Origin of the sequence: Actinomadura physcomitrii (assembly GCF_008923205.2) — a bacterium.
GTDB classification, from domain to species: domain Bacteria; phylum Actinomycetota; class Actinomycetes; order Streptosporangiales; family Streptosporangiaceae; genus Spirillospora; species Spirillospora physcomitrii.
In genome coordinates, this window is the sequence record NZ_WBMS02000031.1 from 1 (window position 1) to 111,403 (window position 111,403).

The window sequence follows — 111,403 nt, forward strand, 5'->3', positions numbered from 1 at the left end:
CCTGTGCCGGATCCTCGCTCTCACAGCGGCGATATGGCACAACGACAAGACCGGACAGTCGATCAAGCGGTCACTGACTGCCTATGATCACTGACTGCAACGACACTCCTTGGACTCATTCATCTAGCCGGCGACGGGCGGCCGCCGTGTCTTCGCATCCCCAGGAGGCGGGCACGCGCCGGACCTTCTGCCGGATCTGCCCGATGGGCTGTCCGCTGCGCGTGACCGTGGAGCAGGGGCGTGTCGTCGCGGTCACCGGGGACCGGGAGGACCCGATCTACCGCGGCTTCAGCTGCGTCAAGGGCCGCGCCCAGCCCGCCTTCCTCAACGACCCGGCCCGGCTGCGCCATCCTCTCCAGCGTTTGCCGGACGGCAGCCACCGCCGGATCGGTGTCGAGGACGCGCTGGACGAGATAGCCGCCGTCCTGGCGCGGTTGATCGACCGGCGCGGTCCGCGTTCGATCGCGGGATACCTGGGCACCTACGTGATCGCGAACGCCCTGATCCGGCCCTTTCATCGAGCGTTCATGGAGGCCATCGGCTCGCCGATGGACTTCGGTGCGGCGACGATCGACAAGCCGGGCAAGCCGATGGCCCGCGCTCTGCTCGGCAGCTGGGGGGCGCCGGCCCAGGAGTTCGACCGGCCGGACGCGATCCTCCTGGTCGGCGTCAATCCGTTGGTCAGCTATCAGGGGCTCCCGCTGGGACGCCCGGGGGAGTGGCTGGCCGAACGGCTTGCGGCGGGAACCGAGCTGATCGTGGTGGATCCGCGGCGGAGCGAGACCGCACGCCGGGCGACGTTGCACCTGCAGCCCGAGCCGGGCCACGACATCGGGATCCTGGCTGCGATCCTCCGTACCGTCCTGCGCGAGCGGCGCCACGACGAGGACTTCGTGTCCCGGCACGCCTCGGGGTCCGCCGAGCTGACGCGGGCCCTCGAGCCCTTCGACCCCACCTTGGTCGCCGCGCGCTGTGGCGTCGATCCCGAGGAGATCGTCGAGGCCGCGCGCCGCTTCGCCGGTCCGCCGGGCGAGAAGCGTCGCGGCTACGCGATGGCCGGGACCGGGCCCAACATGACCGGCTCCGGGACGCTGGTCGAATACCTCGTGCAGGCTCTCGATCTGGTGTGCGGGCACGTGCTGAGGGAGGGGGAGGAGATCGCGAACGCCGGGGTGCTGCTGCCTCCGCCGGTAGCTCGGGCCGAGGTGACCGTGGCACCCCGGCCGGCGGCGGGCTTCGGTGAACCGCTGCGGGTGCGCGGGCTCACCGCCACCGCGGCAGGCATGCCGACGGCCGCGCTCGCCGACGAGATGCTGCTCGAGGGGCCCGGCCAGGTCAGGGCCCTGCTCAGCATCTGCGGCAACCCGGCGGCCGCCTTTCCCGACCAGCGACGGACCGTCCGTGCGTTGTCCGGACTGGAGCTCCTGGTGCAGGTCGATCCATGGATGTCGGCCACGGCCGAGCTGGCGGACTACGTGCTGCCTCCCCTGATGCCCTTCGAACAACCGTCCGCCACGTTCCTTCAGGACACGCAGGTATTGCACGCCGTCGGCTACGGCACTCCGACACCGCACGGCCAGTACACGCCGGCTGTGGCGGATCCGCCGGAGGACTCGGATCTCCTGTCGGAGTGGCAGTTCTACCGCGGGCTCGCAGCCCGGCTGGATCTGCCGCTCACGCTGCGCTCACTGTTCCCCGACGCGACCTGGACCCACGAGATCGGCCCGGCGGACAGCCCGAGCACGGAGGAGCTCCTGGCGGTACTGGCGACGGGCTCACGGGTGCCGTGGGAGATCGTGCGTGGTACGGACGGGCCGGTCGGGCCGTCGGTGATCCCGCCGCCGCCGGTCGTCGGCCCACCCACCAGCCTCGGACTGCGGTTCGATCTCGCGAACGCGGAGATGCTCGCGCAGCTCGCGGGACACTCGGGGGACGTGGTGGTCGCGGATCCCGCGCTGCCCTTCCGGCTGGTGTGCCGCCGGGTGGTGCACGCCTTCAACTCCTCATGCCGCCATCCCGCGACCCAACGTGGCGGGCCCGGCAATCCCGCCTACCTGCATCCGTCGGATCTGGCCGATCTTGGGCTCGCCGAGGGAGCGGCCGTCGTGGTGCGGTCCCGGCAGGCCGAGGTACGGACCATCGTCGCCGCGGATCCACACCTGCGCCGGGGTGTCGTTTCGATGGCACATGGCTACGGCGACCTGCCCGGCTTGGACAGGCCCGATCGGGGTGCGAACACGTCGCGGCTTCTCGGCTTCGCCGACGACTTCGATCCGCTGTCCGGTCAACCGCGGATGACCGCGGTCCCCGTCGCTGTCGAGGCAGCGCCGCCGACACAGACGAGCTGCTGACGATTCGGTTCCCGACACCTGCCGATGCCCGGGAATGGCCACCTGCGTTCGCCGGGAAGCGATCTCCGGTGTGGAGGGCGAACGAGCCGCCGCGGACTGTCCCTGCCGGCGAGATACGACGCCCGAAACCGGTGGTGCGTTACCCTGGACATTATGTCGCGGAGTATCCACAGACTGCCTCCGGGCGACTCGCCGGCTGACGGCGCTGATGCGAGCGAGTCATCGACTCCCCGGCTTGTCGACCAAATCGTCGAGCGCCTGCAGCAGATGATTATCAGTGGGGAAATCAAGCCGGGCACCCCGCTCCGGCAGATGGAAGTCGCCGAGCAGCTGGGAGTCAGTCGCACGCCGCTGCGTGAGGCGCTGCGAATCCTGACGAACATGGGCCTGCTCACGACCGAAAAGTTCAAACGAACGCTCGAAGTCGCGGACCTGTTGCCCCAGGATTTGGAAGACGTCTTGGAAATGCGGGATCGCCTCGATCCCATCGCGGCCCGTTCGGCGGCCCGACATGGCCTCGACGCGTCCGTGGTGGACGAGTTGAAGGCGCACCTGGAGGTCATGACGTGTGACCAGGACGAGCTGGATCCGAGGGCCTACATCGAGTCGCACGTCGCTTTCCACATGCTGATTACCGAGCACTGCCGGAGCCCGCTGCTGGTCCGCATGGCGCCGTTGCTAAAGCTGGGCGGCAACATGGTTCGCGGCGGTGTGACGAATAAAGTTATGGGGAACGGCGCGGCGCGGCAGCGATCGCGTGCGGCGGCCATGCGTGAGTTCAATATCGTACGTCGGCACCATCGCGACCTTTTCGAGGCGATCATGAGCCGCGACCCGGTCCGTGCGGAGGAGGTCGCCGAACATCACGTCCTGATCTCCGGCGGCCCCGGCGGCGCGGTGCCCTTGCTCATGGTGCGCGAACTCGAGTCCGACCAGTGACGGCGGCCGGGGGCCGGCCGGCAGCGGTCGGACCCCGACCCGCACAGAACCGCGGTCGCGCAAGCCGGATGGCCGTGACCGGGACAAGCGTCAGCCGCTCAGTGCTCTTCCGCGTCCCACGCTTGCGTTTCCAGGTCATGCTCGCTCATCAATACGAATGGCATCGCCTGTCCCCGGCGGCGGGAGATGAGGCTGTGGTGCTCGGCGACCACCTCCGCCTTGTCCGGGTCCTGGTTGATGATGGCCTCGAACAGGTCCCGGTGATGGTGCCGGATGATGTCGAATTCGCGCAGCGCCTCGGCCCGTGAGTTCTGCGATATATCCGGTTGCCGGGCGCTGGCGGTCTCGAAGCCGCGGCGGATCAGGTAGCCGCCCAACTTGAGCAGCGGCGCCATGCGGACCAGCAGCGGGCTTCCGCAGTGTTCGGTGATTAGTGTGTGGAAAGCGACGTGTGCCTCGATGTAGGCCCGCGGGTCCGATCCGGCATCGTCCGCCGTCATGGTCTCCAGATGCGTCTTCAGCGCGTCGACCACTGAGGGGTCCAGCCCGTGCCGCGCGGCCGACCGGGCCGCGATCGGGTCGAGCCGGGTGCGGACGTCGGAGGCATCAGTGAGATCGTGGTGCGAGAGGACGGCTACCTCGAGAGTTCGCTTGTAGGTGCCCGTGGTGAGCAGACCCATGTTCGCGAGGATTCGCAAAGCCTCTCGCAGTGGGGTGCGGCTCACGCCGAGTCGTTGCGCCACCTCGATCTGCCGGAGCGGAGATCCCGGTGGGATCTCGCCGCTGAAGATCATCTCCTGTAGACGCGCGACGATCTGGTCGACCAGTCGCGTAGCCGACTGGCTGTCCACAGTGTTCTCGGCGGCGAGATCTCCGCAGGGCCCGTCACGACGGGTACTCGACATGTCGGCCAATCTGGTGTCAGTGGTCGACCCAGACGTCTTCCGGGAGGACTCCCAGCATGAGCGGCTGTGCTCCGTGGACACGGTTCGCCAGCGCGATGCTGTCCGCCTTCGGGACGACTGGCAGGAACCAGAAGTGGGATTGGTTGACGACGGCTTCCTGCAGGGCGTTGTAGGCCGCGGTGCGCTGTCCCGGATCCTGCGTGGTGCGGGCCTGGTCGATGGCGGCATCGACCTCCGGGTGGGAGCCCTGCTGGACGCGGGCTTCCCCGGAGCGCCAGTACTGGGAGACGAGCGGTTCGAAGGTGGCGGGCATGGTCTGGCTGAAGATCGCGACTTCGTAGTCGCCGCGGGCCACAGCCGGGAAGTTCTCGGCTGAGGGGCGGAGGTCGATCGTGGCGACGACGTTGTGGTAGCCGGCCATGAGTGACTGGACGGCCTCGGCCTTGGCCTGGGTGTTGGGTGCGCACAGGATGCGGAAGTGAACGGGGCCACCCAGCCGCGCGGCTGCCTGGTCGAACAGCGTCTGGGCGCCTGCCTTGTCATACCCCAGCAGCCGCGCGTTGGGGTCGAAGTTCGGGTTGTCCTTGGTGAGGAACGTCTGCGTGACCGTCCCCTTGCCCTTGTACATGACCGCGTTCAGCTGCTGGGGGTCGATCGCCATGTTGACCGCCTTGCGCACCTGGGGGTCGTCGAAGGGCGCGGTCTTCTCGTTGAGGATCATCCACTCGGCGGAGAGCTTGGGTGCGGTGACCCGTTTCTGGCCCGCGTCGACGGCTTGCGCCCCGAAGTCGTGCTCGAGGGAGAAGGTGGCGTCACCTTCGCCGGAGGTGAAGGCGTTGAAGCGGGTCTGCTCGTCGGTGATGATGCGGTAGACGTAGTGGTCGACGTAAGGGTGTCCTGGATTCCAGTACTGGGGGTTCTTGGAGAACGAGAGGTCGGCGTCCGGGACCCATTTGTCGAGGACGAAGGGGCCGGCTCCCACGACCTTGGTGCCGAGCGTGCCGTACTTGGCGCCGGCGGCGTTGACCGCGGCGGGCGAGGCGACAAACGGGGCGACGTTGACCAGTACCTGGTCGAACAGGGTGTTCGGTTTCTTGAGCGTCAGCCGCAAGGTGGTCGGGTCGACGACCGTGGTGGACTTGATCGCCGACAGCGTTTGCGCCTCGGTCGTGCCCGGCTGCCGCTCGCGATCGAGGTTGAACGCTACCGCGGCCGCGTCGTACGGGGTGCCATCAGTGAACCGAATGCCCTTGTGCAGAGTGATGGTCCAGGTGATGCCGTCGGTCGTCGTGATCGACTCGGCGGTCTTGGGGACGACCTTGCCCGTCTTCGGGTCTGTGTAGCCCAGCAGGTCGTACAGAGACGCCATGTAATCGTTACCGTTTCCGTACGAGCCGGTCACGGCGCTCTGTTTGATGGGGTCGAGGCTCGTGGGGTCGTACGTGCCCAGCCAGGTGTAGGTACCGCCGGGCGTCGGGGTCGAATCCGTACCCGAATCACTCGAATTACCACCCGGGCTGCACGCCGCCGCGAGCAACAGCAACGCGAACGGCATCGTCCACGCTCGACTTTTCATGGTGAATCCTTTGGACGACGATGGCCAACGGCGGTGACGACGTGCCCTTCGACGTGCCTCGTGACCGCCCGCGAAGCGCGCTGGTGTTGCATCGATGCGCAGCGACGGCGCGCCCGTTTGCGGACATCGAGAACCGATCCTCGCCTGGCACCGATGGCAGGGGCCCGGTCATGACTTCCGGGCCGGGACGGCCGAATGGTAATGGATACATGTTTGGGGTGTCAACCGTCCTGCCGGGCGAGGCCTACGGGTAGCTCAGGCCCAGAGCCCAGGTCTCATCGACCGTCTTCCTCGGGGTATGCCTGGTGCCTGTCGCGTCCGGCTGCCGCTTTGCATCTTGACGAGACCGAGATCACAGCTTACTTTTGGATACAAGCTCAGCTTTGGATACAAGCTCACGCGTGGCCGGAAGGTCGCCGAGGGGAGCACAGGTTGAACGGTCCAACGAGGAACGGTGTGCATCGACTGCCCCTGGCGTGTGTTGCCGGCGGCCGCCCCAACCTTCCTGGCCTTCCGGTCCAGCCGTGTCACTCCGGCCAGGACGCGACGCGCTCTTCCTTCCCCCGCTGAGGTCTGAACCTGCCGGGCGAGGCGATGCTCCGCCCGGCGCGCGTATAACTTCCCGCCGTGCCGGCGCAGCCGATCGCCGATGGCCATGCCGTCATACGCGTTGTCTTCATTTCAGGAGCCGGTATGGGAACTAGCTCGGTCTCGATGGGACGTCGCCGGGCCGCGGTAGCGACGACGTCTTGGGCGTGCCGCGACGGGAGTGGCCTGTGAAAACGATGGTCTTGGGGAGGCTCGCGCACGTCGTGGTGGTGCTCCTGCTGGTGTCCGTCGCGTCGATGCTACTACTGGAGCTCGTTCCGGGTGATCCCGCGTATGCGATCCTGGGCAACAGCGCCACCCCGGACGCGGTCGCCGCGCTCCATCACCGCATGGGGCTCGATCGTCCGGCGTGGCAGCGGTATCTGGAATGGTTCGGTGGAGTCCTGCACGGCGACTTCGGGAACTCGCTGCGAACCGGACAGCCGGTTCTGGAGGCGATCGGGCAGAAGCTGCCGGTGACGGTCGAGCTCGCGGTGTTCGCGTTGCTGATCGCATTGGTCCTTTCCCTACCCGCGGGCGTCTACACGGGATGGCGCGTCGGTCGTCCGGTGGATCGGCTGACGAGTGGACTCACCTCGGTGATCATTGCTTCGCCCGTGTTTCTGACGGCGCTGTTCCTGGACTATTTCCTCGCTGTCAAGACAGGCGCGTTTCCCGCGACCGGGTGGCGTGCGCTCGACGGCGGTCTGGCGGAAAATCTCAGGTACGCGTTCCTGCCCGCGCTCACCCTGGCGGTGACCGAGATAGCTGTGTTCACTCGCCTTCTGCGCTCCGACATGATCACCGTCCTTGGTGAGGAGTACATCGCGAACGCGTCGGCGAAAGGGTTGCCGACGCGGCATCTCCTGCTCCGGCACGCGTTGAAACCCGCATCGTTTTCGCTTTTCACGTTGAGCGGCTTGAGCTTCGGCCGGCTGCTCGGGGGTGCGGTGATCGTCGAGTTGATCTTCGGTGTGCCGGGGATCGGTCAGCTGATGATCCAGTCGATCCAGTCCAAGGACTACATCATGATTCAGGGTCTCGTCCTGCTGATCGCCTTCATCTACGTGGTCATCAACGCGGTGATCGACATCGTGTACGTGTACCTGGATCCGCGTGTACGCACGGAAGGAGTGGCGATCTGATGAGTGTCATCGCCGAGGCCCCGGACACCGCCGCCGGCGCGGGCCGGGACAGCGGTCCGCGGCCGAGCCGCTGGAGGACCGGCTACCGGACCGCGATACGCGGCCTGGGTGTCCTTCGGCGGCGTGCCGGGGTCGTGGGCGCATGGTTCTGGCTCATGCTGATCGCACTCCTGGCAGTGCTGGCGCCGATCCTCCCGCTTGCCGATCCCGCCGTGCCCGTCGGCACGCCGAACCTGGCACCCGGAGCGCGCTGGCCGGAGTTCATGGGTACCGACCAGCTTGGGCGCAGCGTGCTGAGCCGGTTGATCGACGGAGCTCGTCCGTCGTTGATGGTCGCGCTGATCTCGGTCGGGCTGGCGCTCGTGGTCGGCGGGATGCTGGGTCTCGTCGCCGGGTATCGCCGGCGGCACGCGGAACGCGTCATCACCGTCTTCATCGACGCGACCCTGGCGTTCCCGCCGCTGATGTTGCTGATGGCCCTCGCTGCCGTGCTGACGCCCAGCTTGTGGACACTGGGGATCGCGCTCGCGATCGTGTTCGCCCCGTCGTTCGCGCGGCTGGCTCGTGCTGCCACGCTTCGGCTCGCGAGTCAGGAGTTCGTGCTCGCCGCCCGCTCGGCGGGCGCGAGCCGGCTGCGGGTCATGATTCGTGAGCTGCTGCCGAGCGTGGTCGTCCCGCTGCTGTCCTACGCGTTCGTCGTGATGGCGATGGCCGTGGTGGCGGAGGGCTCGCTGAGCTTCCTCGGTCTGGGCATCCCGCCACCGGCACCGAGCTGGGGTGGCATGGTGGCATCCGGCCGCGACAACCTGCGTGAGGCACCGCTGCTGGTTTTCATTCCCGCTGCCGTGCTACTGCTGACGGTGCTCTCGCTCAACGCCGTCGGTCATCACCTGCAGCAGCGGACCGGCAACGCACGAGGCGCCAACCTGTGATGGTCACACGCTGGGGCAGAGGACGGGATGGTCGGATGACACGAGATGGATCACGCGGCACCGCATCGTCGGCCGAACCGGAACGGCTGCTGGAGGTGACCGACCTCCAGCTCCGGCTGAACTCGCCGCGAGGACCGGTGTATGCGGTCGACGGCTTGACTCTCACCTTGGACCGTGGGGTGACGCTCGGTCTCGTCGGCGAGTCCGGCTCGGGCAAGTCGATGACCTGTAAGGCGATCATGGGGTTGATCTCCGACCGGAGAGGAACCATCACCGGGTCGGTGCGGTACGACGGTACGGATCTGACGAGGCTGCCGCTGGAGCGCCGCAAGGAGTTGTGGGGCACCGAGCTGGCGATGGTCAACCAGGACGCGGGCACCGCGCTCAACCCGGTGCTGTCGGTGGGCTGTCAGCTGACCGAAGGGCTGCGCTGGCACCTCAAGCTGTCGAAAAGGGAAGCGCGAGATCGCGCGATCGAGCTGCTGACGCACGTGGGGATTCCGGAGCCGAAGCGGCGTCTCGGGCAGTATCCGCACGAGTTGTCGGGTGGGATGCGGCAGCGGGTGAACATCGCGATCGCGCTGTCGTGCGGTCCGTCGTTGCTGCTGGCGGACGAACCCACCACCGCACTCGACGTCACGGTGCAGGCGCAGATCCTGGATCTGCTGGCTGACCTCCAGGACGAACACCGGATGACGATGATCCTGGTGTCTCACGACCTGGGTGTCGTCGCCGGCCGCACCGACTTCACCGCGGTGATGTACGGCGGGCGCATCGTGGAGATCGCGCCGACGAAGGATCTGTTCGCGGCTCCGCGGATGCCTTACACCCGCGCGCTGCTGGCGAGCATGCCGCGGCTGACGGCGCCGAGCCACACCCGGTTGCGGGCGACCCCCGGCGCGCCGCCGGACCTCACCAAACGGGTTCCCGGCTGCCGGTTCGCTCCGCGGTGCGCCTTCGCTCGCGATCGATGCCGGTCCGAGGAACCGCCCCTGGTCGACGAAACCGGGTCCGGGCATCTGTTTTCGTGCTGGTACCCGGACTCCGGTACCCCGGAGGAAACGGGCGCCACGCTCGCCACGTCCGGTCAGACGCTGAAGGAGGACGCCTGATGGCAGGCACGGGCAAGGCCCATCTTCGCCGATCGGACTCGGTCGTGTTGTCCGTCGAGGATCTTGTCGTCGAGTACCGGCTCAAGGGCTCCGGCGACCGGGTGCACGCGGTGTCGGGGATCTCGCTCGATGTGCTGGCAGGCGAGACGCTCGGCCTGGTGGGGGAGTCGGGGTGCGGGAAGTCGACGACGGCACGCGCGGTGCTCGGCCTGCCGAGACCGACATCCGGTTCGGTCCGGTTCGACGACGTCGAGGTGACCACGCTGAGCGAGCGTGAGATGCGACGGTTCCGGCCGAAGGCGCAGATGGTTTTCCAGGACCCGATCGCCTCGCTGAATCCGAGGCGCACGGTTGAGGACGTCGTGGCCGAGCCGTCCCGGATCGTGGCTTCGGGAACCCGGGCGGAGCGCCGGGAGAAGGTGCGAACGGTACTGCGTGAGGTCGGGCTCGATCCTGACGTCATGGGCTCGCGCCGCGCCCGGCAACTCTCGGGCGGCCAGTGTCAGCGGCTGTCCATCGCTCGCGCGCTCGTCCTCGATCCCGACGTCCTGATCTGCGACGAGCCGGTGTCGGCACTCGACGTCAGCGTGCAGGCCCAGGTGCTGAACCTGCTCGGTGATCTGTCGCAGAAGCGGCGGCTGAGCATGCTGTTCATCTCGCACGATCTCGCCGTGGTGAAGAACGTGAGCGATCGGGTGATCGTGATGTACCTCGGCAAGATCTGCGAGACGGCCCGTCCGGACCCGCTCTACGCCCGTCCCGCGCATCCCTACACCGCCGGGCTGCTCGGCGCGATCCCGGTGCCCGACCCCGGAATCGATCCCCGTGGCCGGCGAACGGTACAGGGAGAACCGCCCTCACCCATCAACCCGCCGAGCGGATGCCGGTTCCGCACTCGGTGCCCGTTCGCGCAGAAGATCTGCGCGGACGAAGAACCCGAAATTCGCGAGATCGATGACAACCATTACGTGGCATGCCATTTCCCGCTCACGCATGCGGCGGCGGCGTGAGCAGGCTGCCGTGACAAGGAGGATTGGTCTTGCAGTATCGGCAGCTCGGGCGAACCGGAGCACGGATCTCGGAAATCGTGCTCGGGGCAGCGACCTTCGGTGAGCTCATCGACGAGTCGGCGGTCCGGAATCTGGTGGACTGCGCCGTCGACAACGGGGTGAACGCGATCGACACCGGCGACATCTACGCGCAGGGCAGAAGCGAGCAGTTGGTCGGCCGCGCGGTCGCCCGGCACCGGGATCGTGTGCTCGTGTCCACGAAGGTCGGGTTCCGTGTCGGTGATGCGGTAACGCAGCACACGCCGGCCGGAACGGCCCCGCCCACGGCGTTCGATCGCTGGCGCCAGGGCGTCTCGCCCAACGACGACGGGCTCTCGCGGCTGCACATCCGCGCCGCGCTGGAGGCCAGCCTGCGGCGCCTCGGGCTCGACCACATCGATCTCTACCAGGTCCATCGCTGGGATCCGCGGACGCCGATCGAAGAGACCCTGACGGCGCTGAGCGAACTGGTGCGTGCGGGCAAGGTCCGCTACATCGGCTGCTCGGAGTTCGCGGGCTGGCAGTTGGTCAAGGCGCTGTGGACCGGCGACCGGCTCGGCATCGAGAATTTCGCCACGATGCAGGTCGCGTTCAACCTGATCGCACGCGGCCCGGAACAGGAACAGATTCCGGCCTGTGTGGACGGTGGGGTCGGCGTGCTGGCCTACCAGCCGTTGGCCGGCGGCATGCTGACCGGCCGTTATTCCTACGACCGCGGACCGGAGCAAGGCAGCCGGATGGCGGCCCGCCCGATGTACCGCGAACGGTATTGGAATCCCGAGGTATTCGATCTCGTCGACCGCCTTCGCGCCGTCGCGGAGGCCTCCGGACGCACGCTGCCGGAGTTGGCGATCGGGTGGCTGCTGGCCAACCCATCGGTCAATGCCGTACTGGTGGGCGCTGAGACGCCGGCGGAGTTCGAACAGAACCTGACGGTGACGCGCCGTCCCCTCGAAGCCGACGAACTCGCGGCGATCGCGGGCGCGCTGAAGCTTGACGGCAAAGACCGAACGCACTAATTTGGATACAAAGATTCCAAGCTCCCCGAGCATTTGAGTCATCTGTCCGGTTTTGCCGGGCTAGGCGAACCGGCTTGTGGGGTTCCGATCAGTGTTCGGGATACTTTTTGAGAGGAGTCATCCATGGCGACGGAGTACGACCTGGTGATCCGGGGAGGAACGATCGTCGATGGCACCGGCGCACCGGGCTACCGCGGCGACGTCGGTATCAAGGACGGCAAGCTGGTCGCCGTCGGTGCGGCGCCTGGTTCCGCGACGCGTGAGATCGATGCGACCGGCAAGGTGGTTTGCCCCGGATTCATCGATGTCCACACGCATTACGACGCGCAGGTGCTCTGGGACCGGATGCTGACGGTGTCGCCGTGGCACGGCGTGACAACGGCGGTGATGGGATGCTGCGGCTTCGGTATCGCGCCGGCTAAGAAGAAGGACCGGATGTTCATGCTCAGAACGCTCGAGGGCGTCGAGGGCATCGAAGCCGAAAGCAGTGCGGAAGGGCTGGGTGACTGGGGTTTCGAGACCTACCCCGAGTTCCTCGAACTGATCGAGCGGCGCGGTATCGCGATCAATCTCGGCTCCTTCGTCGGACACACCGCCGTCCGTATCTGGGTGATGGGCGAGGACGCTGCCTCGCGGCGCGATCCCACTCCGGATGAGATGGCGGAGATGAAGCGGATCGTGCGCGAGGCGATGGAGGCCGGCGCGGTCGGCTTCTCGACGTCGAATTCGCACGCCCACCATGACCCGCAAGGCAACCCGGTGCCGAGCCGGATCATTCGCTACCAGGAACTCGTCGAGTTCGCATCCATCTTGGCCGACCTCGATGTGGGCACGTTCCATACGACGTGGGGACCCGCGGACGCGGAGATGACGCCCGAGGGCATCACCCGGCTGATGGACCTGACGGGCGTCCCGGTGACCGACACCGTCGTCAACATCAAGCCGGACGGGTCTCATATCGTCAAGCTCAACGCCATCGAGAAGGCGTGGGCCAAGGGCCACATCTGGTTCCCGCAGATTCCTGCTCTGGACAACACCTTCGAGGTCGGCCTGGAAGACCCGTTCATGTTCGGGATCGACATTCCCGGACGGTGGCGGGACTCGGCCCCGGAATCGCACGCGCTGTTCGGCCCCATCGCAGCCATCAAGACCATCGACGGGCGCCTCGCCGCCTACAAGACCGCCGAATTCCGGGAAGCGTTCCGGAAGCTGGGTGCCTGCAACGACTGGGTGAAGAACTACTGGCCGTGGTTGATTATCAACTACACTCCCCAGGCGCCGGAGCTCGAGGGCCGGATGCTGCTCGACGTCGCCAAGGAGCGGAACACCACGCCGGCCGACGTGCTGCTGGATCTGTCGATCGAGTCCGACCTGCATGCCCGGTTCGGTGCGATCAGCGGGCACCAGGACCCGGACAAGTCCGAGCTGCTCCGCCTCATCGAGGACGACATCATTCGTTTCGGGTCGTCGGATGCGGGCGCGCATGTGAGCCAGCTGGTCGACTCGCGGTACCCGTCGTACGTGCTGGGCTACTTCGTGCGGGAGCGCGGGCTCCAGATGGAGCGGGCGATCCAGATGATGACGACCATGCAGGCCGAGGTGCACGGAATCAAGGACCGCGGACAGCTCGCGGAGGGCTGGCATGCCGACGTCGTGGTGTTCGACCCGGACACGGTGAACGCGGGCCCGATCCAGCGGGTCAACGACCAGCCGGGCAACGCGCGGCGGCTGATCGCCAAGGCCGAGGGCATCGAGTACGTGATCGTGAACGGCACTCCGATCCGGGAGCACGGCAAGGACGTCGTCGATGCCGAGTCCGGCGAACTTCCCGGGCAGCTCATGCGCGAGTACCTGCCGATTTCCGAGCGCAAGAAGCGGCTGCAGTGGCTCGTGGACGAGGTTCGCGAGCGCGTCGACTCGGGTGCGGCACGCTACACGCCGAAGGGATGACGTGCATGCGTTTCGGGCTCAACCTGCCGCATACGGGCGGAAACGCCACCGGCGATGTCACCGCGAACCTGGCGACCGCGGCGCGGACGGCCGAGTCGCTCGGCTTTGACGCGCTGTTCGTCGGAGACCACGTGGTGTATCCCTCCGCGCTGGGCTCGCGGTATCCGCACCGTCCCGACGGCCGGTTCATCCTCAGCGATGGTGGCCGGATTCTCGAGCCGCTCAGCGTGCTGAACTACGTGGCGGCACTGACGTCGAGGATCAAGATCGGTACCGCGCTGCTCGTGCTGCCCTACCGGAATCCGGTCGTGGTCGCGAAGGAGGTTGCGACGCTGGACGTGCTCAGCCGGGGCCGGGTCATCCTCGGTGTCGGTCCCGGCTGGATGGCGGAGGAGTTCGAGGCGCTCGGCGTCCCGTTCGAGCGGCGCGGAGCGATCACCGACGAGGCGATCGACGTGATCCGCGAGCTGTGGACGGCGGAGGTTCCTTCCTTCTCCGGTGAGTTCACCAGCTTCACCGACGTGCTGTTCGAGCCGCGGCCCGTGCAGCGTCCGGCGCCGCCGATCTGGATCGGTGGCCAGTCGAAGCCCGCTATCCGCCGGGTCGTCCGGCGTGGCGACGGCTGGCTCGCGGTGGTGCACAGTCCCGAGGAGTACCGCGCCTGTCTCGACCAGTTCCTGGAGATGGCCGACAAGGCACAGCGGGATCCGGCCGAGGTCACGCTGGCGGTCTCGCCGCGCGGCAAGTCCGTCGTCGAGACGATCGATGACATCCCCGCGTACCAGGAACTGGGCGCCGAGATGATGTGGATCGCGTACGGCCACCACACGAAGAGTTTCGCCGAGATGCACGAGAGCATGCACGTCTTCGCCGAGCGTGCCGGGCTTACTCCCGACACCGGCAAGCCGGCGGAGGGCAGCGCGGCATGACGAACCGCGATGGCGGCGGTCCGAGTGCGGATCTGCTCGAGGCCGACCTGATCGTGATCGGTGCGGGAATGGGCGGTATGACGGCGGCCGCGCGGTGCGCGGCCGCCGGTTCGAAAGTGGTCGTGATCGAGAAGGCCCCCGCGATCGGGGGCTCCGCGGTGCTGTCCGGGGGCGGGTTGTGGACCGCCGGGGACGTCGAGACGATGCGCCGTATCAATCCGATGGGCGACCCCGGCCTGGGCGAGTTGGTCGTGTCGACCTGGGCCGAGGTCGCCGATTGGATCGCGTCGACCGGCGTCGAGATCGAAGAGAAGCGCGAACTCGACGCGGGATCCGCGCCCGGCGGGTTCCCGGCGGTGATCCGGAAGTTCGATGTCATCGGATACATCGGCCGGTGCCGGACGATCGTGGAGAGTGCCGGCGGCGTGGTCGCGACCGGCGCGACGGTGCTGCGGCTGAGCACGCGGCAGGGTGCGGTCGTCGGTGCCGTCGTACGGGACCGGGACGGGGTTGCCGAGCTGCGCGCGCCGCACACGGTGCTCGCGACCGGTGGCTTCCAGGGCGACCGTGAGCTGCGGCGCGAGTTCCTCGGCTCGTTCACCGCCGACGTGCTGGTCAGGTCGAACCCGTACAGCACCGGTGACGGTCTGCGACTCGGCCGGTCGGTGGGTGCCGCACTCACCCCGAATCTCGACGGGTGGTACGGGCATACCGTCCCCTACCCACTGGCCGGCGGTCTCGAGCCGAAGGACTACATCCGGTTCGCGCAGTTCGGGCTCAGCCCGCACAGTCTGCTCCTGAACCGGGCTGGTCAGCGTTTCGTCGATGAGAGTGCCGGCTACTACCGCAACGCGCAGGCCGTCTGCCGGCAGCCCGACCAGCGGGCCTTGCTCGTGTTCGACGAGACCGTCCGTGCGGCCGACACGAACAGGCGCGGCGCGGTGGAGCAGGTGGACCGGCCGCGGGAAGCCGAGCTTGCGGGAGCCCACGTCGTGCGGGAAGCGACCTGGCGCGAGGTGGAAGCGCGTGTCGCGGCCTGGGGCTACCGCGGAGTTGACGCGGCCGTGAAGCAGTTCAACGCGGCGGTCATTGCGGGCAATGACCGCCTCGGACCTGCCCGTGCCGGTAACCGCCGGGTGTTGGTGCGGCCGCCGTTCTACGCGATGGAGGTGCAGCCCGCGATCACCTTCACGCATGGTGGGCTGCGGGTCGACCGGTGGGCGCGCGTGCTCGGCACAGACGGGGAGCCGATCACGGGGCTGCTGGCGGCCGGCGTGGATGCCGCGGGCACTTACCACGTCGCCTATGCCGGGGGCCTGGCGATGTCCGGCGCGTTGGGCTTGGCCGCCGCCGGCTCGGCGCTGGCTGATCCCACCGCAGCCGCGGCAGTGGCCCTTTCCCATTGCTGAACTCCGAGGAGTAGAAGTGACTGACACAGCGGATATGCAGATCGATGACATGTTGGTGCTCGCCCGCAAGAACCACGCGGCGCAGGTGCCGCCGGTTCGCAAGGACCCGGCTCCGCGGGACCGGCGCTTCACGATCATCTCGGTGGACGACCACCTGATGGAGCCGCCCGACACCTTCGACGGCAGGCTGCCCGCGCGGTTCGCCGACCGCACACCGCACGTCGTCGAGGGCGAACACGGCCGCGAGTTCTGGAACTTCGACGGTGAGCTGGTGCCCGTCAGTGGTGCCGATGCCCTGGTGAGCTGGGAGCTGATCTCGGAGTCGTTCAACGGCCCGGTCCGTTTCGACGAGGTCCGCCGCGGGATGTGGGACGTGCACGCGCGTGTCGCGGACATGGACCTCGCGGGCGTGGCCGCCTCGCTGAGCTTCCCGTCGATGATCTACGGGTTCGCCGGCCAGCGGTTCATGCGGATGGCCGACCGGGAACTCGGGTTCGCCTCGATGCAGGCGTACAACGACTGGATCGCCGAGGGCTGGGTCGGCCCGTACCCGGACCGGATGATTCCCTGCCAGGTCACCTGGCTGCCCGATCCCGAGAAGGCCGCCGCCGAGATCCGGCGTAACGCCGAACGCGGATTCAAGGCCGTGGCGTTCAGCGAGAACCCGGCCAAGCTGGGCCTGCCCTCGATCTACTCGGAGGAGTGGGATCCGTTCCTCAAGGCCTGCGAGGAAACCGAGACGGTAATCAACCTCCACATCGGCTCGTCCTCCTCGACGATGAAACCGACCCCCGACTCGCCGATCGAGGTCGTCGGCAAGCTCTTCACGGTGAACGCGATGGCGGCGGTTCTCGACTGGATCTACGCGAAGGTGCCGGTGCGCTACCCGAACATCAAGATCGCGATGTCGGAGGCGGGTATCGGCTGGCTGCCGTGGATGATCGACCGCATCGACTACCAGCATCAGCGCACCACTCCCGACCGTGGCACGTGGGGTGGCTATGAGCTGACACCGAGTGAAGTGCTACAGCGGAACTTCTGGTTCACGTCGTTCTACGACCCCAAGGGCTTCGCCATGCTCGACCTCGTCGACCAGACGAAGATCCTGGTGGAAACGGACTACCCGCACGCCGACTCGACCTGGCCCGACTGCCAGGCCGCGCTGGACCACCAGCTGGCCGCGCTCACCCCGGAACAGGTCGAGCTGGTGACCCACAAGAACGCGACGGCGCTCTACCGCCATCCGGTTCCGGCCGGCTGGACCTTGAACACACCGGGGAGCACCGTCTGATGGAAAGCCGGCAGCTGGGGCGAACGGGGTTGCGCGTGTCGCGGCTGTGCCTGGGCACCTCCACCTTCGGCGCCCAATGCGATCGCGCGGCGTCCGAGCGGATTCTCGATCACGCCCTCGACCGCGGCATCTCGTTCATCGACACCGCGGACATCTACCCGCTCACGGACGACATGGTCGCCTCGACCGGCAAGACCGAGGAGATCATCGGAGGGTGGCTCGGCAAGCATCGCGGCGACGTGATCCTCGCGACGAAGTGCCACGGAAGGACCGGGCCCAACGAATGGGACGCCGGTTTGTCGCGCAAACACGTCCTGGACGCGGTGGAGGGGTCGCTGCGCAGGCTGCGCACCGACTATGTCGACCTCCTGCAGATCCACGGCTGGGACGACCGGACCCCGCTGGACGAGACACTGGTGACGCTGGACGGGTTGGTCAAGAGCGGCAAGGTCCGCTACATCGGGTGCTCGACCAGCCTGGCCTACCGGCTCGCTCGTGCGGTCGGGCGTTCGGCAGCGCTGGGGGTCGAGGCATTCTCGAGCGTACAGGCGCGCTACAGCCTGCTCGCGCGGTACGCCGAGGCCGAGCTGTTCCCGTGTGCAGCCGAGGACGGCGTGGCGGTCCTGCCGTTCAACGTCCTCGCGGGCGGACTGTTGACCGGCAAGCACAAGCGGGACGCGCCGGCCGAGGGCACCCGTTTCACACTCGGCCAGTTCGGGCCGGACATCTACCGCAAACGCTACTGGCACGAGGCCGAGCTCGACGCGATCGACGAGTTGCGCGGACTCGTCGACGAGGTGGGCAGGTCGATGACCGAACTGGCGACCGGATGGGCCCTGGCCCAGCCCGCCGTGGTCTCCGCCGTCGTCGGGGCCAGCCGGCCCGAACAACTCGACGCGCCGGTCGCGGCGGCCGAGAAGGGGCTGGACGACGACGTCCTGGCGCGTCTCGATCAGTTGACGAGCAGGTTCGTTTCGGTCGGTGGCAAGCCTCGTGCGGGCTCGGACGAGAGCTGACCAAAGGCAGACCGAAATGAACAAAGCACTGATTCTGGACGCGGTTCGGTCGCCCCTGGGTAAGGCCGGACCTGGCGGTATGTTCAGCGATGTCTCTGCCGCCGACCTGCTGGGCCAGACGGTGCGCGCTCTGCTGTCCGAGGCAGCGGTCGAGCCGCGCGAAGTCGATGCCCTGTTCGTGGCCTGCCCACGGCAGCCCGACGCGATCGTCCGCACTGCCGCGGACAACGCCGGGATTGCTGAGCACGCGCGGATCGTGACGGTACCCGGTGGGAATGCCGCTGGACAGGAAGTGGTCAATCAGGCGGCACAGGCGATCGCATCCGGCGCGGCCGACCTCGTCGTGGCGGCCGGTGTCGAATCGACGACCAGTCCGCGCGGCAGCGGCCCCGAGACGGAGGCGGCCACCGGCCGGACCGGGACACGCACGCGGTCCACTGCGGCCGCGGCGGCGTCGATCGCCGAGAAATGGGGCTTGTCCGGAGCCGATCTCGACGCGTTCGCGGTCCGTTCCCGGGCACGCGCGGCGGCCTGCAGTCCCGGCGACTTCCTGGAGGAGATCGCCCATATCGCGATCGCGAACCCGGCTGCGCAACCGCTCGTGGTCCGAACCGACGAGACGCTCGACGGGAATGCCGTGAACGGCCATGAGGCCGCGTCGGCCGACGGTGCCGCCGCGGTGCTCCTCGTGAGCGAGCGCGCCGTACGGTTGGGAATGCGACCAAGGGCCGCGATCCGCGCGTTTTGCCACACGGCGGGCGATCCGGACGAGCCGATGTTGTCCGGCGCGATCGCGGCGACCGAGATGGTGCTCCGGCTCAGTGGACTGCGGGTCGGGCAGTTCGATCACTACGAGGTTCTGGAGGAGTTCGCCGCGGTGCCCCTGGCCTGGCAGGCCGAGTTCGGCGTCGACTCCCGCATGTTGAATCCTCGAGGCGGCGCTCTGGCGCTCGGTCACCCGGTGGGCGCATCCGGTTGCCGCATGATGGCGACGATGCTCAACGCCCTCGAGGCGACCGGCGGTCGCCTCGGCCTGCAAATGACCGCCGAACCCGGTGGCGCGACCGTCATGACGGTCGTCGAACGGTGAATGTGCGGCAGATCCGTCTCGCGTCGGGATGGCGTTCACAGCGGCCGCCCGCCGCACAATAGGAGGTTTGAGGTGCAAGAGGCAGAGCGCGACGTCGCGGTCGAAGACGAAGCGGAGTGGTTCCTGACGCCGGGGGACCCACGGCGCGGGGTGGCGCGGGAGGACCCGTATCCGCTCTACGCCCGGCTCCGCGAGCAGCGGCCGGTGCTGGAGTGCTCGCAGAAGCGCTGGCTGGTCACCCGGTACGCCGACGTGCTCGGCGTACTGCGCGGAAACTCGTGGAGTCGCGACGAGCTGGCCGCGGAGGGCGTCGCGCTCGACGCGGCGACGCTACCGCCGAGCCGTCGCCTGAGCGCGTTCAGCCTGCTTCGACGGGACCCACCGGATCACACGCGGCTCCGCCGGGTGGTCGCGCCCTTCTTCACCGCGCGCGGCGTCGCTCGCTGGCGGGCCCGGGTCGACGAGCTGACCCGCGATCTGTTGGAGGCCGTGCGCGACAAGGACTCGTTCGACTTCTACGCCGAAGTCTCGCGGCGCCTGCCGGTCATGGTGATCTGTGAACTTCTCGGCGTGCCGGCAGACGACATGGACGAGTTCGCGCGCTGGGCGGCGACGACCCTGTCCGTGCTCGAGCCGGGTGATGACCCGGCGGCGGTCCAGGCAGCCAGGGAGGCGGCCGCGACGTCCTGCCTGGAGTTCTTCAATGCGCTGGCCGACGAACGCGTGCGCAGCACTCGCCGTCCCGATGACCTCATTTCCCACATGATCGGCGTCGACGAGGACAGGCTGTCACGTGACGAGCTGGTCTCCACGGCGGTCATGCTGCACATCGCGGGGCACGAGACCACGGCGAACCTTGTGTCGAACGGGCTGTTGACCTTGCTCCGCCACGAGGACCAGTTCGAGCTGTTGCGTTCGGATCCGTCGTTGGTCCCCAACGCGGTCGAGGAAATGCTTCGCTTCGACTCACCGGCCCGCAACGCACTGACACGTATCGCCGTCGAGCCCGTCGAGGTCGGCGGGGTGACGATTCCGCGGGGTGACACCGTGTACGCCGTCCTCGGCTCCGCCAACCGTGACGGGGCCACTTTCACCGACCCGGACACGTTCGATGTGTCCCGGACGAACAATCCGCATCTCGCTTTCGGCAGCGGAATACATTACTGCCTGGGTGCGAACTTGGCTCGAATCGAAGCACAGGCGGTGTTCACGCGTCTGATCACCGACTATCCGCGGTTGCGGCTGGTCGCGGAGCCGCGTTGGCGAGATTCCTTTGTGCTGCGGGCGCTCGAAGGCCTCGAAGTCGCCTGGGAATGACGCCATCGAAATATGCAGCCGGCCACGGCCGCTGCCGCAAACCACGAGAGGTCATCCGATGAGCACACTCGACACCACTGCGAAGGACTTCGACTTGCACAGCAAGTACGAGGACGCGGCAGGACGTATTTACCTGACGGGATTGCAGGCCCTGGTGCGGGTGATCGCCGACCGGATCCGCACGGATCACCGAGCGGGCTTGCGCACCCGTGGTTTCATTTCCGGGTATCCGGGGTCCCCCTTGGGAGCGTTCGACCTGGAACTGCACCGGCAGGCCGAACTGCTCGGCGGGCTCGGTGTGGTGCATCAGCCCGGGCTGAACGAGGAGCTGGGTGTCACAGCGGTCATGGGCAGCCAGACCGCTATGCGGTTCGGCAAGCTGCAATGTGACGGTGTCGCGGGCTTCTGGTACGGGAAGTCGCCCGGAGTGGACCGGGCAGCAGACGCGATCCGGCATGCGAACTACTTCGGTGCGACCCGCACCGGTGGCGTCCTCGCGTTCGTCGGTGACGATCCCACCTGCAAATCCTCCAGTTTGCCCAACAACTCGGAGGGACAGCTCGCGGAACTCCAGCTGCCCACCCTGCATCCGGGTTCGATCCAAGAGGTGCTGGACTTCGGCTTGCACGGCATCGCCCTGTCCCGCGTCAGCGGACTGTGGACCGGTTTCAAGGTCACCAACTCCATCGCCGACGGCTCCGGCACCGCGGTGGTGGACCCCGAGCGGCTCACGTGTCTGGAGCCGATCGGGGTCGACGGACGCCCGCTGGGCAAAGATGAGCCGTCGACGTTGTCGCCACTGCAAATCTTGCAGGTCGAACGTGAGATCTATGAGGTGCGGCTGCCGGCCGCACTGGAGTACGCACGGCTCAACGGGCTGAACCAGATCACCGGCGCACGCCGGGAGGCATGGCTGGGGATCATCGCACCCGGCCATCTGCACTATGACGTCGTCGAGGCGCTGCGTCAGCTCGGACTCGGGGAGGACGAGATAAAGCGGCGCGGCATCCGCTTGTTGCGGCTGGGCATGGTCTTTCCCGTCGACGAGGAGGTGATCAAGGAGTTCGCTCGTGGTCTCGACGAGATCGTCGTCGTCGAGGAAAAGGGCGCACGGCTGGAGTACGCGGTCCGCAATGCGCTGTACGGAAGCGCGGATGCCCCGAAGGTATTGGGGAAGCAGGATATGCGGGGCCGGCCTTTCCTGCCCGCGCACGGCGGCCTCGACCCGGACGTCATGACCGACCCGTTGCTGTCCCGGTTGCGTACCCGCATCGACGAGAGCGCGCTGCGGGTGCGGCCGCACGACCCGGTGCGCATCAACCTGCCACTGATACCGCGCACGCCGTATTTCTGTTCGGGATGCCCGCACAACTCCAGCCTACGCGTGCCCGACGGCAGCCTTGTGGGCGCCGGAATCGGGTGCCACTCGATGGTCGCTTTCATGTCACCCACGTTCGCCGGTGAGATCACGGGCGTCACACAAATGGGAGGCGAGGGCGCCCAGTGGATCGGTGCGGCCCCGTTCGTCGACACGGGGCACTTCTTCCAGAATCTCGGCGACGGTACCTTTTTCCACTCGGGCGAGATGGCGATCCGGGCCTCGGTCGCCGCCGGCACCACGGTCACCTACAAGATCCTGTACAACCGTGCGGTCGCGATGACCGGCGGGCAGGACGCCAACGGCGGGCTCGAGGTGCCCCAGCTCGCCGAGATGATGAACGTGATCGGTGTGAAGAAGACCGTCATCACCACCGAGGACATGAGCCGCTACAAAGGGGTCCGGCTTCCGAGGGGTGTGCGGGTGCTCCCGCGCGAGCGCATCGTCGAAGCGCAGGAGGAACTGCGCGACACTCCTGGCGTCACCGTGCTGATTCACGACCAGCAGTGCGCGGCCGAAGCACGCAGGCTGCGTAAACGCGGACGGCAACCCGAGCCGGCCCGGCGGGTCGTCATCAACGAGCGCGTGTGCGAAGGCTGCGGCGACTGTGGCGCCAAGTCGAACTGCCTGTCCGTGCGGCCCATCGAAACCGAGTTCGGCGCCAAGACCACGATCGACCAGTCGTCCTGCAACAAGGACTACTCCTGTCTCAACGGGGACTGCCCGTCCTTCGTCGCCGTGGAGCCGGCCGGGTGGCTCGGACAGAAGCTGCACCAAAGGCGTGCCGGCACGTCAGCCGGCCGCGCGGCGGGAGTGTCGGCGCCGGACATCGAGGCGACCGAGCTACCCGAGCCGGTGAGCAGGGTCGATCCCGCAGACTTCCGGGTGCGGATGCCCGGTATCGGCGGCACCGGTGTCGTGACCGTCGCCCAGATCCTCGGCACGGCCGCACTGCTGGACGGCCGCTACGTCACCGGTATGGACCAGACCGGTCTGGCTCAGAAGGGTGGGGCCGTGGTCTCGGACCTGCGGATCACCGATCGCCCGACGAACGCCAGCCCCAAGCTGCCCGCCGGGGCGGTGGATCTCTATCTCGCGTTCGACCTGGTCGTCGCCATGGCACCGGCCAACCTCGCCGGTCTCGCCACCGACCGCACGGCCGTCGTGGCGTCGACAACGTCCACCCCGACGGGCCGCATGATCGGCACCGATGCGCACCAGCCGGAACTGCGGGAATTCCTCGCCGAGTTTGAGCAACGCAGCAAAGCCGACCTGAACGTGTACCTCGACCTGGCCGAGCTCGCCGAGGGCCTGTTCGGGCGGACTACGTCGGCGAACCTGCTCGGGCTGGGCGTCGCCTACCAGCAGGGCCTGCTCCCGGTCAGCGCGGAGGCCCTCGAACGCGCCATCGAGCTCAACGGGGTCGCCGTGCGCATGAACCTGCAGGCATTCCGCTGGGGTCGGTGCTATGTCGCCGACCGGGAACGGGTGGAACAGGCGCTGGCCGCGGGAGGAGTGGCGCCGGCGCCGAGCACGCAGCCCGCCGGAGGTTCGTCGCTGGACGGGCTCGCGGAGTCCGGTCTCGGTGGCGAAGTCGGGCGGCTGGTCGCGGTGCGCGCACCCGACCTGGCGGGATATCAGAACGCGGGCTACGCCAAGCAGTACCTGGACCTGGTACGTCGCGTCGCCGCCGCGGAGGAGCGGGTGCTGCCGGGCTCGACCGAGCTTGCCGAGGCCGCCGCGCGCGGACTTCACAAGTTCATGGCGTACAAGGACGAGTACGAGGTCGCGCGGCTCCACTTGGAACAGGCGGCCCGTGAGAAGATCAAGTCGGTCTCGGAAGGAAAACCGGTCCGGGTGTCGTGGTATCTGCATCCGCCGGTGCTGCGCGCGCTGGGCATGCAGCGCAAGATCAAGCTCGGCCCGTGGTTCACCCCCGTCTTCCGAGGCCTGCGCGGTATGCGCGGCGTGCGCGGTACCCGGCTCGACGTGTTCGGATACGCCGGCCTTCGGCGGACCGAACGTGAACTGGTCGAGAACTACCGCACTCTCCTCGAGCAGCTGAGCACCGACCTCGCCGTCGAAAACCACAGTGTGGCGGTAAAGATCGCGATGCTGCCGGAGATGGTGAAGGGATACGAGGACATCAAGATGCGCAGTATCGAGGCTTACCGCGCGCATCGTGACAAGCTGCTCGGAGAATTCAACGCCCACACCCCCGGCCGCTCCGCACCGGGCGCCGGGTGAGAACTACGGACGTCTGCCCGATTGCGATGTCGACCCGGCTGTTTGGTTTCCACTCGAAGAGTCCGCGGTGCCTAGCGTGTTATGTATGACATCAGATATATTATGCTATATAATAGCTACTGGAGGCTGCAAGCTCGATGCTGCCTCAGGTGCCTGCGAAGCCGGCTGCGTTTGGTGCCTCGCGGGCCGAGAGTCGCACAGGGCTGTGCTGGACGGATCGGAGTACGCGACGATGTCGCAGGTCTATGTGGCGCCGGCGGTGGATCTTGCGTCCCGCGTCCTGAAGCTGTTGTCGGGCCACCGCACGTCGGCGGCGACACTATCCATGATCAGCGCCGAGCTGGACGCTCCGAAGACCAGTTGTCTGCGAGTCCTGCGCACGCTCCAGGCGCACGACCTGGTCTGTTACGACCCAGAGTCGCGGCGGTACTCGCTCGGCTCCTACGCTGTGGTGCTGGGGGCGCGGGCGGCGGAGAACTCCGCCTTCCTCAGGGCTCTACGACCTGTCATCCGGGAAGCCGCGATCCGGACCGGATGGTCTTCGGCGGTCGTTCAGCGCAGCAGCGACGACCTGATGATGATGTACGTCGCGAAGTGCGAGAGTCCCCGGCTCCCTCGGGTGCCGATCTCCATCGGGAGCCGGTTCCCCATCGCCACGACCAGCTACGGTAAATGGCTGCTTGCGTACTCGACGGAGAGTGAACGTGAACGCCTTCTGGCCGATCGTGTGCCGAGCATGACCGTGGGGACCGTCCTGGATCCGGTCATCCACCAGGCGCAGCTGGAGCGGATCCGCGAGGAGGGCGTCCTGGTCAGTCGTGAAGAATACGTCCGGGGTGTCACCGCGGTCTCGTGTCCGATCCTGGATGTCGACCAGACCCTGATCGGTGTGCTGGCCGTGCTGGCGCCGATCCGCCGATCCGATCGCGACCGGATCGAGCCTCTCGTGTCGGTCATGCGCGACATCTCGCGGGCCCGCCGACTCAACTGCATGACGATTGGAAGCAACGGCCACCACGCACGCCAGATTTCCCCACGGGTGCCCGGCAGGTTGGCGGCAGTGGCGGCACCTGACGTCACGGAGGTGTACGACCGTGGGATTTGCTGACGTACCCCGAGCCGGTAGGCCGTCGCATGATCTGCGTGATGCGCGATTTCGCTTTCCTGGCACCGGTTCGCCGCTGCCGGAACAATTTCACCGCATCTGAGGTGCGCAGTGGGGCTACGGTCGATAGCCCGGTGTGGGCGCGGACTCTCCGAGATCGCGCGCAGCGGAGCGGGCGGGATCACGCTGTTTCCGGCTGCGGGAACGGCCGAGTGCGAGTTTCGATTTCACCCTGGTGGCCTGCTTCTCCCGGTGTGCGCCGGACGGCGTGACGTCCGAGGAAAACTATTCCGACGAAGCGTTGTGCGCGAGGCAAGCATTTCGTATTGTCATCGTGCCGGTCGCGCATCGAGCATGCATGGCCGGCCGCTTCACTCAGCCTACTCGGCCTGCCGTCACGCCGGTGTCAGCAGTCAGTTGATGCCGCGCTGGCGCGGTTGACGGGTTGGTGCCTTCTAGATGGGAGTCGATGATGGTCGAATCGACCACAGCCACAGGTCAATCTCCGCGAACGGGTACGGTTGCCGACTCCGGGGCTTCGATGGCGTCCGAGGAGGTGGTTTTCCCCGTTGAGCTATCGCAGACGGGGAAACAGCGAATCGCGGGGACTGTTTTCGCACCACCGGTTTTGAGTGGAAACGTCGTCGCACTCGTCGCGGTGCCGGGAGGAACCTACGACCGGTCGTATTGGGATCTGCACGTGCCGGGGCTCGCGGGGTACAGCTTTGTCGAGGCTGCCGTCGCGCGTGGCTGTGTAATCCTGGCGCTGGACAATCTCGGGACGGGTGCGAGTTCGCGTCCGGAGGACGCGGACAAGGTGACGGCGGCCGAGATGGCTGAGGCCGTTGCGCATGTCGCGAAAGCGTTCGCGGCTGGTCTGGGCACTGGTGCGTTCGCCGGCCTGGCGCCGCAGCCGGATGTGCGCATGCGGGGGGTCGGTCATTCGCTGGGTGGCTTGATCCTGACGACGGCGCAGGCGAATCACCGGCCCTTCGAGCGGATCGCGGTGTTGGGAACCTCGTTCGTTGAGCAGGTTGTCGGCGGTTCCTACTCAGAGGACGGCCAGAGCAGCCCGTCCAGCGAAGAGCAAATTCGTTTGACACAGCAGATGGCCGGTGCGAGTTGGGAGAGCGGTTATCTGGAGATGCCGCGCGAGATGCTGCGGCCGTTCTTCCATGCCGAGGATGTTCCCGATGAGGTGTTGCGCGCGGAGGAGGCCGGGGTCACGGTGCTGCCACGCCACGCCGCTATCGATATGTATCGGCCCGGGCTGCTCGCGCCGGTGGCTCGCAAGGTCGAGGTTCCGGTCTTTCTCGCCTATAGTGACGCCGACGTCTCGGCCAACCCGGCGGCCGAGGTCGCCGAGTTCGCCGGCTCGCGCGATGTCACCCTCTTCAGGCTCCCGGGCTCGGCACACTGCCACAACGCCGCGACGACCCGCGAGGTGCTGTGGGACCGCCTTCTGCTTTGGGTGGCAATTCCCTAGCCCGGTGACCCAGCCAGCGACGGGCGATGCGCGGCGAGACGAAGTCGGATTTGCTGCGCGTGGCGCGCCAGTCGGGGGCGGCCGAGTGGAGCCCGCCCGGCGCGCCGCGCACGCAGCCACCCAGTCGGTACAGCCAGAGTGGTCGCTGTCGCGACCGGCGTGAGTCGGCGCCGTCCAGGCTTGGAGGTGCCCCGTCAGATGTGCTCGAGCCAGTCCACGACCATCCCGGCGATCCGTTCGCTTCCGTTCTCGATGATGTACATGTGGCCGTGTTCGGAGGACAGGTCCCAGTCGCGGCCGAGGAAGACGGGGGAGATGCCCATTGCCGCGGCAGCCTCCAAAGAACGGTGAGGTGTGGAGATCAGGTCCTGCTCGGCCAGCAGCAGCAGTGTGGGAACCGTCTGCCATACGGTGCTTCGCTGACGGTCGACTTTCAGCACATCGGTCACCCCGATGGCGGCGTCACGCATGTCGGGTCCGTAGGCGACCACACTCTCCAGGTAAATGTCGAAGTGGCTCACCGGGAATTTCGCCGAGTTGGCGAATCTGGCGCGCACGATCTCAGGGGTGAGCCGCACGAGTTGCGTGGGGTCCGCCGCGGGCGCGTCGGCGTTGACCGATTCGCACGCTGCCGGCGCCAGCAACACGGCTGCGGTGACCAGGTCGGGCACGCGCTCGGTCACCTTCCTCGTCAGCGCGCCGCCCAGACTGTGACCCACCACCACGGCCGGCCCGATGAGCGCCAAAAGTTCCACCAGGGAGTCGATGATGTCCGCGGTCTTTCGGCCGAGCGCGTCGTCGGGTTGGCCGATATCGAAGAAGTCGACCAGGTAGGTGTCCCACCCGGCGCCATGGAAGATCGGCGCGAACCCTTTCCGCCCGTCCGGTGTCGTTGTCCAGCACTCACTCGTGTGCGCGCCGCCGTGCACGAATAGCACCCTGCCCAAAGACTTCTCCGCCGGCTGGATCGGGAATCTGCGGCACCGCACCAACGCCGACGACTTCCCGAGAACACTGTCCGCCGCATAACCGACCTGCGAGGTCACCGTACTCCTTTCCCGAGCTGTGAATAGAACTCCGTCAGCGCGTGATGGAAAAGGCTGACTCGGACTCCTCGGCGGGCTCTCGCTTCGCCTGGATCGTTCGAAGAGGCGGCGATCCTCCAACGTGACCCGAACGTGGGCGTGTCGTACGCCGCTGAGGCACCAGCGTACGCCGATCTCGTCACGGAGGTCCATACGTATGGCACGCACCTCCAGGGAGGCCGATAGCGGTGGTCGCACCAAATGTTTCGCCCGCGAAATCTCGTTCGGTGCCCTGACGTGCGCCTCCGTAACGTCCGTCTCGGTGAGGGGAGGGCGGAAACGCGAGCCCCGTTGAGGAGCAGGTGGTGGTAGGTCTGATGGTGGCGAACCTGGAGACGGTTGCATCTGGATTGGTGTTCCCGGAAGCACCGCGGTGGCATGAGGGTCGGCTGTGGGTGTCTGACATTCCCGCTCAGGAGATCGTCGCGGTGGGGCCGGACGGCGTGGTGGAGCGCATGCACGAGGTCCCGGGCCGGCCGGGCGGGTCGGGGTGGTTGTCTGACGGCAGCCTGGTGGTCGTCTCCGCGAACGACACCACCCTGGTGCGGTTCGACCCGGCCGGCCGGCGGTCGGTCTACGCGGACCTGAACGGCATCGTTCCGGCGCGCCTCAACGATCTCATCGTGGATGCCCACGACAGCGTATGGGTGGGCAACCTGGGTTTCGAGTTCGCCCCGGGGTCGCGCGTCCGGCCGACCCAGCTCGTCCGTGTCGATCCTGACGGCGCGGCGGCCCCCGTGGGGGAGGAGGTCTGGTTCCCGAACGGAATGGCGATCACACCTGACGGTGCCAGCTTGTTGGTCGCGGAATCATTCGCGCAACGGATCAGCGCCTTCCCCCTCCAGCCGAGCGGAGAGCTTGGCCCCCGCCGCACCTGGGCGGCGTTCGGGTCCGCTCCGGTGCCGTGCGATCCAGTGGAGTTCATGGCTGCGGCCGTGATGCTGCCGGACGGTATGTGCCTTGATGCCGAGGGCGCCGTGTGGGTGGCCGATGCCGGTGGCTGCCGCGTTCTCCGGGTGGCCGAGGGCGGGGAGGTACTGCGGGAGGTGAAGGTGTCGACCGGCGATAGGGGAGTCTTCGCGTGCATGTTGGGCGGTCCTGACGGTGACACCCTCTACATCTGTTCGTCTCTGCCCATGCATCGGCACGCGGAGGCTGAGGTGTCGCGCAATGGTTCGCTGCTTTCTCTGCGGGCGCCCGCACCTCGGGCGGGCCTGCCGTGAGGACGCCGGCCGTCGCATGAGCCGCTGTAGTCAGCAGTGAGATCCAGGAGGAACTCTTGAGCACGTCTTCGGCGTTCTCGTTGAATGCTCGCGTGGCGGTCGTGACCGGCGCGAATAGTGGTATCGGGCGGGGGATCGCCGAAGCGTTGGCGAATGCCGGTGCGAGGGTCGTCGTATCGGGCCGGACGAAGGCGCGCAACGCCGAGGTCGTTGAGGCGATCACCGCCGCGGGTGGGGAGGCCGTCGCCGTCGAGGCCGACGTGACCCGCGAGGAGGACGTCGTGGGCCTGATCGGCCGGACGGTCGACGCCTTCGGGCAGCTCGACATCTGTGTCGCGAATTCGGGCGGCATCCTCGACGTGGGTGACGCGCCGTTTGTCGACATGGAGTACGCGATGTGGCGCGACGCGATGGCGCTGAACCTGGATGGGGTGTTCCTCTTCTACCGCGAGGCGTTGCGGGTGATGATCCCGGCAGGACGCGGCGGGGCGTTGATCGGTGTCTCCAGCATCTCGTCGATGCGTTCGCTGGGTGGCGCTGTGCACTTCAATGCGGCGAAAGGTGGCATGAACTCACTCTCCCAGGGGCTGGTGGATTATGTGGGTCGCCACGGGATCCGCATCAACACCATCGTCCCGGGTTTCGTGGAGACTGCCACGACCGCGCACATTTTGTCACAGGAAGACGTCCGGGCCGGGATCGAAAGGCGTATTCCGATTGGACGCGTCGGTGTCCCGGCCGACATCGGCGGGCTCGCGGTATATCTCGCTAGCGACCAGTCGGGCTACATCACCGGAACGACCGTCGTGGCGGACGGCGGGCAGTCGCAGATGATGCCCTGCGATGCGCCCGCCGGATAGCGCCCTTCCGCGATGATGGCGTCGCATCCAGCGCCGCCACGGTGAAGTCGGCGCATCGCCGGCCGAGCGTAACCGTTGCCACGCAGGCTATTTCGCCAGTGAAACGAATCGGCGCCTCGTGATTGGTTGCACCGCTACGATCGGTGCGCACCAGCCGCCGACGACGACGTGAGGTGAGCACGAGTGGACGTACAAGAACTCATCGACCGAGAACAGATTCGCGATGTGATTAACAGGCTCAGCCGCGGTATGGACAGGCTTGACGAATCCCTCCTTCGCGGATCGTACCACCCTGGCGCTTTCGACCGCCACGGCGCTACGGATGGCTTGGCGGAGGATTTCGTGAACCAGTTTCTCGCCAACAACCGCCTCACAGCGTTGTGGCACGGCATCAACAACGTCCTGATCGACTTTCACGGAAACGATGCCGCGCAGGCTGAGTCTTACGTCACCGCATACTGCTATCAAAGGGATGGTTCGGAGCCTCGCGGGAACTTGATCACGTATGTTGGCCGCTACCGGGACCGCCTGGAGCGCCGCGACGATGAGTGGCGGATCACTGAACGAGTGGTCATCCTTGATTGGAGCGAACAGCGCCCCATCGTCGAGAGCGACATCGCCGACAAATTCGTCTCCGGTCGGCGTGACTCGTCCGACCCCACCTATCAGTCGCTCTAGCCGAGCCTGGCCCGCCGCAAGATCGGTGTTCCCAGGTCCGCCTACTTTCGGCCGGGTTAGCGAAAATCGCGGTTCCCGGGATCGGGTGAAGTAGAGACGCAAGTCGTCGAAGCCCTACGCTCAAAATGGAGTGAACCGATGGCATCAAGTTCGCCGCGCAAGCCCCTGAACCCCTGGTGGGTGGTGATCGGCAGCGGCATCGCGACATCCGTCGCGCCCGGTCCGATGGTGCTGGCCACCCTGGGGGTCTTTCTCCTGCCGATCACGAAGGAGACCGGATTCTCCCGGGCGACCGTGACCGGGGCCTACTCGGTTGCCGCGATCGGCACGGCGATCGGTCTGCTCATCGTCGGGCGGCTGCTCGACCGATACGCGGTGCGCTACATTTCGGTTCCCTCGATGGTGGGTGTGGCACTGTCGATGGCCGGTATGGTCGTGGCCCCTCCGGTCGTCGCGGTGTACATGATCCCGTGGTTCTTCGTCGGCGTCTTCGCTTCCGGAGTCATGATCCCGTTCACCAAGGCGATCGTGTCGTGGTTTGACAACCGGCGAGGCCTCGCGATCGGCGTGCAATCCGGAATGCTGGGCCTAGGCAACTCCCTGACGCCCCTGCTCGCGGCAGCATTGATCGTCGGCCTCGGATGGCGGGGAGCGTACGGTGTGCTCGCCTTGATCACCCTCGTGGTCGGCCTCGGCGCAATCACCGCGTTGGTTCGTGTCCGCGCTGAGAAAGACGTCCGCGGGAGGCTCATCAAAGAGACCCAGGAGAACGGTCGCGAGATCAGTCTGGGGGTGCCCGGTCTGACGTCCATGGAGGCGCTGCGCAGCCGTCACTTCTGGTTGATCTGCTTTGGACTCGGACTTGTCGGGATCGTTATCACCGGCGTCCAGGTGAACCTGGTTCCATTGATGAGTGACCGCGGTCTCCCTGTCAACGAGGCGGTATTCCTGCTCACGATCATGGGAATCGCGTCGACTGTCGGGCGCGTGATCGGTGGCTTCATCCTCGACAGAGTCCACGCGACGATTACCGGCACCATCGTCATCCTGGCGCCGATCGCCGGGCTGTTCTTCCTGCACCCTCCCTTCGGATCCGTGGCGGTCGCCGTAGCACTCATCGGACTGGCATTGGGGATCGAGCTCGACCTTCTCCCACTGCTCGTCACGCGCTACCTCGGCATGCGAGCCTTCGGCGAGATCATCGGTGTGCTCCAGGCCGTGTTCGTCATCGGAACGGCATTCGGTCCACTGCTTCTGGGAGTTGGGTACGACACTTTCGGCTCCTACGATCCGGTGATTCCGGTTCTGATTGGGGTGCTTGTGGTAAGTGCGCTACTGATCGCCGTACTCGGAAAGTACAGGTACCCCGCGGTCAAGGGCTTCGACAAAGTCGCGCAGCAAGATGAACTCGCTGCCGCGGAACTCCTGAGCGAGATCGCCGAGAATGAGGGCCCCGGACGTCAGGCGGAGCCCGGCAGGACTCGACAACGCGGGCCGAGTAGCTCCTGGTGTCGGCGGCTTTCCCGGGTCCTGACCGTCCCCTGTGGAGCACAGCTTCTTCGGTTGAATCATTCTGATAGAAGGGATTGATGATGAAACGTCGTGCGTCGTGGGCGGTTTCATTCGCGTTGCTGATGGTCGTGGCCGGCTGTAGCTCGAGCGGAGGCTCAGCGGGGGAGGGGGCGGATTCGACTCCGACTCCCGGTGGCACATACACCTTGCTCGGTACGTACGACCCGACAAGCCTGGATCCGATCAAGCAAAGCGCGCTGAACGGTTCGCTCGGCAGCGGCGGCGACTACATGGCGGGGTTGTACGACATGCTCGGCTACGTCGACCCGAAAAGCGGAAAGGTCGTCGCCAAGACCGCCAAGTCGATCACCACGACCGATGGGCTCACCTGGACCATCACCCTGAACAGTGGCATCACGTTCAGCGACGGCACACCTTACGACGCGGCTGCCGTTGCGTTCAACCTCGAACGGGAAAGGAAGCCTGGTACCGCCCAGGCACAGACATTCTCGACGATCAGCAGGATCGCCGTCGTCGATCCGCTGAACGTGCGGCTGACGCTGAAAACGCCGAACTCGCTGTTCGACCGGATTCTGGTGTCGGCAGCCCCCTTCGTGGCCTCGCCGGACGCGGTCAAGGCCGCCGGCGCCAAGTACGGCACCGTCGGCACGAAGATCGTCGGGGCCGGGGCGTTCGTGCTGGACAAGTGGACACCCGACTCCGAACTCTCCTTTTCCAAGAACCCCAAGTACTGGGACGCGCCACACCCTTACGTGGAACACTACGTCTACCGCATCATCACCGATGAGCAGACCCGGTTCAACGCCTTCGCCTCCGGCGAGGGCGATGCGACCTTCTCCCTCGAGCACGACTTTGGGGCGCAAGCCGTGGACGCGGGCGAGAAGCAGCTCACCGCCCCCAAACTGTCGACGGAATGGATGATTCTCAACGAGACGACCGCGCCGTTCAACGACCCGCGTGTACGCAAGGCGGTCAACATGGCCATCGACCCCCAGCAATTCAACTCGGTGATGTACCAAGGCAAGGGAACGATCGCCCGGACGTTCCTCACCAAGAACCACCCCGACTACGACCCCAACGCCCGGCTCCTCGGCTACGACAAGGGCGGCGCGCAGTCGCTTTTCGACGAGGCGGCTGCCACCCTGGGCGGCCCGGTTCGCTTCCGCCTCATGTGCGCGCCCGGCGTCTGCGCCAAGGCCGAAGCCATTCAGTCGCTCCTTGCCGGTTACCGGAACGTGCAGGCCACAGTAGATGTCCGGCCCGCGGCGGACAACTTCCCCGCAGTCGCCCGCGGTGACTACGAGGTCGCGATCTTCAGCCAGACCATGCCGGCGTCGTTCGAACCCTTGGTTTCCACCTACTGGCGTTCCGGCCAAGCCCGCGTCGCCCAGGGCGATCACCCTGCTGTCGACGCGGCCATCGACCAGGCCCGCGGCGCGCTGGACGAGAATCAGCGCGAGGCCGCTTACCGCACACTGCAGGAGGCTATGGTCAGCGGATCCCACGTCTGGTTCCTGCCGGTCGTCCCACCCGCCAGTTCGGTCGCCGTGGCCAACCGGGTACACGGAGCGCGCCTGCTGGTCTTCGGTATCTCGCCCGAAGAAGTCTGGGTCGACCACTGACCACGGTGACTGCGGCCGGGCCGGTGAGTCGATCTGACCGGCCCGGCTCGGCGCCGGCGAGGGTGCGGGGCCTCGTGCGCAAGCTGGCCCAGATCGAGCACTAGGCCGCAACCTGCTGAGGATGCGCCGACGATCCGGATTGCCACGGCCGGCGGAGGGTTCGCTCATCCAGCCGCATAGCCACCATCGACGGGCAGCGGGACGCCGGTGATGTAGGACGCCTGGGGCGAGGACAGCCAGACCACGGCGTTCGCGACTTCCTCCACCGTCCCGATGCGCCGGAGCGGGGCCAGTTGCCGCAGGTGCTCTTCCACCCCGGGGTTCTCCTTGATGGCGCGACGCACCATGTCTGTGGCGATGGTGCCGGGTGCGACAGTGTTGACCCGGATGCCGGCTTCGGCGAGTTCCATCGCCGCCGTCTTCGTGAGGTTGATCAGCGCGGCCTTGGTTGCCGCGTATGCGCCGGTCATCGGGAAGCCGGCCAGCCCGGTGCCCGACGATGTCAGCACGATCGACCCCCCGCGGCCCTGCTTGATCATTGCGTGGGCGGCGTGCTTGAGGCACAGCCAGGTGCCGGTGAGGTTGACCGACACCATCTGCTCCCAGTCATTTTTGTCGACGTCGATCAGGGGGGCCTGCCCCAGCGCGATGCCTGCGTTGGCGTGCAGGATGTCGAGCCTGCAGAAGGTTCGCACGGTGAGGTCGACCGTGGCCGACACCTCGTCGTCGTTCGCGATGTCGCATCGGGTGGCCACTGCTTTCCCTCCGGCCTCGGTGATCTTCGCGGCGACGGGCTGGGCGTCGTCCCGGTCGGCGACGACGACGGAGGCGCCGGCGGCGGCGAGCGCGAACGCACTGCCCCGGCCGATACCGGTCGCCGCGCCCGTGACGATGGCGACGAGACCCTCGAGGATTCGGTCACTCATGACTCCGCTGCTCCTTCATCGGCCGCAGCCGGCATACGGCCGGGATCGGTACGGTCGCATCGAGGGCGATGACACGTCGGTCGAGCCTCATCGACCGAACTGGTGAACGGTCCCGTGGTCGATCCAGACGGTCTTGGGTTCGGTGTACTCGTTGAGTGCGTCCAGGCCGAACTCGCGACCGACGCCGCTCGCCTTCATCCCGCCGAACGGGGCCGTGTTGGTCAGCAACCGGTGCACGTTCACCCACACGGTGCCCGCGTTGAGGCCGCGGATGAGGCGGTGGGCGCGACCGACGTCCTGGGTCCACACCGATGCGCCCAGGCCGAACTGAGTGTCATTGGCGATGCGAACCGCGTCGGCCTCGTCCTTGAACCGGATGACGCCGGTCACCGGCCCGAAGATCTCCTCCTGCGCAAGCCGCGAGCCGTTGTCGACGTCGGTGAAAATGGTCGGCGTGACGAACAGCCCCCTGGCGAGTTCGCGGTCGTCCGGGCGCGTGCCACCGGAGTAGAGGGTCGCCCCCTCCTTTTGGCCGATCCGGATGTAGTCGAGGACCTTGTCGTACTGCGGGCGGTAGGCGACGGGGCCGACCTGGGTGGCAGGGTCCAGCGGGTCGCCGAGCCTGAGGCGTTCGGCGCGCTCTTTGAGAAGGCGGACGAAGTCGTCGTGGATCGCATCCTCGACCAGGATGCGGCTGGCGGCCATGCACGTCTGCCCGGTGGCGGCGAAGACTCCGGCCATGATCCCGTGCACGGTGTTCTCGAGGTCGGCGTCCTTGAACACGATGGCAGGGGACTTGCCGCCCAGTTCGAGAGAGACCCGCGCCAGGTTCCCACCCGCGGTCGCGGCGATGGCCTTGCCCGTGGGGACGGAGCCGGTGAAGCTGACCTTGTCGACGTCGGGGTGCCCGGCGAGTGCCTCGCCGGTGGGCCGGCCGTACCCGGTCACGATGTTCACCACGCCCGCCGGGAATCCGGCTTCCTCAATGAGTTCGCCGAGGAGGAGAGTCGATGTCGGCGTGACCTCGGAGGGCTTGATGACGATGGTGCACCCGGCGGCGAGGGCGGGGAACAGCTTCGGGGAGAGCAGCCCCAGCGGCGAGTTCCACGGGGTGATGGCCGCGACGACACCAACCGGCACCCGCTCTGAATAGACAGTCGCGTTCGGGTTGTTCGCGGTCACGGCGTCGCCGTGAACCTGCTCGGCGAGGGAGCTGAAGTAGCGGGCCTGGTTCGCGAAATAGTGGGCGCCGCCGAGCATCTCGGTGATGAGCTTGCCGTTCTCGTGGATCTGCGCGCGGGCGAGGTCCTCCGCGCGCTCGTCGATGAGATCTGCCAGCCGGCGGATCAATGCGGCCCGCCGGGCGGGCTGCACCTGAGACCAGGGCCCTTCGAACGCGCGCCGCGCCGCCTTCACGGCCTTGTCGACGTCCTCCGCGCTCGCGATGGGAATCCAGCCCCATTCCTGCCCGTCGAACGGGTCCGTACACCGAAAGTGTTCGCCGGTGGAGCTGTCGACCCAGTTCCCGTCGATGAGCATCTTGAAACGCTGCTCGATCGATCCTTGCGAAAACCGCGTGCCATCGGCGGACAGACTCTCGGCCATGATCGCTCCCTTGTGAACGACGGACGCGGAACAGTGTCATCGCACAGCGGGCTTCCGCGTATCCAGGATGTAGTACATACTACATCGGATAAAGTTGCCGTCAATGCGGCCGCGGTCCACGGGCCGGCCCACGGCGACACGTTGATGCTTGACGCGCATCGCGGCGATGCATAGCGTATGACGTAATCTGTCTGACAAAGGGGTTGAGGGATGGTCGGCTCATCGAGCGAGCGGGTGACCATCGTCGGTGGTGGAGCCGCCGGGGCCGAGTGTGCTGCGCGGCTGCGGATGGCGGACTTCGCCGGTGAGATCACGATCCTCTCCGCCGATGTCCACCCGCCGTACGAGCTGCCGTCGTTGTCGAAGGGGTATCTGTCCGGCGCGTCCGGCTATGACGAGGTGCTGCTGCGACCAGTGAGTGCGTATACGGAGCACGACATCGACCTGCAGCTAAACACGCGCGTGAAGAGCATCGACACCGCTCGCCACGAGGTCAGGCTCGACGACGGTCGCGTGCTCAGCTACTCGAAGCTCGTCCTCGCCACGGGCGGGCGACCGCGGCCGCTCCTGGTGCCGGGGGCCGCCGACTCCGCACATGTCTTCTACCTCCGTACGCTGAACGACGCCGACCGGCTCCGCTCGGTCATCACCCCGACCTCGAGCATCGCGGTCATCGGCGGCGGATATCTGGGCCTTGAGGTGGCGTCCGTGGCCCGGAGCATGGGTGCCGCGGTCACCGTCCTGGAGGGGCTCCCGCGGCTCCTGTCACGGGTGACCTCCCCTCCGGTGTCGGAGTTCTTCGCCCGGCTTCACCGCACCGAGGGCGTCGACCTTCGCCTGGAAGCCAAGGTCGAGCGCATCGAGGACACTCCGGACGGTCGCGTGACGATTCACCTCGGAGATGACGCGCCGATACGGGCTGACCTCGTCTTCGCCAGCATCGGGCTCTTACCGTCGGTGCAGCTTGGCATCGCGGCGGGCCTGGAGGCCGAGAATGGCATTCGCGTCGACGAGTACGGTCAGACTTCGGTTCCGGACGTGTATGCCGCCGGCGACTGCACGAGTCATCCCGACGCCCAGGACGGCGGATTCCGCCGCCTCGAATCGTTGCCGAACGCGATGGAGACCGCGGCCACCGTCGCTGCCTCGATCGTCGGGAACCCCGCGCCGTATGTCGCCGTTCCCTGGTTCTGGTCCGAGCAGTACGACGTGAAGTTGCAGACCGTCGGCGTCTACAAGCAGGGCGACGACGCCGTCGTGCGCGGCGACGAGCGCTCCGGAGAGCCCTTTTCCGTGTTCTACCTGCGTGGGGGCGAGGTGCGCGCAGCCGACGTGATTTCGAGCCCTCGCGACTTCGCTGCGGCGAAGACGCTCGTAGCCCGGCGAGTCGCGGCATCCGCGGCCGACCTCGCCGACCGGAGAGTTCCGCTCAAGGCGCTACTGCGGGCGACCGCGGCAGTGCCGTCGGCGTAGCCACCGTCTGATCCCATTTTGAGCCGAGGAGCCTGAAGAGGATGACCGCACCAGTGGATAACGATTTCGTCGTCCCCAACCTGATGCATGCCTCGGCGTTCGTCGACGGGATCCCGCACGACCTGTTCGACTACATACGGTCCCAACCGGGGCTGTTCTGGCTCCCCGTGGAGGAGAACACCGAGCACGGCGGCGTGTGGATCCTTACCCGCACCAAGGACATCCTCAAGGTCGAGGGCGACGGGGACCGCTTCATCTGTGGGTACGGGATCTCGCACCCGACGATGATGCGGCGCGAAGGCACCAAGCTCGACGACCAGCTGATGACGATGGACGGGGCTCGTCACGCGCGTGTTCGTAGGGTCATCGCGCGGGGGTTCGGGCCGCGGATGGTGGCGGGGTTCGAGCCGTGGATTCGCGAGATCGTCACCGAGACCCTGGACGAGCTCGTCGCGACCAAGGGGCCTTTGGACTACGTGCCCGCGGTCGCCGCGGCCATCCCGTGTCGCGTCATCGCCCGCATCCTCGGTGTTCCGCGCGAGGACGAGCCGTTCATCGTCCGGATCACGAACGATCTGTTCGCTGCCACCCAGGGTGAAGGCGCCGCCGACGCAGCCGCGAACGTGACGAGGGTTTTCCAGCAGGTGCACGACTACGTCGAGACCACGCTGATGCCGCTCAAGCGCGAGCACCCCGCCGATGACATGTCGACGGTACTCACGCAGGGGTACGACGCCGACGAGATCAGCCTCCGCGAGTGCCTGTCCCTTCACCAGCTGATCATGAATGCGGGTTTCGAGACGACGCACACCACCATCGGGCGGTCGATGTGGTTGATGCTGGAGGACCCGGAGATCGAGCGGAAGACCTGGGCGGCGCTGGACGAGGTCGGTTCCGGCCCGGTGGTGGACGAGTTCCTGCGCTACATCAGCCCGGTCATCGCGTTCCTGCGGGTCGCCGCGGAGGAGACCGAGGTGGCGGGGCAGAAGATCCGCAAGGGTGATCAGCTCGCGATGTTCTTCACGGCGGCCAACCGGGATCCGGAGACGTTCACCGACCCGCACACGTTCAACCCGTGGCGCAACGAAGCCGGTTCGCTCACCTTCGGAGCAGGCCCGCACCGGTGCCTCGGTGCGCCGGTCGCCCGCATGGAGGTGCAGATCCTGTTCGAGGAGATGGCCAAACGCAACATTCGCCTGCGCATGGCCGGCGAGCCCAAGCGCGGCTACAACAACTTCATCAACGCCATCGCCGAGATTCCGGTCGAAGTGATCAGCGGCAGCTGACCCGCATCCGGCTGACGCACATCTCACAGGCTGAGCGAAGGAGCTCGAAGATGACCACGAACGTGGACCGCGAGGTCGCCCTCCCCAACCTGATGCACGCCTCGGCGTACGTGAACGGGATCCCGCACGATCTGTTCGACTACATCCGGTCCCAGCCAGGTCTGTTCTGGTTTCCGGTCGAGGGCCCGATCACTGAGCACGGTGGCGTGTGGATCCTTACCCGCACCAAGGACATCCGCGAGGTCGACGGCGACGGGGAACGTTTCATCTGCGGGCTGGGACTCCTCCACCCGATGATGATGCCGATGGAGGACACCTTCATGGGCGACAACCTGATGTCGATGGACGGGGCTCGTCACGCGCGTGTCCGGCGGGTCATCGCGCGGGGATTCGGGCCGCGGATGGTGGCGGGGTTCGAGCCGTGGATTCGCGAGATCGTCACCGAGACCCTGGACGAGCTCGTCGCGACCAAGGGGCCTTTGGACTACGTGCCCGCGGTGGCCGCGGCCATCCCGTCGCGCGTCATCGCCCGCATCCTGGGTGTTCCTCTCGAGGACCGGCCGTTCATCGTCCGCATCACCACCGACCTGTTCGCCGCCACCCAGGGTGAAGCCGGCCAAGACGTCGTCGCGAACTTGACGAGGGTCTTCCAAGAGTTGTTCGACTACGTCGAAACCACGCTGATGCCGCTCAAGCGCGAGCATCCCGGCCAGGACATGTCGACGGTGATCACGCAGGGGTTCGACGCCGGCGAGGTGACTCTCAAGGAAGCCTTGTTCCTCCACCAGCTGATCATGAATGCGGGTTTCGAGACGACGCACACCACCATCGGGCGGTCGATGTGGTTGATGCTGGAGGACCCGGAGATCGAGCGGAAGACCTGGGCGGCGCTGGACGAGGTCGGTTCCGGCCTGGTGGTGGACGAGTTCCTGCGCTATATCAGCCCGGTCATCCATTTCGTGCGGGTCGCCGCGGTGGAGACCGAGGTGGCGGGGCAGAAGATCCGCAAGGGTGATCAGCTCGCGATGTTCTTCACGGCGGCCAACCGGGATCCGGAGACGTTCACCGACCCGCACACGTTCGACCCGTGGCGCAACGAAGCCGGTTCGCTCACCTTCGGGGCCGGGCCGCACCGGTGCCTGGGTGCCCCGGTCGCCCGGCTGCAGGTGCAGATCCTGTTCGAGGAGATGGCCAAACGCAACATTCGCCTGCGCATGGCGGGCGAACCCAAGCGCGGCTACTCCAACTTCATCAACGCGATCGCCGAGATTCCGGTCGAAGTGATCAGCGGCAGCTGACCCGCCTCAAACACACAGAATCGAGAGGGACCGAACGAGTATGGCCATCGACGGAACGGTCGTCGTCACAGGCGGCGCGAACGGCATCGGACGCGCGCTCGCAGTGGAAGGTGCGGCCCGCGGCGCGTCCATCGTCGTCCTGGACCGCGACGACGCGGCAGGCACGATCAAGGCTGTCGAAGCCGTCGGCAGCCGAGCCGACGCGTACGTGCTGGACGTCACGGATCAGGAGGCGTTCGCCGCCGCCGCCGAGGAGATCCTCGCGAAGCCCGATGACCTGACGACGGTCATCGCCAACGTCGGAGTCGGAGCGCCCGGCGCCCTGATCGACGTCGCGTTGGAGGACGTCGCTAGGGTGCTCGACGTCAACGTCGTGGGCACCTTTCGCACCGTGCGCACCTTCCTTCCCCGGCTGCGGGAAAGCGCGGAAAAGACAGGCCAGGCGCACGTGGTGATCACGGGCTCTGAGCACTCCCTCGGCCTGCCGCCGGACCAGGTGCTCGGCGCCTACACGGTCGCCAAGCACGCGCTGCTCGGCTTGGCGGACGTGCTGCGCACCCAGCTCAAGGGCACGGGCGTCTCGGTGACGCTGCTCGCGCCCGGGTGGACGACGACGCGTGGCGTCCTGGCGTACCTGGAACAGGACCCCGCCGCTGCCGAGACGGTGTACCCGGTGGCTCAGTCGCCGGAGGAGGTCGCCACCGTCGGCTGGGACGCCATCGAAGCCGGGCACTTCCTGGCTCCGACGAACCTGCACTCGGAGTCCATCGCTCAGGAGCGCATAGCCGAGATACAACGCGGATTCGCCGCGCTCCGTAAATGACGTCGACATCTTGCAACCCGGAAAGGGGTACGGACGTGCCCAAAGTGACCTTGCACTACCCGAACGGCGAGGTCCGCACTCTCTCCGTCGACAATGGCCAGTCCGTGATGAAGGCGGCCACCGCCAACATGGTCCCCGGCATCATCGGTGAGTGCGGCGGTGAGCTCACCTGCGCTACGTGCCACGTCTTCGTCGAGCCGGAATGGCTCGACCGCCTTCCGGGGCAGGAACAAGAGGAGGTGGACATGCTGGATCTCACCAGCGAAGAGCCCACCGAGTGCAGCCGCTTGTCCTGTCAGATCGTGATGTCACCCGACTTGGACGGCTTGGTCGTACGTCTGCCAAAAACACAACGCTAGGATGATGACGCTCGCCGAGCGTCGGCGAAGAGAAACGGGGGTCCCATGGCGGACGACGTCTCCCTGCGCATCCCGAAGCCGGATGCGTCCGTGACCGAGCTTGTCGTGACAAAGGTGCGGGAGGCCATCACCTCGGGCGCGCTGGTAGCCGGGCAGAAGCTGACCGAGCGCGAGATGATGGAGCGCACCGGAGTGAGCCGGACCTCCGTGCGTGAGGCGCTGCGCCACCTGCAGGCGCTAGGGCTGGTGGAGCCGGCTCCGGGCCGTGGCCTCATCATCCCGGCACTCGACCGGGAAGCGATCGAGCACATCTACGAGGTGCGCGAAGCTATTGAGCCGACGGCGGTGCGGCTGTTCACGGTCCGGGCTACCGACGAGGAAATCGAGCGCTATGCGGAGTTGGTCTTCGGTAAACGGCCCTCTGGGACCGAGGTCGCGCCCGAGGCATGGCCTGAGGCGTGGCGAAGGAACCTCGACGCGGACCGTCTCGTCCTGGAGGTGGTCGGCAACCCGCATTTCTCGCGGCTGATGGAACCGCTTTACGCGCGCATCCAGCAGCTTCGGGGGCTCTCCGCCGCGTCACACGAGCGCGCGAGAGCAGCGACGGCGGAGATGGAGTCCGTGGTAGCCGCGATACGTGCTCGTCAACCGCGCAAGGCGGAGAAAGCGTCACGGCGGCACATCGAGGCGGCCCGAGCGTCGGTGCTGCGCGTCGTCGACGAACACGAGCAGAAGGCCGCCGGTCTGCCCGGCCGGTTCTGAAAGGTCATCTGTGTCGGACGATGCTGGAGTGTCTCGAACTCCCGCAACGCGTCCGAAACGGCGTCGGCACGCGGATGTGGTGCGTCCGAGGTCGCTCTCGGTTACCAGCTGCCCCGGGTGGCAGGTACCAGCGTGAGCAAGGGAAGTACGGCAAGCAGCCCGGCCATGCTGTCCCGGGTCGTGCGCGAACTGGACGAGCTCGGCCTGTTCAGCCGCCTGCCCGACCCCCGGCCTGCGTGCGGTCCGGCTCGAATGCATCCACGGATGGACAACGAACTGCTCCCAGCGCTCGAAGCTCTAGAAGAACAGCTCAAGCCTGCGCGCGCTACCTGACGCCCGGGCTGAACGGTCCGTCGCCGGCATCGTCGACGATGACCTTGAAACGGCCGAATCCTCCGGACGCACGTGACTGCGCAAGTCCTACCGTTTCTCGAACTGCAGAAGGCTGAAGTCCGCGTTGACATCTCTGAAGGACGCGACCAGGGGCATTCCGATCTCGATCTCGTCCAGCGGGATCGCGAGGCGGGTTTCGAAGACCGGTCCGGCGTCGGTCTTCACGCGGCCGATCGCGTAGGGAATCTCGTCGGCGAAGGCGGGGTTCATGGCTCGCCGGTAGATGACGAAGCTCCACAGGGTGGCGAACGGCTCGATCCGTGTCCATGCCTGGTTTTCCGACCAGCAGTTCGCGCAGATCGAAAGGGGCGGGAAGCGCAGCGTGTCGCAGGACGGACAGTGCTGGGCCACCAACTCGTGGCGTTGGCAGGCTTCCCAGAACGGCAGGATCAGTGGGTTGTCCAGGTCCGGTGTGATCTGGTTCGAGTAGTGGACGCTCACTGGTTCACTCCTAGAATCGCCGCGCCGCCCTTGTGGAAGGAGTGTGAGGCGCCGAACAGCGCCGTTTCCACACCCGGCACCTGACGGTCGTTTCCGGCGGTGCCGCGCAGTTGCCGGACCGCTTCGATGAGGTGGAGCCAGCCCCACATGTAAGCCTCCGAAAGCTGACCACCGTTGGTGTTCACCGGAAGGTCACCACCGGGAAGGGTGTGTCCTTCCGCGACCCACGCGGCCCCTTCTCCAGGCGGCGCGAAGCCGTAGGCTTCGATCATCTGCAGCGTCGTCAGCGCTGTCGGGTCCTGGAAGTAGAGCAGGTCCATGTCCTTTCGCGAGAATCCGCAACCTGACCACAACCGGTCGGCCGCTCGCCTGAGATACGGCCGGAGCAGGTAGTCGTCCGCGTAGAAGTCGCCACGCATCTCACTGTCCTGTGCGATGGCGTGCAGGTAGACGGGCTTGGTGGGGAAGTCCGCGGCACGTTCCGCCGATGTCAGGATGACCGCGGCGCCGCCGTCGGAGATCATCGTCACATCCTCCCGGCGCATCGGCTCGATCATGTAGGGCCGCGCGAGGTAGTCGTCCAGGCTCATCGGGTCACGGAAGATCGCGAGTGGATTGCGCTGCGCCCATTCCCGCGCCGACACCGCGATCATGCCGAACTGCTCGTCGGTGACACCGTAGGTGTGCTTGTAGCGCTGTAGGGCCATCGCCATGGGGCCCGCGATGTGCATGTAGCCCGCGACCCCGGCCAAGCTGGAAAAGCTGCTGTTGAAGCCTCGCGGCCCTTTGGCGGAACGAGAGTTCGACCCGTACGCGAGGCACACCGTGTCGGCCGTGCCGCTGAGGATGACCTGTGCGGCGTAATGGAGCGAGAACAGGGCGGTCCCGTAGTCCAGCGTCGAGGTGAACTGCGGGCTGACACCGAACAGCGGCGCCAGCTCGCCCTCGGTGTTGTGCCCGGTGGCGGACTTGCCGGTGATCAGCCCGTCGATCTGCTCCCTGGCGAGCTGAGCGTCCTGGAGTGCCGCGGAGATCGACTGGATGGCGAGCTGCTCCGGGGATCGGCCCGGCAAAGTGCCTTGGGTCGTGTTACCGATCCCCACGATCGCGACCTTGCCTGCGGTACCCATCAACTTCCTCTCGGCCGGCGATGACTCACGAGACTACTCGTGCTTGCAGCAGCAGCTCGCGCTCAATAGTATGTCAGACGTAAGCCGACAGACAATTGAGTCCTCGGGAGCGAGATGACGCAGGCAGAGTGGCCGATGGCGCGCACCTACCTTGATGACGTGTGGTCCACACTGGGCGGGAATCCGTCCTACCTGGACGATGTGCACATCAGCGGCGAGGGTGAGCTGCAGTCGCCCTACGCCATCACGGACCTCGCTGCGGCGTCGTTCGCGACCATCGGGGCGGCGCTGCGCGAGCTGTTGGGCGAGTCAGGTGCTGCCGCGCCGACCGTTCGCGTCGACCGTCGCATGTCGGCATCCTGGTACTACATGATGGGGCCCGCTGTTCCCCTTGCCGCGGAGAAGCGCAGCGCGCACAACTTCCGCCCGTTCCGCACCGCCGACGGCAGGCTGCTGCGCGTGCAGTCCGGCTATTACGTCACTCAACGCCGCCGCCTCATTGAGGCGCTCGAGGTGGGTGAGGACCACGACGCCATGGCCGCCGTCGTGGAGAAGCACAACTCGGACGAGATCGTTGAGTACCTGGTCAGCCGAGGCGTCGCGGCCGCGGTCAACCGCTCCGTCGACGAATGGCGCCAGCACCCAGCGGGTCGCGCCGTGGCGAAGGAGCCCATTGTCGGCGTGACCGTCCACCCGAGCGACGTGACCACTTCGTGGCGTCCGCTGCCTGGTCGTCCTCTGGCCGGCATCAAGGTTCTCGACCTCACTCGCGTCGTGGCCGGGCCGACGGCGACCCGCTTCCTCGCCGCGTGCGGCGCCGAGGTGTTGCGGCTCGACGCTCCCGGGTCAGACGAAGCGAAGACGCCCTATGGCGGTGGTTCCCTGCTCTGGCTCGGCAAGCGGTTGGCGTTGCTGGACCTCAAGAGCGCGGAGGGACTTGCCCAGTTCCGGCGCCTGCTCGCCGACGCCGACGTCCTGGTCCACGGCTATCGGCCCGGTGGGATCGACGAGATCATCAGCGAGGAAGAGCGCCGTCGCATCAAGCCCAATCTGGTCGAGGTCGCGCTTCGTGCGTACGGGTGGGAAGGGCCGTGGAAGATGCGGCGCGGATTCGACACGATCACCCAGTGGGGCTCGGGCATGTGCGACGAGACCCAGGCATGGGCTCTGGCCGATCCGGAGCGCAGGCTGCCGCTCGATCAGATGGGTGAACTGGTCGACGCGTCCATTCCCCGGCATCTCGTCGCATCGGCGCTGGACGTGGGTGCCGGCTATCACATGGCCGCCTCTGCGATCCGCGGTCTGACCAGGCGTCTGACGACCGGGGCAGGCTCGACGAGCCGGCTGTCGCTGGCGAGGACCGCAACGATGCTCATCGAGGCGCCGCGCGTGGAGGCGTCGGAGTGGATGAAGCTGCCGGTGCGGGAGCGGGTCGGCGAGCGGGTGTACTGGGATCCCAACGCCGGGCCGTCGCGCCGGGCCGCGATGCCGGTCGAACTGACAGACAACGTCTTGTACTGGGACCGCGGGGTCGAAGGCATGGGCGCGTCCAGGCCCGTGTGGTCGTTCGCCTGATCTGTCGGATCACACCCCTAGCTGCGGACACACCTCACGGAGGATCAATGACGGACGTGACCACCGACGAGTCGACCATCCTGGTCGAAGACAAGGGCCACTGGGCTCTCGTCACCTTCAACCGGCCGGAGAAGCGCAACGCGTTCAACACCGCGATGCAGCGTCGCCTCGTGGAGGTCTACGAGGAGCTGCTGGACAAGCGCGTCATCGTGCTCACCGGGGCCGGGAACGCGTTCACCGCGGGCATGGACATCGTCGAGGTGCACGAGATGCGGGGTGAGACGCCCACCGGCCGCCGTCCCAGCGGGAGGGTGGATCTGTGGTTCGAGGTCCACGAGCAGTTGCGCCGCCATCCCGCGGTCTTCATCGCCGCGGTCAATGGTTTCGCTCTCGGCGGCGGGTCGACGTTCGTCAACAACTGCGAACTCGCCATCGCCGCCGAATCGGCGTACATCGGCACGCCGGAGATCGGGTATGGCGAGTTCCCGCAGCCGGCGGCTCCGGCGATGCTTCAGCGGATCCTGCCCAAGCACGCCGCGGAGATCGTGTTTCTCGCCAAACGCGTGGACGCGCAGACGGCGTACCGGATGGGCATGGTCAACGAGGTCGTGCCCGATGACGAGCTCATCCCCCGTGCGGCCGAGATGGCCGAGCACATCTCCCAGTTCGACGACATCTTGCTCGACTGGGCCAAGAAGGGGTTCCGCAGCATGGTCAACGCGTCCTGGGACGACGCGATGGAACTCGGCCGCTCGACGTTTCAGGGGATCCGTGCGAACCGTCAGGAAGTCAGCGGGTTCTCGATGGGCGACTTCGCCGCCGGCGGGCGCTCGTCCGGCCAAGGCACCTGATCTGCGTGCACCTCATCCCCACGAAAGGAACAACGTGGCTCCCACGATGAAGGCACTACTCGAGCCGTCGATCAGGGTGGTCGAGCTCGGCGAGAGCTTGGCGGGCTCCTACTGCGGCAGGCTGCTCCAGCAGTTGGGCGCCGGCGTGACGGCCGTCGAGCCCACTCGGAGATCCCGTCTTCGCAGCATGCCGCCGCGGCTGCCGGGCAGCGACGTCTCCGCCACCTACACCGCCCTCACCGAGGGCAAGCGGATAGTGCGCGCCGACTTCGACCAGCCGGCCGGACGCGCGAGCATCGAAGAGCTGCTCGCCGGTGCCGATGTGGTCATCATGTCCGGAACCCTTCGGGAGTGGGAGGAACGCGCGCTCAGTCCCGCCGACGTCCGCCGCCTCGCGCCGACCGCGGTCGTCGGCCGGGTGACGACCTTCGGCGACGTCGGGCCCTACGCGCAGTGGGCGGGCGGCGAGCTGCAGGCACAGGCACTGGGCGGCCTCATGAACATGATCGGCGAGCCCGATGCGGAACCGATCCGCATCGGCGGCTACCCCGCGCAGTACTCCACCGGGCTGGCACTGCTCGCCGGCATCTCCCTCGGCCTGTTCCGCAAGGACAACGCCGGGCGGGGATCATCGTTCAGCACTTCCGTCATCGAGACCGTCGCGCACATGGAGTGGAAGACCGCGCAGACCTATGCACAGGAAGGCAAGATCGCAGTCCGTGGCTGGCGGCAAGACCCGCCTCTGATTCTCCCGTGCCGCGACGGCTTTTTCGCCTTCTTCTACCTTCCGCATGACTGGGACGTCGTCCGGAAAGTGGTCCAGGACCCCCGCCTCGACGACGAGCGCTTCTCCACCCAGCCCCTCCGCCAGGAGAACCGGGACGAGCTCGTCGCCGTCCTCACCGAGTTCACGCTCCGGCACAACAAGGTCGACCTCTACCACCTCACCCAGGCGCACCGGATGACCACCGGGTACGTGGCGTCGATCAGCGACCTCTTCGCCGACAGGCAGTACTTGTCTCGTGGCTTCTTCGATGACGTCGAAACGCCCGGGTTCGGCCCGGCCAAACTGCCCGGCGCCCCCTGGCGCTGGGTGGCTGCACCCGCGCCCCAGCCGCAGGAAGGACAGGTGGCATGAACACGCCGATCCTCGACGGGGTGAGAGTCTTCGATCTCAGCATCGTCACCGCCGGAGCCGGGTGCACGCAGGTGCTGGCCGACTTCGGCGCGGAAATCATCAAGATCGAGTCCGCGACCAAGCCGGACCTGTTCCGCGGCTGGTACCAACCGAACACCACGGAGGGCGACCTCGACGGCAGCGGCTTCCGCACGGTGAACCGGAACAAGAAGGCATTCGGGGTGGACCTGAAAAACCCCGAAGGTCTCGCGGTCGCGAAGCGGCTGATCGCCGAATGCGACGTCGTCGTGGAGAACTACCGGCAAGGGGTTCTCGCCCGCCTCGGTCTAGGGTTCGACGAGCTGGTGAAGATCAAACCGGACATCGTGCTCGTCTCCGTCGCGAGCCAGGGCACCACCGGCCCCGATTCGCGGTACGGCTCTTTCGGCAGCCCGCTGGACGCGCTCGGGGGCTCGATGTCGGTCACCGGGTACGACGAAGCCCACCCACTGTGGTCGAGCCAGCAGGTCAACTACCCGGACCAGACCGCCTCCATCCTCGGGCCGGCGCTGATCGTGCTGGGCATCAGGGCCGCCCGCGCTGCCGGTGAGGCGCGCTGGATCGACATCTCCCAGCGCGAGATCGTGACGGCGCTGCTGCCGGAGGCCGTCCTCAACTCCTCGCTCGGCGGCGCGGACCCCATCCCGCAGTGCAACCGCGGCTACGACAGTCTCGAGTGGGCGACCGCGTGTGCCGGCGAGGACAACTGGCTCGCCGTCTCTCTCACCGATGAGGCCGACCGTGCCGAGCTGGCCAAAGCCGTCGGTGCGCAGGACACAGTCGATGACGACGCGCTCATCGAGGCCGTGGACCGTTGGAGCCGCACGCGCCCGCGGGCGGAGGCTGCCGGGGAGCTGCAACGCCTGGGGATCGCGGCAGCACCCGTGATGCGCGGGTTCGAACTGCGCGACGACGGCTACTTCCAAGACATCGGCTACTTCCAGACGGTTGAGCGCGAAGGGCATGACCCGGAGCTCCAGCGCGGCTGGATCGTGCGATTCGACGACAACGCCGACGCGGGTGCCATCTCCCGGCGCGCACCCCACATCGGGGAGCACACCGCCGAGATCATGACGGACATGCTCGGCTACACCGTCGCCGAGGTCCAGCAGCTCTCCGACAGTGGCGCGATCACCTATCCGGCCGACAGCCTTCAACTGGCGCACTGAATGGAGGCACATTCGTGGCCTACAGACTGAGTTGCCCATGCACCGAGCTGTTGTACGGGCGCACCGAGGAAGAGATGGTGGAGGTCGCCGCCGCCCACGCTCGCGACGTCCACTCCCGGGAATACACCGCCGCGGAGATCATGTTCATGGCGATCTCGGTGCCCGACTCTTTCCTGCCCGACGACCTGCGGGGTAATCCAAGTTCAGATCCCCACGAGAGGACAAGTCCGTGACCGAAGCTGTCATCGTCGAGGCGGTGCGCACCGCGACCGGTAAGCGCCACGGGTCGCTGTCGGGCTGGCACCCGGCCGACCTGCTCGCGGCCACCCTGACCGAGCTGGTCAAGCGGACCGGCATCGACCCCGCGCTCGTCGACGACGTGATCGCGGGCTGTGTCAACCAGGTCGGTTCGCAGGCGCTGAACATCGGCCGTTCCGCGGTGCTGGCCGCGGGCTGGCCGGAGAGCGTCCCGGCGACCACGATCGACCGGCAGTGCGGTTCGTCGCAGCAGTCGGCGCACTTCGCCGCGCAGGGCGTGATCTCGGGCGCCTACGACATCGCGATCGCTTGTGGTGTGGAGAACATGACCCAGATCCCGATGCGCGCGCAGGTGTCGGACCCGGCTTACGGCCAGCCGTTCGGCCCGCTGGTCGACGCGCGGTATTCCGACCGGGAGAACTTCGGCCAGCGTGGCCGGATCAACCAGGGCCTCTCGGCCGAGCTGATCGCCCAGAAGTGGGGCCTGTCCCGCAGGGATCTTGACGAGTTCGGTGCCCGCAGCCAGCAGCGCGCCGCAGAGGCGACCAAGCAGGGACTGTTCTCCGACGAGATCCTGCCGCTGAGGGCCAAGCGGATCGACAAGGAGACCCGGGAACTGGTCGAGGACGGCAGCACGCTGTCCGCGGACGAGGGCATCCGCCCCGGCACCACCGCCGAGAAGCTCGGAAACCTCAAGCCTTCGTTCACGCCGGAGGGTTCCATCACCGCGGGCAACAGCTCGCAGATCAGCGATGGCGCGTCCGCGATGCTGATCATGTCGCGCGAGCGTGCCGAGCAGCTGGGCCTGCGCCCGCGGGCCCGGTTCCACTCGTTCGCGCTCGCCGGCGTCGACCCGATCATGATGCTGACGGGCCCCATCCCGGCGACCGAGAAGGTGCTGAAGAAGGCCGGTCTCACCCCGGGCGACATTGATCACTTCGAGGTCAACGAGGCGTTCGCGTCGGTCGTGCTCGCATGGCTGAAGGAGAACCCGGTCGACCAGGCGAAGGTCAACCCACTCGGCGGCGCCATCGCGCTGGGACACCCGCTGGGCGCCTCCGGCGGTCGCCTGATGACCACGATGCTCTACAACCTCGAGCGCACCGGCGGCCGCTTCGGCCTCCAGACGATGTGCGAAGGTGGCGGCCTGGCCAACGCCACAATTCTCGAGCGGCTCTGAGGATTTGAAGCGGACGGCGGGGTGCGGATTAGATCAGCTGTAGAAAGATAGCCACTTCGCCGGGTGGCTGTCCGGGCGACTTGACGATCTCGCCACGTAGTCGGCAACGGGTGTGGTGGGGCGGCCGATCAGCGCACGTGGCTCGCCGGCTGTCTCGCCGATGAGCCCGTCCTTGGTGTTCGTGTCCCAGTACGACGACGGCGAGTGAGAGGTCCAGCCCACAGACTGGTAGCAGGGGTCGAGGCGGGGCCCAGACGCCACAACGTGACCCAGAATACTGGGCACGATTGGTCTCGGACGCATGAGGGCGGCCGTGGAAAGCGGTTCTGATCCACTTGTCGTGAATGACCACGCAGCGTTGCTCGAACCAAGGATCCTGGAGCGTGTGACTGTGAGGCGCTCTCTCCCTTCTCTGTCCACCTTGAGTTCCTGGCCGTCGAGCAGGTCACGGCGGACGGACTGGCCGTGATGATCTCCACCCGGACGACCACGGCCGAGGCCATCTGCCCGGGCGGCGTGGCTGCGTGAGCATCCTGGCGCCGAGCTGGTGTGCCGCGACAGTGGCGGGGCGTATGCGGAGGCCGTGCGGACCGCTGCGCCGGACGCCGTGCAGGTGGCAGACCGCTTCCACGTCTGGAGAAACGTGTGCGAGGCGGTGGAGAAGTGCATCGTGCTCCACCGTGCCTGCCTGCCCGACCCTACCGGCCCGGACCAGGCGCAGCAGGCGACGTCGGTTCCGCAGAGCCAGGGCGCCGCGGCGGCTGCTCACGCCGAGTGGGAAGGTGTGCGGGTCGCCAAGCGGCGCGAACGGCACGCGGCTGTGCACGAGCTGCTGGGCAAAGGCGCAGGGATCTCCGCGATCGCCGAAGCGCTCGGCCTGGACCGCAAGACCGTGCGGCGCTACGCCCACGCTGTCGCGCCTGAGGACTTGGCACCCGCCCGCGGCGGACGACGCGGCACTCGCGTCGACCCGTTCCTGCCCTACCTGCATGAACGGAGGAAACAGGGCTGCACCGACGCCGCCCGGCTGTTCACCGAGATCCGCGAACGCGGCTACACCGGCAGCCAGCGCACCGTCCGCCGTCATCTGCAGGCCGTGCGCGCCAGTGGGAAGCCGGCCCCAAAGGTCACCAAGCAGCTCAGCGTCCGCCGCGCCACCCACCTGATCACCAGCCACCCCGACCACATGGACGAGAACGCCACCCTCCGGTTGAAGAAGCTGCTGGCACGCTGCCCCGAACTGGACACCGTCGCTGCCTGCGTGGCCGCCTTCGCGCAGATGAATGGCCGACCTGGACGGAAGCCGGCTGCCTGGCTCGAACAGGCCGAGGCCACCGGCTTCCCGCCCCCTGAAAGGCCTGGTCAACGGCATCCGCCAAGATTTCGACGCGGTGACGGCGGGATTGAGCGTGCACTGGAACTCCGGCCGCGTGGAAGGCAACGTCAATCGGATCAAGCGGATCAAAAGGGACGGCTATGGGCGCGCGTCCTTCGAACTCCTGCGCCTCCAGATCCTTCACGCCGGCTGAGCGTCGGCGACTGTAGGTGACCGGTTCACAACAAGTGGATCAGAACCGTTCCAAGACGGCCATTGACACCTCGAGGACGGCCATGGCCTGGGGGAGTGTGAGCGCCTTGCTCGGCCGCCCGGTCTTCCCTTGGGTGTGGTGACCAGCTCGGCGACGTTCCGTGTCACCCGGTCCCGCGCCTGCGCCTGCCGGATCGAGCGCTTGAGGATCGCGTGGATGCTCTGCAGGGTGCGAAGGCGCTGTGCACCTGAACGGCGTCTGGTCGACGTGGCGCCAGGTACGCGAACTGGGTGAGCTGCTCACCGGCCTGCTGGCGGACTGTCCGCCGGGACCCGTCGCGTTGGTCCTGCGCAACCGGTCGTCCGGGGTGGCGGCGATGCTGGGGTTGCTCGACCTGGGGGTCGCGACGGTGCTGGTGTCACCGCTCCAGCCCCCGGGGGCGATCGCGGCTCTGGTCGCGCGGTGCGGTGCCGCGGCCGTCGTCGCCGATACCGAGGACTGCTCCCCCGAGCTGCGTGTGGTCGCGGGCCCCTGGCTCGTGGCGCTCGCGGCCGGAGACGACGGGGCCCTCACCGCCCGGCTGGAACCGGGTAGCGCGGACCCGGTTCGACCGGAGCCGGCCGAGGACGTGCCGCCGGGCACCGCGGTCGTCGTGCCGACCAGCGGGACGACCGGACCGCCGAAGCTGATCCCGCTGCCCTGGGAGACCATGCCGCGGCCACGGCCGGGGACCTCGTCCCAGGTGGTCATCAACGCCCTGTCCAGCGTGACCATCACCGGCTTGATGACGATTCTGCGCGCGATGACGACGGGGCGGCCCATCGCGTTGCTTGAACGGCTCGAGGTGCACGCCTGGGCCGCGCTCGTGCGTGAGCACCGCCCCGAGGTGGCGGGACTGCCGCCGGCGGCCATGCGGTCGCTGCTGGACTCCTCCGTCGACCCGGCCGACCTCGCCAGCATCAAGTCGTGGCCCACCGGCTCGGCACCCGTGCCGGTGTCGCTGCAGGACGAGTTCGAGAGCCGGTTCGGCATCCCGGTTCTGGTGAACTACGGCGCGACCGAGTTCGGCGGCTCCGTGGCCGGCTGGACCCTGGAGGACCACCGGCAGTGGGCCAAGGCGAAGCGGGGCAGCGTCGGGCGGGCCCGCGACGGGGTCGCCCTCCGGGTCGTGGATCCGGCCGCCGGCGCCGAACTCGCGCCCGGCCAGGTAGGGGTGCTCGAAGTGCGCTCCCCGAAGGCTCTGGTCCGGCCAGGGGAGTGGATTCGCACCAACGACCTCGCGTGCGTCGACCTTCGGCTCGTCTCGGACCTCCTGCACCGTTCGGGCGGACTCCTCTCAAGAACGCCCATTTTCAGAGTCATTCGAGGTCGGAGAGTTCAACAGCTTTATACGGGGTCCACTCGCTGTTTCCTGGAGTGCTCGTTCTTCCTTTCGCAGTCGGGGTGGTTCCGGCGGTCAGAGCAGGCCGAGCGCGCGGAGGTCGGTGACGTACTTGAGAATCAGCTCCCGTGTCACGTGCGGCACGACCCGGCCGCCGGCGACCCCGGTCTCGCGCACGGCGGCCTGGAAGTGCTGCGCCGGCGCGATGCCCTCGTTGACCGGTTCCAGCGGCCGTTCGTAGGCCTTCAGCAGCGGCAGCAGGGACTGCTGCCGCTGCTTCTCCGGCAGGCCCCGCATGGCCGCCTCGAACCGCTTCAGCCACACGCCGTGGTCGAGGCGTTGGATGTCGTGGCCCGCCTCCACGAGCCAGTCGACGTACGTGTCGAGCGAGATGCCGTCGTCATGCGGGTTGATGAGGTGGTAGGTCCGGTAGCCCGCGGTGCGTCCGCCGCCGATCGCGTTGACGGCCTCCGCGCTGAAGTCAGCGGGCAGCTCGTCGTAGTGCGCCCGCGGCCGGTCCTCGCCGTCCGTCCGGTAGAAGGACGTCGGCGCGATCCCGGTGACGAGCAGGCTGAAGAGCAGACGTGTGAACACGTCCGGCACGTTGATCTGGCCGCGGTACCGGCTGTGGGCCAGGATCATGTCCGACCGGAACACCGCCACCGGGAGCCCGACGGCGTCGTGGGCCTCGCGCAGCAGGACCTCGGCCGCCCACTTGCTCGTCCCGTAGCCGTTGGCGTAAGCGCCATGGTTCCGGCGTACGGGGCTCGACTCCCGGATGTCCGTCGCCTCGTCGAACCGGCCGCCCGCAGCCTGGCTGCCCGCGGCGATGGTCGAGACGTAGGTGAACGGCTTGATGCGCCCGGTGATCGCCAGCTTGATCAGCTCGGCGGTGCCCACCACGTTGGGGCCGAACAGCTGGTCGTACGGCAGCACGTGGTTGACCAGCGCGCCGGGATGCATGATCGCGTCGACCTCGTCGGCCAGCCGCGCCCAGTCCGCCTCACTCAGCCCGAGCCGGGGTTCGCCGAGGTCGCCGGCGAGCACGTCGAGGTGGTCCGCGGCGAGTTCCCGGTAGTGCCGCAGCAGGTCCTCGTCGCCGGTGTCGAAGGCGTCGTCGAGCCTCTCGCGCGCCGCGCCGTCGTCGGTCGCGCGCACTACGCACACGAGCCTGCCGCCGGTCTCGGCGAGCCGTTCGAGCCACTCCAGGCACATGAAACGGCCGAGGTACCCGGTCGCGCCGGTCAGCAGCACCGTCTCCGGGGCGGCGTGGTCCGGAGCGGGCAGCCGGGCGGCCTCGTCGAGGGTCGCGGCGTCGATGAACCCGTCCAGGCGCAGGTCGCTCGAGCGGACCTCGGTCGCGCCGGCGCCGTGCACGGAGGCGAAGGTCGGCTGCCGTCCCTCCCCGGCCCGCATGCCCTCCACGTGATCGGCGACCGCGCGCAGGTCGTTGGCGGGGCTGATCACAACGCCGACGGGCACCTCGACACCGAAGATGTCCTGCAGCAAGGTGGAGAACGACAGCGCGGACATAGAGTCCCCGCCGAGCTCGGTGAAACGCGCCTCCGGACTCAGGTCGGAGTCCGCACAGCCGAGCAGAGCCCGGGCGGCCCTGGAGATGGTCTCGTACACCGGCTGGCCGGGGCCGCCGGCCCGCAACCGCCGCAGCTCGTCGGCCTCATCCTGGGCTAGCGTGGCGTAGAGCCGCTCGAGCCGCTCGCCATACCGTTCGCGCAGCCGAGGCCGCAGCAGCTTCCCGACATCGGACAGCAGCCCGTTGGCCGCGCTGAAGGCTTCCTCCTCGATCAGGAAGTCGCGCGGTATCTCGTACGACTCCAGACCGGCCTGGTTCGCGGTTCGTTGCAGTGCCTCGGCAAGGCTCGTCCGCAGCGCCTCCGTGCCGCCGGCCTCGCGCAGCGCCATCTCCGACGGAACGATCACCGCGAGCAGGTACGGCCGGGCGCTGTTGCCGTACACGTAGCACTGCCGGATCGCCGGATCGGCGCTGAACACCCCCTCGACCTTCGAGATGGCGACGAACTCGCCCTGCGAGAGCTTCTGCACGTTGTTGCGGCGGTCGACGTAGACCAGCTCGTCCACGCCCACCTGGGCCATGATGTCGCCGGTCCGGTAGAATCCGTCCTCGTCGAACACCGAGGCGGTGAGTTCGGGGCGCCGGTAGTAACCGGGGAAGATGTTCTCCGTCTTCACCAGCAACTCACCGCGCGGGTACGGCCGGTCGGTGCCGAAATACCCGAGTTCCGGCACGTCGACGAGCTTGTACTCGAGCACCGGCGGGCGCTGCACCTTGCCGCTGCGCATGATGTTGCCGGTCTCGGTCGTGCCGTAGCCTTCGCCGATCTTCCTGCCCAGGAAGGACTCCACGAACGCGCGCGTCTCCGCCGACGTCGGGGCGCTGCCGACGATCACCTGCCCGACACGTCCGCCGAGGACGGAGTCGCGGATGTACTGCTGCACGGCCGCGTCCAGCCGTCCGGGATCGCCGAACTCGTCGCGCCGTCTGGTCAGCTCGCTCTGGTACAGCTGGTAGAGCATGTCGAAGACGCGGGGCACCGCGTGCAGCTCGGTCGGCCGGGCCAGCGCGAAGTCCTCGAACAGGGCCGACAGATCGGACCGCGCGGTGAAGTGGGTGACCCCGCCGCGGCGGAAGGTGCCCCATATGATCGTCTGGCCGAACATGTGGCCCATCGGCATGTAGCTGACCGTGACCGGTGCATCGCCGCTGGCCAGTTGAGGGACACGGCCTCCCCAGTATCTACGCACCATGCTCTCGGTGTACATCGCCCCTTTCGGGGCGCCGGTGCTGCCCGAGGTGTAGATCAGCAAGGTGAGCGGATCCGTGCCGGGTTCGGGCACGAACAGCGGCGCGGCGGGCAGCGCGCTGCCCTGTGCCTCGAGCGCCGCCAAATGGTCGATGGCCGATCCCGCCTCGCGCAGCGTCCGGCCGGCCGCCTCGAACGTCTCGCGCTCGTCGTCGATGTCCGGGTGGTAGTCGAGGACGACGATCGCGGGTCGCGGCTCCACGGCGAGCGCCAGTTCGGCGGCCTTGTTCAGGTACTCCGGGGTCGTCGCGATCAGCCGGGGCTTCGTCTCCTCGATGATCCCGCTCAACTGGGCGACGGTCCCGTTCGCCTGCAGCGGCACCGAGACGGCCCCGAGGTAGGTGGTGGCCAAGTTGACCGTCACGTAGTCGGCGCTGATGAAACCGAGCACGGCGACCAGGTCGCCGGAGCCCACTCCTTGCGCCGCCCACGCCGTCGCGACCGCCCTGGCCTGGTCCCACAGCCGGCCATAGGTCCGGGTGGTGAACTCCGGGAGCAGGCGTGCGCTCCGGCGGCCGGACGCGGGGTCGCGGACGAGTTCGGTGGCGCGTTCCGCGACCGCCGGCCGGTCCGCGAACGCGGTCATGATCCTTTCGACGATCTGGCCGAGTCCCAGGTCTTCCGGCTGCCCACTGCTCACGCCCGCACCCGCTCCCGTTTGTTCTACCGCGCCGACACCTTTCGGTGAGTCCGCCGCGAGACACCGCGGCCGACCTTGGTCGTGCCGTCCCGCCTCGAGGGCGGCTCATATCCGAGGCACCGGCCAGTAAATATAAATCATTCAGTTCTTATAGCTACATCATCGACCCTGTCAACCGATCCGCCCGCACGATGCGCCGGGCCGATGACGCTCCGCGGCCCTGCCAGAGCTCGCCAAAAGGGCTAGAGGAATGCACTGTTTCTCTTGACGCCCGTCCCGGCCAGGAAGACAGTGACTACTGTCTTCGAGATCGATCGCCCAGCTGGGCGGAAGGCAGGGTGACCACCACGGAAGCTTCAACGACAACGCGGCCGCGCGGGATCGACGACGAGGTACGCGACGACTTCGTGCCCAAGGACGCCTACATCGACCCCGCCTATGTGCAGTGGGAGAAGGAGCGCCTCTGGCCCCGGGTATGGCAGGTCGCCTGCCGGGAGGAGGAGATCCCCGGCACCGGCGACTACCTGACGTTCGACGTCGCCGACGAGTCGATCATCGTGCTGCGGCTGGGCGACGGCTCCATCCGCGCCTACTACAACGCCTGCCAGCATCGCGGCAGGCGGCTGACCGAAGGCTGCGGCACCGCCGGCCACCTGTACTGCCGCTACCACGGCTGGCGGTGGAACCTCGACGGGTCCGTCCGCGAGATCGTCGACGAGCAGGACTGGGACGGCCGGGTCGACCGGGACCGGTTGCGGCTCAAGCAGCCCCTCGTCGACACCTGGGGCGGTTTCGTCTTCATCAACATAGATCCCGACGCCCGGCCGCTGCGCGAGTACCTCGCGCCGGTCCCGGAGGTCTTCGACGCGTTCGAGTTCGGGAAGTTCCGGCACCGGTGGTACAAGACCGTCGTCCTGCCCTGCAACTGGAAGACGGCGCTGGAGGCCTTCAACGAGGGCTACCACGTGCAGACCACGCACCCGCAGCTGCTGCGCAACAACGACGACATGACCGTCAGCACCGCGCACGGCATCCACGCGACGTTCACCGCCGCCGAGGGCAACTGGCCGCTCGGCGCACCGTCCCGGCGGCTGGGCCTGCCGTTCCCGGACGACCTGCGGCCCGGCTTGATCAAGTTTGTCGAGCTGATGGAGGAACAGCTCAAGGCGATCTGGACGCCCCGCGACCTGGACGCGGCCCGCCGATTGATGGTCGACCTCGACGACGGCTCGGACCCCGCGGCGGTACTCGGCACGATGATGCGCTTCGCGGCCGAGGCGGCCGAGAAGGAGGGCGCCGGCTGGCCGCGGCTGACGATCGAGAACCTCATGCGCGCCGGGCAGGACTGGCACATCTTCCCTAACCTGATCGTGCTCCCGTACCCCGACGGCGCGCTCTGGTACCGGGCGCGGCCGAACGGCGCCGATCCCGACTCGTGCATCTTCGACATCTGGTCCCTGGTCCGCTACGCCCCCGGCGCGGAACCGAAGCTGAACCGCGAGTACTACGCGGACTGGCAGGACCACGACCAGTGGGGCAAGATCCTCGAACAGGACTTCGACAACCTCGCCGCCGTCCAGCAGGGCATGAAGTCCCGCGGTTTCGAGGGCGCCCGGCCGAGCCCCGTCCAGGAGATCGCGATCTCCAACTTCCACCGGGTCCTCCGCCGGTACTACACGATGGAGCCGGTGTCCTCATGACCGACGAACGGAACTGGGACGTCGTCACCGACCTGCTCGTGGTCGGCAGCGGCGGCGGAGCGCTGTGCGCCGGCCTGGTCGCGCACGACCGGGGCATGCAGGCGCTGATCGTCGAGAAGACCGCGAAGATCGGCGGCTCGACCGCGATGTCCGGCGGCGTGCTCTGGCTGCCCGACAATCCGGTCAGCCGCCGCGCGGGCGTGCCGGACGGCCGCGAGGACGCCAGGAGGTACTTCGCGGCCGTGGTGGGCGACGAAGGCCCGGCCACCAGCGAGGCGCGCCGGGAGGCCTTCCTCGACACGGTCGAACCGATGGTCGAGTTCCTCGGCGAGGCCGGGGTTCCCTTCCGGCACTGCGAGGGCTACTCCGACTACTACGACGACCGGCCCGGCGGAAAGGCCCGCGGCCGCTCGCTGGAGACGGAGCTGTTCGACACGGCCACCCTCGGCCCGTGGGAGAGCAGGCTGAGGATCACCGACGACATGCCCCCGATTCCGGCGCACACCGGGGATGTCGCGTCGCTCTCGATGGCGCCGCGCACACTGCGCAGCCTGCGGACGGTCGCCGGCATCGCGGGCAGGCTCGTCGCGGCGAAGGCGCGGGGAAAGCGGCTCCGCGGCTCGGGCGTGGCCCTGCAGGGCTACATGCTGGCGGCGCTGGCCCGCCGGGACGTTCCCGTGTGGACGGACAGCCCGCTGGAGGATCTGGTCACCGAGGGCGGTCGCGTGATCGGCGCGATCGTCGGCCACAACGACCGGAAGCTGCGGATCCGGGCCCGGCGCGGGGTGCTGCTGGCGGCAGGCGGATTCGCGCACAACGCGGAAATGCGCGAACGCTATGGCCGCCGGCCCGCATCGACGGCGTGGACCTCCGCCAACCCGGGCGACTCCGGTGAAGTCATCGAAACGGCCATGCGCCACGGCGCGGCGGTCGACATGATGGACGAGGCTTGGTGGATCCCCTCCTCCATCCCGCCCGGCGGGAAACCGATGTTCGCCGTCTACGAACGGTCAAAGCCGTACGCGATCATGGTGGATGGGCAGGGCGAACGCTTCTGCAACGAAGCCGCGTCCTACATGGAAGTCGGCCGGCACATGTACGAACGGCACGCACAAGGGATATCCGCCGTGCCGAGCTGGTGGATCACCGACTCCCGCAACCGCAAACGCTACCTCTGGGGCACGACGCCAGGCGGAGTGACCCCGAAGAAGTGGCTGGAGAGCGGATACCTCAAGCGCGCCGACACCATTGAGGAACTGGCCCGGCTGTGCGGGATCGAGCCCTCGCGGCTGCGTGCGACGGTGGACCGCTTCAACAAGTCGGCCGCACGTGGCGAAGACCCGGAGTTCCACAAGGGCGAACGGGCCTACGACCGCTACTACGGCGATCCCACGGTGCGTCCCAACCCGTGCGTCGGCCCCGTGGAAAAGCCCCCGTTCTACGCGGTCGCCCTCTACCCGGGTGACGTCGGGACCTCGGGCGGGCTGCTCACCGATGAGCACGCCAGGGTGCTCACCGACGCCGGCGCCCCCATCGACGGCCTGTATGCCACCGGAAACGGCACCGCCTCGGTGATGGGCAGGCACTACCCGGGCGCCGGGGCGAGCATCGGCGCGTCCTTCGCCTTCGGCTGGATCGCCGCGCACCACGCCGCCGACGTAGCCGACGCAGCCTCGAGAACCGACGCGAAATCCTCGATCGGAGCTGAGAACCTTGACTGACGAAGCGGGCCTGCTCGGCATCTACCGCACGGCAGTGCGGATCAACCGGGCGGACGAGAAACTCCGCGGCCTGCTGACCTCCGGCGAACTGGCCGTCTCCTATTACTCCCCCCGCGGGCAGGAGGTCGTGGCGGCGGGGATGATGAGCCGGCTGCGCGCCGAGGACTACCTCGTCACGACCTACCGGGGAATCCACGACCAGATCGCGAAGGGCATCCCGCTGGAGCCGCTGTTCGCCGAACTGTTCGGACGCGTCGACGGCACGTGCAAGGGCAAAGGCGGCCCGATGCACGTCACCCAGCCGGAGACCGGCGTCATGGTGACCACCGGTGTCGTCGGCAGCGGGCTGCCGATCGCGGTCGGCCTCGGACTGGCGGCGCAGGTCCGCGGCCAGGACCGGGTCACCGTCGTGTGCTTCGGCGACGGTGCGAGCAACATCGGCGCCTTCCACGAAGCGCTCAACATGGCAGCACTGTGGAGGCTTCCGGTGGTCTTCCTGTGCCAGAACAATCGCTACGCCGAGTCCACCCGGTACTCCGACGGCACCACGGTCGAGCGGATCGCGCAACGTGCCGCCTCGTACGGAATCCCCGGGGTGACGGTCGACGGCAACAACGCGGGCGAAATGGCGGAAGCGGCATCACAGGCCGTCGCCCGCGCGCGGGCGGGCGAGGGTCCGACCTTGCTCGAAGCGATGACGTACCGGTTCATGGGCCATTACTTCGGCGACGCGGGCGCATACATGGACGCCGACGAGTTCGTCGCCGCGCAGGCGGCGGATCCGGTGCCTGCGCTCCGAAAGGAATTGCTGCGCGCGGGAATCAGCACCGAAGAGGAGCTGACCGCCCTGGAGAACGAAGAACAGGCCGCGGTCGACTCCGCGGCGGCCTTCGCCAAAGCCAGTGCCTTGCCCGGCGTCGACGAATTGCGCCGGGACGTGTACCGAGAGGAGGTCGTGGCATGAGCCCCCAGAGCCGGATCAGCCTTCAGCAGGCGTGCAATCAGGCGCTCGACGAGGCGATGGCCGCCGACGAGTCCGTCATCCTGCTCGGCGAGGACATCGGCGACCGCGAAGGAGGCGGCACCTTCAAGGTCACCAGCGGACTGTCCACGAAGTACGGCACCTCCCGGGTCCGCACCACGCCGATCTCCGAACAGGCCATCGTGGGCTCCGCGGTCGGGGCGGCCATCGCGGGGCTGCGGCCGGTCGCGGAGATCATGCTGATGAACTTCGTGACCGTGGCGATGGACCAGCTGGTCAACCACGCCGCGAAACTCCGGTTCATGTCCGGCGGCCAGACCCACGTGCCGCTGACCGTCCGCACCGCGACCGGTGCCGGCGGCGGGTTCGGCGGACAGCACTCGGACATGCTCGAAGCCTGGCTCGCGCACGTCCCGGGGCTGACCGTCGTGGTCCCGTCCTCTCCGGCCGAAGCCAAGGGCCTGCTGCTGTCCTGCGTGTTCGACGACGATCCCTGCGTGTTCGTCGAGAACAACCAGATGTACTGGGACAAGGGTCCGGCACCCGAGCCCGGCCTGCGCATCCCGCTGCGCAAGGCGCACGTCGCCCGTGCGGGCACCGACGTCTCGGTGATCACTTACGGCCGTCCGGTCGGGCAGGTACTCGCGCTCGCGGAACAGTTGGCGGGCGACGGGATCTCGGTCGAAGTGGTGGACTTGCGCACAGTGTCCCCTTTGGACAGTCGCACGGTACTGGAATCCGTCGCCAAGACCCGGCGCGCCGTGATTGTGCACGAAGCCGTCGGTCAGTTCGGTGTGGGCGCTGAAGTCTCCGCGCGGATTGGCGAAGAACTGGGCGGAGAACTGCACTCCCCTGTTATCCGCGTCACCTCGGCGAACACGCCGGTCCCCTTCTCTCCCACGCTGGAAAAGGCTTATCTGTACCAGATCGGGGATGTCGAAACCGCCATCCGGAAGGTCGCTTCATGAGCAAGGTCGAGGTCAGGATTCCCAAGCTGGGGATGTCCATGCAGGAAGGGCACCTGGTGGAGTTCCTGGTCCCGGAAGGCGGGCGGGTCGAGGCAGAAGCCCCGCTGTACGTCCTGGACACCGACAAGGTGGAGCAGGAGATACCGGCGCCGTCGGCGGGCACCGTGCACTGGATCGCCGAGCCCGAGACCGACTACGAGGTCGGCGCGCTGGTCGCCGAGATCACCGCGGACGGGTCGTGAACCCGCGGCGGGATCCCGCAGTCGAGCGGATCCCGCCGCAGCACACCGGCGATGACGTAGCGCACGATCTCGTCGACCAGCGCGTCCTCCGCGCCCTCGTCCGGGCCGAGCAGCAGCGGATTCGTCACGGCGGCCGACAGCACCATGCCGAAGGTCAGCCGCACGATCTGCCGTGCGTCCGCCGCGTCGCGTCCCTGCTCCGCCACCCCCACTTCGACGGCCCGCACGAGCTCGTCGATCAGTCGCTCCAGCGGACCGTCCACGCCGGACCCGAGCACCTGTGGATCGTGCGCGTACGCCGCGAGCAGGCTGAGGATGTTCAACCGGTTGTCCCGCAAGAACTCGTAGAGGCAGACCACGTAGTCGCGTGCCAGGGTCTCCGCTCCGAGCCCGAGCCGCGCCCGGTTTTCGAATTCGTCCAAATAGGACTCGGCGACCTTGGAAAACGGCTCGAAGACCGCCTCGCGAAACAACGCGACCTTGCTCGGGAAGTGCCGGAACACCATCTTCTCGGTCGCCTGCGCGCGGCGTGCGATCTCCCGGGTGCGCGCACTGGCGTACCCGCGCTCAGCGAAGACCTCACGAGCCGCGGCCAGCACTGCTGAACGCACCTCCGCCGTACTCCTGCGCGCCGCCGTCGTCCCCACCTCCGCGCCCTACCGCACCTGACGCCAGAATATCCGGCCGCTGCCTGGGACCAGCCGACGGGCGATCGTGCACCTGAGCCCGGCAGGCTCACCCTGAACCCGCCGATGCCTCTTCGGCCGCAGGACTGTATCCGGATCCGCAAAGGATGAATTGCGCCAGCGCCGACGATATCTCGTCGGTTCCGGTCGCCGGTGGGAACAACGCGTCCCTGGCGAGCGCGGTGCCGAGGACGAGCGCCACCGTGAGGCGGATCGCTGCTCGCACATCGCCGACGACCGTCGTGCCGGTGCGTTCCATGTAGCGGTGGACGCCGTCCATCAGAGCCTGCAGGCACGGCGCCAGCGGCGAGGGCTGCGACCGGTCCTCGTGCTCGCCCGCGCTGGCGGCCAACGAGACGAGGATGTGGCGATTGTCGGAGCACAGTTGGTACAGCCCGCGGGCGAACTCCAGCGTGACCTCCCGGGAGTCCTGACCGGGCTCATCGTCCAACGTTCCGGCGAAGTCGTTCATGAACTTGACCAACGGCGCCGCCGCGGTCGAGCGAAACAGCTCGGCCTTGGATTCGAAGTGGCGGAACACCATCGACTCGGTGACGCCGGCCCGGTGCGCCACCGAACGGATCGTCGCGCGCTCGAAGCCGCACTCCACGAACTCGGCGGAGGCGGCATCCGCGATGAGCTGCTTGACCTCGGCCGACGATCGTCGCTTGCGGTCGACGCGGGTAGTCATTGTTCCATCGTCGCACGCGAGATCAAGGGAGTATCACTCCCTTGACATGTGGCGCACATTACAGTTAGATGATTCAAAGGTTTCGGATCATCTGTCGTGGCCCGGGATGTGCGTGCCGGACCGGCGCGGGCGACGACACCTCGCATGCATCCCCTGAGTTCTGACGGCAGTGCGCCGCTTCCATCCACGACACCACGAGGAGATCGAAGGATGTCGACCATCGAAGGCCGGTTGTTCATCGACGGCGAGTTCCGCGATGCGCGCTCCGGGCGCCGGTACGAGGTGATCAATCCCGCCGACGAGTCCGTGATCGCCGAGGCGGCGGACGCCGGTGTGGAGGACGTCGCCGACGCGATCGAGGCAGCGCGACGGTTCGCGGACGGTTCGGGATGGGGAACCGATCACGAGTTCCGGAAGAAGTGCCTGGTGCAGTTGCAGGAGGCACTGCGCGAGCGGTCCGACGACATCAAGGACCTGCTCATCGCCGAGGCCGGGGTGTGCGTCTCGAACATGGCGACCCACGTCGACGTGATGGTCGAGGGAATGGACTTCTTCAACGGCCTCATCACCTCGTTCCAGTGGGAGGAGGATCTGCCCCCGTTCGAGATCCTCGGCAACAGCAGCGGCCGCCGCGTCCGTTACGAGCCGTACGGGGTCGTCGGGGCGATCACGCCGTGGAACGCGCCGTTCATGACCGCGATCTGGAAGGTGCACCACGCGCTGGCCACCGGCAACGCGGTCATCCTGAAGAGCGCTCCGGACACTCCGCTCACCGCGGCACTGCTCGCGCAGGTGGTGGCCGAGGCGACCGACATCCCCAAGGGCGCCTATCACGCGATCAGCTCCGCGGACAAGGCCATCGTCGGCGACGCCATGACCGCGGACCAGCGCATCGACCTCTACCACTTCACCGGGTCACCCGGTGTCGGTCAGCGCATCGCCGAGCGCGCCGCCAACGGGATCCGGCACACCGTGCTGGAACTGGGCGGCAAGTCGGCGAATGTGATCCTGCCGGACGCCGATCTGGACATGGCCTGTGGTCTGGGTGTGGCGATGTGCATGTCGAACAGCGGCCAAGGCTGCGCACTGGCCACCCGGATGGTCGTCCACGCCGACATCTACGACGAGGTGCTGACCCGCCTGGAAGCGATGATCACTAACCTGCCGTGGGGCGATCCGCGGGATCCCGGCAACATGGTCGGTCCGATCATCCGCGAAGAGCAGCTGCAGCGCATCGAAGGCCTCGTGGACCGCGCGGTTGCGGAGGGTGCCCGGATGCTGGCAGGCGGCAAGCGGGGCCAGCGGTACGACCGCGGCTTCTGGTACGAGCCCACCCTGATCGCCGACGTCGACGAGAACGCCGAGATCGCCCAGACCGAGGTGTTCGGCCCGGTGCTGTCGGTGATCCGCTACGAGGGCGGTGACGATGAGGCCGTCCGGGTGGCCAACAACTCGCGCTACGGACTGTCGGCCTACGTGCAGTCCACCGACGAGGAGCGCGCCTGGGCGGTCGCGCACAAGCTACGGGCCGGCACCGTCAACATCAACAACTCCTTTTACCTGTCCCCGGACGCCCCGTTCGGCGGCTACGGGATCAGCGGCGACGGCGTGGAGCACGGTGTCGCGGGCTTCCGGGAATACCTGCGCATCAAGTCGATCGCCAGCCCGGCGAAGTGAACGGAGGCGTGGACATGCGACTGCAGGGCAAGATCATCGCGATCACCGGCGGCGGGTCCATCACCGGCGGCGGGTCCTGACCATTGAGGTCACCGGTGGCGTCGACACCCATCAAGACACCCCCGCCGCCGCGGTGATCGACCAGGTCGGGCGGGTGCTGGGCACCGAGCAGTTCCCCGCCGATGCGGCCGGTTACACCGCGCTGCTGGACTGGATGCGCCGGTTCGGGCCTCTCGGGCCGGTCGGGGTCGAGGGCACCGGCGCCTACGGGGCCGGGCTGGCCCGCCTGCTGCGCGACCAAGGCGTCCACGTCGTCGAGGTCGACCGCCCCGACCGCAAGACCCGCAGGTTCCAGGGCAAGTCCGACCCGATCGACGCCGTCCAGGCCGCCAGGACCGCGCCGGCCGCCGAACGGACCGGCACACCCAAGCAGCGCGACGGACGGGTCGAGGCGCTGCGGAACCTGCGGGCGGCCCGCCGCAGACCGACGCCGCGTCCCCGGCCGCCGCCGTCAAGATCGCGCTACGGTCACCGGCCCACCGCCATCAACAGCTCACCGCCGAGATCAACGACCTGCACGCTGCTGGAGCCGCTGGTGACCGCGATCAAACCCGGCCTGGTCGCCGCCAACGGCGTCGGCACCGATGCGCCGGCCGGCTACTGGTCACCGCCGGCGGTAACCACGACCGACTCACCGGGGAAGCCGCGTTCGCCATGCTCTGCGGCACCGCCCCGAAGATCTTGAACTCGCCGCTTGACATCCATAGGAGCATCCGGCACTCGCATCCTTCGCATCATTCACCGGCGCCGGTTCCGGCCGACGTCACCATCCCCTCCGGAGGAACCCATGCAGCCGACGACGACCCCCCGCTTCGATCCTCGTGTCTCCGGTCTTTCCCAGCAGGTGAAGACCCTTGCCGAACCGCAGCTCGTCTACTCCGAGAAGGCGAGGGACGTCCGCGCGGAGTATCTCGACGGTGCGCTCCACCTCTACCGCTACGAGGACATCCTCACGATCAACAAACATCAGGACGTCCTCGGAAACGGCGGGCGTGGTGGCAGTTTCGGCCACGACGAGAAGCTGATCCCGCTGGAGATCGACGGCCCAGAACACAAGAAGTGGCGACGGCTGCTGGATCCGATGTTCGCGCCCAAGCGGGTGCAGCGTCTGGAGGACGACATCCGCAGGCTCGCGGCCCGGCTGATCGATGATGCCCGGGCGGAAGGTGGCGCCGAGTGGTACCGCGCGTTCTGTGCACCACTACCGTGCCAGACCTTCCTGGGCCTGGTGGGGGCTCCGCTCGCCGACCTCGATTTCTTCGTGGAGTTCAAGGAGGGCGTCGTCCACCCGAAGGGTGAGACCACCGAAGAGATCGACGCCAATATGGCGACGGCGGGGGCGAAACTGCTGGAGTACTTCAACGGGTTCCTCGCCGACAAGCGCGCCCGCCTCGACCGCGACGACGACGTGATCGCCGAGCTCATGCGCTCCGAGGTCGGCGGTGAGCCGCTCACCCAAGCGGATCTGATCAACATCCTGTTCCTGTTGATGTTCGCGGGCCTCGACACCGTCACCTCCTCGCTGTCGTGCCTGATCTCCTGGCTCGGCCGCAACCCGGAGCGGCGCGCGGAAATCCTGGCAGCCCCGGAGTTGCTATTGCCCGCGGTCGAAGAGCTGATGCGGTACGAGTCGCCGGTGCCGTCCGGAATGCGCTTCGCGCAGCGCGACATCGATCTCGGTGACGGTCTCCTCGTGCCCGCCGGTACGCAGATCAATGCGTTCTGGGCTGCCGCCAACGTGGACCCGACCTTCCACGAGGACCCGCTGCGCGTGGACTTCCACCGGGAGCGGATCAGGAGCATGACCTTCGCGAGCGGGGTGCATCGCTGCCTCGGATCACATCTGGCCCGGCTCGAACTGCGTATCGCGCTCGAAACGCTGTTGGACCGAATCCCGTTGTACGAGATCGATGCCGATGCGCTGACCTACAACAACATCGCGGTCCGGTCGGTCACCAACCTTCCGGTGACGATCCGATGAGGCTCCGTCTAGCGAAGGAACAGTGCGTGGGCCACGCGCTGTGCCACGCGACCGATCCGGATCTGTTCCCGATCGACGACGACGGCTACTCGAGCATCGACTCCGTGGAGGTCGGTCCGGCCGTCGCCGCTCGGGCCCGGCGCGGGGTCGGCGCCTGTCCCGAAAGGGCCCTACTGCTAGAGGAATAGGTCGTCGAGAACCGCAGTTGCGAGCGACGAGATCGATACGGTCCACCTGACCGGCGCCTCGGTATCGACTGCCTCACCCAGCGGTGAACCGGCTGGCAGGTTGACGCGACGCGGGCCACCGCCTACTTGCCACAGACCGTGGCCTGCGTCGTGTCACGGCAGAGGGATCTCGTCCCAGTAGACGGTCACAGGGGCGGGGTCCATCGTAAGCGCGTCGCTCATGCTGAACCGGCCATCGGTGATGCGGGCCGTCATCTCTTCGTCCAGTTTTCTCGTGTCGTCGACATCGAGCTCGTAGATCGCGAGGTACCGGCGCCCGTCCGCCAAGCCGGCGCCGGTGGCCTCCGCGTCGGGCAGCTTGAAGCGGCGTACCGAGAGGACGCCGGGGATCGCCGTCACATCGGGCACGTGCGTCTCGCTGTACCACTTATCGAACTCGGCTTCGCGCTCGGGCGAGACCGGTTCGGTAAAGACGGTGAGGATCTTCTTCGACATCCCATGACTCCCGTGTTCGGGGACGCGGAGGCGTTGACAGTGCACGACTTAACTAGTAGGTACTTACTATACAAGCACCGAGGAGCATCATGACGCCACCCATCGAGCTGTATCGAACGATGTTCACCATCAAGGAGTGCGACGACCGGTTCTGGACGCTCATGCAGTCCGGCCAGATCGTGCTCAACTATTACTCGCCCCGCGGCCAGGAGGCGGTCTCCGCCGGTGTCTGCGCGGCACTGCGCCCGTCCGACTACCTGGTCACCACCTACCGCGGCCTGCACGACCACATCGCGAAAGGGGTACCGCTCGACGCGCTGTGGGCGGAGTTTCTGGGCCGCGTCGGCGGCACCTGCAAGGGCAAGGGCGGTCCGATGCACATCACGCACCCGGAGTCCGGCCTGATGGTCACCACCGGAGTCGTGGGCAGCGGCCTGCCCATCGCCAACGGGTTCGCGCTGTGGTCGCAGATCAGCGAGGACGACCGGGTCACCGCCGTCTCGTTCGGCGACGGCGCCACCAACATCGGAGCGTTCCACGAGGCGCTCAACCTCGCCGCGGTGTGGAAACTGCCGGTGCTTTTCGTGTGCCACAACAACCTTTTCGCCGAGCACACCGCCTACGCCGCGGGCACCAGCGCCGAACACGTCGCCGACCGGGCCGCCGCCTACGGCATCCCGGGCGTGCGCGTGGACGGCAACGACCCGCTCGCGGTCCGTGACGCCGCCGCCGAAGCCGTCGTCCGGGGCCGCGCCGGCGAGGGGCCGACCCTGCTGGAAGCGGTGACCTTCCGGTTCCGCGGCCACCAGTTCGGAGACGACGGCGCCTACATCGACCCCGCGATCTTCGCGTCTGCGCAGGAGCGTGACCCGATTCCCGCCTTCCGTTCCCGCCTGCTGGCCGAGTTCGGCATGCCCGAGTCCGAAATCGCCGGGGTGGAGGACGAGGTGCGGACCGCGGTCCGCGACGCCGCGGAGGGCGCGCTGGCCGCGCCTGAGCCGCCGGCGGTCGAGCTGCACACCGACGTTCTCGCCACGAGCCTGCCTGGAGGCGCCGCATGACCACGAAGCAGACTCGGAAAGCCTCCTTCCGGGACGGCGTCAACCTCGCGCTCGACGAGGCGATGGCCGCCGATCCACGGGTGATCGTCTTCGGCGAGGACGTCGCGGACGGCGAAGGCGGTGGCGTGCTGACCGTCACCCAAGGACTTTCCACCACCTACGGCACGAAGCGGGTGCGTTCGACGCCCATCGCGGAGCAGGCCATCCTCGGGGCCGCGATCGGCGCCGCCGTGGCGGGCGGCCGTCCGGTCGCGGAGATCATGCTGAACAACTTCCTGCGCGTCGCCGCCGACCAGCTGGCCAACCACGCCGCCAAGCTGCGGTACATGTCGGGCGGCCAGACGACCGTCCCGCTGACGGTCCGCAGCATCTGCGGCGCGGCCGGCGGGTTCGGTGCGCAGCACTCGGAGTTCCTGGACGCGGACTACGCGCACGTGGCCGGGCTCAAGATCATTGCGCCGTCCACCCCGTCTGACGCGTACCACCTGCTGCGGTCCTGCATCGAGGACGAGGACCCGTGCCTCTTCCTGGAGCACCTGAAGCTGTACTTCGGCGGGGCCAAGGAGCGCATCGACACCTCGGCCGAGCGGGTGCCGATCGGCAAGGCGCGGGTGGCGCGATCCGGTCGCGACGTCACGGTCGTGACCTACTCGCAGACCGTCCATGAGGTCCTCGCGGCGGCCGGAACCCTCGCCGCCGAGGGGATCGACGTCGAGGTCATCGATCTGCGCACGATCGTCCCGTGGGACGAGACCGCGGTGCTCGAATCGGCGGCCCGCACGAAGCGGGTGGTGGTCGCGCACGAGACGGCGGTCCCGTTCGGCGTCGGCGCCGAGATCTCGTCCCGAATTCACGAGGAATTGTTCGGCGAGCTGGCGGGCCCGGTGCGGCGCGTCGGCTCGGCGCACGTGCCCGTGCCGTTCGCGGCCGGTCTGGAAGCGGCTTATCTCGTCGGCGCGCCGGAGATCGAGTCCGCGATCCGGGCGGCGGTGGCCGCGTGACCGAGCAGATCCGCATCCCCAAACTCGGTGTCAGCGTCACCGAGGCCACCATCACCGAGTGGCTGGTCGCCGACGGCGACCAGGTCGAAGCCGGCGCGGTGCTGTACGTCATCGCCACCGACAAGGTGGAGAACGAGATCGAATCCCCCGCCACCGGCCGGATCAGGCTGCTGGCCGAGGAGGACACGACCCACCCGGTCGGCACCGTCATCGCCGAGATCACCACCGGCTGAACCCGGAAACCAGCGAAGCCCACGGAAAGGAGCACGCCATGGCGCGTGTGCTCAGACATCCGCTGAACCGAAGCCGCTACTACTCCTTCGAAGAGGACGGCCGCGTCCGCGTGGATCTCGACCGAACCGGCGACGGGGCCGAGCGCTCGGGCCACTTCGACGACACCGGGCGCTGGCTGGACGGCGACCTCAAGACCGCCGACCCGCAGATGTGCCGTTACCTGTACTCCAACTGGCGCCTGGCACGGGCGAACGCGGCAGGGCGCGAAAATGACTGAGCTCGACGACGCCGCCGCCCACCGGAGCCGGCGCTCTCGCGGGATGTCCTACCAGGAGGTCCTCGACACCGACACGCACGAGGTGCCCCCCGTGCTGCGCCTGCAGAGCGACAGTTTCCTCGGGGACCACGACGTGCCGGTCGACCGCTTCATCGACCGGGCCTACCACGAGCTCGAGAAGAAGCGGTTGTGGCCGTTCGTCTGGCAGATGGCATGCCGCGAGGAGGAGATCCCGAACCCGGGTGACACCTGCGTCTACGACATCGTCGACACCTCGATCCTGGTGGTGCGCACCGAGGACGGCGTCATTAAGGCGTACTACAACGTCTGCCAGCACCAGGGCAGGCGGCTGAGGGACCATGACGGCCCGGCCGATGAGTTCCGCTGCCCGTACCACGGCTGGTGCTGGCATCTCGACGGCACCCTGAGGCGGGTCCCCAGCCGGTGGGACTACCCGACGGTCAAGCGGGAGTCCTTCTCCCTCAAGGAGGTCCGAGCCGAGACCTGGGGCGGTTTCGTGTTCGTCAACATGGACCCCGAGGCACAGCCGCTGCTGGAGTTCCTCGGCGACATCGACCAGCACTTCGAGCGGTACCCGCTCGAGGACCGCTTCATCGCCGCGCACACGGTCAAGTACCTCGAGTGCAACTGGAAGACCGCTCAGGAAGCCTTCATGGAGGGCTACCACACCATCGCGACCCACCCGCAGATCCTGGCGGCGACCGGTGACGAGATGGGGCAGTACGACGCGTTCGGCAACTACTCGCGGGCCATCAACATCACCGGGATCGCCAGCCCGAGCCTGCGCTGGACCCCCACGGCCAACGACATGGCGGCCCTGGCGTTCAACACCGGCGACCCGACCGACGACGACCGCGGCCTCGTCCCGGACGGCATGTCCTTCCGCGAATGGGGGGCCCAGGCCGGGCGGGAGCAGCTGCGCCCGGTGCTCGGCGACGCGGTGGACGAGCTGTGCGACTCCGAACTGATGGACGCGTTCTTCTTCACGGTCTTCCCGAACTTCCACCCGTGGGCCGCCTACAACCAGATCGTCTACCGGTTCCGCCCGTACGGCGACGAGCACGAGAAATCGATCATGGACACGTACATTCTCGCGCCGTTTAGCGGCGAGCGCCCGCCGCCCGCCAAGCCGCACATCCTGGACTTCGACGAATCCCACCTCGACGCACCGGAACTCGGCGCGCTGGCGGAGATCTTCTACCAGGACGAGCTGAACATGCCGCAGGTGCAGCGCGGCATGCACACCTTGCGCAAGGTGAAGCCGTCGGGCGTCACGTACGGCGTGTACCAGTACAACAAGATCAGGCACTTCCACAACCTCTACGAGGACTACCTCGGGGTGGGCAAGGACGGGGAGACACGCGAGGAAGACACCGTTGCCGGAACTGGGAAGGAGGGGTCATGAGCGACGTGGACGTGGTAGTCGTCGGCTCGGGAGTCGCCGGGCTGTGCGCCGCGCTGGAGGCCGAGACCGCCGGCGCGACGGTGCTGATCGCGGAGTCGGAGGAGGTGCCCGGCGGGTCGAGCAGGCTCGCGCACGGCCTGATCATGGCCGCCGGCACCCGGTTCCAGGCGGACGAGGGCATCACCGACACCGCGGACGACCTGTTCCGGCACTACATGACACTGAACCAGTGGCAGGTCGACCCCGCCGTCGGCTGGCGCCTGGCGCACGAGGCGGGCCCGACGATCGAATGGCTCAACGACCACGGCGTGAAGATCGTCGGGCTCTACCACTCCGGGGACGAGGCCGTTCCGCGCGGCCACGCGACCGAGGGCGGCCAGGCGATCGTCGACGCGCTGCTGTCGGCGGTGCGCGCACGGCCGCGGATCGACCTCGCGCTGAGCCGCCGGGTCGACAGGCTGCTGACCGAGGACGGCCGGGTGCGGGGCGTCGCGTGCGGGGACGACGAAATCCGTGCCGGTGCGACGATCCTGGCCTGCGGCGGGCTCGGCGCCAGCACCGAGATGCTGGAGTTGTTCTGCCCCGCGCCGCTGCGGGCGGCCCGCGATTGGCTGTGGTACCTCGGCGGGCCGGGCTCCCGGGGCGACTCGATCCGGCTGACGCTGCCGCTCGACGCGCAGGTCGCCGGCCGCGATCGCGCCCAGCTGACGATGCGGCCCAACTTCGGGCGCTACCCGGACACCTACTTCCCCGGGTGGCTGGTGATCGTCAACAACCAGGGGCGGCGCTTCTACAACGAGATGTCCCCGTACAGCATCACGCAGCCGATCGTGACCGCGCAGGGCGGCGCCGTGTTCGCGGTGTTCGACGAGCAGACCAGGCTCGCGGCGATGCCGCACACGACGAAGGCGGCGAAGAAGGTCAGCCTGCCGGGCGAGACCGAGGAGGACTGGATCGCGCCGAAGATCGACGCGATGGTCGAGGCCGGGGTCGTGGTCAAGGCCGACTCGGTCGAGCGGCTGGCGGAGTTGATCGGCGTGCCCCCGGCCAACCTCGCGGGCACGCTCGAACGCTATAACGAGCAGGTCGAGGCCGGTGAGGACAGCGACTACCGCAAGGAGGCGACGCACCTGCGGCCGGTCGCCACCGCGCCGTTCTACGCCACCGAACTGCGCCTGTACATGCTCGGGCTGACAGCCGTCGGGCCCCGGATCGACGACCATGCACGTGTGCTCGACGTGCGTTCGCGGCCGATCGCGGGACTGTACGCGGCCGGTGAGGCGTCCGGTGGCGTGCTCGGGCCGTGCTACGCGGGAAGCGGGAACTCGCTGGCGAGCGCTACCACCTTCGGGCGGGTCGCCGGCCGGGAGGCGGCCGCGGAGTCGAGCGCGGCCCTCAGCTGAACGGGATGGAGGGCGGGCCGGGCGCTACCGTGGCGCCCGGCCCGGCTTCGTGCCGTCCGGGCGCACTCAGCTGATCTTGTCCCGGTTCGTCAGCGCCGCGATGACGTAGACGGCGAGCTGCTCGATGAACTCCTCGCGGCTGGGACGGCTCTCCGCCGGGTACAGCCAGTCGTCGAAGACCGCCGCCGCGAGGATCAGGCCGAACGACAGCCGCATCGCCCAGAACGCGTCCACCTGCACGAAGTCGCGCTCCTCGATGGTGCGCTCCATGTCGCCGGTGTTCGGCCGCAGGGCCGCGTCGATGGGCGCGCCGAGGTCGAACCCGTCCTCGTGCGTGGCGGCGCCGTGCAGCGCGATGATGAGGTCGCGCTGCTCGACAAGCGAGTCGTACACAGTGGCAACGTACAGCCGAGCGGATTCGAGGTCGGACATCTCCGAGTAGTCGGGGGTGAACCAGACCGTCTCGAAGCTCTGCCATGCCCTGAGCACCGGTTCCAGTACCGCGTCGCGGAACAGGCCGCGTTTGCTGCCGAAGTGCCGGAACAGCAGGATCTCCGCCACTCCGGCGCGCTCGGCGATGTCGCGGGTGTTGGCGCGGTGATAGCCGTACTCGCCGAAGATCGTGCGACCGGCGTCCAGCATCGCCGCCCTGATCTCCGCGGTGGACCGGCGCGGCCTTCGCTCGCCAGCGGCTGTCATCGAACCTCCGAAGAATCGTAGAGGTCCCATTGTCCCAGCCCAGCCGACAGCTCGTCCCAAGGTGCGGTCGGCGGGCGTCGACGCCATCGACGCACTGTACCCCGCCTACCAGGACATCGGCGGATACCGCCCGGTGCCACGTCCACATGGTCATCGGTGGAGGCGGCACATCGATCCCGCCCATCGACGTGCTGTTCGACAAGCCGCAGTACAACGTGATCACCGGGGTCGGCTCCGCCGTGGCCAACGGCAAGAGCAGGACGGGTACGGCAGGGGCAGCGGCACGGACGCCGGTTCTCCCAAGAGCCGGATGGCGCGCGCGATGCGCGAGTACGTCGAGGGATTCGAGTCGGTTCCTGTCGTGGTCCTTGCCTGTCTGGTCCGCTACCGCGCGCCGCATCCGATAAGGCCGGGCCGCGGGTGATCGTGGCGGGCGTCGACGGCTCGGAGACCTCACTGCGGGCCCGCGCTTACGCCTGGGGCTGGTGCGGCGCAACCGACCCCGGCTCGTCATGGTTTACGTCGAGCCGCTGGTCTCACTGTCGAGCATCACGACCGAGGGCGCTGCGCTCATGCGCAGGATGAGCGAGGAGATCCGTCTGCCGCGAGCAGGGGCGACGCGTAGGCGCTCTCACCGGCGTCTGGGAGCCGAGGTAGTACCGGGCGCGCTTCGAAGAAGTCGGAGCGCGAGTGCCGCGCTGTTCTCGTCGCGTGACCTGAGCGTTGCCGTTGCTGCTACCGCTACGCCTCCGCCGGCGCAGTGCCCGTCGTCCGTGTTGAGGCGGCCGGACCGGTTTCGTCCGCGTGTCCGGCGACCTGCGACAAGATCAGCTAAAAAAGTTATCTCATTTAATTGACATGACTGAATCTGGGGGCTTAGCTTCACGAGACGTAGATCACAAGAGAGGAGCCGCTGTGAAGACTCGCCTGCTCACATTGGCACTGGGAACCAGCATGGCGCTGCTCACCGCATGCGGAGGCGGGACCTCCGACAAGGCCGGGAAGAGCACCACGCTGCCGTCGGCCGATCCGGCCCTGGTGAAGCTGGTGCCCCATGACATCCGGTCCGCGGGGGTCGTCAAGGGCGCAAGCTCGTTCACCACTCCGCCCCTGTACACCTTCGCGGACGACGGGAAGACGCCGAGCGGCGTCCTGGTCCAGCTCGTGGACAACGCCGCGGCCCTGCTGGGGCTGAAGGTCTCGTGGAGCCAGATCCCCTACGCGGGCATCGTTCCGGCTTTGAACAGCGGCAAGGCCGACCTGAGCGGGTCGCAGTTCTCGTCCACGGCCGCGAACCTGCAGGCGGCGAACATCCTGTCGATCTACAAGAACACCGTGGGCCTGAGCGTGCTCGCCAAGAACAAGGGAACCTACGGCGATCTGACGGGAGCGTGCGGCAAGACCTTCGCGGTCATCCGCGGGTCGTCGATCGAGGCGCCCGCGCTCGCGAAGATCGATGCGGCGTGCCGTAGCGCCGGCCGGCCCGCCGCGCGCTCGGCCGCCTACGCCGGCGCGGCGGACGCCTACACCGCGGTGCGGTCCGGGCGGGTCGACGGCTTCCTGGACTCCCTGGCGCCCGCGAACGAGGTCACGGAGCGGACCAAGGGCGTGTTCGCGGTCGCTTTCGCGGGGCGCTTCGACGTCTACGACTCCGGCTTCGCGATCGCCAAGCGCCGGCCGGATCTCGCCAAGGCCTTCGCCGCCGCGTTCGACGCCTCCCTCAAGAACGGCTCGTACCAGAAGATCATGGCCCGCTGGAAGATGCCGCAGGTGCTGTACGCGTCGAAGGCGCAGCTCAACGTGGAGGAGAAGTGACACCGCCGTCCGCCGCCGAGGGCGGTGATGCGGTCGTGGAGCGCCCTGCGGCCGCGGAGCCCGCGTCGCGTCCGGAACTGCCCGACGACCTGGCGCGCGGCTTCCCGATCGGACAGGCGATCGGATGGGTCGTCCTCGTGGCGTTCGTCGCGTGGCTGCTCTGGCTGTTCCTGGACAACCCGAACCTGGACATGGCGGTGGTCCGCCACAACCTGTTCAACGCCAACATCCTGAAGGGGCTCCGCAACACCCTGATGTTCGCGGTCTGCGCCGAGATCGCCGGGCTGGTGATCGGCGTGATCGTGGGTTTCGGCCGGCTGAGCGCCGTCCGGGTCTTCCGGACCGCGGCATGGCTCTACGTCTGGGTCTTCCGCAGCACACCGCTCGTCGTGCAGATCCTGCTCTGGGGCAACCTCGCCCTGCTCCTGCCGAAGCTGGGCGTCGGGCCCTGGCACACGGAGACCAACCAGGTCATGACGCCGTTCGTCGCGGGTGTGACGGCCTTGGCCCTGCACGAAGCGGCCTACATCGCCGAGATCGTCCGGTCGGGCGTCACATCCGTCCCCGAGGGGCAGCGCGAGGCCGCGGCGGCCCTCGGCCTGAGCTGGTGGGTGACGCAGCGCAGGCTCATCCTCCCGCAGGCCCTGCGGGTGATGATCCCGCCCGCCGGCAGCGCCTTCGTGCTGCTGCTGAAGTCGACCTCCCTCGTCGTGGTGATCTCGGGCGGGGACCTGCTCACCGAGGCCCAGAACATCGCGTCCGTCAACATGCACACGATCGAACTGCTGCTCGTGGCGACGCTCTGGTTCCTCCTCGTCACCAGCGTCGCGGCCGTCGGGCAGCGATACCTCGAAAGGCGCTACGACCGGCAGAACCGCCGGGAACCGGTCCGCGGACCCCGGTGGCCGCTCGGTCACCTCGGACGCGGCACGTCACGGAAGGCGGGAGCCCGGGCATGAGCCGCGTCGATCTCTGGGGCGTCGAACTGAGCTACGGGACGGAACAGGTGCTGAAGGGCGTCGATCTGTCCGTCGCGGACGGCGAGGTCGTCTGCGTGATCGGGCCGTCGGGCGCGGGCAAGAGCACCCTGCTGCGCCTCGTCAACGCGCTCCTGCTGCCCGACCGCGGGCACGTGCTCCTCGATGGCGAACTCGTCGGGCGGCGGGCGCGCGGCGGGAGGCTGCACGCGATGCCCGAGCGCGATGTCCGCGTCCAGCGCAAGAAGATCGGCATGGTCTTCCAGAAGTTCGAGCTCTTCCCCCACATGACCGTCATGCAGAACCTGTGCCTCGCACCCGTCATCCACAAGGACCTGACGCCCGCCCAGGCGCGTGAACGCGCGACGGCGCTGCTCGCCCGGGTGGGACTGGCGGACAAGCACGACAGCTACCCGGGGCGCCTGTCCGGCGGGCAGCAGCAGCGGGTCGCGATCGCCAGGGCCCTCATGCCGGACCCGGGCGTCCTGCTCTTCGACGAACCCACGTCGGCCCTCGACCCGGAACTGGTCGGCGAGGTCCTGTCGGTGATGCGCGAGCTGGCGAGCGAGGGCATCACGATGATCATCGTCACCCACGAACTGCGCTTCGCGCGGGACGTCGCCGACCGGATCGTCTTCATGGACGGCGGCGTGGTCGTCGAGGAGGGCGTCCCCGCGGAGGTCCTCGACCGGCCGCGGAGCGAGCGCGTCCGGACCTTCCTGGAGAGGGTGTGAGGCACGTGACCGCGGATCTGGACCCGTTCTTCTTCCCCCGCCGCATCGGCCTGCTCGGATACTCGTCCAATCCCGCCCGGTGGGGCAACCGGCTGCTCGACACGGTGGCCCGCGGAGGGTTCGAGGGGGAGATCGTCGCGGTCCGTCCCCGCATCCGGCCCGAGGGCCTCGCGTCGGTCGACCGCCTGGACGAGCGTCCTCTGGACCTGCTCGTCATCGCGATTCCGGCGGAGCAGGTGCCGGACGCCGTCGCCGAGGCCCGCGAGGCGGGTGTGCGCGCCGTGCTGATCATCTCGGCCGGCTTCGCCGAGGTCGGGGCCGCCGGCCGTGACCTCCAGCGGCGGGTGGTGGAGGCCGCGGGCGACATGCCGGTGATGGGGCCCAACTGCCTCGGCATCGTGAGCGGACCGGCGAGCCTGCGGCTCTCGGTCAACTCGCACCTGTCCGCCCGGACTCGGCCCGTGGCCGGACCGGTGGCCGTCCTCAGCCAGAGCGGAGCGGTCGGCCATGTGCTCGCGGGCGAACTCGATGCCCGGGGCGTGGGGTGGTCCTTCTACGTGAGCACCGGGAACGAGGCGGTTCTGGGGCTGGGCGAACTGGGCGCCTACCTTCTGCGCCGGCCCGAGGTGCGGACCCTCGTCCTGTACGTGGAGTCCCTGCACGATGTCGAGGGCTACCGGCGGCTGGGACGGATCGCCGCGGCGCTCGGCAAGGCCGTCGTCGTCCTCAAGACCGGGATCTCCGAGTCGTCGCAGCGGGCGGCCCTCTCCCACACGGCCGCCGTCGCCGGCGACTTCCTTCTCTTCGAAGGCCTGAGCGGCGCGGAGGGCATCACCGTCGTCCGGGACGAGGAGGAGCTCGTCGAGGCGGCCTACGCCGCGTTCGCCCCCGCCGTCCTCCCCGAGCGCACGCGGCTCGGAGTGGTGACCGTCTCCGGCGGTATCGGGGCCCTCATCGCGGACCAAGTCGCGGGCGCCGGCGGTGTCGTACCGGCGCTGGGCGAGGGCACGCAGGGGCTGCTCCGGGAGGTGTACGCCGGGCTGGCCTCGACCGCGAACCCGGTGGATCTGTCTGGAACGTTCCCGGTCGAGGCGGGATCGATCAGCGCACTGCTGGACGTCCTCGACGCGGCTCCGGAGGTCGACGCGATCATCTTTGGATTCGCCCACGGCGAGCAGTACCTCGAAACGTTCGGCAAGGTGCTGGAGCATCTCGGCACGCTCCGCAAACCGGCGTGGTTCGTGTGGAGCGGCGGAGCCGTCACCGGCCTGGAGACCGCGGGCCCGACCGGACGGCTCTTCGACGGGGTGCCCCGCTTCGCCCGGATGTTCCGGACCCTGCCGCGGCGGCGGGCCGCGATCGGCTCGTCCCCACTGCCCGAGGGGCCCACCGCTCCCCTCCTCGACGCGGTGTCCGAGGCGCGGCGCCGCGACGTCACCGTGCTCACCGAACGGATCGTCAGCCCCCTGCTGGCGGGCTTGGGCATTCCCTCTCCCCGCATGGCGTGGGCCGAGTCGCCGGACGCGCTGGGCGCCGCGGTGTCCGAGGAGGCACTGCCGGGACCATGGGTGCTCAAGGTCGACGACCCCGGCCTGCCGCACCGGGCGAAACTCGGACTGGTCAAGCTCGGCCTCGCGACCGCAGAGGAACTCCGCGCCGCCGCCGAGGAGATGGCGCGCGTCTGCCGGACGCTCGACGACCCGCCGAGCGCTCCCGCCTTCGTCGTGCAGCACCAGGAGCAGGGGGTGGCGGAGTTCAGCGTGGGAGCGGTCAGGGATCCGGTGTTCGGCCCCATGATCGTGGTGGGTCCCGGCGGAGGCGCCGTGGAGGGGGACGGCGAGCGCGCCGCCTCGCCGGTCCCGTTGACCCCGCGAGGCGTCGCGGACCTGCACCGGGCCGCCGAGAGCAACGCCGGTGCCCCGGTGGATCCGGCCGCCTTCGCCGCGATCGTCGAGGGGGTCGCCGCGGTCCTGCGGATCGAGGAGGTCGCCGAACTGGACCTCAATCCGGTGATGGTGGTCGGCGGGGGCGGCCTCGTCGCCGTCGACAGCCTCCTCGTGATCGCGTGAGCCGGGGCGGGACCGACCCGGCGTGCCGGGGCTTCGGGCCCGCCTCCCGCTCGGTTCACGCCACGGTGGGGAACACCTCTTCGGAGATCTCGAGCACGTTGGTCAGCGCCGGGTCGCGGTCGCGGGTGCGCCACAGGAGGTAGCCGTAGACGGGCGGGATCTCCTCGGCGAGCGGGACGATCTCCACTCCTTCCAGCGTCATCTGCGCGAGCGCCGAGTCGGTGGTGAAGTGCAGCCCGACGCCGGCCGCGACGAGGGCGACGCACGTCCACGAGTCGGGCGCGCTCTGCACGATGTCCGGGGTGAAGCCCGCGGCGCGGCAGCCGTTGACGAACATCGCGCGCACGGCGGAGCCGACGGCTTCGGGCAGCGTGATGAACGGTTCGCCGCGCAGGTCGGCGAACGACACCGACCCCGCCCGCGCGACGGGGTGGCTCGATGGGACGGCGAGGACGCCGCGTTCGCGGGCCACGACCCGGCTGTCGACTCCCGGAGGCGCGTGCTCGAAGCGGGCGATGGCCAGGTCGGTGGTGTGCTCGACCAGTTCGCGCACCACGGTCGGCCCGTAGCGGCCGGGGCGGAAGGCGAGGTCGATGCGTTCGTGGCGCTCGCGCACCGCGCGTGCGAGCTTGCCGACCATGGCCTGGGAAGCGGGTCCGGCGAAGCTGAACCGCACGCGGCCGGCGGCGCCGCGGTGCGCCGCCTCGACGTCCGCGCGGGCCTGCTCCTCCATGCGCAGAAGCGCGGCCGCCGGCTCCACCAGGGCCTGCCCGGCGGGGGTGAGCGCGACCCGCCGCGTCGTGCGCTCGAACAGGGGGGTGCCCAGGTCCGCTTCCAGAGCGCGGATCGTGCGGCTGAGGTAGGGCTGGGCGAGGTGGAGGCGCTCGGCGGCGCGGCCGAAGTGCAGTTCCTCGGCGACCGCCTGGAACACCTGGAGCTGAGTGAAGTCCACCTGTCCTATTGTATCTCCAGATGAAACAATCAAGTGACTATTGGTATTGGACATGCATCAGAGGGGGGCGGACAATCGATGGTCATGAGTGAGAAGGTCGGCGACGAGGACTTCGCGGAGATCCTGGCCCAGGTGCGGCGGTTCGTCCGGGACGACGTGGTGCCGCGGGAGAACGAGATCATGGCCACCGACCGGATCCCCGACGATCTGCGCGCCGCCGCAGCGGGCATGGGCCTTTTCGGTTACGCCATCCCGCAGGAGTGGGGCGGGCTCGGGCTGAACCTGAGCCAGGACGTCGAGCTGGCGATGGAGTTCGGGTACACCACCCTGGCGCTGCGGTCGATGTTCGGCACCAACAACGGGATCGCGGGTCAGGTGCTGGTGGGCTTCGGCACCGATGAGCAGAAGAAGCAGTGGCTGGAGCGCATCGCGTCCGGTGAGGTCGTCGCCTCGTTCGCGCTCACCGAGCCGGGCGCCGGGTCGAACCCCGCCGGGCTGCGCACCCGCGCCCGCCGCGACGGCGACGACTGGGTCATCGACGGGCAGAAGCGCTTCATCACCAACGCGCCGCTCGCCGGCCTGTTCGTCGTGTTCGCGCGCACCCGCGAGCCGGGGCCGGACGGGCCCGGCATCGCGGTGTTCCTGGTGCCGGCCGACGCGCCCGGGGTCGGTGTAGGCCCGAAGGACGCGAAGATGGGGCAGGAGGGCGCCTGGACCTCCGACGTCACGTTCGACTCGGTGCGCGTCCCCGGCTCGGCGCTGGTGGGCGGTTCCGAGGAGGTCGGCTACCGGGCGGCGATGACGTCGCTGGCCCGCGGGCGCGTCCACATCGCCGCGCTCGCCGTCGGCTGCGCGCAGCGCGCGCTTGACGAGTCGGTCGCCTACGCCGAGGCCAACACCCAGGGCGGCGTCCCCATCGGCGACCACCAGCTGGTGCAGGCGATGCTCGCCGACCAGTACACCGGCGTCGCGGCGGGCCGTGCTCTGGTCCGGGACGCCGCCGCGGCCTACGACTCGGGGGCGGACCGGCGCGTGGCGCCGTCGGCGGCCAAGCTGTACTGCACCGAGATGGCCGGCCGTGTCGCCGACCTGGCGGTGCAGGTGCACGGTGGCACCGGTTACATGCGCGAGGTGCCGGTCGAGCGGATCTACCGCGACGTCCGCCTGCTGCGGCTGTACGAGGGCACCAGCGAGATCCAGCGCCTGATCATCGGCGGGTCGCTGGTCCGGGCGCAGCGCAAGGCGCGGTCCTGACGCCGGAACCCCGCAGGGGACCGGACGTCCGATGGAGACGATGAGGAGAACGACGATGACCTTGTTGGAAGGGCGTACCGCCGTGGTCACCGGCGGGGCGCAGGGGATCGGGTTCGCGATCGCCGAGTGCTTCGTCGCTCAGGGCGCCCGGGTAGTGCTGGGCGACCTGGACCTCGAGGCGACACGGGACGCCGTGAAGCGGCTCGGCGGTGACGGCGTGGCAGAGGCGGTCCGCTGCGACGTGACCGTCGCGGACGACGTGGACGCGCTGCTGGCCCGCGCGGTCGAGGCGTTCGGCTCGCTGGACGTGATGGTCAACAACGCCGGCATCACCCGGGACGCCACGATGCGCACGATGTCGGAGGACGCGTTCGACCAGGTGATCAACGTGCATCTCAAGGGCACGTGGAACGGGACCCGCAAGGCCGCGGCGATCATGCGCGAGCGCAAGTCGGGGGCGATCGTCAACATCTCGTCGCTGTCCGGCAAGGTCGGGATGGTGGGCCAGACCAATTACTCGGCCGCCAAGGCCGGGATCGTCGGGTTGACGAAGGCGGCGGCCAAGGAGATGGCCCACCACGGCGTCCGCGTCAACGCCGTCCAGCCGGGACTGATCCGCTCGGCGATGACCGAGGCGATGCCCGCCAAGGCGTGGGACCAGAAGATGAGCGAGATCCCGATGGGCCGCGCGGGGGAGGTCGCCGAGGTCGCGAACGTCGTGTTGTTCCTGGCGAGCGACCTGTCGTCCTACATGACCGGGACGGTGCTCGAAGTGACCGGGGGGCGGTTCATGTGAGCGCGGGCATCGGAAGGCACGAGCAACGGAAGGCGGCACGTCATGCGTGAGGTCGTGATCTGTGAACCGGTCCGCACCCCGATCGGCCGCTACGGTGGCGCTCTGAAGTCGCTCGGTGCCGCCGAACTGGGTGAGATCGCCCTGCGCGGCCTGCTGGAGCGGACGGGGCTCTCCCCGGACGCCGTCGAGGACGTCATCGTCGGGAACTGCTACCCCAGCAGCGAGGCCCCCGCGATCGGCCGGGTCGTGGCGCTGAACGCGGGTCTGCCGGTGAGCGTGCCCGGCATGCAGGTCGACCGCCGCTGCGGCTCCGGGCTGCAGTCGGTGATCCAGGCCGGCATGCAGGTGAGCACCGGCGTCAACGAGCTCGTGGTCGCGGGCGGCGCGGAGAGCATGAGCAACGTGCCGTTCTACTCGGCCGAGATGCGCTGGGGCGTCAAGGGCGCAGGCGTGACCCTGCACGACGGCCTCGCTCGCGGACGCGTCACCGCGGGCGGACGGGACTACCCGGTGCCCGGCGGCATGCTGGAGACGGCCGAGAACCTGCGCCGCGAGTACGGCATCTCCCGCGTCGAGCAGGACGAGCTCGCCCTGACCTCGCACAAGCGGGCGGTCGCCGCACAGCGATCCGGCGTGTTCGCCGAGGAGATCGTCCCGGTCACGGTCCGGACCCGCAAGGGGGAGACGGTCGTCGACACCGACGAGCACCCTCGCGCCGACGCCTCTCTTGACACGCTGGGCGGGCTGAGGCCGGTGCTGCGCAAGCAGGATCCCGAGGCCACGGTCACCGCGGGCAACGCCAGCGGGCAGAACGACGCGGCGGCGATGTGCGTCGTCACCCACCGCGAGCGGGCGGAGGCCCTGGGGCTGCGGCCCCTGGTGCGGCTGGTGTCGTGGGCGGTCGCCGGCGTGCCGCCCGCGACGATGGGCATCGGCCCAGTGCCCGCCTCGCAGGCCGCGCTGGACCGCGCCGGGCTCAAGATCTCCGACATCGACCTGATCGAGCTCAACGAGGCCTTCGCCGCCCAGGTGCTTGCCTGCACCCGGGAATGGCACTTCGGTTCGGCCGACTTCGAACGCCTCAACGTGCACGGCTCGGGGATCTCCCTCGGCCACCCCGTCGGCGCGACCGGCACGCGGATCCTCGCGACGCTCTCCCGGGAGATGCACCGCCGGCAGTCCCGCTACGGTCTGGAGACGATGTGCATCGGCGGCGGCCAGGGCCTCGCCGCGATCTTCGAGCGGGTCGCCGAATGACCCGCCTCGCCCAGACCGCCGGGCTCACCGAGGTCCAGCAGGACATCCTGGCGGCGGTCCGCGACTTCGTGGACAAGGAGATCATTCCGAACGCGCAGGCGCTCGAGCACGCCGACGAGTACCCGGCCGACATCGTCGCCGGCATGAAGGAGATGGGCCTGTTCGGCCTGACCATCCCGGAGGAGTACGGCGGGCTGGGCGAGTCGCTGCTGACCTACGCGCTGGTGGTCGAGCAGATCGCCCGCGGCTGGATGAGCGTCTCCGGAGTGATCAACACCCACTTCATCGTCGCGCACATGATCAGGCAGCACGGCACGCCCGAGCAGAAGCGCACGTACCTGCCGCGGATGGCCACCGGCGAGGTCCGCGGCTCGTTCTCGATGTCCGAGCCCGACCTCGGCTCCGACGTCGCGGCGATCAAGACCCGCGCGCGCCGGGACGGCGACGCCTACGTGGTCGACGGCGCGAAGATGTGGCTGACCAACGGCGGCAGCTCCAACCTGATCGCCCTGCTGGCCCGCACCGACGAGGGCGCCGCCAAGGCGCACCAGAACCTGACCGCGTTCCTGGTCGAGAAGCCGGAGGGGTTCGGCGAGGTGCTCCCGGGCCTGACCATCCCCGGCAAGATCGACAAGATGGGCTACAAGGGCGTCGACACCACCGAGGCGATCTTCGACGGGTTCCGCGTCGACGCCGGCCAGGTCCTCGGCGACGCGCCCGGCCGGGGCTTCGCGTTCATGATGGACGGCGTCGAGGTCGGCCGCGTCAACGTCGCCGCCCGCGCCTGCGGCATCGCCATCCGCTCCTTCGAGCTCGCCGCCGCCTACGCCCAGCAGCGCAGAACGTTCGGCAAGCCGCTCGCCGAACACCAGGCCATCGCCTTCAAGCTGGCGGAGATGGCCACCAAGGTCGAGGCGGCCCACCTGATGATGGTCAACGCCGCACGGCTGAAGGACTCCGGCGAGCGCAACGACGTCGAGGCGGGCATGGCCAAGCTGCTCGCCAGCGAGTACTGCGCCGAGGTCACCCAGGAGGCGTTCCGCATCCACGGCGGCTACGGCTACTCCAAGGAGTACGAGATCGAGAGGCTGATGCGCGAGGCGCCCTTCCTGCTCATCGGCGAGGGCACCAGCGAGATCCAGAAGATGATCATCAGCCGCGGCCTGCTGAACGAGTACCGGCCGCCCGCCTGAGCCCCCGCCGGACGCGGAGCCGCCCCGCCCCGGACAGGGGGCGGCTCCGCCCCGGCGTCAGATCTTCGTGGCGCCCATGTCCAGGGTGAGCTGCGTGCCGGTGACGGTCCGGGACAGGTCGGACGCGAGCCACAGCACACCGTCGGAGATGTCGTCCGGCTCGGCGAGGGGGATCGCGGGGAGGGCGGCGGCGAACGACGCCGTGTACGACGGGTGGTCGCCGAGGACCTTCTCGACGTTCGCGTCCTCGCCCATGGGGGTCCGCACCCCCCACGGGTGCACGGAGTTGACGCGGATCCCGTACTCGCCCAGCTCGATGGCCGCGGCCTTCGTCAGCCCGACGACGCCGTGCTTGGCGGCGCTGTAGTGGCCCTGCCCGGGAAGGGACTTGATCCCCGCGACCGAGCTCACCGTGATGATCGACCCTCCGTTACCCGCCTGGATCATGAAGGGCACCGCGGCTCTGAGCGTCCGCCACACCCCGGTCAGGTTGATGTCGATGAGCGTCTGCCACTGCTCCTCTCCCATCTCCCAGAACCGTCCCCAGTTGCAGATGCCCGCGTTGGCGACGACGACGTCGAGACGGCCTCCCAGTTGTTCGACGCCCTCCCTGAGGACCGCGTCGAGCGCCGCGGAGTCCCGCACGTCGGCCTGGCGGACGACCACCGGCCGTCCCTCCGCCTTTACGAGCCGGGCCGTCTCCTCCAGGTCCGCCGCTGAGGACGCGGGATAGCCGTTGTCCTGCGATGTGGGCGCGCATACGTCCACCGCGATGACCGCCGCGCCCTCGCGAGCCAGGCGGACGGCATGACTGCGCCCCTGTCCCCGGGCCGCTCCGGTGATGAACGCGACTCTGCCTTCGAGCAGCATGGTCCTCCCGTCCGTCCGCGCCAGACCTGTTCGGGCTGACCGGACTCTTGGTCGAGAACCGCTAGTATAGATGTAATATTGAACTGTTTATTCGCGTCAGGTCTACGGGCAGGGGCGCCATGGCCAGCGCACTCGTCCCGTACGGAGGTCGACCACCGATGAGCGAGCACAGCGCATCCGACGAGGCGGCCCATCGGCAGGTGTTTTCGAGAGGAGCCGCGATCGTCCCGATCAAGGCACCAAGAGGTGACGGAGACGAGGGCATCACCTGGACACCGGACGGGGCGCGGTTCGCCGGCCTCGCCCCGCACCTCGCCGCAATGCTCGCGGCGACGGTCGACCGCACACCGCACGCCGAAGCCATTGTGGATCTCGGGACGGGGCGGCGGCTGGACTACGCGGGCCTCTGGGAGGAGTCGCGCGCCGTCGGGCCGGCCCGACGCGACGGCCCGGACCCTCCGTGACGGCTGGCTGCACACCGGAGACCTGGTAGGCGTCGACGCCCGCGGCCGGGTGAGGATTCTCGACCGCCGCACCGACCTCATCAAACCGCGGCGGCGAGAACGTCTACAGCGTCGAGGTCGAAAGGGTGCTCGCCGCCCACCCGCGGTGGAGGAGGTCGCGGTCGTCGGCGTGCCGGACGCGATGATGGGGCAGAAGGTCGGCGCGGTCGTCGTGCTCCGTCCCGGCGAGGCGGTGCGGCCCGGCGAGATCATCGGGCCGGCCGGGGAGCGGCTGGCCGACTTCAAAATCCCGCAGTACGTCGTGCTGCAGCGAGAGCCCCTTCCGCGCAATGCCGCGGGCAAGGTCGACAAGGCCCTACTGCGCGCCCGGTCCGACTGGGGGCCCGTTCTCCGCTGACCGCCGACGACCGAAGTCCCACCCCGACATGCACCACCGACCGAACGGAGTGATCATGCGCGTATTCAGGAGCATCGAGGACCTTCGCGCCGCCGAGGGCGACGTCCTCGGCACCAGCGACTGGCTGGCGATCGACCAGAAGCGGATCGACGGGTTCGCCGACGCGACCGGCGATCACCAGTGGATCCATGTCGATCCGGAGCGCGCCGCCTCCGGCCCGTTCGGCGGCACGATCGCCCACGGCTACCTCACGCTCTCCCTGCTACCGTACTTCGCGTCGCAGAACTACCGCATCGAGGGTGCGCGCATGTCGGTCAACTACGGCCTGAACAAGGTGCGGTTCGTCAGCCCCGTCCGCGTCGGCTCGCGCCTGCGCGGGACCACCGAGCTGCTCGAGGTCGCCGACCTGGACACGGGCGCCCAGCTGCGGTTCCGGACCACCATCGAACTGGAAGGCTCCGAGAAGCCCGCCTGCGTGGCGGAGACGCTGAGCCGCCAGTACTTCTGAGCGGTCGCCGGCGGCGCGCCCCGCGCGATGGTGACCTCCTAAAAAGATAACCTATTTAATTCTTCTGATATCATCGGCTCATGGCAGCCGAAGCTGGGGCGTCCCCCGCGAAGCCCGACGGGGAGCAGACGATCGCGGCCGGATCCGGGACGGGGCCGGCGGGCTCCGCGCGACTCGGCCAGCGTGTCCGCGTGCCCAAGATGGCCGAACTCGTGGCGGCCCAGCTCCGTCGCAAGATCGTCCGTGGTGAGCTGGCGGGGGGCGAGGCGCTCCCCGCCGAGACCACCCTGATGGAGGAGTTCTCGGTCTCCCGGCCGACACTGCGCGAGGCCTTCCGGGTGCTGGAGTCCGAGGCGCTGATCAGCATCCGGCGCGGCGCCCGAGGGGGCGCCCGGGTCCAGGTGCCGCGCGGAGAGGTGGCGGCCCGGTACGCGGGCCTGGTCCTGGAGCACCGCGGTACGACGCTCCAGGACCTGTACGAAGCGCGCCACCTGATCGAGGCCCCGTGCGCCGGGCTCCTCGCCCGGTGCGCGACCGACGACGACATCGCCCGGCTGAACGAGGCCGTCCGCGATGCGGAGCGCCTCATCGACGACCCGCCGGCCTTCATCCGCGCCCACATGCAGTTCCACGCCCTGGTGGTCGATCTCTCCGGCAACGAGACCATGCGGGTGCTCAACGGGATGGTGCGGCACATCATCGATCAGGCGAACTGGTCGCACGTGGATCTCGACGCCGGGAGCCCGGAGAACCTCGTCGCCAACCGGAAGGGCTTCCGCGCGCACGTGCGGCTGGTGGAGCTCGTCTCGGCGCGGCAGCCGGAGGACGCCGAGGAACTGTGGCGCTTCCACCTCCAGGAGGCGGGGAAGTACCTGCTCAACAACAAGTCGATGACCACGGTCCTCGACCTGCTGGGCTGAGCGACTCCGGCGACACCGGCGACACCACGGCGCCCCGGGACCGGCCGGCCCCGGGGCGCCGTGGTCGTCAGCGTCCCCGCGTCCTCGGCGGAACGCCCGAGGTCATCGGTCGCTCCTACGGGAGTCGCCGTTCCCGGGGACGGTCTCGCCCCATGCCATCCAGGCGTCGATGTCGCGCTTCTCGTCGCGGCGGCGGATGCGGCCCTCCTGCTGCGGGTTGGGGATCGGGCCGAGCTCCATACGGCCGCGTGGATCGGGTTCGCAGATCCACGCCTCGCCGTCGAGGGTGTAGTCCAGACCGTCGTGCCAGTAGCCCTCGGAGTTCCTGCTGACGGTCGCGTCCATCCGCTTCGCGACCTGTACGCGGCCGTCGCTGCAGGCGACGACGCCTACATGGAAGTCGTCCTGCCCGAAGAGGAAGTGGCCGACCTCCGTCGTACCGTCGGCGTACCGGTTGGCCCACGAGTACCACGTCGTGTAGCGGACGTCGTGGAGAGGGTCCTTGGAGACGTACAGCCGTGCTCTGGGATACATGTAGGCCTCCTCCCAGAACAGGAAGCCGCGCACGTCGCGGCCGAGGACGGTGCCGCTGACCTCCCAGGTCTGGGTGAGATAGAGGAGGGCCGCGTCCGCCCCGGGCAGGAACCACTGGAGAGCGGGGCAGGCCAGCGCGCCGTGGAGGGCGACGGTGCCCTCTTCGGCATAGGCCAGCCTCTCGGGGGAGAGGCTCAGGTCGAAGCTCCGGCCGGGAGCGCCGCCCGCCGACCGGAAACGCACCCCGCCGGGCACGCAGTCGCGGAGGACCCGCCGGCTGTCCACCGCGTCCTTGGGTTCGCGCCGGATGCGCAGGGCGCCGGCTCCGTCATGGGTGGACATGATGATCAGCTTGCCGGAGAGCGCCTTCTTCGTATCCGCGCCCTCGGCGGCGGAGGAGTCCGGCGGCGGTACCCGGCGCATGAGCGAGACGATGTCGCCCGTCTCGACGTCGCGCACCGTTCCCCAGAGGTATCCGGCCTCGCGGACCAGGCCCAGGATCGCGCCGTCGGACGTCCATTGGCCGGGGTCGATCGTCCGGCCGGACGCCAGGGCCCGTCCGGCGAAGCCGCCGGCGGGGGTTCCGAGTTCCGCGAAGTGCCGCGGACCGGTGGTTTCGGAAGTCATCGGCTCGTGCTCCTGTCCAACTGCCGGTCGGTTTCCTGTCCGTGCTGAGTGATCGTCACGGTCGCTTCATGCTTTCCAGACGGGTGCGGACCGCTTCGCGCTGGAGCGGGCTGCCCACGTTCCGCTCCATGAAGTCCCGCTCGGCCCGGAAGCCCGCCTTCATGGCCTCCGCGTCCCATGCGCGGTTGAGCAGGCTCTTCGCCGCACGGACCGCGTCGGAATTGCGCCGGGCGATGGTGTTCGCCATCGCGAGCGCCTCGGCCCGCGGATCCGGGCAGACGCGCGTGGCCAGCCCGATGCGCACGGCCTCCTCGCCGGTGACCTTCCGGGCCGTGAGGGCCAGCTCCTTGGCGACGTCCAGCCCGACGAGACGGGGCAGGATCTGCGTCCCGCACATGTCCGGCGTCAGCCCCCAGTCCATCTCCAGGACGCCCAGGCGCGCGTCGGCGGAGACCAGGCGGATGTCGGCGCCGAGCGCGATCTGGAGCCCGCCTCCCAGCGCGAACCCGTGGACGGCGGCGATGACCGGTACCTCCAGGGCCTGCCACACCCAGACCGCCTTCTGCCCTCGCGGCAGGACGAGGCCCGGGACGCCGAAGTCGTCGCGGGGAGCGGCCGGGGTTTCCTGACCGTCGGCCTGCGCCACCGCCTCCGGCCGCCAGGGCTCGGCGTCGGCCTGGGCCCGGAAGGCGGTGAAGTCGAGTCCCGCGCAGAACGCGCGGCCCGCACCCGACAGCACGACCGCGCGGAGGCCGGGCTCGTCCAGCAGGCGCTCCCCGACGGCGATGAGCTGAGCGAACATCGCGTCGTTGAGGGCGTTGAGCTGGTCCGGCCGGTTCAGCCGGACGTCGGCGACGCCGTCCGACACCTCACAGAGCACACAGTCCATGACTCTCCAATAGATAGACATTTAAGCTTATTCAGCTCAACTAACGGTGTCGACAGAGCTCCTGACATTTTCTGATTGCTGCTGGTCACAGCTCTCATGGCGCGGCGGTGGCGTACGGTGCCGGGTCTGAGGTGGTCGCCGCAGCGCGGAACCTTAGCTGCATAGCTAGATCTAACTAGATAAAATAAGTAAGATCTATGATCTATGTCACGGCAGTCCGTCGAGGGTGAGTGCATGGCGAAGAGAGATCAAGGCCAGGGGTCCCATCACCGGCCGCAGGCGCAGCCGGTCCGGCGAAGGATCGCGTTGCTGCTGGCGATGCCGCTCATCGCCCTGTTGTCGCTCTGGGGGTTCGCCGCGGTCACGACGGCGTCCGCCGCGCTCCAGCGGTACCACTACTCCACGATGTACAAGCGCATCGGGTTGCCGGTGAGCGTCGTGACCGCCGCCGTCCAGGGCGAGCGGACCGCCGCGGCCTCCGTGGCGGGACATCCGACGGGCGCGGCGGTGCAGGGCTTCCAGGAGCAGACGCGCAAGACCGACGCCGCCCTGGCCGCTTTCCGCAAGTCCGCCTTCTCGTCGGACGCTCAGGGAGCCCTCGACGGCGTGACGAAGCAGCGGCTCCGCTCGATCGACAAGGCGTTCTCCGGGCTCGCCGCCCTGCGTTCCCGGGTCGGCTCGGCGACACCGCTCCAGATCATCACCGGGTACGACCAGGTCACCGAGACCGCCATTCCGCTGCTCGGCATGATGGTCAACGTCGATGACATCTCCGTCTACCAGCAGAGCCGCGCCCTGATCGACGCCTACTGGGCCGAGGAGTTCATCCTCCGGGAGGACGCGCTGATGGCCTCGGTCGCGACCACCGGCAGGCTGAGCGGGAGCGAGTACACCGCCTTCGTCACCTGGTCGGGGAACCGCGCCCAGTCCTTCGCCCTCAGCCGCGCCGGCTCGTCGGGGCACGCGAACGAGATCCTCGGCACGCTGGAACGCTCTCCCGAGTACAACGCGGTTCTCAAGCTCGAGAACGACGTCGTGCGGAGGCGGTCCGCTTCGAACGCCTCCGCATGGCCGCGGACCACCGCGACCCTGGCGGATCTGTGGCTGCGCATCAGCCAGAAGGCCGCCGCCGTCGTCGACCGTGAGCAGGTGCATCCGGTCGCCCAGCGGATCACCACCCGGCTCCTGATCGTCTGCGGTCTCGGCCTGCTGGTCGTGGTGGTCTCGGTGGTCCTGTCGATCGTGCTGGCCCGGGGCCTGGCAGCCGAGCTCAGAAGGCTTCAGCAGGTCGCCCGGCACATGGCCCATGAGCGGTTGCCGCAGGTCGTCGGGAGGCTCAGGCGCGGTGAACCGGTGGACGTGGAGGAGGAGGTGCCCGCGCCTCCCGCCGCCAGAACCAGCGAGATCGTGGACCTCGCCGACGCGTTCGTCGCGGTCCAGCGGACGGCGATCACGACGGCGGTGGGGGAGGCGGAGCTCAGGAGCAGCATCAGCCAGGTGTTCGTCAACCTGTCGTGGCGGAGCCAGTCGCTGCTCCACCGCCAGCTCAGGCTGCTGGACGCCATGGAGGGCAAGGCGTCCAGTCCCGAGGAGCTGGAGGACCTGTTCCGTCTCGACCACCTCACGACACGGATGCGGCGCCATGCCGAGGGCCTCGTCATCCTCTCGGGCTCACCGACGGTCCGGGCCTGGGACCACCCGGTCCTGGCGGAGGACGTGGTGCGTTCGGCGATCTCCGAGGTGGAGGATTACACGCGGGTGGAGGTGGTCGGCTCTCCGCCGGCCGCGATCAGCGGAGACGTGGTCGCCGACATCATCCACCTGCTCGCCGAGCTGATCGAGAACGCGACCACCTTCTCGCCGCCCGCCACCGAGGTGACCGTGAAGGTCGAGTCCGTCGCCGCCGGACTCGCCGTCGAAGTGGTGGACCGGGGGGTCGGCATCCATCCGCTGCAGCGCGCCGCGCTCAACGAACGGCTGGCCCAGAGCCTGGACTTCGACCTGGCCGACACCGACCGCCTCGGCCTCTTCGTCGTCGCCCGGCTGGCCGCCCAACACGCGATCAAGGTCTCCCTCCACCAGTCGCCGTACGGCGGTACGAGCGCGATCGTGCTCATTCCCGCCGGCCTGCTGGCCTCGGGTGACGACGAGCGCGCCCTCACCGGGCAGGGGCCGGGGACCGGCGGCGGACACCGGCCGCGGGCCTTGGCGGCCACCGCGAAGACGAACGGGAGCGCGGCGCCGAAGACGAACGGGAACGCGGCGCCGCAGCGACTCGGCCGGCCGATCCGGCCCGCGAGCCAGGCGTCGGCCCCGGATCCCGTACCGCCGGCGCCCGCGCCCGCGCCGTTCCCGGATGCTCCGCCGGCCGCGGCCGGCGCGGACGACCAGGATCCGCTGTCCAGTGAGATCACCGGAGTCCTACCGCAACGCGTACGGCAGCGCCATCTGGCGCCCCAGCTCAGGCAGCCGAGCCGCGGGGCCCACGCGAAGGGCGGCGCCGAGCCGGACGACTTCGACGAACCGGACCCCGATCTGAGCCGTGGGCTCATGTCCTCGCTGCAGGAGGGTTGGCTGCGGGGCAGGGAGGACGACGAGATCAATGACCGCAACGACGGGCAGGAAGACGAATGAAGTCGCAAGCTCACGCAACCGGGCAGCTCGACTGGCTGCTTGAGGACCTGGTGCGGCGGGTCGCCGAGGTGCGGCAGGCCGTCCTGCTCTCCCGCGACGGCCTCGTCATGGGCGCCTCGGAGAGCCTCACGCGGGAGGACGCCGAGTTCCTCGCGGCGATGGCGGCGGGCTTCTTCAGCCTGGCGAACGGCGCCCGTGAGCATTTCGGCGCCGACCGGGTCCGGCAGACCGTCGTCGAGCTCGACGGCCTGCTGTTCTTCGTGATGCCGGCGGGGCACGGCAGCTGCCTCGCCGTCCTGAGCGAGAGCGGAGGCAACGCGGGCCTCGTCGCCTACGAGACCACGATGCTGATCAAACGGCTGAGACTTCAGATCGGCGCGGCCCCTCGCGGCTCCGCCGAGGCCGGGACCCCGACGTCGCCGGGGTCGGCCGGAGTCGGGTGAGCCTCGTGGTGGACGAGCCCAGAGAACGCATGGTCGGCAGGGAGGCGGGGCCGATCATCCGCCCCTACGCGGTGACGCGCGGGCGGACGCGCCCGCGCGGTGCCCCGCTGGACCTGGTCACGCTCTTGGCCGCCACGGGGAACGCGCCGGACGATCCCCCGGCCCTCTCCAGTCCTCAGCGGCGGCTGCTCGAGCTCTGCAGGAGGCCGTCGACCCCGGCCGACCTCGCCTCCGAGACCGGACTTCCGCTGCGCGTCGTGCAGATCCTGCTCGACGACCTGCGGCAGCACCGCCTGATCCAGGAGTTGCTCCCCCCGACAACGTCCGAACGTCCCGACCCCCGACTCCTAATGAGAGTGCTCGATGAACTTCGCCGCCTCTGATGCGGATCCCCACCTGCCCGGTACCGGCACGCGGACCGAAGACCTGCCCCTGCACACGTTGAAGATCCTCGTGGCGGGTGGATTCGGGGTCGGCAAGACGACGCTCGTCGGCGCCGTGAGCGAGGTGCGCCCGCTGCGGACCGAGGAGACCCTGACCGATGCGAGCACCGGCGTCGACGACCTGAGCGGGGTAGAGAGCAAGTCGACGACCACCGTGGCCATGGACTTCGGCCGCATCACGATGTCGGGCGGCGTCCGGCTCTACCTGTTCGGCACTCCCGGCCAGGAGCGCTTCTGGTTCATGTGGGACCAGATCTCCTACGGCGCGGTCGGCGCGATCGTGCTCGCCGACACCCGGCGGCTCGCCACCAGCTTCGCCTCGGTCGACTACTTCGAGCGGCGCGGAATTCCCTTCGTGATCGCGGCCAACTGCTTCGAGCACGCGCGCCGCTACACGACGGGCGAGATCCGCAAGGCCATGGACGTCGACCCCGACGTTCCGGTGATGCTCTGCGACGTGCGCCGGCGCGAGGCGGTCAAGGGGGTGCTGGTGACCCTCGTCGAGCACTCCCTTCGCTTCTCCGATGCCCGGTAGCCGGGTACCGGCGCGCCGAGCGCCCGGAACCGGCTTCCCGGGTCCGGGCCATTGACACCAGAAGCGGCCCGGTCTAGCTTGCTAATCAGCTAAATCTTTCAGTTTTAACAGCTGATTTAGTTCTCCGGGCCACCGGTCCTCGGTGGCCCGAGCGAGGAGGAGCCGTGCCCAGCGCCCGAGAAGAGATCCGCGATCTCGCCGGTTCCGGGAAGACCTTCGACCAGCCCTCCGGGCCGCTGCGGGAGCTCCAACTCGAAGCGGCCCGCGAATGCTTCGCCGAGCATCGCGAGCGGATCCCGCTGCTGCGCCGCCGCGCCGACGAGGAGGGCGTCAAGGAGATCGGCGCCGAGGCCGACATCGTCCCCCTGTTGTTCTCGCACACCAGCTACAAGTCCTACCCCCTCTCCTACATCACCTCCGGACACTGGGACCGGCTGCTCCGCTGGTACTCGACGGTCTCCGTCGCGGAGCCGAGCGAGGTCGACGTCGACGGCGTCACCGACATCGACGACTGGATCGGGCGGCTCGCCGCCGCGGGGCACCGGCTCTACATCACCAGCGGGACGTCGGGGAAGGTCTCGTTCCTCAACACCGTCGAGGCGGACCGGGACCTCCTCTGGGACGTCATGAGGAACCTCACCTGCTGGCCGCGTCCGCTGCCGACGGAGCGCACCCGGCGCGGCTACATCCTCACTCCCGCCGGCGGCCCCATGCGCTCCATCGACGGATTCCGGATGCACGCCGACCTGTTCGTCAAGCAAGGGGAGCTGAGGCTGCTGACCGGCGAGCCGCTCAGGGTCTCCGAACTGATGCGCACCGGCCTGCTGCGCAAGAAGATGACCGATGGGACCGCCACGCCCCAGGAGGTCAAGGAGTTCGAAAACGTCTCGCAGGAGCGCGGTGGCGAGATGCAGGCCACGCTCGACGCGCTGATCGACGACATCGTGGAGCACCGGCGCGAGCCGTTGTTCATCGCCGCGATGAACAACCAGCACTACGCCCTCATGCAGGGCATGCGGGAACGCGGTGTGCCCGAGGGGGAGTTCCATCCGGATTCGCTGGTGCTCGCCGGCGGCGGCAACAAGAACAACGTCCTCCCCGAGGACTTCCCGCAGCAGATCGCCGCGTTCTACGGAGACGTCCGCAGGGTCCGCAGCTACGGCATGACGGAGTTGCAGGGATCGTGCATGGCCTGCGAGAAGGGCAATTACCACATCCCGCCCTGGGTCCTTCCGCTGGTCCTCGACGAGCCCGGCGAAACGCTGCTCAACCAGCGCGAGGGAGTCGTCGAGGGGCGCTTCGCCTTCCTGGACGTCTCGCTGAAGGGCCGCTGGGGCGGACTGATCAGCGGGGACCGGGTGCGGGTGAACTTCAGCGGCTGCGAGTGCGGCCGCTCCGGCCCCGGCGTGCTGCCCGACGTCACCCGCTACGGCGACCTCGGCGGCGACGACAAGATCACGTGTGCGGCCACGCTCGACTCGTACGTGAGAGGAATGATCCAGGCATGAGCGGCGCGACTCTGTCCGGCCCCGATCTGTCGGACACCGCGGCGACGGCGGGACGCACCGCCGGGCCGACACCGGTCGTCCACGTCGTCCAGGGCGTCACCGACCGCGGCTCCGCGGTCGTGCACGGCCGGCCCGGTGAGGAGTTCAGCACTCCCGTGCTCGACCTGGACCGGCTGGTCTGGCCGAGGTCGGAGCCGGGCCCCGCCTTCGAGGTGCCCACGAGCGAGGTCGTCGACCTGCTGGTCGAGACGGGCCGGCATCTGAAGGACGACACCGACGGCCTGCTCGCCGAGGCGCTGCGGCATATGACGTCGGTGAGCCCGCTCCCCGAGGAGGTCCTCGAGCGGGCCTACGCGCGGCTGTGGCGCAGCTTCGAGGCACCCCAGATCAGGGCGCAGATCGACAACGAGCTGGGCGGCGCCGACATCCTCGACGGCTGGCGCGAGGTGGTGCTGCCGGGCGGCCGGGTGGCCGGGATCCGCGCCTTCCCGCCGCGCCTGGTCCACATCCTCGCGGGCAACGCCCCGGGCGTCGCGGCGCAGTCCATCGTCCGCGGGTCGATCACCAAGGGCGTGAACCTGCTCAAGCTCCCGTCGAACGACCTGTTCACCGCCACCGCCGTGCTGCGCACGATGGCCGCCGTCGCGCCCGACCACCCCGTGGTGCGCTCGTTCTCGGCCGTGTACTGGCGCGGCGGCGACACCTCGGTGGAGAGCGTGCTGTTCCGCGCGCAGTTCTTCGACAAGCTCGTGGCGTGGGGCGGGGAGAGCACCATCCGCGGGGCCCTGAAGTACGTCGGGCCCGGATTCGAGCTGGTGTCCTTCGACCCGAAGTCGTCGATCTCGATGATCGGCGCGCAGGCCCTCGCCTCGGACGAGGCCCTGGAGGAGGCGGCCGAGGCCGCCGCGACCGACGCCACGTTCTACAACCAGGCCGCGTGCGTCGCCAGCCGCTTCCAGTTCGTCGAGGGCCCGGTGGAGAACGCCGACCGGTTCGCCGCCGCCCTCCGCGAGCGGATGGGCGTGGCGCGCGAGTTCTCCTCCGCGGGCGGCCCCAAGGTCGGTGCCGAGCTCCGCGAGGAGATCGAGGTGCTGCGCGGCTTGGAGGACGACTACCGCGTATGGGGCGGCTACGACGGCCGCGGACTGGTCATCCGCTCTCCCGAGCCCGTCGAGTTCCATCCGGACGGCAAGGTCGTCAACGTCGTACCCGTGCCTTCGCTCGCCGAGGCGGTGCGCTACGCGGGGGTGGCCACGCAGACCGTGGGCGTCTACCCGGCGACCCGCAAGGCCGAGCTGCGCGACGCGCTCGCGTCGGCCGGCGTCCAGCGCGTCGTGAGCCTCGGCATGGCGGGCGGTATGCCCCCAGGGCTGTCGCACGACGGCTTCTACCCGCTCCAGCGGCTGATGCGATGGGTGAACGACGAATGACCGAGAAGGGCGCCGCCGGGCGCTGGATGATCACCGGGGTGTCGGGCGGCCTCGGCCGCGCGCTCGCCGAGACCGTGCTCGACGGCGGGGGCACCGTGGTCGGCACGTTCCGGGACAAGGAGCAGGCGAGCGCGTTCGAGGAGTCGGCTCCGGGACGCTCGTTCGCGGTCCTGCTGGACGCCACCGACCCCGCGGACGTCCTCGCCGAGCGCGTCGGCGAGGCGGTGCGGCTCGCCGGCCACCTGGACGTGCTGGTGAACAACGCCGGGTACGGCCTGCTCGGCGCCGTCGAGGAGGTGAGCGACGAGGAGGCCCGGCACCAGATGGACACCAACTTCTCCGGTCCCCTCCGGCTCATCCGCGCCGTCCTCCCGCACTTCCGCGAGCGCGGCCGCGGGCACATCGTGAACGTCAGCTCGATCGCGGGTTTCACCGGGCAACCCGGCCTCGGTCTCTACAACGCGTCGAAGTTCGCCTTGGAGGGCCTTTCCGAGGCCCTCCGCCACGAGCTCGCACCGTTCGGAATTCGGGTCACCATCGTCGAGCCCGGCGCCTTCCGGACCAGGTGGGCCGGTGCCGGGCTCAAACGGGCGGCACGGGCCATCGCCGAGTACGAGGCCGTCGCCGCCATCGCCGGCGGCCTGGAACGGCTCGACGGCGCGCAGCAGGGCGATCCCCGGCGTGCCGCGCAGGTGATCGTCCAGGCCGTCGCGGCCGATGACCCCCCGGTCCGGCTCCCGCTCGGGCGGGACGCCGTCAAGTCGGTGCGCGGCAAGCTCGCCTCCGTGGAACGCGAACTGGACGCATGGGAGGAGGCCGCCCATTCGACCGCCTTCCCCTCGGCCGGACGGCCCGCCGGGGGCGAAGGGTGACGGGAACGTCGACACCGGTCGCCGGCGCGGACGACCTGGACGCCCTGCGCGGGGAGGTCCGCCGCTGGGCCCGGCGGCGGATCGCACCGCTGATCGCGGACGTCGACCGGACACAGCGCTTCTCGCGGGAGCTCTGGGAGCGCCTCCGCGAGATGGAGATGTTCTCCCTGCCCTTCTCCGAGGACGTGGGCGGAGCGGGCGGCACGTTCAGCGCCTATGTCGCCGCGACCGAGGAGATCGCGCGCGCCGGGGCGATCGCGGCGCTCTACCCGGGCACCACGGTGCAGGTCGCGGACACGCTCCTGCGGCTGGGCAGCCCGGCGGCGGTACGGCGATGGGTCCCCGGGCTCCTGGCGGGCGACGTGGTCGCGGCGTGGGCCTTCACCGAACCGCAGACGGGCTCCGACCCCCGCCAGCTCCGGACCGAGGCGCGGCGCGACGGCGACGACTGGATCCTGGACGGCGCCAAGCAGTTCATCTCCTACGCCGGGGTCTGCTCGCTCGCCCTCGTGTTCGCCAGGACGCCCGGCGACAAGGTCGGGGCCTTCCTCGTCGACACCACCACGCCGGGCTGGTCCACGGGTCCGCCGGTGGAGGTGCTCGGCCTCGGCGGGGGAGAGCCCGCGCCGGTGTACCTGGACGGTGTGCGGGTACCCGCCGACCATGTGGTCGGTGATCCGGCGCGCGGGTTCGAGGCCATGCTCGCCGGGGAGTCGCAGGGCAAGGTGCGCGCCTCCGCCATCTGCGTGGGGATCGCGCAGCGCGCCCTGGACGAGGCCGTCGGCTACGCGCTGCGGCGCACGCACAGGGACCAGCCCATCGGGCGGAAGTTCGCGTCGATCCAGGCGCATCTCGCCGACACGCAGGCGGACGTCCTGGCCGCCCGGGCCCTGGTCCGGTCGGTCGCGGCCATGGTCGACCAGGGCCGTCCGGTGGCCCGCGAGGCGGCGGCCGCGCGGCTGGTGGCCGGGCGCACGGCGCGCGAGGCCGCCGGCTCGGCGCTCCAGGTCTGCGGCGCCTACGGCTGGACGCGGGAGATGGAGGTCGAGCGCCTTTTCCGGGAGAGCAAGTTCTTCGAGGTGACGCAGGGGTCGGCGGAGATCCAGCGGGCGATCGTGGCCCGCGAGCTGCTGAACGCGGGGGAGGAGGCACTGTGACGGGCAACGCCGTCCCGAGCAGGGAGGACCGCTGGAGCTACGTGCCGCGGGACCTGCGGATCCGTTACGACGAGCGCATGGTCAGCATTCCCAACGCGGTTCGCGTCTCGGCGGGACGCCACGGCGGCCGGGAGGCCCTCGTCGAGGGAGAGCTCCGGCTGACGTTCGCGGAGCTGGCCGAGACCATGATCGACGTGGTGCGGGCGGTCATGGCGCTGGGGATCCGGCCGGGCGACCGGGTCGGCGTCTGGGCGCCGAACCGGGCGCGATGGATTCTCGCCGCCCTCGGCATCCAGGGCGCCGGGGGAGTCCTCGTCCCGCTCAACACGCGTTTCAAGGGCGAGGAGGCCGCCTACATCCTGCGCAAGAGCGGCGCGACGGCGCTGTTCACGGTCACCGACTTCCTCGGCAACGACTACCTCGGCATGGTGCGCGGGGCGGCGCCGGACCTTCCCGCGGTCGCGCCCGGACGTGTCGTGGTCATGTCCGGCGAGGCGGCGGACGGCGACGTCCCTTGGGACCGGTTCGTCGAGAACGGGCGAACCGTCGACCGGGCGCGGGCGGAGGCCGCGGTCGACGCCGTCGGCCCGGACGACCCGTCCGACATCATGTTCACCTCCGGGACGACCGGGCATCCGAAGGGCGTCGTGCTGACGCACGGGCAGTCGTTGCGCGCCCACGGCTGGCTGTCGAAGGTGATGGGCTTCCGGCCCGGCGACCGCTATCTGATCATTCCGCCGTTCTTCCACACCTTCGGGTACAAGGCGGGGTGGATGGCCTGCTTCGTGCACGGGGCGACCGTCCTTCCGCAGGCGGTCTTCGCCGCGGACGAGGTGCTCGAACTCATGGAACGGGAGCGCATCTCGATCCTGTGCGGCCCGCCCACCCTCTTCCGGGACATCCTCGCCTCGCCGCGGCTGCCGGACGCGGACCTGTCGTCCCTGCGGGTGACGATGGCGTCGGCGGCCCAGGTCCCGCCGGAGCTGGTGCGCGACATCCGCGAGGTGCTCAAGCCGGAGATCGTGCACAGCGGCTACGGCCTGACGGAGGCGACCTCGCTGGTCACCGCGACGATCCACGGGCAGGACGCGGTGGAGGAGGTCACCACCACCGTCGGCAGGGCCGCGTGGGAGGTGGAGGTGCGCATCGTGGACGGTGACGGCCGCGACGTCCCCCGGGGCACGGCCGGCGAGCTGTGGTGCCGGGGCTACAACGTGACCTCCGGGTACTGGGACGAGCCGGAGCGGACGGCGGAGGCCATCACGCCGGACGGTTGGCTGCGCACCGGCGATGTGGCGGTCATGGACGACAGGGGCTACATCCGCATCGTGGACCGCCTCAAGGACGTCGTCATCGTCGGAGGCTTCAACGTGTATCCGGCCGAGGTCGAGCGGATGCTCGCGGCCCATCCGGACGTGGCCTCCGTCGCCGTCGTCGGCGTCCCCGACGAGCGGATGGGCGAGGTGACGGCCGCGTTCGTCGTCCCCAGGCCGGGGGCGGAGGCGGACGCGGAGCGGATCAGGGCCTGGGCGGCCGAGCGCATGGCCGGCTTCAAGGCGCCGCGGCGGGTGTTCGTCGTCGAGGAGCTGCCGCGCAACGCGAGCGCCAAGGTGCTGAAGAACGAGCTGCGCACGCGCGCCCGCGCTTCGCGGTGATGGCGGCGGCCCGTTCCCGTCCCGTCCGAGCACGGTATATAGTTAGATAAATAGTATCTTTTGTTGGGTTGTGGCCACCCGGCGGCGGTGGCCGCCCGACGCGGGACGGGAGGCCGGGCCGGCGACCACCACAAGGGTGACAGACCGGGGTACGGGCGTACACGGTCGCCGGTCGGGCAGGCGGTCACGAGCCTGATCGTGTCCGGCTCGGCCTCCTCACGCGAACGCGCCGGCCCGGTGCCCCCGAACGGAAGGGGGCACCGGGCCGGCGGCGTGAGTCACGGGGGCGGCGCGCGGCCGGGCACCGGCAGGGCACCGCGCCGTGAAACTAGGCGGAGGCCTGCGCGAAGTGCTCGAGGGCGGGCGTCCAGACGTCGAGGTCGTGCTCGTACGGCGCGTAGAACTGGAACCGGGTCACCAGGTCGCCAAAGCGCTCGCTCAGCACCAGGGCGATCTCGTCGGGCGCCCCGACGACGGCGAACGTGTTGAGCACCTCGTCGTCGACGGCGTCCCCCATCTTGGTCCACTTCTCGGGATCGTCGCCGCGGGACAGGGCGTGCAGCTCGTCGCCGAGCTCGCCCCAGCCGTGCAGTTCCAGCACCCCCCGGTAGGCGGGGGTGCTCGCGTAGAAGGCGATCTGCTGGCGGACCGCGCTCACCGCCGCGGCCAAGGACTCCTCGGTCGTCCCGGTGGCGGTCAGCGGCAGGCCGACGACCTCGAAGGGCAGATCCGACCGGCCCGCCTTCTCCTGGCCCTCGCGCACGGTCGGCAGCGTCACCTCGCGGATGTAGCGCTCCGTCGTGAAACCGTGCAGGAGGATCCCGTCGCACACCTCTCCGGCGACCCGGCACATCGCCTCGCCGACCGCGGCGATGACGATCTTGGGGGCGGGCGTCCGCAGGGGACCGGGCGAGAAGAAAGGCGTCATCAGCGTGTGGCGGTAGAAGTCGCCCTCGAAGCTCAGCTTCGAGCCGTCCTGCCAGCTGTCCCAGATGGCCCGGACCGCGGACACCATCTCGCGCATGCGGGCCGCGGGCCGGCTCCAGGGCATGGAGAAGCGCCGCTCGATGTGCGCCTTGACCTGGCTGCCGAGGCCGAGGGTGAACCGGCCCTCGGTGTAGCGCTGCAGGTCCCAGGCCGTGTACGCGAGGGTCATCGGGGACCTGGCGAACGCGACGGCGATCGCCGTCCCGAGTTCCAGCCGCCGGGTCGCCTGGGCCGCCGCGACGAGCGGCAGGAACGGGTCATGCTGGGACTCGGAGGTCCACAGGCCCGCGTACCCCCTCGACTCGTGCTCCCGCGCCGTCTCCGCCATCTGCCGCAGCGGGCCGGCGGCCAGCTTCCCGTCCGCCCGCATGTTCCTGTCCATGGTCATAGGCTTAGGTTAAATCATCCAACTATTTATGGCCAGGCTGGGGCGGCTCGGCGGGCCTCGCGGCCCGGCCGCCGGGGTATCGCGGTGATATAGTTAAACAATTGAAGTATATCTATCGAGGAGGCGCCATGTCCGACGTGGTCATCGTGGAGGCGGTGCGGTCCGCCGTCGGCAAGCGGCGGGGCGGTTTCGCCCACCATCTCGCCCCGGACCTGTTCGGTGACGTGCTGTCCGCGCTGATCACCCGATCGGGCGTCGACTCGGGCGCGATCGGCCAGGTCATCGGCGGGTGCGTCAACCAGGTCGGGCCCCAGTCCGGCAACGTGACGCGCACCGCGTGGCTCGCGGCCGGCCTGGACCAGGGCGTCGCGGCGTCGACGGTGCACGCCCAGTGCGGGTCGTCGCAGCAGGCGTTCACCCTGGCCTACGGCCTGGTCGCCGGGGGAGTGGTCGACGCCGCCGTGGCCGGCGGCGTCGAGACGATGAGCTCAATCCCCATGGGAACCAGCGTCATGCCCGACCTCGGGCCCGCGAAGACGCCCCGCTACGAGGGGCACTACGAGGTGACCTCGCAGTTCGAGGCGGCCGACCGGATCGCCGAGGCATGGGGACTGTCCCGCCGTGACCTCGACGAGTTCGCCGTGCTGTCGCAGGGGCGTGCGGCCGAGGCCATCGCCCAGGGGCGCTTCACCGGCCAGATCGTGCCCGTCGAGGCGCCCGTCGTGGACGACGAGGGCAACGCCGCCGGGACCAGGACGGTCGAGACCGACGAGGGCCCGCGCCCGACCACGCTCGAAGGCCTGGAGCGGCTCAAGGTGAACCAGAAGGAGCGTCCGGGAGCCCTGCACACCGCGGGGACGTCGTCCCAGATCTCCGACGGCGCGTCGGCCCTGCTCCTCATGACCGCCGCCCGCGCCGACGCGCTCGGCCTCACGCCCCGCGCCCGGGTGGTGGACTCCATTCTGGTCGGCAGCGACCCGGTCATGCTCCTCACCGGCCCCATCCCCGCGACCGGGGCGATCCTGGAGCGCAACGGCCTCACCCTCGACGACGTCGACGTCGTCGAGATCAACGAGGCGTTCGCGTCGGTCGTCCTGGCCTGGCAGCGCGAGCACAAGGCGGACCTGGAGAAGGTCAACGTCAACGGCGGCGCCATCGCCCTCGGGCATCCCCTCGGAGCGACCGGCGGCGTGCTCGTGACCAAGGCGCTCAACGAGCTCGAGCGCACCGGCGGACGCTACGGCCTGGTCACCATGTGCGTGGGCGGCGGCATGGGGACCGGGACCCTCATCGAGCGGCTCTGACGCCGGGACGGCGGTCCTGGGATCGGGGGGCACGTCCCAGGACCGCCGGGCTCAGATCACGCCCTGGTCGGCGAGATCGGCGATCGCCTTCTCGTCCAGGCCGGGGAGGCCGGAGAGCACCTCGCGGGTGCCGCTGCTCGTGGCCGAGCGGGTCGGCATCCGGTCCCCTCGTGGGTCATGCCTCCGGGTACACAGCTTCGTCGCGACGTCCGGCCGCCTTGTGCACGCCGACTGCGGACACGGTGACCTTGCCGGCATGCCGGATTTGGGTGGCAGTGAGGAACGTGTCGCCGGTTCGCCCGGCGGTCTGCCCCCACAGTTCCAGCTTCGCGCCGAGCGGTGTGGGTCGCCGGTAGGTGATCGCCAGGGACTGCGTGTAGGCGACATTCTCTTTGGCGAGGACGGCCAGGCTGGCCAGTTCGTCGAGCAGCGCTGCGAGAGCACCGCCGTGCACGGTGTCGATCGGCCCGGCGTAGATCGGCGATACGGTGATGCTCCCGCGCACGACATCACCGTCGGCCCAGACGGCCGCCTGGTTTGATATCGGGTTGAGGTGCCCGAGCAGCGGGCTGTAGGGGATCGTTTGGCGAAGGTCGCTCGGATCCCAGGTGAGGGTCCCGTCGCCCGGGGGGCTGAGCTGCTCGACGGCATAGGGACCGGGCGACACGTGCTCCGCCAGGAGCGCCCTGGCCTCCTTGAGGAGCGCGCACACTCTTTCGGTGACGTCCTCGGAGGGTGTTGCGGTGCGAGCCGCATTGGCGAGTTCATGCAGCTCTCGGGCCAGCGTGGCCAGATGCGTCATCCGAGCATCTCCTCGGTGATGCCGTAGCGGGGAAGCGAGCCGATCGCCCACGGCTCGATCACGCCGTGCCCGATCTCGTCATCGCACACACAGTCGACGGCGATCTCCTCGCAGCCGTAAAGTTCGTCGAGGACCGCCTTGTCTCGGAGGTCGAGCGACTCGCCGGCGACATCCAGCGGCCCCCGATAACCGCCCTGCCACCATCCCCGGAAGCCGAAGTAACCACCACCTCGGAAGTAGTAGACCAGGTCCTTCCACGAGCACGAGATCTCGCGCTTGGAGCCGTCTTCGAGTTGGACATGAGCATTAAGCGACTTCGCGCGCCGTGTGTTCGGCCAGAACTCGAAGTCGAGTTCGAGCGAAGTGATGCGCAGGCGCGGCCGCGCATCATTGGCGAAGACGACGAAACCCTCTGACGCACCAGTGCTCGACTGGATCGGTCGGCCGTCGGGACCTTGGGTGAACGTCGAGGAGAGCGCCCACGACCCGAAGTTGAGGTTGAGGTAACCGTGAAGAACGCCCTCGCCCGGCGGCGGGGCGGGGCGCAATGCGGCCTCCGGCCGGGCGGCGGGATCGTTGAACCAGAACGCACCCGGGCTTGGGACTCCAGTCATCGAGCGGATGCCCCAAGACCGGTCCTTGTAGGCGTTGGACCTTTCCGGGGCGATGACGTATGTCCGGCCGGCGATATGGACCTCGCCTGAGGCGCGGCCAGGCTGGAAGTAGCGGATGGTGTGGTTGGTCGTGATCCCACGGTCCCGGCGCAGACCGGGGCTGCCCACGATCGGTGCGAAATCGCTCTGGAAGGTCACGTCGAAGCTCACATCGAGCTCGTTGTCGGCCAACGCGACGCGGTTCGTCGTCGGTGGGCTCACGACCTCCCATACGATCGGCCCGACGGTCGTGCGGTCGAGATCCGGCCGCAGCTCGCGGGAGGCGCGAACGTTCCACTGTCGGCCGGGAACCGCGATTCCTGCGAACGCGTCCATGACGTCGCGGTTAGTGTACTTGCCAATGCCGACCGCGATGAGCACCTCACCGGAGACGTCGTGGGCGACGATGTAGCCCTTCTCAGTCCAGTTTCGATCAGTGGTCGTCACCTGTTCGAAGCTGGCGACAGACTGATGGCAGAGATACTCGTCCGCTGCGGTTAGCAGGACTTCAGACATGGCGGCTTCCCCTCGGTGCGATCAAGCGTGGGTGTGCAGCAGTGCTGCGAGTCGTCGGGTCGGGATGTTCTCGGTCAGATAACCCGGTGGGAATGCGAGCTGTGGAGGGCTCAGCCGGACCGTGAGTACGAGCATCGCCGCCATGCGAAGGGCCTGGAGGATGCTGTGGAACTCGAGGTTCCGCACGGGCAGTCCCGTGCGTTGCTCATAACGCGCCACGGTTTCGGCGGCTTCCGGCAGTCCGGGCAGGCGCGGCACGTCGTTGAGCTCGGCGACGACTTCGTCCACGAGCAGGAAATAGGCGATATCGCCCTCGGGAGGGCCGACGTAGGCGAGCTCCCAGTCGAGCACGCCGGCAACCTGGTCGTCGCGGTAGACGATGTTGCCCGGTCGGGGGTCGCCCCAGCACAACGCGGCGCGAGCCTCGACCGGGACCCGCTCCCGCAGGAAGGCCAGTGCCTCACGGAGGATCGGCAGCGGCCCGAGAGCGGCCCAGTCGAGCTGTCCTTCGATGAGGTCGAGCATGGCGCGGACCGCGTCCGCGCTCGTCGCTTGTCGCTGAAGCGACGAGGGCAGTTCCAGCGCGTCGAGCTGCAAAGAGTGCAGCGACGCCATGGCGTCCACCGCAGCGAACCACATCCTACGTCGTCGCTCGATCGACGCGTCGAAGAAGAGCCCATGCCCGTGGAAGCCGGGCCGGAAGCCCGACGCAACCTCGCCGTGGACCCGGCGCATCAGGAAGGCCGGTGCACCCAGGACGTCCGGATCGTCGACGAACCAGGCGACCTTCGGCACCGGGATCCCGGTGTGCTGCAGGCAGGCCATGACGTCGTACTGCAGCCGAAGGTCGTAGTCGGGGAACAGGCCGCCCTGCGCCGGTTGTGCTCGCAACACCAGCTCCTGTTCGTGAACCCCGCTGGCGTCGCGCCAGCGCAGGTCGGTGAACACAGTGATGTTCGAGAACCCGGAGGGAACCGGTGTGAACGATGACAGCGAGACGTCTGCCGCGTTGGGCAGCATTTCGGCGAGCCACCGTTCAAGACGCCTTCGTCGGCTTTCGAGGAGCGCGACGTCTTCTTGATTGGCCACGTCATACTCCGTCAGCGGATCGGGACGCCGCGCCGCGGTTCGAGGCCGTGCGACGGGGCGATCTCGCCGTACGCGAACCAGTGCGAAGGCTGACGATCGTCACCCTTGCGCCGCCACCGACCCTCGGCCTGCGGATTGGGCATCGGCATGAAGTCGACCATTCGACCCTTGGGGTCCGGCAGGAACTCCCAGGTTTCGCCGAGACCACGCACCTCGATGTAACTCGGCCACGTCTCCGAGGAGTCCAGCTCCACGAAGCCCTCGACATCGGTGGTGCGTCGGACCGCGCCGGTCTCGTCGCACAGGAGCATCATCCCCAGACCGTCGTGGCCGAGCATGAAATGCCCACCGTCCAGTGTGCCGTCGGTGTACCGGGTCGCCCACGTGTACCACGTCACGTGCAGCTTCTTCCCGACGAGGATGTCATCGACGTACACCTGGCCGTTCATGTACATGTCGTCGGCGCCGTAGAAGCCGCGCACCGGACGCCCGAGGATCTCGCCCTCGACCTCGTAGAGCTGCGACACGTAGTAGTAGCCCTCATCCCCGTGCGGCAGGTGCCAATGGAGGCCCGGATCGATGAGGGTGCCGCGGAGCTCCATGACACCGGTCTCAATCCACGATGAGGTCGTCGCGTCGACCTGGAACCGGAACGGATTCCCCGCAGCATCAAGAGCGCTTTCCAGGATGGTCGACCCATCGGTATGGATTCGTGTAAATCCTGCGTTGCTGGCCGACGAGCGGCTCGCGTCATGCACCTTCAGGTCGTCGGCTCCGATCGACGTTTGCAGGAAGAACCGCTTGCGGCCGCCGCCGCCCGCCTCAGGGATGCGCAGGACCGTATAGAGTTCCCCGTCATCGTCTCGTAGCGTCCCGTACAGGTAGAGCGCTGACCAAGGCAGCCCGAACCATACGCGATCGAGGGCGACCTGCTCTGGACCAGAATCATGATCCCCGAGAAGCATCTGGAAGTGGAGGTCGCCGCGGCGGGGCAGGACTTGCGCTCTTGCATCGGTTGCTGCGTCGTTCATGCACGCCACTGTGCACTCGATGAAGGCCGACGACAATAATCCGATGAATAATATCATTCCGCCTGATAGGTTAACTATGGCAGACTGTGTGGGTGGGTATCGACTCGGAAGTGCGACGGCAGGGGCTCGGTGAGTTCCTTCGTGCCCGGCGGTCGCAGCTCAGGCCTGAGACCGTCGGTATCGCGGCAGACCGCGGTCGACGCCGCGTTCCCGGCCTACGGCGAGAGGAGGTCGCCGGCCTCGCCGGTGTCAGCTACAGCTGGTATACACGGCTCGAGCAGGGCCGGGACGTCCATGCCACAGCCGAGGTCATCGACAGCATCGCCGCGGCGTTGCGGCTGGGCCACGATGAACACCGCCATCTCCGGCGCCTCGCGGGACTTCCGCTGCACCCGTTCGACGGTGGTGACGAGGCCGTCGATGAACACACCCGGCAACTGCTGGAACGACAGTCGCCCGCGCCCGCATACGTTGTGGGCCCACGGTTCGACTACCTCGCCTGGAATGACGCGCTTGCCCTGGTGTTCTGCGACGTCGGTGCGCTCCCGCCTCCCCGTAGGAACGTGTTGTGGGCAACCTTCATGGTGTCCAGTGTCCGGACCTCACTCGTCGCCTGGGAGGAGCACGCCCGTTCGGTGATCGGGCAGTTTCGCGCCGAGGCGGCGGCGCATCCGACCGATCAGCGCTTCGCCGCCATGGCGGCTGAGCTTGTGGCGGCCAGCCCCGAGTTTCGGCAGTGGTGGGCGACCCACGAGATCGTCCGAGCCGCTGGCGGCGACCAAGCCTTCCGGCATCCCAATGTCGGACTGATCTCGACCCACCTCATACAGATGCGGTTGATCGACCGTCCGTCGCTGAAGGTCGTGATCCACTCCCCGGCCACGCGCGACGACGAGCGCAGACTCGACGAGCTGCTTAGGTGCAGTTGATATACGGCTTGCCGTCCGCGACTCGGGTCCATACCTTGAAGCTGGCAGGGGCGCCGGTACGGCCACCGAGATGGACGGTGTGCCGCGTGACCTGAGGTGGAAGTAGAGCTCGGGAAGACCGGCGATGCGGCGGTATCAGGCGCCTCGTCTAGGACGGCGATCAAGGGCAATCGAGGCGTCCGCCGGATTTCGAGAGGTCAATGTCAACGGTGGTGCCATCGCCCTAGGGCATCCTCTCGGAGCGACCGGTGGGGTGCTCGTGACCAAGGCGCTCAACGAGTTGGAGCGCACCGGGGGACGTTACGGCCTGGTCACCATGTGCGTGGGCGGCGGCATGGGGACCGGGACCCTCATCGAGCGGCTCTGACGCCGGGACGGCGGTCCTGGGATCGGGGGGCACGTCCCAGGACCGCCGGGCTCAGATCACGCCCTGGTCGGCGAGATCGGCGATCGCCTTCTCGTCCAGGCCGAGGAGGCCGGAGAGCACCTCGCGGGTGTTCTCGCCGAGCAGGGGCGGGGCCGCGTACTCCTCCACAGGGCTGCCCGACATCCTGATCGGATAGCGGAGGCCCGGGATGGCGCCGAGCTCCTCGTGGACCATGTCGACCAGCGGCTTCCGGTGCCGGACCTGCTCGTCCGCCAGCGCGGAGCGGACGTCGTTGACGGCGCTCACCGGAACGTCCGCCGCGTCCAGGACCTCGATCCAGTGCCGGGCGTCGCGCTGGACGAAGATGGCGCTCAGCTCCTTCAGCAGTTCCAGCCGGTGCTCGATCCGGGCGGAGATCGTGGCGAAGCGCGGGTCCTCGATGAGCTCGGGGTGGCCGATCGCGCGGCAGGCGCGCCCGAACTGCGGGTTGGTGGTGGCGACGATGAAGAACTGCTCGCCGTCCGCGCACTCGAAGGCCTGCGACGGGATGCCGCCGAAGCCGCCGTTGCCCCGCCGCTCGGGCACGACCCCGGAGACGAGGTAGTTCTGGGTGTAGTGCGACATCGCCGCGATGCCGCAGTCGACGAGGGAGACGTCGAGGTGCTGGCCCGAGCCGGTCCGGTCCCGGTGCCTGAGCGCCGCGAGCAGCGCGGTCGCCGTGTACAGGCCGGTGAGGATGTCGATGAGGGAGAGGCCCGACTTCATCGGGCCGGCGCCGGGGGCCCCGTCCGGATGGCCTGAGACGCTCATCATGCCGCTCAGCGCCTGGAAGATTCCGTCGTAACCGGCCTTGTGCCGGTACGGGCCGGTCTGGCCGAACCCGGTGACCGAGCAGTAGACGAGGCGGGGGAAGCGTTCGCAGAGGTCCTCGTGGCCGAGTCCGTACTTCGCGAGCACACCGGGCCGGAAGTTCTCCAGCAGGACGTCCGAGCGTTCGATCAGCCCGAGCAGGAGGTCCCTGCCCTGGTCGGTCGTGAAGTCCACCGTGATCGACCGCTTGTTCCGGTTGCAGCTCAGGTAGAAGGCGGATGCGCTCGCCGTCTCGCCCTCCAGGAACGGTGGTCCGTACTGGCGGGAGTCGTCTCCGGTCGCCGGGCGCTCGACCTTGAGCACCTCCGCGCCCAGGTCGCCCAGCATCTGGCTCGCCAGTGGGGCCGCCAGGATCCGGCTGAGATCGAGAACCCGTACTCCGTGCAGCGCGCCGCCGTCGGTCACCGCCCACCTCCTCGTTGGAACATACCGCTAATATAGTTCAATAGATTAGATTTTCGTCGAGGTCGGAGTCCGTCCGGGCTCCCGCCGGGCGAGCGTGGAGGGGATGTGCGATGACGGAGACCGCGAGGACGGCGGAGCCGCTGGTCCACGGCATGACGTGGGAGGACATGAAGGCGGGGTCGGCCTTCCGGACGGCCTGCCGGACCGTCACCGAGACGGACCTCATGAGCTTCGTCCATCTCGGCGGTTTCAACGAGCCGCTCTTCTACGACGCGCGCCACGCCGCCGAGGGCGGCTACAGCGGCCGGCTGATCCCCGGCGCGCTCGTCTACGTGCTGGCCGAGGGGCTGATCCTGCAGACCAACGTGCTGCACGGCACGGGGCTCGCGTTCATGCACATGGAGTTCTCCGTCAAGCGGCCCACCTACGTGGGGGACACGCTGCACGTCGTGGTGGAGACCACCGAGTCGCGCGCGTCCAGCAAGCCGGGCCGCGGGGTGGTCACCACCCGCTGCGGCGTGGTCAACCAGCGCGGCGAGGAGGTCGCGGTCTTCACACCCGTCAGGCTGATTCGCGGGCGCGACTTCGAGGCCGCGGCGTCCTGAGCGCGCGGGGCGGCACCGGTCGGCGCGTCCGGCCGGTGCCGCCCCCCGGGCGCGGTCCGCGGATCCGCGGGACTCGCCGCCGTCCGGGATCGGCGGGG

The 111,403-nt window shown here is 68.5% G+C and carries 97 protein-coding genes and 2 pseudogenes; 77 read left to right on the plus strand and 22 right to left on the minus strand.

The genetic code is table 11. The features are described from left to right. Window positions 1-83: 83 nt before the first annotated feature. Both F8568_RS31435 and F8568_RS31440 read left to right on the plus strand, forming a co-directional pair. Window positions 84-2,351: a molybdopterin-containing oxidoreductase family protein gene (locus tag F8568_RS31435; RefSeq protein ID WP_151597320.1), complete on the plus strand. Its 2,268-nt coding sequence runs from the start codon at window positions 84-86 to the stop codon at window positions 2,349-2,351. A 153-nt stretch (window positions 2,352-2,504) separates the two neighbouring features. Then, window positions 2,505-3,290, plus strand: coding sequence for a GntR family transcriptional regulator (locus F8568_RS31440; RefSeq protein ID WP_160573817.1), 786 nt, complete (start codon window positions 2,505-2,507; stop codon window positions 3,288-3,290). Between the two features lie 98 nt (window positions 3,291-3,388). Here the strand turns inward: F8568_RS31440 and F8568_RS31445 are convergent, their stop codons facing one another. Further along, the gene (locus F8568_RS31445) at window positions 3,389-4,195 is read right to left on the minus strand and encodes a GntR family transcriptional regulator (protein ID WP_160573818.1); all 807 of its coding nucleotides are present in this window, start codon (window positions 4,193-4,195) and stop codon (window positions 3,389-3,391) included. A 16-nt stretch (window positions 4,196-4,211) separates the two neighbouring features. Next, complete coding sequence (locus F8568_RS31450) at window positions 4,212-5,771, minus strand: ABC transporter substrate-binding protein (protein WP_151597323.1); 1,560 nt, start codon at window positions 5,769-5,771, stop codon at window positions 4,212-4,214. A 785-nt stretch (window positions 5,772-6,556) separates the two neighbouring features. On the opposite strand from F8568_RS31450, the gene F8568_RS31455 reads away from it, so the two are divergent. The 15 genes from F8568_RS31455 (at window position 6,557) to F8568_RS31525 (ending at window position 26,834) form a co-directional block, all read left to right on the plus strand. Beyond that, complete coding sequence (locus tag F8568_RS31455) at window positions 6,557-7,504, plus strand: ABC transporter permease (protein ID WP_151597406.1); 948 nt, start codon at window positions 6,557-6,559, stop codon at window positions 7,502-7,504. Beyond that, on the plus strand, window positions 7,504-8,436 hold the full coding sequence (locus F8568_RS31460; RefSeq protein WP_151597324.1) for an ABC transporter permease: 933 nt from the start codon (window positions 7,504-7,506) through the stop codon (window positions 8,434-8,436). Before F8568_RS31455 ends, F8568_RS31460 begins: the two co-directional genes overlap by 1 nt. Before the next feature lie 35 nt (window positions 8,437-8,471). Next, window positions 8,472-9,548 carry an ABC transporter ATP-binding protein gene (locus tag F8568_RS31465; protein ID WP_151597325.1) on the plus strand — a complete coding sequence of 359 codons (1,077 nt, stop codon included), beginning with the start codon at window positions 8,472-8,474 and terminating at the stop codon, window positions 9,546-9,548. Further along, a complete protein-coding gene (locus F8568_RS31470) occupies window positions 9,548-10,558 on the plus strand; it encodes an ABC transporter ATP-binding protein (protein ID WP_151597326.1) in 1,011 nt (336 codons plus the stop codon). Before F8568_RS31465 ends, F8568_RS31470 begins: the two co-directional genes overlap by 1 nt. 29 nt (window positions 10,559-10,587) lie before the next feature. Beyond that, complete coding sequence (locus F8568_RS31475; protein WP_160573819.1) at window positions 10,588-11,616, plus strand: aldo/keto reductase; 1,029 nt, start codon at window positions 10,588-10,590, stop codon at window positions 11,614-11,616. A gap of 123 nt (window positions 11,617-11,739) precedes the next feature. Further along, entirely contained in the window at window positions 11,740-13,566 is a 1,827-nt protein-coding gene (locus F8568_RS31480; protein WP_151597328.1) for an N-acyl-D-amino-acid deacylase family protein, read from the plus strand. A gap of 5 nt (window positions 13,567-13,571) precedes the next feature. Continuing rightward, on the plus strand, window positions 13,572-14,495 hold the full coding sequence (locus F8568_RS31485) for an LLM class F420-dependent oxidoreductase (RefSeq protein ID WP_160573820.1): 924 nt from the start codon (window positions 13,572-13,574) through the stop codon (window positions 14,493-14,495). Continuing rightward, window positions 14,492-15,904, plus strand: a complete 1,413-nt coding sequence (locus tag F8568_RS31490; protein WP_151597330.1) for an FAD-dependent oxidoreductase — start codon at window positions 14,492-14,494, stop codon at window positions 15,902-15,904. Before F8568_RS31485 ends, F8568_RS31490 begins: the two co-directional genes overlap by 4 nt. A gap of 16 nt (window positions 15,905-15,920) precedes the next feature. Continuing rightward, a complete protein-coding gene (locus F8568_RS31495) occupies window positions 15,921-17,195 on the plus strand; it encodes an amidohydrolase family protein (protein ID WP_202125586.1) in 1,275 nt (424 codons plus the stop codon). Next, a complete protein-coding gene (locus F8568_RS31500) occupies window positions 17,195-18,211 on the plus strand; it encodes an aldo/keto reductase (protein ID WP_151597331.1) in 1,017 nt (338 codons plus the stop codon). The genes F8568_RS31495 and F8568_RS31500 overlap by 1 nt, the downstream gene beginning before the upstream one ends. Before the next feature lie 16 nt (window positions 18,212-18,227). Continuing rightward, entirely contained in the window at window positions 18,228-19,301 is a 1,074-nt protein-coding gene (locus tag F8568_RS31505; protein ID WP_151597332.1) for a thiolase family protein, read from the plus strand. Window positions 19,302-19,373: 72 nt separating this feature from the next. Next, window positions 19,374-20,618: a cytochrome P450 gene (locus F8568_RS50700; RefSeq protein ID WP_160573821.1), complete on the plus strand. Its 1,245-nt coding sequence runs from the start codon at window positions 19,374-19,376 to the stop codon at window positions 20,616-20,618. A gap of 58 nt (window positions 20,619-20,676) precedes the next feature. Continuing rightward, the gene (locus F8568_RS31515) at window positions 20,677-24,243 is read left to right on the plus strand and encodes an indolepyruvate ferredoxin oxidoreductase family protein (RefSeq protein ID WP_151597334.1); all 3,567 of its coding nucleotides are present in this window, start codon (window positions 20,677-20,679) and stop codon (window positions 24,241-24,243) included. Window positions 24,244-24,475: 232 nt separating this feature from the next. Next, complete coding sequence (locus tag F8568_RS31520; RefSeq protein WP_160573822.1) at window positions 24,476-25,351, plus strand: IclR family transcriptional regulator; 876 nt, start codon at window positions 24,476-24,478, stop codon at window positions 25,349-25,351. A gap of 538 nt (window positions 25,352-25,889) precedes the next feature. Then, complete coding sequence (locus F8568_RS31525) at window positions 25,890-26,834, plus strand: alpha/beta hydrolase (protein WP_160573823.1); 945 nt, start codon at window positions 25,890-25,892, stop codon at window positions 26,832-26,834. 194 nt (window positions 26,835-27,028) lie between these two features. Here F8568_RS31525 and F8568_RS31530 read toward each other — a convergent pair whose 3' ends face one another. Continuing rightward, entirely contained in the window at window positions 27,029-27,880 is an 852-nt protein-coding gene (locus F8568_RS31530; RefSeq protein WP_160573824.1) for an alpha/beta fold hydrolase, read from the minus strand. 344 nt (window positions 27,881-28,224) lie between these two features. Between F8568_RS31530 and F8568_RS31535 the strand changes: the two genes are divergently transcribed. The 5 genes from F8568_RS31535 (at window position 28,225) to F8568_RS31555 (ending at window position 33,835) form a co-directional block, all read left to right on the plus strand. After that, complete coding sequence (locus F8568_RS31535; protein ID WP_160573825.1) at window positions 28,225-29,142, plus strand: SMP-30/gluconolactonase/LRE family protein; 918 nt, start codon at window positions 28,225-28,227, stop codon at window positions 29,140-29,142. A 56-nt stretch (window positions 29,143-29,198) separates the two neighbouring features. Further along, window positions 29,199-30,002, plus strand: a complete 804-nt coding sequence (locus F8568_RS31540) for an SDR family NAD(P)-dependent oxidoreductase (RefSeq protein WP_160573826.1) — start codon at window positions 29,199-29,201, stop codon at window positions 30,000-30,002. Window positions 30,003-30,185: 183 nt separating this feature from the next. Beyond that, window positions 30,186-30,680: a nuclear transport factor 2 family protein gene (locus F8568_RS31545; RefSeq protein WP_151597340.1), complete on the plus strand. Its 495-nt coding sequence runs from the start codon at window positions 30,186-30,188 to the stop codon at window positions 30,678-30,680. A 138-nt stretch (window positions 30,681-30,818) separates the two neighbouring features. After that, window positions 30,819-32,270 carry an MFS transporter gene (locus tag F8568_RS31550; RefSeq protein WP_202125587.1) on the plus strand — a complete coding sequence of 484 codons (1,452 nt, stop codon included), beginning with the start codon at window positions 30,819-30,821 and terminating at the stop codon, window positions 32,268-32,270. Window positions 32,271-32,398: 128 nt separating this feature from the next. Then, complete coding sequence (locus F8568_RS31555; protein WP_160573827.1) at window positions 32,399-33,835, plus strand: ABC transporter substrate-binding protein; 1,437 nt, start codon at window positions 32,399-32,401, stop codon at window positions 33,833-33,835. 164 nt (window positions 33,836-33,999) lie between these two features. Here the strand turns inward: F8568_RS31555 and F8568_RS31560 are convergent, their stop codons facing one another. Both F8568_RS31560 and F8568_RS31565 read right to left on the minus strand, forming a co-directional pair. Then, window positions 34,000-34,761, minus strand: coding sequence for an SDR family NAD(P)-dependent oxidoreductase (locus F8568_RS31560; RefSeq protein WP_151597342.1), 762 nt, complete (start codon window positions 34,759-34,761; stop codon window positions 34,000-34,002). A gap of 87 nt (window positions 34,762-34,848) precedes the next feature. Then, window positions 34,849-36,366, minus strand: coding sequence for an aldehyde dehydrogenase (locus F8568_RS31565; RefSeq protein ID WP_151597343.1), 1,518 nt, complete (start codon window positions 36,364-36,366; stop codon window positions 34,849-34,851). 210 nt (window positions 36,367-36,576) lie between these two features. On the opposite strand from F8568_RS31565, the gene F8568_RS31570 reads away from it, so the two are divergent. The 7 genes from F8568_RS31570 (at window position 36,577) to F8568_RS31600 (ending at window position 42,700) form a co-directional block, all read left to right on the plus strand. Beyond that, a complete protein-coding gene (locus F8568_RS31570) occupies window positions 36,577-37,839 on the plus strand; it encodes an NAD(P)/FAD-dependent oxidoreductase (protein ID WP_151597344.1) in 1,263 nt (420 codons plus the stop codon). Window positions 37,840-37,880: 41 nt separating this feature from the next. Then, entirely contained in the window at window positions 37,881-39,125 is a 1,245-nt protein-coding gene (locus tag F8568_RS31575) for a cytochrome P450 (RefSeq protein WP_151597345.1), read from the plus strand. 50 nt (window positions 39,126-39,175) lie between these two features. After that, complete coding sequence (locus F8568_RS31580; protein WP_151597346.1) at window positions 39,176-40,423, plus strand: cytochrome P450; 1,248 nt, start codon at window positions 39,176-39,178, stop codon at window positions 40,421-40,423. Between the two features lie 40 nt (window positions 40,424-40,463). Continuing rightward, on the plus strand, window positions 40,464-41,246 hold the full coding sequence (locus F8568_RS31585; protein ID WP_151597347.1) for an SDR family NAD(P)-dependent oxidoreductase: 783 nt from the start codon (window positions 40,464-40,466) through the stop codon (window positions 41,244-41,246). A gap of 35 nt (window positions 41,247-41,281) precedes the next feature. Further along, window positions 41,282-41,605 (plus strand): 2Fe-2S iron-sulfur cluster-binding protein, encoded by a 324-nt coding sequence (locus F8568_RS31590; RefSeq protein WP_151597348.1) that lies wholly within the window; start codon window positions 41,282-41,284, stop codon window positions 41,603-41,605. Window positions 41,606-41,650: 45 nt separating this feature from the next. After that, on the plus strand, window positions 41,651-42,367 hold the full coding sequence (locus F8568_RS31595; RefSeq protein ID WP_151597349.1) for a GntR family transcriptional regulator: 717 nt from the start codon (window positions 41,651-41,653) through the stop codon (window positions 42,365-42,367). 132 nt (window positions 42,368-42,499) lie between these two features. After that, a complete protein-coding gene (locus F8568_RS31600) occupies window positions 42,500-42,700 on the plus strand; it encodes a hypothetical protein (RefSeq protein ID WP_151597350.1) in 201 nt (66 codons plus the stop codon). A gap of 87 nt (window positions 42,701-42,787) precedes the next feature. Here the strand turns inward: F8568_RS31600 and F8568_RS49875 are convergent, their stop codons facing one another. Together F8568_RS49875 and F8568_RS31610 are read right to left on the minus strand one after the other, a co-directional pair. Further along, on the minus strand, window positions 42,788-43,201 hold the full coding sequence (locus F8568_RS49875; protein WP_151597351.1) for a Zn-ribbon domain-containing OB-fold protein: 414 nt from the start codon (window positions 43,199-43,201) through the stop codon (window positions 42,788-42,790). Continuing rightward, window positions 43,198-44,331, minus strand: coding sequence for a thiolase family protein (locus tag F8568_RS31610; protein ID WP_151597352.1), 1,134 nt, complete (start codon window positions 44,329-44,331; stop codon window positions 43,198-43,200). The genes F8568_RS49875 and F8568_RS31610 overlap by 4 nt, the downstream gene beginning before the upstream one ends. A 114-nt stretch (window positions 44,332-44,445) precedes the next feature. Here F8568_RS31610 and F8568_RS31615 point away from each other — a divergent pair, with 114 nt between their 5' ends. The 8 genes and pseudogenes from F8568_RS31615 to F8568_RS51195 all read left to right on the plus strand — a co-directional run. Then, entirely contained in the window at window positions 44,446-45,906 is a 1,461-nt protein-coding gene (locus tag F8568_RS31615) for a CoA transferase (RefSeq protein WP_151597353.1), read from the plus strand. Window positions 45,907-45,953: 47 nt separating this feature from the next. Then, window positions 45,954-46,757: an enoyl-CoA hydratase/isomerase family protein gene (locus F8568_RS31620; RefSeq protein ID WP_151597354.1), complete on the plus strand. Its 804-nt coding sequence runs from the start codon at window positions 45,954-45,956 to the stop codon at window positions 46,755-46,757. Window positions 46,758-46,791: 34 nt separating this feature from the next. Beyond that, on the plus strand, window positions 46,792-47,895 hold the full coding sequence (locus F8568_RS31625) for a CoA transferase (RefSeq protein ID WP_151597355.1): 1,104 nt from the start codon (window positions 46,792-46,794) through the stop codon (window positions 47,893-47,895). After that, complete coding sequence (locus tag F8568_RS31630) at window positions 47,892-49,103, plus strand: CaiB/BaiF CoA transferase family protein (RefSeq protein ID WP_151597356.1); 1,212 nt, start codon at window positions 47,892-47,894, stop codon at window positions 49,101-49,103. The genes F8568_RS31625 and F8568_RS31630 overlap by 4 nt, the downstream gene beginning before the upstream one ends. Before the next feature lie 14 nt (window positions 49,104-49,117). Then, a complete protein-coding gene (locus F8568_RS31635; protein WP_151597357.1) occupies window positions 49,118-49,336 on the plus strand; it encodes a hypothetical protein in 219 nt (72 codons plus the stop codon). Beyond that, a complete protein-coding gene (locus F8568_RS31640) occupies window positions 49,333-50,541 on the plus strand; it encodes a thiolase family protein (RefSeq protein WP_151597358.1) in 1,209 nt (402 codons plus the stop codon). Before F8568_RS31635 ends, F8568_RS31640 begins: the two co-directional genes overlap by 4 nt. 547 nt (window positions 50,542-51,088) lie before the next feature. Beyond that, the gene (locus tag F8568_RS51480) at window positions 51,089-52,090 is read left to right on the plus strand and encodes a transposase (RefSeq protein ID WP_160573828.1); all 1,002 of its coding nucleotides are present in this window, start codon (window positions 51,089-51,091) and stop codon (window positions 52,088-52,090) included. Window positions 52,091-52,311: 221 nt separating this feature from the next. After that, a pseudogene (locus F8568_RS51195) lies at window positions 52,312-53,292 on the plus strand (AMP-binding protein); the annotation flags it as partial. Window positions 53,293-53,526: 234 nt separating this feature from the next. On the opposite strand, the gene car reads toward F8568_RS51195, so the two are convergent. Continuing rightward, on the minus strand, window positions 53,527-56,934 hold the full coding sequence (car, locus tag F8568_RS31655) for a carboxylic acid reductase (RefSeq protein WP_202125589.1): 3,408 nt from the start codon (window positions 56,932-56,934) through the stop codon (window positions 53,527-53,529). A 338-nt stretch (window positions 56,935-57,272) separates the two neighbouring features. On the opposite strand from car, the gene F8568_RS31660 reads away from it, so the two are divergent. The 5 genes from F8568_RS31660 to F8568_RS31680 are packed head-to-tail and all read left to right on the plus strand — an operon-like array spanning window position 57,273 to window position 62,547. Beyond that, window positions 57,273-58,634, plus strand: a complete 1,362-nt coding sequence (locus F8568_RS31660; RefSeq protein ID WP_202125590.1) for an aromatic ring-hydroxylating oxygenase subunit alpha — start codon at window positions 57,273-57,275, stop codon at window positions 58,632-58,634. After that, a complete protein-coding gene (locus F8568_RS31665; protein WP_151597361.1) occupies window positions 58,631-60,355 on the plus strand; it encodes an FAD-binding protein in 1,725 nt (574 codons plus the stop codon). Before F8568_RS31660 ends, F8568_RS31665 begins: the two co-directional genes overlap by 4 nt. Continuing rightward, on the plus strand, window positions 60,348-61,319 hold the full coding sequence (locus F8568_RS31670) for a thiamine pyrophosphate-dependent dehydrogenase E1 component subunit alpha (protein ID WP_202125591.1): 972 nt from the start codon (window positions 60,348-60,350) through the stop codon (window positions 61,317-61,319). Before F8568_RS31665 ends, F8568_RS31670 begins: the two co-directional genes overlap by 8 nt. Beyond that, window positions 61,316-62,305, plus strand: coding sequence for an alpha-ketoacid dehydrogenase subunit beta (locus F8568_RS31675; RefSeq protein ID WP_151597363.1), 990 nt, complete (start codon window positions 61,316-61,318; stop codon window positions 62,303-62,305). The genes F8568_RS31670 and F8568_RS31675 overlap by 4 nt, the downstream gene beginning before the upstream one ends. After that, window positions 62,302-62,547 (plus strand): lipoyl domain-containing protein, encoded by a 246-nt coding sequence (locus F8568_RS31680; protein WP_151597364.1) that lies wholly within the window; start codon window positions 62,302-62,304, stop codon window positions 62,545-62,547. The genes F8568_RS31675 and F8568_RS31680 overlap by 4 nt, the downstream gene beginning before the upstream one ends. Here the strand turns inward: F8568_RS31680 and F8568_RS31685 are convergent. Together F8568_RS31685 and F8568_RS31690 are read right to left on the minus strand one after the other, a co-directional pair. Further along, a complete protein-coding gene (locus F8568_RS31685; RefSeq protein ID WP_160573829.1) occupies window positions 62,499-63,146 on the minus strand; it encodes a TetR/AcrR family transcriptional regulator in 648 nt (215 codons plus the stop codon). The two genes, F8568_RS31680 and F8568_RS31685, sit on opposite strands and share 49 nt — an antisense overlap. A gap of 136 nt (window positions 63,147-63,282) precedes the next feature. Next, window positions 63,283-63,924, minus strand: a complete 642-nt coding sequence (locus tag F8568_RS31690) for a TetR/AcrR family transcriptional regulator (protein ID WP_151597366.1) — start codon at window positions 63,922-63,924, stop codon at window positions 63,283-63,285. Window positions 63,925-64,134: 210 nt separating this feature from the next. On the opposite strand from F8568_RS31690, the gene F8568_RS31695 reads away from it, so the two are divergent. The 4 genes from F8568_RS31695 (at window position 64,135) to F8568_RS51200 (ending at window position 67,830) form a co-directional block, all read left to right on the plus strand. Beyond that, a complete protein-coding gene (locus F8568_RS31695; protein WP_151597367.1) occupies window positions 64,135-65,601 on the plus strand; it encodes an aldehyde dehydrogenase family protein in 1,467 nt (488 codons plus the stop codon). Then, window positions 65,543-66,346, plus strand: coding sequence for an IS110 family transposase (locus tag F8568_RS31700; protein ID WP_328601113.1), 804 nt, complete (start codon window positions 65,543-65,545; stop codon window positions 66,344-66,346). The genes F8568_RS31695 and F8568_RS31700 overlap by 59 nt, the downstream gene beginning before the upstream one ends. A gap of 102 nt (window positions 66,347-66,448) precedes the next feature. After that, window positions 66,449-67,642, plus strand: coding sequence for a cytochrome P450 (locus F8568_RS31705; protein ID WP_151597410.1), 1,194 nt, complete (start codon window positions 66,449-66,451; stop codon window positions 67,640-67,642). After that, a complete protein-coding gene (locus F8568_RS51200) occupies window positions 67,639-67,830 on the plus strand; it encodes a ferredoxin (protein WP_151597368.1) in 192 nt (63 codons plus the stop codon). Before F8568_RS31705 ends, F8568_RS51200 begins: the two co-directional genes overlap by 4 nt. 153 nt (window positions 67,831-67,983) lie before the next feature. Here F8568_RS51200 and F8568_RS31715 read toward each other — a convergent pair whose 3' ends face one another. Next, window positions 67,984-68,325, minus strand: coding sequence for a DUF4286 family protein (locus tag F8568_RS31715; RefSeq protein ID WP_151597369.1), 342 nt, complete (start codon window positions 68,323-68,325; stop codon window positions 67,984-67,986). Between the two features lie 89 nt (window positions 68,326-68,414). On the opposite strand from F8568_RS31715, the gene F8568_RS31720 reads away from it, so the two are divergent. From F8568_RS31720 to F8568_RS31745, 6 genes are read left to right on the plus strand one after another with little or no spacing between them, the layout of a single operon-like run. After that, window positions 68,415-69,386 (plus strand): thiamine pyrophosphate-dependent dehydrogenase E1 component subunit alpha, encoded by a 972-nt coding sequence (locus tag F8568_RS31720; protein WP_202125594.1) that lies wholly within the window; start codon window positions 68,415-68,417, stop codon window positions 69,384-69,386. Further along, window positions 69,383-70,387, plus strand: a complete 1,005-nt coding sequence (locus F8568_RS31725) for an alpha-ketoacid dehydrogenase subunit beta (protein WP_151597370.1) — start codon at window positions 69,383-69,385, stop codon at window positions 70,385-70,387. Before F8568_RS31720 ends, F8568_RS31725 begins: the two co-directional genes overlap by 4 nt. Continuing rightward, window positions 70,384-70,620 (plus strand): lipoyl domain-containing protein, encoded by a 237-nt coding sequence (locus tag F8568_RS31730; protein ID WP_151597371.1) that lies wholly within the window; start codon window positions 70,384-70,386, stop codon window positions 70,618-70,620. The genes F8568_RS31725 and F8568_RS31730 overlap by 4 nt, the downstream gene beginning before the upstream one ends. A 38-nt stretch (window positions 70,621-70,658) precedes the next feature. After that, complete coding sequence (locus F8568_RS31735) at window positions 70,659-70,898, plus strand: hypothetical protein (RefSeq protein WP_151597372.1); 240 nt, start codon at window positions 70,659-70,661, stop codon at window positions 70,896-70,898. After that, window positions 70,891-72,324: an aromatic ring-hydroxylating oxygenase subunit alpha gene (locus tag F8568_RS31740; RefSeq protein ID WP_151597373.1), complete on the plus strand. Its 1,434-nt coding sequence runs from the start codon at window positions 70,891-70,893 to the stop codon at window positions 72,322-72,324. Before F8568_RS31735 ends, F8568_RS31740 begins: the two co-directional genes overlap by 8 nt. Beyond that, window positions 72,321-73,727, plus strand: coding sequence for an FAD-dependent oxidoreductase (locus tag F8568_RS31745; protein WP_151597374.1), 1,407 nt, complete (start codon window positions 72,321-72,323; stop codon window positions 73,725-73,727). Before F8568_RS31740 ends, F8568_RS31745 begins: the two co-directional genes overlap by 4 nt. A gap of 66 nt (window positions 73,728-73,793) precedes the next feature. Here F8568_RS31745 and F8568_RS31750 read toward each other — a convergent pair whose 3' ends face one another. Then, window positions 73,794-74,426: a TetR/AcrR family transcriptional regulator gene (locus tag F8568_RS31750; RefSeq protein WP_160573830.1), complete on the minus strand. Its 633-nt coding sequence runs from the start codon at window positions 74,424-74,426 to the stop codon at window positions 73,794-73,796. 915 nt (window positions 74,427-75,341) lie between these two features. Here F8568_RS31750 and F8568_RS31755 point away from each other — a divergent pair. From F8568_RS31755 to F8568_RS31770, 4 genes are read left to right on the plus strand one after another with little or no spacing between them, the layout of a single operon-like run. Then, on the plus strand, window positions 75,342-76,241 hold the full coding sequence (locus tag F8568_RS31755; RefSeq protein WP_160573831.1) for a transporter substrate-binding domain-containing protein: 900 nt from the start codon (window positions 75,342-75,344) through the stop codon (window positions 76,239-76,241). Next, window positions 76,238-77,200, plus strand: a complete 963-nt coding sequence (locus F8568_RS31760; protein WP_151597378.1) for an amino acid ABC transporter permease — start codon at window positions 76,238-76,240, stop codon at window positions 77,198-77,200. The genes F8568_RS31755 and F8568_RS31760 overlap by 4 nt, the downstream gene beginning before the upstream one ends. Next, window positions 77,197-77,952, plus strand: a complete 756-nt coding sequence (locus tag F8568_RS31765) for an amino acid ABC transporter ATP-binding protein (protein WP_151597379.1) — start codon at window positions 77,197-77,199, stop codon at window positions 77,950-77,952. Before F8568_RS31760 ends, F8568_RS31765 begins: the two co-directional genes overlap by 4 nt. Before the next feature lie 5 nt (window positions 77,953-77,957). Next, window positions 77,958-80,021, plus strand: a complete 2,064-nt coding sequence (locus tag F8568_RS31770) for an acetate--CoA ligase family protein (protein WP_160573832.1) — start codon at window positions 77,958-77,960, stop codon at window positions 80,019-80,021. Window positions 80,022-80,076: 55 nt separating this feature from the next. Here F8568_RS31770 and F8568_RS31775 read toward each other — a convergent pair whose 3' ends face one another. Then, window positions 80,077-80,973, minus strand: a complete 897-nt coding sequence (locus F8568_RS31775; protein ID WP_151597381.1) for a LysR substrate-binding domain-containing protein — start codon at window positions 80,971-80,973, stop codon at window positions 80,077-80,079. 84 nt (window positions 80,974-81,057) lie between these two features. Between F8568_RS31775 and F8568_RS31780 the strand changes: the two genes are divergently transcribed. From F8568_RS31780 to F8568_RS31795, 4 genes are read left to right on the plus strand one after another with little or no spacing between them, the layout of a single operon-like run. Next, entirely contained in the window at window positions 81,058-82,227 is a 1,170-nt protein-coding gene (locus F8568_RS31780) for an acyl-CoA dehydrogenase family protein (protein WP_151597382.1), read from the plus strand. 55 nt (window positions 82,228-82,282) lie between these two features. Next, window positions 82,283-83,023, plus strand: a complete 741-nt coding sequence (gene fabG / locus F8568_RS31785) for a 3-oxoacyl-ACP reductase FabG (RefSeq protein WP_151597383.1) — start codon at window positions 82,283-82,285, stop codon at window positions 83,021-83,023. Window positions 83,024-83,065: 42 nt separating this feature from the next. Beyond that, window positions 83,066-84,280 carry an acetyl-CoA C-acetyltransferase gene (locus F8568_RS31790; protein ID WP_151597384.1) on the plus strand — a complete coding sequence of 405 codons (1,215 nt, stop codon included), beginning with the start codon at window positions 83,066-83,068 and terminating at the stop codon, window positions 84,278-84,280. Continuing rightward, entirely contained in the window at window positions 84,277-85,473 is a 1,197-nt protein-coding gene (locus tag F8568_RS31795) for an acyl-CoA dehydrogenase family protein (RefSeq protein ID WP_151597385.1), read from the plus strand. Before F8568_RS31790 ends, F8568_RS31795 begins: the two co-directional genes overlap by 4 nt. 57 nt (window positions 85,474-85,530) lie before the next feature. Here F8568_RS31795 and F8568_RS31800 read toward each other — a convergent pair whose 3' ends face one another. Then, complete coding sequence (locus F8568_RS31800) at window positions 85,531-86,343, minus strand: mycofactocin-coupled SDR family oxidoreductase (protein WP_151597386.1); 813 nt, start codon at window positions 86,341-86,343, stop codon at window positions 85,531-85,533. A 158-nt stretch (window positions 86,344-86,501) separates the two neighbouring features. On the opposite strand from F8568_RS31800, the gene F8568_RS47115 reads away from it, so the two are divergent. The 4 genes from F8568_RS47115 (at window position 86,502) to F8568_RS31815 (ending at window position 88,632) form a co-directional block, all read left to right on the plus strand. Beyond that, window positions 86,502-86,807, plus strand: a complete 306-nt coding sequence (locus F8568_RS47115; protein ID WP_202125603.1) for a hypothetical protein — start codon at window positions 86,502-86,504, stop codon at window positions 86,805-86,807. A gap of 145 nt (window positions 86,808-86,952) precedes the next feature. After that, a complete protein-coding gene (locus F8568_RS50705) occupies window positions 86,953-87,204 on the plus strand; it encodes an AMP-binding enzyme (RefSeq protein WP_328601114.1) in 252 nt (83 codons plus the stop codon). Window positions 87,205-87,259: 55 nt separating this feature from the next. Continuing rightward, on the plus strand, window positions 87,260-87,712 hold the full coding sequence (locus tag F8568_RS31810) for a MaoC family dehydratase (protein WP_151597387.1): 453 nt from the start codon (window positions 87,260-87,262) through the stop codon (window positions 87,710-87,712). Between the two features lie 80 nt (window positions 87,713-87,792). Further along, window positions 87,793-88,632, plus strand: a complete 840-nt coding sequence (locus F8568_RS31815) for a FadR/GntR family transcriptional regulator (protein WP_202125598.1) — start codon at window positions 87,793-87,795, stop codon at window positions 88,630-88,632. 102 nt (window positions 88,633-88,734) lie between these two features. On the opposite strand, the gene F8568_RS31820 is transcribed toward F8568_RS31815, so the two are convergent. Together F8568_RS31820 and F8568_RS31825 are read right to left on the minus strand one after the other, a co-directional pair. After that, complete coding sequence (locus F8568_RS31820) at window positions 88,735-89,793, minus strand: hypothetical protein (RefSeq protein WP_151597388.1); 1,059 nt, start codon at window positions 89,791-89,793, stop codon at window positions 88,735-88,737. 55 nt (window positions 89,794-89,848) lie between these two features. Continuing rightward, entirely contained in the window at window positions 89,849-90,682 is an 834-nt protein-coding gene (locus tag F8568_RS31825) for a crotonase/enoyl-CoA hydratase family protein (RefSeq protein WP_151597389.1), read from the minus strand. Between the two features lie 234 nt (window positions 90,683-90,916). Here F8568_RS31825 and F8568_RS31830 point away from each other — a divergent pair, with 234 nt between their 5' ends. From F8568_RS31830 to F8568_RS31870, 9 genes are all read left to right on the plus strand, one after another. Continuing rightward, window positions 90,917-93,316, plus strand: coding sequence for a sensor histidine kinase (locus tag F8568_RS31830; RefSeq protein WP_160573833.1), 2,400 nt, complete (start codon window positions 90,917-90,919; stop codon window positions 93,314-93,316). Continuing rightward, a complete protein-coding gene (locus F8568_RS31835) occupies window positions 93,313-93,759 on the plus strand; it encodes a roadblock/LC7 domain-containing protein (RefSeq protein WP_151597391.1) in 447 nt (148 codons plus the stop codon). The genes F8568_RS31830 and F8568_RS31835 overlap by 4 nt, the downstream gene beginning before the upstream one ends. Next, window positions 93,756-94,142: a DUF742 domain-containing protein gene (locus tag F8568_RS31840; protein ID WP_328601115.1), complete on the plus strand. Its 387-nt coding sequence runs from the start codon at window positions 93,756-93,758 to the stop codon at window positions 94,140-94,142. The genes F8568_RS31835 and F8568_RS31840 overlap by 4 nt, the downstream gene beginning before the upstream one ends. Beyond that, complete coding sequence (locus F8568_RS31845; protein ID WP_151597392.1) at window positions 94,123-94,737, plus strand: GTP-binding protein; 615 nt, start codon at window positions 94,123-94,125, stop codon at window positions 94,735-94,737. The genes F8568_RS31840 and F8568_RS31845 overlap by 20 nt, the downstream gene beginning before the upstream one ends. Window positions 94,738-94,901: 164 nt before the next feature. Next, window positions 94,902-96,245, plus strand: coding sequence for a hypothetical protein (locus F8568_RS31850; protein ID WP_151597393.1), 1,344 nt, complete (start codon window positions 94,902-94,904; stop codon window positions 96,243-96,245). Then, window positions 96,242-97,675, plus strand: a complete 1,434-nt coding sequence (locus F8568_RS31855) for an acyl-CoA reductase (RefSeq protein WP_151597394.1) — start codon at window positions 96,242-96,244, stop codon at window positions 97,673-97,675. The genes F8568_RS31850 and F8568_RS31855 overlap by 4 nt, the downstream gene beginning before the upstream one ends. Then, window positions 97,672-98,547 carry an oxidoreductase gene (locus tag F8568_RS31860; RefSeq protein ID WP_151597395.1) on the plus strand — a complete coding sequence of 292 codons (876 nt, stop codon included), beginning with the start codon at window positions 97,672-97,674 and terminating at the stop codon, window positions 98,545-98,547. Before F8568_RS31855 ends, F8568_RS31860 begins: the two co-directional genes overlap by 4 nt. After that, complete coding sequence (locus tag F8568_RS31865) at window positions 98,544-99,704, plus strand: acyl-CoA dehydrogenase family protein (RefSeq protein ID WP_160573834.1); 1,161 nt, start codon at window positions 98,544-98,546, stop codon at window positions 99,702-99,704. Before F8568_RS31860 ends, F8568_RS31865 begins: the two co-directional genes overlap by 4 nt. Continuing rightward, window positions 99,701-101,359: an AMP-binding protein gene (locus F8568_RS31870; protein WP_202125599.1), complete on the plus strand. Its 1,659-nt coding sequence runs from the start codon at window positions 99,701-99,703 to the stop codon at window positions 101,357-101,359. Before F8568_RS31865 ends, F8568_RS31870 begins: the two co-directional genes overlap by 4 nt. A gap of 328 nt (window positions 101,360-101,687) precedes the next feature. Here F8568_RS31870 and F8568_RS31875 read toward each other — a convergent pair whose 3' ends face one another. Beyond that, a complete protein-coding gene (locus F8568_RS31875; RefSeq protein ID WP_151597397.1) occupies window positions 101,688-102,734 on the minus strand; it encodes a TIGR03617 family F420-dependent LLM class oxidoreductase in 1,047 nt (348 codons plus the stop codon). Window positions 102,735-102,862: 128 nt separating this feature from the next. Between F8568_RS31875 and F8568_RS31880 the strand changes: the two genes are divergently transcribed. Next, a complete protein-coding gene (locus F8568_RS31880; RefSeq protein ID WP_151597398.1) occupies window positions 102,863-104,038 on the plus strand; it encodes an acetyl-CoA C-acyltransferase in 1,176 nt (391 codons plus the stop codon). Between the two features lie 175 nt (window positions 104,039-104,213). Here the strand turns inward: F8568_RS31880 and F8568_RS31885 are convergent, their stop codons facing one another. From F8568_RS31885 to F8568_RS31900, 4 genes are read right to left on the minus strand one after another with little or no spacing between them, the layout of a single operon-like run. Next, the gene (locus F8568_RS31885; protein WP_151597399.1) at window positions 104,214-104,840 is read right to left on the minus strand and encodes a hotdog domain-containing protein; all 627 of its coding nucleotides are present in this window, start codon (window positions 104,838-104,840) and stop codon (window positions 104,214-104,216) included. Next, complete coding sequence (locus tag F8568_RS31890; RefSeq protein ID WP_151597400.1) at window positions 104,837-106,009, minus strand: hypothetical protein; 1,173 nt, start codon at window positions 106,007-106,009, stop codon at window positions 104,837-104,839. Before F8568_RS31890 ends, F8568_RS31885 begins: the two co-directional genes overlap by 4 nt. 21 nt (window positions 106,010-106,030) lie before the next feature. Continuing rightward, window positions 106,031-107,098, minus strand: coding sequence for a phosphotransferase family protein (locus F8568_RS31895; protein WP_151597401.1), 1,068 nt, complete (start codon window positions 107,096-107,098; stop codon window positions 106,031-106,033). Window positions 107,099-107,109: 11 nt separating this feature from the next. Continuing rightward, complete coding sequence (locus F8568_RS31900; RefSeq protein WP_151597402.1) at window positions 107,110-108,129, minus strand: hypothetical protein; 1,020 nt, start codon at window positions 108,127-108,129, stop codon at window positions 107,110-107,112. A gap of 92 nt (window positions 108,130-108,221) precedes the next feature. Between F8568_RS31900 and F8568_RS31905 the strand changes: the two genes are divergently transcribed. Both F8568_RS31905 and F8568_RS31910 read left to right on the plus strand, forming a co-directional pair. Beyond that, window positions 108,222-109,058, plus strand: coding sequence for a helix-turn-helix transcriptional regulator (locus F8568_RS31905; protein ID WP_160573835.1), 837 nt, complete (start codon window positions 108,222-108,224; stop codon window positions 109,056-109,058). 172 nt (window positions 109,059-109,230) lie between these two features. Next, window positions 109,231-109,425, plus strand: a pseudogene (locus F8568_RS31910) (acetyl-CoA C-acetyltransferase); the annotation flags it as partial. Window positions 109,426-109,476: 51 nt separating this feature from the next. Here F8568_RS31910 and F8568_RS31915 read toward each other — a convergent pair. Further along, window positions 109,477-110,700 (minus strand): CaiB/BaiF CoA transferase family protein, encoded by a 1,224-nt coding sequence (locus F8568_RS31915; RefSeq protein WP_151597404.1) that lies wholly within the window; start codon window positions 110,698-110,700, stop codon window positions 109,477-109,479. A gap of 110 nt (window positions 110,701-110,810) precedes the next feature. Here F8568_RS31915 and F8568_RS31920 point away from each other — a divergent pair, with 110 nt between their 5' ends. Continuing rightward, window positions 110,811-111,305, plus strand: coding sequence for a MaoC family dehydratase (locus tag F8568_RS31920; protein WP_151597405.1), 495 nt, complete (start codon window positions 110,811-110,813; stop codon window positions 111,303-111,305). Window positions 111,306-111,403 lie beyond the last annotated feature (98 nt).

What these genes read in the sequence shown, in the direction of transcription:
- F8568_RS31885 (WP_151597399.1), bottom strand. Translation starts at nt 104,840, where the DNA reads ATGACGCATCTGGCCACGCTGGCCCGAGAGCTGCATGAACTCGCCAAT.
- F8568_RS31675 (WP_151597363.1), top strand. Translation starts at nt 61,316, where the DNA reads ATGAGCCCCCAGAGCCGGATCAGCCTTCAGCAGGCGTGCAATCAGGCG.
- F8568_RS31665 (WP_151597361.1), top strand. Translation starts at nt 58,631, where the DNA reads ATGACCGACGAACGGAACTGGGACGTCGTCACCGACCTGCTCGTGGTC.
- F8568_RS31560 (WP_151597342.1), bottom strand. Translation starts at nt 34,761, where the DNA reads ATGAGTGACCGAATCCTCGAGGGTCTCGTCGCCATCGTCACGGGCGCG.
- F8568_RS31550 (WP_202125587.1), top strand. Translation starts at nt 30,819, where the DNA reads ATGGCATCAAGTTCGCCGCGCAAGCCCCTGAACCCCTGGTGGGTGGTG.
- F8568_RS31765 (WP_151597379.1), top strand. Translation starts at nt 77,197, where the DNA reads ATGAGCCGCGTCGATCTCTGGGGCGTCGAACTGAGCTACGGGACGGAA.
- F8568_RS31735 (WP_151597372.1), top strand. Translation starts at nt 70,659, where the DNA reads ATGGCGCGTGTGCTCAGACATCCGCTGAACCGAAGCCGCTACTACTCC.
- F8568_RS31705 (WP_151597410.1), top strand. Translation starts at nt 66,449, where the DNA reads ATGCAGCCGACGACGACCCCCCGCTTCGATCCTCGTGTCTCCGGTCTT.
- F8568_RS31465 (WP_151597325.1), top strand. Translation starts at nt 8,472, where the DNA reads ATGACACGAGATGGATCACGCGGCACCGCATCGTCGGCCGAACCGGAA.
- F8568_RS31900 (WP_151597402.1), bottom strand. Translation starts at nt 108,129, where the DNA reads ATGAACGACGCAGCAACCGATGCAAGAGCGCAAGTCCTGCCCCGCCGC.
- F8568_RS31825 (WP_151597389.1), bottom strand. Translation starts at nt 90,682, where the DNA reads ATGGACTGTGTGCTCTGTGAGGTGTCGGACGGCGTCGCCGACGTCCGG.
- F8568_RS31570 (WP_151597344.1), top strand. Translation starts at nt 36,577, where the DNA reads ATGGTCGGCTCATCGAGCGAGCGGGTGACCATCGTCGGTGGTGGAGCC.
- F8568_RS31875 (WP_151597397.1), bottom strand. Translation starts at nt 102,734, where the DNA reads ATGACCATGGACAGGAACATGCGGGCGGACGGGAAGCTGGCCGCCGGC.
- F8568_RS47115 (WP_202125603.1), top strand. Translation starts at nt 86,502, where the DNA reads ATGAGCGAGCACAGCGCATCCGACGAGGCGGCCCATCGGCAGGTGTTT.
- F8568_RS31810 (WP_151597387.1), top strand. Translation starts at nt 87,260, where the DNA reads ATGCGCGTATTCAGGAGCATCGAGGACCTTCGCGCCGCCGAGGGCGAC.
- F8568_RS31460 (WP_151597324.1), top strand. Translation starts at nt 7,504, where the DNA reads ATGAGTGTCATCGCCGAGGCCCCGGACACCGCCGCCGGCGCGGGCCGG.
- F8568_RS31695 (WP_151597367.1), top strand. Translation starts at nt 64,135, where the DNA reads ATGTCGACCATCGAAGGCCGGTTGTTCATCGACGGCGAGTTCCGCGAT.
- F8568_RS31820 (WP_151597388.1), bottom strand. Translation starts at nt 89,793, where the DNA reads ATGACTTCCGAAACCACCGGTCCGCGGCACTTCGCGGAACTCGGAACC.
- F8568_RS31815 (WP_202125598.1), top strand. Translation starts at nt 87,793, where the DNA reads ATGGCAGCCGAAGCTGGGGCGTCCCCCGCGAAGCCCGACGGGGAGCAG.
- F8568_RS31500 (WP_151597331.1), top strand. Translation starts at nt 17,195, where the DNA reads ATGGAAAGCCGGCAGCTGGGGCGAACGGGGTTGCGCGTGTCGCGGCTG.
- F8568_RS31855 (WP_151597394.1), top strand. Translation starts at nt 96,242, where the DNA reads ATGAGCGGCGCGACTCTGTCCGGCCCCGATCTGTCGGACACCGCGGCG.
- F8568_RS31860 (WP_151597395.1), top strand. Translation starts at nt 97,672, where the DNA reads ATGACCGAGAAGGGCGCCGCCGGGCGCTGGATGATCACCGGGGTGTCG.
- F8568_RS31490 (WP_151597330.1), top strand. Translation starts at nt 14,492, where the DNA reads ATGACGAACCGCGATGGCGGCGGTCCGAGTGCGGATCTGCTCGAGGCC.
- F8568_RS31830 (WP_160573833.1), top strand. Translation starts at nt 90,917, where the DNA reads ATGGCGAAGAGAGATCAAGGCCAGGGGTCCCATCACCGGCCGCAGGCG.
- F8568_RS31720 (WP_202125594.1), top strand. Translation starts at nt 68,415, where the DNA reads ATGACGCCACCCATCGAGCTGTATCGAACGATGTTCACCATCAAGGAG.
- F8568_RS31525 (WP_160573823.1), top strand. Translation starts at nt 25,890, where the DNA reads ATGGCGTCCGAGGAGGTGGTTTTCCCCGTTGAGCTATCGCAGACGGGG.
- F8568_RS31505 (WP_151597332.1), top strand. Translation starts at nt 18,228, where the DNA reads ATGAACAAAGCACTGATTCTGGACGCGGTTCGGTCGCCCCTGGGTAAG.
- F8568_RS31790 (WP_151597384.1), top strand. Translation starts at nt 83,066, where the DNA reads ATGCGTGAGGTCGTGATCTGTGAACCGGTCCGCACCCCGATCGGCCGC.
- F8568_RS31740 (WP_151597373.1), top strand. Translation starts at nt 70,891, where the DNA reads ATGACTGAGCTCGACGACGCCGCCGCCCACCGGAGCCGGCGCTCTCGC.
- F8568_RS31750 (WP_160573830.1), bottom strand. Translation starts at nt 74,426, where the DNA reads ATGACAGCCGCTGGCGAGCGAAGGCCGCGCCGGTCCACCGCGGAGATC.
- F8568_RS31835 (WP_151597391.1), top strand. Translation starts at nt 93,313, where the DNA reads ATGAAGTCGCAAGCTCACGCAACCGGGCAGCTCGACTGGCTGCTTGAG.
- F8568_RS31515 (WP_151597334.1), top strand. Translation starts at nt 20,677, where the DNA reads ATGAGCACACTCGACACCACTGCGAAGGACTTCGACTTGCACAGCAAG.
- fabG (WP_151597383.1), top strand. Translation starts at nt 82,283, where the DNA reads ATGACCTTGTTGGAAGGGCGTACCGCCGTGGTCACCGGCGGGGCGCAG.
- F8568_RS31485 (WP_160573820.1), top strand. Translation starts at nt 13,572, where the DNA reads ATGCGTTTCGGGCTCAACCTGCCGCATACGGGCGGAAACGCCACCGGC.
- F8568_RS31595 (WP_151597349.1), top strand. Translation starts at nt 41,651, where the DNA reads ATGGCGGACGACGTCTCCCTGCGCATCCCGAAGCCGGATGCGTCCGTG.
- F8568_RS31585 (WP_151597347.1), top strand. Translation starts at nt 40,464, where the DNA reads ATGGCCATCGACGGAACGGTCGTCGTCACAGGCGGCGCGAACGGCATC.
- F8568_RS31565 (WP_151597343.1), bottom strand. Translation starts at nt 36,366, where the DNA reads ATGGCCGAGAGTCTGTCCGCCGATGGCACGCGGTTTTCGCAAGGATCG.
- F8568_RS31620 (WP_151597354.1), top strand. Translation starts at nt 45,954, where the DNA reads ATGACGGACGTGACCACCGACGAGTCGACCATCCTGGTCGAAGACAAG.
- F8568_RS31435 (WP_151597320.1), top strand. Translation starts at nt 84, where the DNA reads ATGATCACTGACTGCAACGACACTCCTTGGACTCATTCATCTAGCCGG.
- F8568_RS31725 (WP_151597370.1), top strand. Translation starts at nt 69,383, where the DNA reads ATGACCACGAAGCAGACTCGGAAAGCCTCCTTCCGGGACGGCGTCAAC.
- F8568_RS31580 (WP_151597346.1), top strand. Translation starts at nt 39,176, where the DNA reads ATGACCACGAACGTGGACCGCGAGGTCGCCCTCCCCAACCTGATGCAC.
- F8568_RS31445 (WP_160573818.1), bottom strand. Translation starts at nt 4,195, where the DNA reads ATGTCGAGTACCCGTCGTGACGGGCCCTGCGGAGATCTCGCCGCCGAG.
- F8568_RS31630 (WP_151597356.1), top strand. Translation starts at nt 47,892, where the DNA reads ATGAACACGCCGATCCTCGACGGGGTGAGAGTCTTCGATCTCAGCATC.
- F8568_RS31690 (WP_151597366.1), bottom strand. Translation starts at nt 63,924, where the DNA reads ATGACTACCCGCGTCGACCGCAAGCGACGATCGTCGGCCGAGGTCAAG.
- F8568_RS31890 (WP_151597400.1), bottom strand. Translation starts at nt 106,009, where the DNA reads ATGTCTGAAGTCCTGCTAACCGCAGCGGACGAGTATCTCTGCCATCAG.
- F8568_RS31745 (WP_151597374.1), top strand. Translation starts at nt 72,321, where the DNA reads ATGAGCGACGTGGACGTGGTAGTCGTCGGCTCGGGAGTCGCCGGGCTG.
- F8568_RS31480 (WP_151597328.1), top strand. Translation starts at nt 11,740, where the DNA reads ATGGCGACGGAGTACGACCTGGTGATCCGGGGAGGAACGATCGTCGAT.
- F8568_RS31880 (WP_151597398.1), top strand. Translation starts at nt 102,863, where the DNA reads ATGTCCGACGTGGTCATCGTGGAGGCGGTGCGGTCCGCCGTCGGCAAG.
- F8568_RS31470 (WP_151597326.1), top strand. Translation starts at nt 9,548, where the DNA reads ATGGCAGGCACGGGCAAGGCCCATCTTCGCCGATCGGACTCGGTCGTG.
- F8568_RS31520 (WP_160573822.1), top strand. Translation starts at nt 24,476, where the DNA reads ATGTCGCAGGTCTATGTGGCGCCGGCGGTGGATCTTGCGTCCCGCGTC.
- F8568_RS31450 (WP_151597323.1), bottom strand. Translation starts at nt 5,771, where the DNA reads ATGAAAAGTCGAGCGTGGACGATGCCGTTCGCGTTGCTGTTGCTCGCG.
- F8568_RS31845 (WP_151597392.1), top strand. Translation starts at nt 94,123, where the DNA reads ATGAACTTCGCCGCCTCTGATGCGGATCCCCACCTGCCCGGTACCGGC.
- F8568_RS31715 (WP_151597369.1), bottom strand. Translation starts at nt 68,325, where the DNA reads ATGTCGAAGAAGATCCTCACCGTCTTTACCGAACCGGTCTCGCCCGAG.
- F8568_RS31795 (WP_151597385.1), top strand. Translation starts at nt 84,277, where the DNA reads ATGACCCGCCTCGCCCAGACCGCCGGGCTCACCGAGGTCCAGCAGGAC.
- F8568_RS31575 (WP_151597345.1), top strand. Translation starts at nt 37,881, where the DNA reads ATGACCGCACCAGTGGATAACGATTTCGTCGTCCCCAACCTGATGCAT.
- F8568_RS31920 (WP_151597405.1), top strand. Translation starts at nt 110,811, where the DNA reads ATGACGGAGACCGCGAGGACGGCGGAGCCGCTGGTCCACGGCATGACG.
- F8568_RS51200 (WP_151597368.1), top strand. Translation starts at nt 67,639, where the DNA reads ATGAGGCTCCGTCTAGCGAAGGAACAGTGCGTGGGCCACGCGCTGTGC.
- F8568_RS31800 (WP_151597386.1), bottom strand. Translation starts at nt 86,343, where the DNA reads ATGCTGCTCGAAGGCAGAGTCGCGTTCATCACCGGAGCGGCCCGGGGA.
- F8568_RS31680 (WP_151597364.1), top strand. Translation starts at nt 62,302, where the DNA reads ATGAGCAAGGTCGAGGTCAGGATTCCCAAGCTGGGGATGTCCATGCAG.
- F8568_RS31455 (WP_151597406.1), top strand. Translation starts at nt 6,557, where the DNA reads ATGGTCTTGGGGAGGCTCGCGCACGTCGTGGTGGTGCTCCTGCTGGTG.
- F8568_RS31615 (WP_151597353.1), top strand. Translation starts at nt 44,446, where the DNA reads ATGACGCAGGCAGAGTGGCCGATGGCGCGCACCTACCTTGATGACGTG.
- F8568_RS31610 (WP_151597352.1), bottom strand. Translation starts at nt 44,331, where the DNA reads ATGGGTACCGCAGGCAAGGTCGCGATCGTGGGGATCGGTAACACGACC.
- F8568_RS31780 (WP_151597382.1), top strand. Translation starts at nt 81,058, where the DNA reads ATGAGTGAGAAGGTCGGCGACGAGGACTTCGCGGAGATCCTGGCCCAG.
- F8568_RS31440 (WP_160573817.1), top strand. Translation starts at nt 2,505, where the DNA reads ATGTCGCGGAGTATCCACAGACTGCCTCCGGGCGACTCGCCGGCTGAC.